109 protein-coding genes, 1 tRNA gene and 2 pseudogenes (1 of these 112 running past the window's edge) are annotated in these 115343 nt (G+C 37.2%); 60 read left to right on the top strand and 52 right to left on the bottom strand.

Annotated elements, in window-relative coordinates:
- The 4 genes from C8P65_RS06310 to C8P65_RS06295 form a co-directional block, all read left to right on the top strand.
- Positions 1–743: the 3' portion of a 3'-5' exonuclease gene (locus C8P65_RS06310; protein WP_009388957.1), read on the top strand. It extends 34 nt beyond the left edge of the window; only the last 743 of its 777 coding nucleotides appear in the window; its start codon lies beyond the left edge, outside the window; its stop codon occupies positions 741–743.
- 24 nt (positions 744–767) lie between these two features.
- Positions 768–2969 (top strand): RelA/SpoT family protein, encoded by a 2202-nt coding sequence (locus C8P65_RS06305; protein ID WP_107782076.1) that lies wholly within the window; start codon positions 768–770, stop codon positions 2967–2969.
- A 2-nt stretch (positions 2970–2971) separates the two neighbouring features.
- The gene (locus C8P65_RS06300; protein WP_107782075.1) at positions 2972–3517 is read left to right on the top strand and encodes an RNA methyltransferase; all 546 of its coding nucleotides are present in this window, start codon (positions 2972–2974) and stop codon (positions 3515–3517) included.
- A 148-nt stretch (positions 3518–3665) separates the two neighbouring features.
- Positions 3666–3738 (top strand) — tRNA-Gly (locus tag C8P65_RS06295).
- 65 nt (positions 3739–3803) lie between these two features.
- On the opposite strand, the gene C8P65_RS06290 is transcribed toward C8P65_RS06295, so the two are convergent.
- The 13 genes from C8P65_RS06290 to alaS form a co-directional block, all read right to left on the bottom strand.
- On the bottom strand, positions 3804–4850 hold the full coding sequence (locus C8P65_RS06290; RefSeq protein WP_107782074.1) for a heparan-alpha-glucosaminide N-acetyltransferase domain-containing protein: 1047 nt from the start codon (positions 4848–4850) through the stop codon (positions 3804–3806).
- A gap of 6 nt (positions 4851–4856) precedes the next feature.
- Positions 4857–6473, bottom strand: coding sequence for a mechanosensitive ion channel family protein (locus C8P65_RS06285; RefSeq protein ID WP_245887352.1), 1617 nt, complete (start codon positions 6471–6473; stop codon positions 4857–4859).
- Positions 6474–6751: 278 nt separating this feature from the next.
- Positions 6752–8845 (bottom strand): carboxy terminal-processing peptidase, encoded by a 2094-nt coding sequence (locus tag C8P65_RS06280; RefSeq protein ID WP_107782073.1) that lies wholly within the window; start codon positions 8843–8845, stop codon positions 6752–6754.
- Between the two features lie 57 nt (positions 8846–8902).
- Positions 8903–9853 carry a hydrogen peroxide-inducible genes activator gene (locus C8P65_RS06275; RefSeq protein WP_009388964.1) on the bottom strand — a complete coding sequence of 317 codons (951 nt, stop codon included), beginning with the start codon at positions 9851–9853 and terminating at the stop codon, positions 8903–8905.
- Between the two features lie 9 nt (positions 9854–9862).
- Complete coding sequence (locus C8P65_RS06270) at positions 9863–10777, bottom strand: LLM class oxidoreductase (protein ID WP_009388965.1); 915 nt, start codon at positions 10775–10777, stop codon at positions 9863–9865.
- 74 nt (positions 10778–10851) lie between these two features.
- Positions 10852–11070, bottom strand: coding sequence for a hypothetical protein (locus C8P65_RS06265; RefSeq protein WP_009388966.1), 219 nt, complete (start codon positions 11068–11070; stop codon positions 10852–10854).
- 33 nt (positions 11071–11103) lie between these two features.
- Complete coding sequence (locus tag C8P65_RS06260) at positions 11104–12420, bottom strand: MFS transporter (protein ID WP_107782072.1); 1317 nt, start codon at positions 12418–12420, stop codon at positions 11104–11106.
- A gap of 3 nt (positions 12421–12423) precedes the next feature.
- The gene (locus C8P65_RS06255; protein WP_107782071.1) at positions 12424–13356 is read right to left on the bottom strand and encodes a DUF368 domain-containing protein; all 933 of its coding nucleotides are present in this window, start codon (positions 13354–13356) and stop codon (positions 12424–12426) included.
- A 168-nt stretch (positions 13357–13524) separates the two neighbouring features.
- Positions 13525–16452, bottom strand: coding sequence for a M16 family metallopeptidase (locus C8P65_RS06250; RefSeq protein WP_107782070.1), 2928 nt, complete (start codon positions 16450–16452; stop codon positions 13525–13527).
- A gap of 77 nt (positions 16453–16529) precedes the next feature.
- The gene (locus C8P65_RS06245; protein WP_107782069.1) at positions 16530–16865 is read right to left on the bottom strand and encodes a 2Fe-2S iron-sulfur cluster-binding family protein; all 336 of its coding nucleotides are present in this window, start codon (positions 16863–16865) and stop codon (positions 16530–16532) included.
- Positions 16865–17965 (bottom strand): sugar-binding protein, encoded by a 1101-nt coding sequence (locus C8P65_RS06240; RefSeq protein ID WP_107782068.1) that lies wholly within the window; start codon positions 17963–17965, stop codon positions 16865–16867. The genes C8P65_RS06245 and C8P65_RS06240 overlap by 1 nt, the downstream gene beginning before the upstream one ends.
- Before the next feature lie 40 nt (positions 17966–18005).
- Positions 18006–19067 (bottom strand): NAD(P)/FAD-dependent oxidoreductase, encoded by a 1062-nt coding sequence (locus C8P65_RS06235; protein WP_107782067.1) that lies wholly within the window; start codon positions 19065–19067, stop codon positions 18006–18008.
- A gap of 77 nt (positions 19068–19144) precedes the next feature.
- Complete coding sequence (gene alaS / locus C8P65_RS06230; protein ID WP_107782066.1) at positions 19145–21781, bottom strand: alanine--tRNA ligase; 2637 nt, start codon at positions 21779–21781, stop codon at positions 19145–19147.
- Between the two features lie 260 nt (positions 21782–22041).
- Here alaS and C8P65_RS06225 point away from each other — a divergent pair, with 260 nt between their 5' ends.
- Together C8P65_RS06225 and C8P65_RS06220 are read left to right on the top strand one after the other, a co-directional pair.
- Positions 22042–23400 (top strand): ankyrin repeat domain-containing protein, encoded by a 1359-nt coding sequence (locus tag C8P65_RS06225; RefSeq protein ID WP_107782065.1) that lies wholly within the window; start codon positions 22042–22044, stop codon positions 23398–23400.
- An 8-nt stretch (positions 23401–23408) separates the two neighbouring features.
- Positions 23409–23897 carry a DUF2271 domain-containing protein gene (locus C8P65_RS06220; protein ID WP_107782064.1) on the top strand — a complete coding sequence of 163 codons (489 nt, stop codon included), beginning with the start codon at positions 23409–23411 and terminating at the stop codon, positions 23895–23897.
- On the opposite strand, the gene C8P65_RS06215 is transcribed toward C8P65_RS06220, so the two are convergent.
- The 4 genes and pseudogenes from C8P65_RS06215 to C8P65_RS06200 form a co-directional block, all read right to left on the bottom strand.
- Positions 23894–25315, bottom strand: a complete 1422-nt coding sequence (locus C8P65_RS06215) for a CCA tRNA nucleotidyltransferase (RefSeq protein WP_107782063.1) — start codon at positions 25313–25315, stop codon at positions 23894–23896. The genes C8P65_RS06220 and C8P65_RS06215 overlap by 4 nt on opposite strands.
- Complete coding sequence (gene kdsA, locus C8P65_RS06210; RefSeq protein ID WP_107782062.1) at positions 25315–26106, bottom strand: 3-deoxy-8-phosphooctulonate synthase; 792 nt, start codon at positions 26104–26106, stop codon at positions 25315–25317. The genes C8P65_RS06215 and kdsA overlap by 1 nt, the downstream gene beginning before the upstream one ends.
- Positions 26107–26220: 114 nt before the next feature.
- A pseudogene (locus C8P65_RS06205) lies at positions 26221–26799 on the bottom strand (MarC family protein); the annotation flags it as partial.
- A 43-nt stretch (positions 26800–26842) separates the two neighbouring features.
- Positions 26843–29515, bottom strand: a complete 2673-nt coding sequence (locus tag C8P65_RS06200) for a cytochrome c biogenesis protein (protein WP_107782118.1) — start codon at positions 29513–29515, stop codon at positions 26843–26845.
- 195 nt (positions 29516–29710) lie between these two features.
- On the opposite strand from C8P65_RS06200, the gene C8P65_RS06195 reads away from it, so the two are divergent.
- Positions 29711–30007, top strand: coding sequence for a thioredoxin family protein (locus C8P65_RS06195; protein WP_009388993.1), 297 nt, complete (start codon positions 29711–29713; stop codon positions 30005–30007).
- A gap of 4 nt (positions 30008–30011) precedes the next feature.
- Here C8P65_RS06195 and C8P65_RS06190 read toward each other — a convergent pair whose 3' ends face one another.
- From C8P65_RS06190 to ubiE, 4 genes are read right to left on the bottom strand one after another with little or no spacing between them, the layout of a single operon-like run.
- A complete protein-coding gene (locus C8P65_RS06190) occupies positions 30012–31061 on the bottom strand; it encodes a DUF3810 domain-containing protein (protein WP_107782060.1) in 1050 nt (349 codons plus the stop codon).
- A 15-nt stretch (positions 31062–31076) separates the two neighbouring features.
- Positions 31077–31685 carry a DUF2911 domain-containing protein gene (locus tag C8P65_RS06185; protein WP_211305889.1) on the bottom strand — a complete coding sequence of 203 codons (609 nt, stop codon included), beginning with the start codon at positions 31683–31685 and terminating at the stop codon, positions 31077–31079.
- Position 31686: 1 nt separating this feature from the next.
- Positions 31687–32409, bottom strand: coding sequence for a type IX secretion/gliding motility protein PorT/SprT (gene porT / locus C8P65_RS06180; protein ID WP_107782059.1), 723 nt, complete (start codon positions 32407–32409; stop codon positions 31687–31689).
- A 14-nt stretch (positions 32410–32423) separates the two neighbouring features.
- Entirely contained in the window at positions 32424–33158 is a 735-nt protein-coding gene (ubiE, locus tag C8P65_RS06175) for a bifunctional demethylmenaquinone methyltransferase/2-methoxy-6-polyprenyl-1,4-benzoquinol methylase UbiE (protein WP_107782058.1), read from the bottom strand.
- Positions 33159–33529: 371 nt separating this feature from the next.
- Between ubiE and C8P65_RS12355 the strand changes: the two genes are divergently transcribed.
- The 35 genes and pseudogenes from C8P65_RS12355 (at position 33530) to C8P65_RS06000 (ending at position 74415) form a co-directional block, all read left to right on the top strand.
- Positions 33530–34066, top strand: a complete 537-nt coding sequence (locus C8P65_RS12355) for an RteC domain-containing protein (protein WP_107782057.1) — start codon at positions 33530–33532, stop codon at positions 34064–34066.
- On the top strand, positions 34026–34355 hold the full coding sequence (locus tag C8P65_RS12350; protein ID WP_107782056.1) for an RteC domain-containing protein: 330 nt from the start codon (positions 34026–34028) through the stop codon (positions 34353–34355). Before C8P65_RS12355 ends, C8P65_RS12350 begins: the two co-directional genes overlap by 41 nt.
- Positions 34356–34679: 324 nt before the next feature.
- Positions 34680–35090, top strand: coding sequence for a helix-turn-helix domain-containing protein (locus C8P65_RS06160; protein ID WP_107782055.1), 411 nt, complete (start codon positions 34680–34682; stop codon positions 35088–35090).
- Entirely contained in the window at positions 35062–37140 is a 2079-nt protein-coding gene (locus C8P65_RS06155) for a bifunctional DNA primase/helicase (RefSeq protein WP_107782054.1), read from the top strand. Before C8P65_RS06160 ends, C8P65_RS06155 begins: the two co-directional genes overlap by 29 nt.
- Positions 37141–37209: 69 nt before the next feature.
- Complete coding sequence (locus C8P65_RS06150; RefSeq protein WP_009389008.1) at positions 37210–37551, top strand: helix-turn-helix domain-containing protein; 342 nt, start codon at positions 37210–37212, stop codon at positions 37549–37551.
- Between the two features lie 53 nt (positions 37552–37604).
- Positions 37605–39137 carry a DUF3945 domain-containing protein gene (locus tag C8P65_RS06145; RefSeq protein ID WP_107782053.1) on the top strand — a complete coding sequence of 511 codons (1533 nt, stop codon included), beginning with the start codon at positions 37605–37607 and terminating at the stop codon, positions 39135–39137.
- Between the two features lie 32 nt (positions 39138–39169).
- A pseudogene (locus C8P65_RS06140) lies at positions 39170–41287 on the top strand (type IA DNA topoisomerase).
- 175 nt (positions 41288–41462) lie between these two features.
- A complete protein-coding gene (locus C8P65_RS06135; RefSeq protein ID WP_107782116.1) occupies positions 41463–42326 on the top strand; it encodes a type IV toxin-antitoxin system AbiEi family antitoxin domain-containing protein in 864 nt (287 codons plus the stop codon).
- Positions 42327–42366: 40 nt separating this feature from the next.
- A complete protein-coding gene (locus C8P65_RS06130; protein WP_107782052.1) occupies positions 42367–42840 on the top strand; it encodes a DUF1896 family protein in 474 nt (157 codons plus the stop codon).
- Entirely contained in the window at positions 42827–48343 is a 5517-nt protein-coding gene (locus C8P65_RS06125; protein ID WP_107782051.1) for a helicase-related protein, read from the top strand. Before C8P65_RS06130 ends, C8P65_RS06125 begins: the two co-directional genes overlap by 14 nt.
- Before the next feature lie 240 nt (positions 48344–48583).
- Complete coding sequence (locus tag C8P65_RS06120) at positions 48584–49651, top strand: PKD domain-containing protein (protein ID WP_107782050.1); 1068 nt, start codon at positions 48584–48586, stop codon at positions 49649–49651.
- Between the two features lie 25 nt (positions 49652–49676).
- Positions 49677–52154 carry an AAA family ATPase gene (locus C8P65_RS06115; protein ID WP_107782049.1) on the top strand — a complete coding sequence of 826 codons (2478 nt, stop codon included), beginning with the start codon at positions 49677–49679 and terminating at the stop codon, positions 52152–52154.
- Positions 52155–52159: 5 nt separating this feature from the next.
- Entirely contained in the window at positions 52160–52798 is a 639-nt protein-coding gene (locus tag C8P65_RS06110; protein ID WP_107782048.1) for a C40 family peptidase, read from the top strand.
- A 61-nt stretch (positions 52799–52859) separates the two neighbouring features.
- Complete coding sequence (locus C8P65_RS06105; protein ID WP_107782047.1) at positions 52860–53798, top strand: type VI secretion system baseplate subunit TssG; 939 nt, start codon at positions 52860–52862, stop codon at positions 53796–53798.
- Positions 53795–54763 (top strand): TssN family type VI secretion system protein, encoded by a 969-nt coding sequence (locus C8P65_RS06100; RefSeq protein WP_107782046.1) that lies wholly within the window; start codon positions 53795–53797, stop codon positions 54761–54763. The genes C8P65_RS06105 and C8P65_RS06100 overlap by 4 nt, the downstream gene beginning before the upstream one ends.
- 43 nt (positions 54764–54806) lie before the next feature.
- On the top strand, positions 54807–55958 hold the full coding sequence (locus C8P65_RS06095; RefSeq protein ID WP_107782045.1) for a hypothetical protein: 1152 nt from the start codon (positions 54807–54809) through the stop codon (positions 55956–55958).
- Between the two features lie 36 nt (positions 55959–55994).
- Complete coding sequence (gene tssO / locus C8P65_RS06090) at positions 55995–56513, top strand: type VI secretion system TssO (RefSeq protein WP_107782044.1); 519 nt, start codon at positions 55995–55997, stop codon at positions 56511–56513.
- 30 nt (positions 56514–56543) lie between these two features.
- A complete protein-coding gene (locus C8P65_RS06085; RefSeq protein ID WP_107782043.1) occupies positions 56544–57101 on the top strand; it encodes a hypothetical protein in 558 nt (185 codons plus the stop codon).
- A gap of 33 nt (positions 57102–57134) precedes the next feature.
- Positions 57135–57833, top strand: a complete 699-nt coding sequence (locus tag C8P65_RS06080; protein ID WP_107782042.1) for a hypothetical protein — start codon at positions 57135–57137, stop codon at positions 57831–57833.
- A 55-nt stretch (positions 57834–57888) separates the two neighbouring features.
- Positions 57889–58317, top strand: a complete 429-nt coding sequence (locus C8P65_RS06075; RefSeq protein ID WP_107782041.1) for a GPW/gp25 family protein — start codon at positions 57889–57891, stop codon at positions 58315–58317.
- A gap of 37 nt (positions 58318–58354) precedes the next feature.
- Positions 58355–60196 (top strand): type VI secretion system baseplate subunit TssF, encoded by a 1842-nt coding sequence (locus tag C8P65_RS06070; protein WP_107782040.1) that lies wholly within the window; start codon positions 58355–58357, stop codon positions 60194–60196.
- A 276-nt stretch (positions 60197–60472) separates the two neighbouring features.
- Entirely contained in the window at positions 60473–60913 is a 441-nt protein-coding gene (locus tag C8P65_RS06065; RefSeq protein WP_009389042.1) for a hypothetical protein, read from the top strand.
- A 28-nt stretch (positions 60914–60941) separates the two neighbouring features.
- On the top strand, positions 60942–62321 hold the full coding sequence (locus C8P65_RS06060; protein ID WP_107782039.1) for a DUF5458 family protein: 1380 nt from the start codon (positions 60942–60944) through the stop codon (positions 62319–62321).
- 146 nt (positions 62322–62467) lie between these two features.
- Entirely contained in the window at positions 62468–62854 is a 387-nt protein-coding gene (tssD, locus tag C8P65_RS06055; protein WP_009389044.1) for a type VI secretion system tube protein TssD, read from the top strand.
- A gap of 47 nt (positions 62855–62901) precedes the next feature.
- On the top strand, positions 62902–63288 hold the full coding sequence (gene tssD / locus C8P65_RS06050) for a type VI secretion system tube protein TssD (RefSeq protein ID WP_009389045.1): 387 nt from the start codon (positions 62902–62904) through the stop codon (positions 63286–63288).
- A 97-nt stretch (positions 63289–63385) separates the two neighbouring features.
- Entirely contained in the window at positions 63386–63781 is a 396-nt protein-coding gene (gene tssD / locus C8P65_RS06045) for a type VI secretion system tube protein TssD (protein WP_107782038.1), read from the top strand.
- 83 nt (positions 63782–63864) lie between these two features.
- Entirely contained in the window at positions 63865–65784 is a 1920-nt protein-coding gene (locus tag C8P65_RS06040) for a type VI secretion system Vgr family protein (RefSeq protein WP_107782037.1), read from the top strand.
- 11 nt (positions 65785–65795) lie between these two features.
- The gene (locus tag C8P65_RS06035) at positions 65796–66254 is read left to right on the top strand and encodes a hypothetical protein (RefSeq protein ID WP_107782036.1); all 459 of its coding nucleotides are present in this window, start codon (positions 65796–65798) and stop codon (positions 66252–66254) included.
- A 3-nt stretch (positions 66255–66257) separates the two neighbouring features.
- On the top strand, positions 66258–67712 hold the full coding sequence (locus tag C8P65_RS06030) for a hypothetical protein (protein ID WP_107782035.1): 1455 nt from the start codon (positions 66258–66260) through the stop codon (positions 67710–67712).
- 2 nt (positions 67713–67714) lie between these two features.
- Entirely contained in the window at positions 67715–68506 is a 792-nt protein-coding gene (locus C8P65_RS06025; RefSeq protein WP_107782034.1) for a hypothetical protein, read from the top strand.
- 175 nt (positions 68507–68681) lie between these two features.
- Positions 68682–69494 carry a hypothetical protein gene (locus C8P65_RS06020; RefSeq protein WP_146162921.1) on the top strand — a complete coding sequence of 271 codons (813 nt, stop codon included), beginning with the start codon at positions 68682–68684 and terminating at the stop codon, positions 69492–69494.
- Between the two features lie 5 nt (positions 69495–69499).
- Complete coding sequence (locus tag C8P65_RS06015) at positions 69500–70312, top strand: DUF4280 domain-containing protein (protein ID WP_107782032.1); 813 nt, start codon at positions 69500–69502, stop codon at positions 70310–70312.
- Between the two features lie 9 nt (positions 70313–70321).
- Positions 70322–72991 carry a hypothetical protein gene (locus tag C8P65_RS06010; protein ID WP_107782031.1) on the top strand — a complete coding sequence of 890 codons (2670 nt, stop codon included), beginning with the start codon at positions 70322–70324 and terminating at the stop codon, positions 72989–72991.
- A gap of 1 nt (position 72992) precedes the next feature.
- Positions 72993–73646: an SH3 domain-containing protein gene (locus C8P65_RS06005; RefSeq protein ID WP_170069083.1), complete on the top strand. Its 654-nt coding sequence runs from the start codon at positions 72993–72995 to the stop codon at positions 73644–73646.
- Between the two features lie 40 nt (positions 73647–73686).
- On the top strand, positions 73687–74415 hold the full coding sequence (locus tag C8P65_RS06000; RefSeq protein ID WP_245887346.1) for a hypothetical protein: 729 nt from the start codon (positions 73687–73689) through the stop codon (positions 74413–74415).
- Positions 74416–74472: 57 nt separating this feature from the next.
- Here C8P65_RS06000 and mobC read toward each other — a convergent pair whose 3' ends face one another.
- The 3 genes from mobC to mobA all read right to left on the bottom strand — a co-directional run bounded on the left by mobC (position 74473) and on the right by mobA (position 78344).
- Entirely contained in the window at positions 74473–76491 is a 2019-nt protein-coding gene (mobC, locus tag C8P65_RS05995) for a conjugal transfer protein MobC (RefSeq protein ID WP_107782028.1), read from the bottom strand.
- Positions 76492–76556: 65 nt separating this feature from the next.
- Positions 76557–77894, bottom strand: coding sequence for a conjugal transfer protein MobB (mobB, locus tag C8P65_RS05990; protein WP_107782027.1), 1338 nt, complete (start codon positions 77892–77894; stop codon positions 76557–76559).
- Between the two features lie 24 nt (positions 77895–77918).
- Positions 77919–78344: a conjugal transfer protein MobA gene (gene mobA, locus C8P65_RS05985; RefSeq protein WP_107782026.1), complete on the bottom strand. Its 426-nt coding sequence runs from the start codon at positions 78342–78344 to the stop codon at positions 77919–77921.
- Between the two features lie 569 nt (positions 78345–78913).
- Between mobA and C8P65_RS05980 the strand changes: the two genes are divergently transcribed.
- From C8P65_RS05980 to C8P65_RS05970, 3 genes are read left to right on the top strand one after another with little or no spacing between them, the layout of a single operon-like run.
- Positions 78914–79672 carry a ParA family protein gene (locus tag C8P65_RS05980; protein ID WP_107782025.1) on the top strand — a complete coding sequence of 253 codons (759 nt, stop codon included), beginning with the start codon at positions 78914–78916 and terminating at the stop codon, positions 79670–79672.
- Positions 79673–79683: 11 nt separating this feature from the next.
- Positions 79684–80067: a DUF3408 domain-containing protein gene (locus C8P65_RS05975; protein ID WP_107782024.1), complete on the top strand. Its 384-nt coding sequence runs from the start codon at positions 79684–79686 to the stop codon at positions 80065–80067.
- Between the two features lie 2 nt (positions 80068–80069).
- Positions 80070–80621: a hypothetical protein gene (locus tag C8P65_RS05970; RefSeq protein WP_107782023.1), complete on the top strand. Its 552-nt coding sequence runs from the start codon at positions 80070–80072 to the stop codon at positions 80619–80621.
- Between the two features lie 187 nt (positions 80622–80808).
- On the opposite strand, the gene C8P65_RS05965 is transcribed toward C8P65_RS05970, so the two are convergent.
- The 3 genes from C8P65_RS05965 to C8P65_RS05955 form a co-directional block, all read right to left on the bottom strand.
- Positions 80809–81504 (bottom strand): hypothetical protein, encoded by a 696-nt coding sequence (locus C8P65_RS05965; RefSeq protein ID WP_107782022.1) that lies wholly within the window; start codon positions 81502–81504, stop codon positions 80809–80811.
- Between the two features lie 98 nt (positions 81505–81602).
- Complete coding sequence (locus tag C8P65_RS05960) at positions 81603–82058, bottom strand: type II toxin-antitoxin system antitoxin SocA domain-containing protein (RefSeq protein ID WP_107782021.1); 456 nt, start codon at positions 82056–82058, stop codon at positions 81603–81605.
- A gap of 1 nt (position 82059) precedes the next feature.
- Complete coding sequence (locus C8P65_RS05955; protein WP_107782020.1) at positions 82060–83010, bottom strand: hypothetical protein; 951 nt, start codon at positions 83008–83010, stop codon at positions 82060–82062.
- A gap of 81 nt (positions 83011–83091) precedes the next feature.
- On the opposite strand from C8P65_RS05955, the gene C8P65_RS05950 reads away from it, so the two are divergent.
- The 15 genes from C8P65_RS05950 (at position 83092) to C8P65_RS05880 (ending at position 95444) form a co-directional block, all read left to right on the top strand.
- Positions 83092–83394: a DUF4134 domain-containing protein gene (locus tag C8P65_RS05950; protein ID WP_107782019.1), complete on the top strand. Its 303-nt coding sequence runs from the start codon at positions 83092–83094 to the stop codon at positions 83392–83394.
- Positions 83395–83398: 4 nt separating this feature from the next.
- Entirely contained in the window at positions 83399–83749 is a 351-nt protein-coding gene (locus C8P65_RS05945; protein WP_009389079.1) for a DUF4133 domain-containing protein, read from the top strand.
- Positions 83739–86228: a TraG family conjugative transposon ATPase gene (locus tag C8P65_RS05940; protein ID WP_009389081.1), complete on the top strand. Its 2490-nt coding sequence runs from the start codon at positions 83739–83741 to the stop codon at positions 86226–86228. The genes C8P65_RS05945 and C8P65_RS05940 overlap by 11 nt, the downstream gene beginning before the upstream one ends.
- A gap of 40 nt (positions 86229–86268) precedes the next feature.
- A complete protein-coding gene (locus C8P65_RS05935; protein WP_009389083.1) occupies positions 86269–86898 on the top strand; it encodes a DUF4141 domain-containing protein in 630 nt (209 codons plus the stop codon).
- A gap of 11 nt (positions 86899–86909) precedes the next feature.
- Entirely contained in the window at positions 86910–87896 is a 987-nt protein-coding gene (gene traJ / locus C8P65_RS05930; RefSeq protein ID WP_009389084.1) for a conjugative transposon protein TraJ, read from the top strand.
- A gap of 28 nt (positions 87897–87924) precedes the next feature.
- Positions 87925–88548, top strand: a complete 624-nt coding sequence (gene traK, locus C8P65_RS05925; protein WP_107782018.1) for a conjugative transposon protein TraK — start codon at positions 87925–87927, stop codon at positions 88546–88548.
- Positions 88545–88850 (top strand): hypothetical protein, encoded by a 306-nt coding sequence (locus tag C8P65_RS05920; RefSeq protein ID WP_107782017.1) that lies wholly within the window; start codon positions 88545–88547, stop codon positions 88848–88850. The genes traK and C8P65_RS05920 overlap by 4 nt, the downstream gene beginning before the upstream one ends.
- Entirely contained in the window at positions 88813–90219 is a 1407-nt protein-coding gene (gene traM / locus C8P65_RS05915; protein ID WP_107782016.1) for a conjugative transposon protein TraM, read from the top strand. The genes C8P65_RS05920 and traM overlap by 38 nt, the downstream gene beginning before the upstream one ends.
- A 101-nt stretch (positions 90220–90320) precedes the next feature.
- On the top strand, positions 90321–91232 hold the full coding sequence (gene traN / locus C8P65_RS05910) for a conjugative transposon protein TraN (RefSeq protein WP_106098286.1): 912 nt from the start codon (positions 90321–90323) through the stop codon (positions 91230–91232).
- A gap of 5 nt (positions 91233–91237) precedes the next feature.
- The gene (locus tag C8P65_RS05905; RefSeq protein ID WP_245887344.1) at positions 91238–91807 is read left to right on the top strand and encodes a conjugal transfer protein TraO; all 570 of its coding nucleotides are present in this window, start codon (positions 91238–91240) and stop codon (positions 91805–91807) included.
- 19 nt (positions 91808–91826) lie between these two features.
- Positions 91827–92258: a TraQ conjugal transfer family protein gene (locus C8P65_RS05900; protein ID WP_107782014.1), complete on the top strand. Its 432-nt coding sequence runs from the start codon at positions 91827–91829 to the stop codon at positions 92256–92258.
- Between the two features lie 96 nt (positions 92259–92354).
- Positions 92355–94493, top strand: a complete 2139-nt coding sequence (locus C8P65_RS05895) for a PHP domain-containing protein (RefSeq protein ID WP_107782013.1) — start codon at positions 92355–92357, stop codon at positions 94491–94493.
- A 2-nt stretch (positions 94494–94495) separates the two neighbouring features.
- Positions 94496–94795, top strand: coding sequence for a hypothetical protein (locus C8P65_RS05890; RefSeq protein WP_107782012.1), 300 nt, complete (start codon positions 94496–94498; stop codon positions 94793–94795).
- 86 nt (positions 94796–94881) lie between these two features.
- Positions 94882–95166 (top strand): helix-turn-helix domain-containing protein, encoded by a 285-nt coding sequence (locus tag C8P65_RS05885; RefSeq protein ID WP_016419923.1) that lies wholly within the window; start codon positions 94882–94884, stop codon positions 95164–95166.
- The gene (locus tag C8P65_RS05880; protein WP_009750747.1) at positions 95163–95444 is read left to right on the top strand and encodes a helix-turn-helix domain-containing protein; all 282 of its coding nucleotides are present in this window, start codon (positions 95163–95165) and stop codon (positions 95442–95444) included. Before C8P65_RS05885 ends, C8P65_RS05880 begins: the two co-directional genes overlap by 4 nt.
- 204 nt (positions 95445–95648) lie before the next feature.
- Here C8P65_RS05880 and C8P65_RS05875 read toward each other — a convergent pair whose 3' ends face one another.
- The 25 genes from C8P65_RS05875 to C8P65_RS05755 all read right to left on the bottom strand — a co-directional run bounded on the left by C8P65_RS05875 (position 95649) and on the right by C8P65_RS05755 (position 115179).
- Positions 95649–96503, bottom strand: coding sequence for a PRTRC system ThiF family protein (locus C8P65_RS05875; RefSeq protein ID WP_107782011.1), 855 nt, complete (start codon positions 96501–96503; stop codon positions 95649–95651).
- A 2-nt stretch (positions 96504–96505) separates the two neighbouring features.
- Positions 96506–97228 carry a PRTRC system protein B gene (locus tag C8P65_RS05870; RefSeq protein WP_107782010.1) on the bottom strand — a complete coding sequence of 241 codons (723 nt, stop codon included), beginning with the start codon at positions 97226–97228 and terminating at the stop codon, positions 96506–96508.
- 1 nt (position 97229) lies between these two features.
- Positions 97230–98393 (bottom strand): hypothetical protein, encoded by a 1164-nt coding sequence (locus tag C8P65_RS05865; protein WP_107782009.1) that lies wholly within the window; start codon positions 98391–98393, stop codon positions 97230–97232.
- 100 nt (positions 98394–98493) lie between these two features.
- Positions 98494–98712: a PRTRC system protein C gene (locus C8P65_RS05860; RefSeq protein WP_009744763.1), complete on the bottom strand. Its 219-nt coding sequence runs from the start codon at positions 98710–98712 to the stop codon at positions 98494–98496.
- Between the two features lie 27 nt (positions 98713–98739).
- The gene (locus tag C8P65_RS05855; protein ID WP_002672163.1) at positions 98740–99237 is read right to left on the bottom strand and encodes a PRTRC system protein E; all 498 of its coding nucleotides are present in this window, start codon (positions 99235–99237) and stop codon (positions 98740–98742) included.
- A 49-nt stretch (positions 99238–99286) separates the two neighbouring features.
- Complete coding sequence (locus tag C8P65_RS05850) at positions 99287–99502, bottom strand: hypothetical protein (protein ID WP_107782008.1); 216 nt, start codon at positions 99500–99502, stop codon at positions 99287–99289.
- Positions 99503–99521: 19 nt separating this feature from the next.
- Positions 99522–99755, bottom strand: coding sequence for a hypothetical protein (locus tag C8P65_RS05845; protein ID WP_107782007.1), 234 nt, complete (start codon positions 99753–99755; stop codon positions 99522–99524).
- Between the two features lie 6 nt (positions 99756–99761).
- Positions 99762–99968 carry a hypothetical protein gene (locus C8P65_RS05840; RefSeq protein ID WP_107782006.1) on the bottom strand — a complete coding sequence of 69 codons (207 nt, stop codon included), beginning with the start codon at positions 99966–99968 and terminating at the stop codon, positions 99762–99764.
- Positions 99965–100411 carry a hypothetical protein gene (locus C8P65_RS05835; protein ID WP_107782005.1) on the bottom strand — a complete coding sequence of 149 codons (447 nt, stop codon included), beginning with the start codon at positions 100409–100411 and terminating at the stop codon, positions 99965–99967. Before C8P65_RS05835 ends, C8P65_RS05840 begins: the two co-directional genes overlap by 4 nt.
- Positions 100412–100440: 29 nt before the next feature.
- Positions 100441–100875, bottom strand: coding sequence for a single-stranded DNA-binding protein (locus tag C8P65_RS05830; protein WP_107782004.1), 435 nt, complete (start codon positions 100873–100875; stop codon positions 100441–100443).
- Positions 100876–100900: 25 nt separating this feature from the next.
- Positions 100901–101236, bottom strand: a complete 336-nt coding sequence (locus C8P65_RS05825) for a molybdenum ABC transporter ATP-binding protein (RefSeq protein ID WP_107782003.1) — start codon at positions 101234–101236, stop codon at positions 100901–100903.
- A 589-nt stretch (positions 101237–101825) separates the two neighbouring features.
- Positions 101826–103061 (bottom strand): site-specific integrase, encoded by a 1236-nt coding sequence (locus tag C8P65_RS05815; RefSeq protein WP_107782001.1) that lies wholly within the window; start codon positions 103059–103061, stop codon positions 101826–101828.
- A gap of 312 nt (positions 103062–103373) precedes the next feature.
- On the bottom strand, positions 103374–104282 hold the full coding sequence (locus C8P65_RS05810; protein ID WP_107782000.1) for a helix-turn-helix transcriptional regulator: 909 nt from the start codon (positions 104280–104282) through the stop codon (positions 103374–103376).
- Positions 104283–104293: 11 nt separating this feature from the next.
- Complete coding sequence (locus C8P65_RS05805; RefSeq protein ID WP_107781999.1) at positions 104294–104584, bottom strand: cyclic-phosphate processing receiver domain-containing protein; 291 nt, start codon at positions 104582–104584, stop codon at positions 104294–104296.
- 122 nt (positions 104585–104706) lie between these two features.
- Positions 104707–105213 carry a hypothetical protein gene (locus C8P65_RS12245; protein ID WP_245887343.1) on the bottom strand — a complete coding sequence of 169 codons (507 nt, stop codon included), beginning with the start codon at positions 105211–105213 and terminating at the stop codon, positions 104707–104709.
- A gap of 94 nt (positions 105214–105307) precedes the next feature.
- Positions 105308–105730 carry a PD-(D/E)XK nuclease family protein gene (locus C8P65_RS12240; protein WP_245887341.1) on the bottom strand — a complete coding sequence of 141 codons (423 nt, stop codon included), beginning with the start codon at positions 105728–105730 and terminating at the stop codon, positions 105308–105310.
- Between the two features lie 78 nt (positions 105731–105808).
- Positions 105809–106621, bottom strand: a complete 813-nt coding sequence (locus C8P65_RS05795) for a metallophosphoesterase (protein ID WP_107781998.1) — start codon at positions 106619–106621, stop codon at positions 105809–105811.
- 54 nt (positions 106622–106675) lie between these two features.
- Entirely contained in the window at positions 106676–107044 is a 369-nt protein-coding gene (locus C8P65_RS05790) for a hypothetical protein (RefSeq protein WP_107781997.1), read from the bottom strand.
- Between the two features lie 134 nt (positions 107045–107178).
- Positions 107179–108030, bottom strand: coding sequence for a hypothetical protein (locus C8P65_RS05785; protein WP_107781996.1), 852 nt, complete (start codon positions 108028–108030; stop codon positions 107179–107181).
- Positions 108027–109304: a hypothetical protein gene (locus C8P65_RS05780; protein ID WP_107781995.1), complete on the bottom strand. Its 1278-nt coding sequence runs from the start codon at positions 109302–109304 to the stop codon at positions 108027–108029. The genes C8P65_RS05785 and C8P65_RS05780 overlap by 4 nt, the downstream gene beginning before the upstream one ends.
- A 142-nt stretch (positions 109305–109446) precedes the next feature.
- On the bottom strand, positions 109447–110505 hold the full coding sequence (locus C8P65_RS05775; protein WP_107781994.1) for a uracil-DNA glycosylase family protein: 1059 nt from the start codon (positions 110503–110505) through the stop codon (positions 109447–109449).
- Between the two features lie 59 nt (positions 110506–110564).
- Complete coding sequence (locus C8P65_RS05770) at positions 110565–111953, bottom strand: hypothetical protein (RefSeq protein ID WP_107781993.1); 1389 nt, start codon at positions 111951–111953, stop codon at positions 110565–110567.
- A gap of 11 nt (positions 111954–111964) precedes the next feature.
- Positions 111965–113179, bottom strand: coding sequence for a hypothetical protein (locus tag C8P65_RS05765; protein WP_107781992.1), 1215 nt, complete (start codon positions 113177–113179; stop codon positions 111965–111967).
- A 149-nt stretch (positions 113180–113328) separates the two neighbouring features.
- A complete protein-coding gene (locus C8P65_RS05760; RefSeq protein ID WP_107781991.1) occupies positions 113329–114147 on the bottom strand; it encodes a 5'-nucleotidase, lipoprotein e(P4) family in 819 nt (272 codons plus the stop codon).
- A gap of 90 nt (positions 114148–114237) precedes the next feature.
- Positions 114238–115179 carry a 2-hydroxyacid dehydrogenase gene (locus tag C8P65_RS05755; protein ID WP_107781990.1) on the bottom strand — a complete coding sequence of 314 codons (942 nt, stop codon included), beginning with the start codon at positions 115177–115179 and terminating at the stop codon, positions 114238–114240.
- Positions 115180–115343: the final 164 nt, after the last annotated feature.

Below are 115343 nucleotides of genomic sequence, written 5' to 3'. Positions count from 1 at the left end.
TCGATCTGGAAACAACAGGCATTGACATTACTAAAGACCGTATTGTAGAAATTTCGATATTGAAAGTATATCCTAATGGTAATAAAGAAAGCAAAACCTGGTTGGTAAATCCTACGATTCCTATTCCTGCAATGGCTTCGGCAGTACACGGCATCACTGATGAGAAAGTAGCTAATGAGCCTACTTTTAAAGAATTGGCTAAGCAAATACACAATATGATAAAGGATTCAGACTTAGCAGGTTATAATTCAGACCGGTTTGATATTCCGTTATTGGCAGAAGAGATGCTACGTGCAGGAGTAGATTTTGACCTTGGCAATCGTGTGACGGTAGATATACAAACGATATTTCACAAAATGGAACAGCGCACCTTATCAGCAGCTTATAAATTTTATTGTGGCAAAGACCTACTTGAGGCACATACTGCAGCTGCTGATACTAATGCTACCTATGAAATACTGAAAGCTCAGCTTGATAAGTATGACAACTTAGAGAATAACATCAAAAAGCTAAGCGAGTTTACCTACCGAAAACAAATAGCTGATTTTGCTGGATTTATAGGCTATAACAGCGAAGGAGAGGAAATATTTACTTTTGGAAAACACAAAGGTAGCAAAGTGGAGGATATTTTTGTGAATGAACCAGGGTATTTTGGTTGGCTATTGAACGCTGATTTTCCTTTATATACCAAAAAAGTACTGACGGCTATCAAGTTGCGCAAACTATCCTCTACCATAAAATAGAAGACATCATAAACCCCAAATACAATGGAAACAACAGCTAATTACACCGAAGAAGAGAGTAAGGCAATAGCTCGCGAGTACAAAGAGCTTTTGCGCATCAGCTACCAAACCCTAACTGATGAAGATAAAAAAGTCATTCGTTTAGCTTTTGATACCGCTGTAAATGCTCATAAGAACCAACGCCGCAAGAGTGGAGAGCCTTATATATTTCACCCTATAGCCGTAGCTAAAATAGTGGCGCAGCGCATAGGATTAGACGCTGTGTCTATAGCAGCGGCTTTACTACACGATGTGGTAGAAGATACCGAATATACCAATGAGGATATAGAGCAACTTTTTGGTAAAACTATAGCCCATATAGTGGCAGGGCTTACCAAAATATCGCATTTGAGTAGGGAGAACGATATTTCATTACAAGCAGAAAATTTCAGGAAGTTACTGCTTACGATGAACGATGATGTGCGCGTGATACTCATCAAAATAGCTGATAGACTGCACAATATGCAGACTATGGACTCAATGGCTGAGTATAAGCAGACAAAGATAGCTTCAGAAACACTCTATATCTATGCCCCTATAGCTCACCGTATAGGGCTCTACAACATCAAAACAGAGTTAGAAGATCTTGCCTTAAAATATACAGACCCTGAACGCTATTTTATGATTCTCGGTAAGATGGAAGAATCAAAAGAGGAGCAACAGTCGTATATTGATGCTTTTACTAAAATAGTAGAGACCTCTCTTAATGAGCAGAAAATAGATTACTACATAAAAGGACGACCTAAATCGATTTATTCTATCAATAGGAAAATGGAGTCGCAAGGGGTAACCTTTGAGGAGGTATATGATAAATTTGCTATTCGCATTATCTACAAAAGCGAACCTTCAGAAGAGAAATTCCTTGCTTGGAAAATATATTCTATCGTAACAGACCACTTTCGCCCCAATCCAACTCGTTTGCGAGATTGGATATCTTCCCCTAAATCAACAGGTTATGAGGCGCTTCATATTACTGTAATGGGACCTAAGGGAAAATGGGTAGAGGTGCAGATACGCAGTGAACGAATGCATGAAATAGCTGAAAAAGGCTATGCGGCGCACTTCAAATACAAACACGGCGACCAAAAAGAGGAAGGGATAGAGGTATGGCTTAACCGTTTGCAAGAGGTATTTGAAAACAGTGAAGCCAATGCGGTAGATTTTGTAGAAGATTTTAAACTTAACCTTTATTCTAAAGAAATATTTGTTTTTACCCCCAATGGCGAGATAAAATCGTTACCTAAAGGAGCAACTCCTATAGATTTTGCTTTCTCAATTCACACAGGGGTAGGACTTAAAACACGTGGAGCTAAGGTAAATAATAAATTAGTACCTTTAAACCAAGTGCTAAAAAGCGGTGATACGGTAGAAATTATCACAGCAGAAAACGCTAAACCTACTAAAAACTGGTTGAACTATGCTACTACTTCGAAGGCGCGGAGCAAGATAAAAAATGCATTAAAGGAAGAGACAAAAACAGTAGCAGCAGAAGGGAAAGAAATACTCTTGCGCAAACTTAAGCAGCTGAAGATTAATCTTACAGAAGAAGTGATGAACGATATGGTTAATTACTTCAAAACTAAGACTAGTTTGGATATATACTATCAGGCAGGTACAGGAGAGATTACAAACCAGATGCTTAAGGATTTTGCTTCGCATCGTACCTCATTCTTCGGTTTGTTTAAGAGTAAAGTAGTAAAGAAGGCAGTAGAAGAACCTACTTATACAGAAGGAGTACATTATGATAGTATTGTATTTGGTAAAGAAGAAGAATCATTAGACTATACTTTCTCAAAATGTTGTAACCCAATACCTGGTGACCCTATATTTGGCTTTGTAACTATTAATGAAGGGGTAAAAGTGCATAAGAAAACGTGCCCCAATGCTATATCAATGCAATCGAATTATGCTTATAGGGTTATCCCAGCTAAATGGGTAAAATCAGATGAACGAGACTTTAAAGTGAGCTTGCGAATTAGTGGTATAGACCGTGATGGGCTTATTAGTGATATTTCAAAAGTAATATTAGATAGCAAATTTGTAAAACTTACCAATATAAACATAGATACAGAAGGGAATGTATTTAATGGCAAGGTATCAATATCGATAAATAATAATGCCACTCTTAAGAAACTAATGTTAGATATAAAAAATGTGAAAGGGGTAGATAAAGTGACCCGATTATAGATATGCGAAAATTAGCAAATAGTGAACTTCATCGTTTGGATATAGAGCAGTTTAAAAAGGCTGAGAAAACCCCTTTGATAGTAATATTAGATAATGTAAGGAGCCTTAATAATGTAGGGTCGGTATTTCGCACTTGCGACGCTTTTTTAGTAGAGAAGATATACCTATGTGGTATTACAGCTACCCCTCCTAATAAAGAGATACATAAGACAGCTTTAGGAGCTACAGATAGCGTGGCTTGGGAGTACGCTGAAGATACACTACAGGTAGTTGAGAGATTGAAAGCAGAAGATGTGTGTGTGATAAGTATAGAGCAAGCTGAAAAGGCTGTAATGCTTAATGATTTTCAACCTAAAGCACATACGCAATATGCTGTTATTTTTGGTAATGAAGTGAAAGGAGTAGCGCAAGAGGTGGTAAGCCTTAGCGATGAAGTGATAGAGATACCACAATATGGTACAAAACATTCTTTAAATGTTTCAGTAAGTGCAGGAATAGTAATTTGGGAAATGACAAAGTTACTTAAAGATTTAGCTAACAATAAATAGAATTTAAAAATAATTGATTATCAGTTGCTTTTGTGTTAAATTGATATTAGTTAGTAAAAAAATAGGTGATAAATTTGGAAGTTATGAAAAAATAGCTGTATATTTGCACCGCTGAAAAGGAATAATCTTATTGTCATCTATATTTATTGCGGGAGTAGCTCAGTTGGTAGAGCGTCAGCCTTCCAAGCTGAATGTCGCGAGTTCGAACCTCGTCTCCCGCTCAAAAATAAAGCCTGCTAAGTAATTAGTAGGCTTTATTTTTTATTCTTCTTCAATAGAATTGGCTTTATTTATCTTTCATAAAATACTTTTCTTTTGCGTATTTATATATTTTGTGGTAATAGTATGAAGCAGTAGTAATACTTATTACAAAGAGAATAGCTCCTATTATAGCTTCAGTAGGGTTGAGGCTCTTATGGAAGTAATAATCTAAGCTGAGTCTTGGAATAAAATGGTATAGAGCTATACTATGAATGATATAAATAGAAAGCGTATTTTGCCCTATGCGCTGAAGGAACTGAGCTGTGAGTACATTACGTAGAATAACAAAAACAGCAAATGTCCAGAGAGTGTCGCCCATACGTAGAAAGAGGAAACCATTGCGTGCTAGATTCTCAAAATGCTGCCAGCCAGTAACTGAATAAAGAAAATGAAAGGTATGATATTGAAAATGGAAGATTGCCCCAAAAACAATAAGTAAGCTTATAAATATGGGGTATAGATGTTTGGTATTGCGGTAATAATAAAATAAAGCCCCCATAAAACCTCCTAAAGTTACAAAGCCTAACCATGGAAATATAGTAAAGAAAGTACCGTATTTAGGTGTGAAATAGTTGGCTACAATCTGAGGAAGCCAAGAATACTCATATTTGTTATAGGTTTCATTGAAAGTAAATAAAATAAGAGTAGTAGTAATAAGCATTATAGGTAGCAGATGTCTGACGTGTTTTCGCGCTAACAGATAGATACCAACCATAATAATGAGCGCTAGCCCAATACAATGCAGTATATCTACAAAGTAAATGTCTTTGCGCAATAAACAAGCTACTCCTATAAGCATTAGTCCTCGTTTAGCTCCTTTTTTTACACGAGGGTTTTTTAGTCCTACACCACTGCGCTCGCCTTCTCGTATAAGTAGGTAGGTGAAGATAAAGCCTGATATAGTGAGAAAAACAGGAGCTGTGATACCTGTAAAATAATGCCAAGTATGGAAGTAAATATTCGATTCATCCCAATAAGGTTCACCTAAAAGAGCTGTAATAAAATGCCCTTGCAGCATCATACAGATAGCATATGCTCTTATTACATCAATAAAAATTAATCGCTGTTTCATTCTATTCTATCTTTTATTCTCTTTGCTATTTGCTTTTTCTTCTTTTTTAAATTCTCGAATATCAATATACTGAGTAGAAAATATCTCTATATTTGCTTGTTTGAAAGTATTTTGAATGTTTTTTACTAAATCAGATTTGATGAAATACATATTCTCTGGGATAAAAGTGTAAGCGTTAAGTTCGTAAGAAGCATTAAGTTCATCAAGTGATAACTGAAATACGTATGGATGAGGGGTAGGAGAGATACCATTAGTTATCAGAGCTGACTCAATGAGTAGTTCTTCTACTAGATTATCAGGATAATCATAGCGCACTTTTACTCTAACATTTAAAGCTAAACCACATTGTTTGCCTATAGAAGAAAAGTTCATAGTAGCCCCACTAAGTATAGCCGAATTAGGTATGGTTACATCTTCATTATTGATAGTCTTAAGGCGTGTTACTAAAGCGTTTTTTTCGATTACTACTCCTATAATCTCTCCTGATTTTATCCAATCACCTACCTGAAAAGGACGCATATAGCTAATGACAACACCTGCTATGGCATTAGAAATAGAAGAGGAAGAACCTAATGAAATAAGCACCCCAAAGAATACTGATATTCCTTTAAAAGCATCGCTGTCAGAGCCTGGTAAGTGAGGAAATATAATTACTAAAGCTAAAACCCATAACATTATGCGTATAAGACTATAAGTGGTACGAGCCCATTCGGGGTGAAAGCCTTTTATTTTTAGGATACCACGCTCAATTTCTAAGGCAAAAAAACGAAGCCCTTTGAGTAAATAACGGGTGATAATAATGATAATTATAATATTGAATAAGTGCGGCAAATAATTGATAATAGCTACACCTATATCTCTTATAGGCTCACTAATCCACTTGATAATAATTTTTGATAAATATTGGGTAGAAGGGAAAATGTCAAAAATCAGACGTATAATAGTGATGAATAAAAAAAGCAAAATAACCACTCGCAGTACAGCAAGGAGCTTGAGTAGTGCCTTTACCATCTTTCTTTTCTTAATAAGCTCGTAATTATTGATACGGATACCTGTTAAGAAGCGGTGTTCGGAGTTGATAGCTACTTTTCTTAAGAACTCAAATAATCGGTTGATACCCCATACTAATACAAAAGCAATGAGGAGTACAAGCAATAATTCTCCTAAACGAATCATTACACTTTTGAGGCTGTTTTGCTCTTTATATTTTACAATAGTACTTTTAATTGCATTAGCATATCGTGAAGCTAAATCTTCTTGAGTAGTATTCTCCCACATAGCATCTATCATTGTAATGCCAGCAATACTATTTTTCTTATACATTATATTTAAGTACTCTCCTAAAGGCTTCAATTGAATTGAGTCAGGGGTGAAAAAAGGATCGTCATACAAGGTTTGTATTTTATCTTCTATATATTTCACTCGCGTATCAATATCATAAGGGCTGTATGAAGTATATAGATAAAATAATGTATCTTTCTGAAAAACAATAGGCTTTCCTCGTATCTTCTCGCGTAGGCTTTCTATTTCTTGCTTCTTTTCGATAGTAGCCAAAGAATCAGATGTATTTGTAGGGGTAGGTAATTGGGTAGTAGTATGCACCAACTCCTTAATTTCATTCATTAAGATGGCTATCTTTATAGAATCTTTTAATCGAATAAGTTTAATAGCTTCTAATTCTCGCTTTATATCCTGTTGAGAGAGGCTGTCACTTTGAGCAAATAGAGAACTTAAACAGCAAAATATAGATAATATGAAGAGTATTCTTTTCAAGTGAAAAATCAATAATTATAAAGATTGATGTGGCAAAGATACAACTTTTTTAGCACATACCAAAAGAAAAAACTTTGCTAAAGATATTTTTTCCTTAGCAAAGTTTTTCTCTTTCTGATTTATACTGACTATTTGTTTAAGTCTTCAAGTACTTTCACAGCTTCGTCTATATAAACGTCTTTTTGTAAGTTTTCATGCCAACGATCGCGGCGTAGTTTAAGGTCTTCATTACCTTTCACTTTAGCTTCATCAGAGGCTGTAGAAGCAAACTTAAGCTCTGATTTATAATCAGCTATGGCTTTAAACTTCTTAGCTTGCTCTTCATTCTTGTCTATCAAACTTTTATAAGCTTCATAGTTGAGAGGGAATATATTATCTTTTTGCTGTTGCTTAATCCATTGGGCATTTTCATCAATCAATTTTAAATATTGATTTTCACTAATACGTTTCTGACTATTAGCAATTGCCTTGTCAAAATTAGCATTGTTACTCCAAGGAGTATATTTAGCAGGCTCAATCTTATCCCAAGACATAGCGTTAGGCATATCTCGCTCGCCTATATCTATATATTTGTATTTGTCAGGTACTACAATATCGCTTTCTACTCCTTTTAGCTGTGTAGACCCTCCGTTGATACGGTAAAACTTCTGAATAGTTATTTTGAGGGCACCAAGGTCGCCGTAGTCATTTTGGCGTAAGAATCCGTTTAGATCTACGAAACTTTGTACAGTACCTTTACCAAAAGTTTGCTTACCTCCTATAATAATAGCGCGTTTGTAGTCTTGCATAGCAGCCGCTAATATCTCTGAAGCTGAGGCAGATAGCTCATTAGTAAGGATGACAAGAGAGCCATCCCACTGAGTCTTAGGATCGTTGTCTGAAAGGACATCTCTGCTACCTCTTGACGATTTTACTTGTACGATAGGCCCTTTTGGAATGAAAAATCCTCCTATATCTACAACTGTTTTTAGTGAGCCCCCTCCGTTACTTCTAAGGTCGACGATAAGCCCATCAATGTTTTCTTTCTTTAATTTTTCAATCTCGAGGGCTACATCGGTAGCAGCATTGCGCTGGTTAGTATCTTCAAAGTTAATGTAAAATTTAGGTAGGTAGATAAGCCCGTAACGTTTTCCGTTAGAGAGTATTACTGCCGATTTAGCATAAGTTTCTTCAATTTCTACCACATCTCTGATGATAGGTACTACTTCTATAGTACCGTCTACACGTTTAACAGTTAGGCGTACTTCAGTGCCTTTAGGACCTTTTATGAGTTTTACAGCGTCATCTAAGCGCATACCTACTACATCTACAGGTTCTTGAGTCCCTTGTCCTACTTTTAGTATCATATCGCCTACTTCTAAAAGTTTTCCTTTCCATACAGGGCCACCTAAAATTACGTCAGTGATGCTGATACCATCCGTCTTCTTTTGTAATTGAGCTCCTATTCCTTCAAATTTACCCGACATATCTCGGTCAAATCCTTCTTTTACATCAGGAGCCATATAGTTAGAGTGAGGGTCAAAAGTTTCAGTGATAGCGTTTACAAAAAGACTAAACCATTCTTCGCGTGTTAGCTCGTTATAGATACCAAACATATCCGAAAGAGTTTTTTGTGTAGCTTCTACTGATTCTTTTTTGAGGACATCATCTCCTTTAGATTGATATTTAGCGTCTTTTTCCTTTTTAGAAGCCTCTTCTTTTTGTTTGGTTAAGTAAGTAGAAAGAGTTGAAAAAATGATAATTTGCTTCCAACGCTGCTGTAGTTCAGCTTTATTTTTCACAAAAGGCAAATGCTCATAATCTGTATTGATTTTATCATTTGAGTTAAAGTCGATAGGCTTTGCAAAGATAGTTTTATTTATCTCTTCAGCTTCTTTCATACGCTGTTTGAGTCGCTCGTATGATAAGTTGAAAAAACTAATATCACCCTTTTTAAGATTATCATCTAAAAGAGTTTCATATTTTTTGAATTCATTGATATCTGACTGCAAAAAATAGCGCTTTTGTCCGTCTAAACTTTTTATATAGCTCTCAAATACTTTCTTAGAGAAAGCATCATCCATATCTACAGGACTAAAATGCGCATTAATCATTACGTGCTCTACTATTTCAAGCAGTACTCTATCTTTATCCTTGTCAGGATTATCGAACTTCTTGCTTGTGAAACTACAAGAAGCAAATGAAATAAATAGTAAAAATAAGGCTACTGATATATTTTTCATTATAATACTTATTTTAAAAACAATAATTAAATTTTTCTTTTTGATTTCTCTATACTATCAAATCTTGTGCCTTTCTCGCGTAGGACTGATAATTTTTACATTTTGGAAAGCAATAGCTCCTCTGATAACTCCTGAAATAGTACTATGCAATGATTTGATTATTTGCATTTTAAGTTCATTTTTATGATATACCAAACTTATCTCTCTCGCAGGATAAGGTTCTTCAAAATAATGAATACATTCTTTTTCTTTTTCTTTGAGTTCTAACGAATGCAGATAGGGGAGTAGTGTCATACCTAAACCTTCGTTGGCTAAGCGTACTAACGTCTCAAAACTACCACTTTTTAGCTGAAAATGTTTTCGCGATTCAATCACATCTTGGTTACAGATGTTTAGCACACTATCTTTGAAGCAATGCCCGTCTTCTAACATTAAAATATCATTGACATCTAAATCGCCAGTATAGATGGTTTTAGAGTTTTGGAGCCTGTGATTTACAGGTATATAAGCTACAAAAGGCTCGTAGTACAGCGGGCGCTCTATGATAGAAGGATTGGCTAAAGGAGTAGCGAGTATGCCCGCATCATAAGTGCCATCGCCTATTTTCTTCAAGATATTTTCAGTAGTTTGTTCTTCAATTTTTAAACATACCTTAGGATATTTATTTATAAAGTTGTTTAAAAACATTGGTAATAGGGTAGGCGATACAGTAGGAATTATCCCTACTCTAAACTCGCCCCCAATATATCCTTTCTGCTGAGCAACAATATCATTCATTCGTTCAGACTCGTTTACTATTGTCTGCGCCTGCTTAATGATTTGCTCTCCTATTTCTGTTATCTGTAGTGGTTTTTTGCTTCTGTCAAAAATGGTGACCCCCAATTCTTCTTCCAACTTCTGTATTTGCATACTTAAGGTTGGTTGTGTTACATAACTGTTTTCGGCAGCAGTAGTAAAGTTCTTGTATTTGGCAACTGCCAAAACATATTGAAATTGAGTAATGGTCATAATAAGCTGTTATTTAAGTTGTGGCAAAATGTCTTTTCCTATCTCTTCGAGTACTTCTCCTGCTGGGCGTGAACAATACTTGAACACTAGCATAGTGTGGTTCACCCCTATTTTTTCGAGTTCTTGGAACATATCTATTAGGTAAGTACGCCCTAAGCGGAAGCCTAAATCTATCTTTTGGGGTTCGAAATTAGGATCTTCCATTAGATCTATATACACAGGCTGTATATAAGGTTTTTTAGGTTGTCCTTCTTTTTGTAGCGCCTCTTCCCAATCTTGTACTATTTTTTTTGTGAAAGCGAAGTCGCGAGGATAGTAAATCCATCCGTCAGAGTTTTTGGCAATCCAATCGAGGTTTACCCCTCCAACGTGCCCTGTAACATACATTGGTATATTTTTGTGTACGGGCTTAGGTACTACATCGCCTACATTAGCCATTAGGGTACCGTAATCGTTGTTATAAGTAGGAAAATCTTTGCTCCACAACTCTCTAAGCATACGCATATGTTCTGATACACGAGCACTTCTTAACTCAAAAGGTTTGTTGAATGCAGGGTATTCTACTGGACGGTCTCCAGAGGCTACCCCCATCACAAAACGGTTAGGGAAAAGTACATCGAGGCTTGCAGAGGCTTTAGCTACGTGCAAAGGGTGGCGCAGTGGCAAAATAACACTTGCAATACCAAACTTGATGCTTTTGGTGAGCGATGCTATATGCGATAAGTATATCCAAGGGTCAAATATTTGCCCTACTTCTTTAAAATCTGGATTGTTTAGCGGAATATCGCGCACCCATACCGTATCAAAACCTAAGGCTTCTGCACGCTGTATGAGCTGTGTTTGATTTTCCATTTTAGGAATAGCTCCTTCATATGATTCTATAGGGAGCAATATGCCAACCGACAGTTTATTAGGATCTATCATAATAGTTGTTATTTTTAAGAGGCAAAGATACAAAAAATAATGGGTATAACAATGCTATACCCCTATTAATTTTTTTATAAATCAAAAACAGAAGTTCTTTTAGTGTATAATAAGTCTTTGATTTTCAGCAAAGAAGCTAATAATAAATAAACACCAAACCACGCCCCCAATGTAGCAAAAGTGCCGTAGATAAAGGCTATTCGTACATCTTTTGCCCGCATCCCTAATTTCTCTGCTAACCGAGAGGATACGGCAAATCCGTATTTCTCAAGAAAAAACCTGAATTTTAACATTTCAATATCAAATTATATATTTTTTCCTCTGATTTATTTTTTACTTTTTACTTTGAAGAGGAGAAGCATTCCTAATGCAAAGAAAATAACTAACGAAATAGTGGCGTTTCGCATATTATTCGTCAGTTGGTCTATAATACCATAGATACCCATTCCGATTACGATGCCTAATTTTTCGGTTACATCATAGAAGCTGAAAAAAGAGGTAGTGTCTTTAGTATCTGGTAGATAAGCTGAATAAGTAGAGCGCGAAAGACTCTGTATGCCGCCCATTACCATCCCTACTAAGGTAGCTAAGGCGTAAAACTGTACGGGTTTAAACACAAAGTATGACAATAGGCAAATGCTTACCCAAATAGCATTTAGCCCAATCAGTACTCTAATGTTGCCAAATTTTTGTACAGCTATCACTGTTAAACGCGCCCCTATGATAGCTACTAATTGAATGATAAGCACACTGACTATCAGCCCTATAGTACTCTCATTTCTACTACCCCATTGTATTTCTTGCTCTCCGAAATAGGTAGCAATAAGCATTACGGTTTGTACCCCCATACTGTATACGAAAAAAGCAATAAGATACCATTTTAGCGAAGGGGTCGCCTTTAGGCTTTGCCATACTTTTCGGAGTTCTTTAAAACCGTTGAAAAAGATATTTTTTGTCAGCTTTCCTCTGCCACTATGATAGTTAGGTAGGTATCTGAAAGGAATGCTACTGAACCCTATCCACCAAATTCCTACAGTGATAAATGAAATGCGCATAGTGGTTAGTGCAGTAGTAGTATCAGTGTTTTCAAAGCCTATCCATTCGGGTTTCATTACCATTATAAGGTTCAAAATCAGTAGTAATACGCTGCCAGCATAGCCTAAACTATAACCTTTGGCACTGACCGCATCATACTGCTCTGGTAGGGCAATATCAGGCAAATAAGAGTTGTAGAACACGATACTTCCCCAGAAACCTACTACTCCGCAAAAGTAGCAAATCAGCCCAAAGTAGATATGCTCTAACGAAAACCAATAGAGCCCGATACACGAAATTGCCCCTAAGTAGCAAAAAAAGCGCATAAAACTCTTTTTATTGCCCAAAAAATCGGCTATACCACTCAGAATAGGGGAGAGGAGTACTACTAATAAAAAGGCTAAAGCGGTAACAAAAGCAATTACAGAAGTGCTTTTGAATAAGATACCAAAAAGCGAAATATGGGTTAGTTGCGCCGTTTTAAACAATAACCCGTAAAAAATAGGGAATATAGTTGAAACAATGGTTAGTGAATACACTGAGTTTGCCCAGTCGTAAAACGCCCACGCATTCAGTAGTTTCTTGTTTCCTCTTTCTAATGACGACATTTATTAGTGTTTTATACGGTTTGCCCATTTTTCGATTCCGTAGATAACGAGGAATCCTGCTATAGCCAAACCTATAGAAGTTAATATTTGAGGGTTAGTATTGGTTATCTCTTCGAATTGACAAGGACTTATGCTTTTTTCCCATATTACACTGCCGTTACTAGGGTCTACTCTTAGGGTTTGTTTCCAAGGCCATACTTTGTTTAGCGACCCTATGATAAAGCCTGTAAGCCCTGCAAAAGTGAGGTTTCTGTAGGTGGCAAAAAGCCATTTGAGGGCTCTAGAAAAAGTTAGAATACCGGTGATAGCCCCTAAAGCAAAGGTAAAAATCACTTTTAGTTTCCAACTGCTTAAAGCGTCTAATATAGTATGATAGGCGCCTAAAAGTACTAATATAAAAGCTCCGGAAATGCCGGGGAGTATCATCGCGCAGATAGCGATAGCCCCACACAAAAACAAAAATAGCAAACTCTGGTCGCTGCTGCTTACTAAAGGAGGAATAACAGTGATGATATAGGCTGCCACCCCTGAAAGGAGCATCGTTAGTATAGCAGCCAGATTCCAGCGCTTTATTTCTTTAACTAAGAAGAATACACTAGCAATCATCAGTCCGAAGAAAAATGCCCATACCATTATGGGGTACTGCTCTAACAGCCATTTGATGAGCTTAGCTAACGATAAGATACTGATACCTATCCCCAATAATAAGGATACGAAAAAGTTGCCATTGATATGTCGCCAGAAAGCTACTATACCTTCGCTAAATAGCATTTTAAAGGCTTTTAAATTGATACGACTGATAGAGTCTACTAACTCTTCATAGATGCCCGATATAAAGGCGATAGTACCCCCTGATACCCCTGGCACTACATCTGCTGCCCCCATAGCTATTCCTTTCAGGCTGATAATTGTATAATCTAAAAAAGATTTTTTCATTACAATTTATATTTAACTATCGATTATTATTGATAATTGATAAAAACCGCCGCAAAGATAGTAAAAAAATACTAATTACCAACTATATTATCAATGGTATTAAAACTAAGAGAGGTCGCCTCAGAACAATCTGAGGCGACCTCTCTTTAAGTGTTATTTGCTTATGATTTAGTATCCAAATAGCTCTTTTAAGCTAAGTTTTTTGAAGTCACCAATTTTCTTAAGCTCATCTTCAGAAAGTTTCTTTTCTGAAGCTAATATTACATACGTATATGGTTTATTTGATAGATATTTATCGTGGAAAGCCTTTATGTCTTTCATTGTGATATTATCTATATTTTGGTATATCTGTTTGCGTATGTCGTCTTTTAAGCCCATACGTTGGTCGTGTAAATAGTAATAGATGATACCATCTTGTGTGATACGCTCTGTTTCTATTTCTTGCTTGATTTGCTGTTTAGCTAATTCTAAGTTCGCAGGTAACTCAGGCATAGTGTTGAGCAGTTCATTCATAGCTTCAACGGCTTCTTTAAACTTGTCGGCTTGAGAACCTACATAAGCAAGTGTATAGTACTTATCAGTTTTCTTACTAGGAGTTGCGTAATAGCCATAAGTGCTGTAAGCTAAGGCTTTACTTTCGCGTATAGTTTGGAATACTAAAGAGCCCATTCCGCCCCCAAAATAGTTATTAAAGGCTTTAATAACAGTGCTTTCAGCAGGGTTATAAGGAACGGTATTGCGAATCCAACGGGTTTCAGCTTGTACCATTTCATAATCAGCAAAGAATACTTGATTCTTAGTTTGCTCTACTTGTTTAAACTCTTTTTTAGGAGCTACTTGAGCAAACTTAGCAGGCACCTTATGTAGTGGTTTTAGCTTAGCAGTAAGCTGATTTAGACTTAAAGGACCATAATAGATAACAGTTTGCTCTACATTGTTTAGCTTTTTAAGTTTCTCAACCAACTCTTTTCCTGTAATAGCTTCGATTTCGGCATCAGAAAAAGTGTAGTTATAAGGGTTTTTAGCTCCGTACAAAGCATAGTTTGTTAAGGCTTGCATAATAGCCCCTCTGTTGGCTTTAGAGTCTATACGTGTTTTAGCTACACGTGTTTTTAACGCTTTCAACGCTTCTTCATCTACTTTTATATTAGCGATAAAGTCTTCGTAAAGTTTTACTGCAGCCTCGAAGTTCTCTTGAAGTCCTTCGATATTGACAGTAGTATACTCTCCACTGGCTGAGATATTAAAACTAGAGGCTATCTTGTATAACTCTTTGCTGAGTTGCTCTGCTGACATTTTATCAGTACCTAAGAATTGACTATAATTAGAAGCTATGGCTAATTTCAAATCGTTTAGGGTACCTATTTTATAACGGAAACTTAAGCGGTATAGCTCATTGTCTTTGTTTTGTACGTATAGTACTTCTGCTTTGCCTAATTTACCTTTTTGTAGGTCTTTGCTGTAGTCTAAGAATACAGGTTTTACTGGGGTACTTGGCATTTCGTTCACCATTTTCACAAAAGCAGATTGTTTGTCAGCATTGGTTTCAACAGGTGTAATAGCAGGTTTTTCTATCTTCTCTACATTGGTGCGTTGCCCTTTTTCTTTATAGACAGCTACATAGTTATTGCCTAAGTATTTGTTAGCAAAAGCTACGATGTCGGCCTTAGTTATCTTAGAAAGGTCGTTTACATAAGCTACACGGTCTTTCCAATCGAGATTGTCGGTGAAAGCATCCATTAGCATATTAGCACGGCTAGCATAAGATTCGGTACTTTGTATAACGTACTTTTTCATATTGTTGATGATAGAAGGGATAAGGTCATCATCAAAGTTTCCTTTCTTAAGGTCTTCTATCTGTCCGAGCATTAGGTCTTTCACTTGTTCTAATGACTGACCTTGTAAAGGGCGTCCTGATAGGTATAGTACGCCATAGTCTATAAGAGTATAAGCAAAAGCGCTTGCCCCAAGTAGTTTCTGTTTCTTTACAAGATTTAAGTCTATAAGACCCGCTTTGCCATTGGTAAGGATTTCACCCACTAAATCAGCTAATAGCGCTTCTTTATCTTGATTGCCTGGTAAGCGGAAAGCTATAGAAACGCTTTCAGCATCTGGGCCTACTACTTTTTTGATAATAGGAGCAGTGATAGGCTCTTCTTTCTCGAAAGTGTACTGAGGTACAGCTTTTGGTGTCATATAACTGAAAGCCTTATCAATTTCAGCAATTGCTTCGTCTGGATTAAAATCTCCTGAAAGTACTACTGCCATATTGTTAGGCACGTAATAGGTGTGGAAGTATTTGCGAATTTCCTTAAGCGAAGGGTTTTTGAGGTGTTCTACTGTACCAATAGTAGTTTGTAAACCATAGTTGTGCTTTTTAAACAATGAAGCAAAAAGAGTTTCGAATACCTCGCTGTTATCGCTGTCTAATGAACGGTTTTTCTCTTCGTACACGGCTTCGAGCTCGGTGTGGAAAATACGCAATACAGGATTGCGGAAACGCTCTGCTTGCACGGTGATGTATTTGTTTAAGGCATTGGCAGGCACATCGTCAGTATACACTGTTTTTTCAAACGAGGTAAAAGCATTAGTACCCTGTGCGCCCATAGCAGTCATCATCTTGTCGTACTCATTAGCGATAGCGTATTTGCTAGCTACCCCTGATACAGAGTCGATTTTTTTGTAGATAGCTTTGCGCTTTTCAGCATCTTTGGTGTGATTGTACTCTTCGTACAACGCATCAATTTTATCTAACTGTACTTTCTCTTTTTCCCAGTCTAATGAACCATACTTGTCAGTACCCTTAAAGAGCAAGTGCTCTAAGTAGTGCGCTAACCCTGTATTAGTAGAAGGGTCGGTTTTGCTACCTGCTTTTACAGCTACGTAGCACTGTATGCGCGGTTCTTTATTCGTAGGACTGAGAATGACGGTCAGTCCGTTTTTCAAGGTGTAGAACCTTGAATTAGTAGGGTCGTGGGTTACATATTTGTATTTGTAACCACCACTTTGTGCTTCTTTCCACTCATAATTTTGAGCCTGAGCACCGAACGATACGGCTAATGCGAATAGCCATAAGAATAGATTTCTTTTTAACATCATTTGGTGAATTAACATTAAACAGACGCAAAAGTATAGAATTAAAATGTGAAATGCAAATGAAATCCTATATTTTTTTAACTGAAAGGTGCTAATATCACTTCGAGCCCATCGAGTTCTGGAGTTATAGGTATTTGACAACCCAATCGGCTGTTGGGTTTTACGTGGAAAGCTTCAGAAAGCATAGCTTGTTCTTCTTCCCCCATTTCGGGCAGCGTTACCGCCTCTTCATTCTGCACATAGCACTGACAAGAGGCACACATAGCCATACCCCCACATACGCCTATCTCGCCGTCTTGGGCAATCTCGTAGGCGCGCATTACCTCCATTAAGGTCATATTCATATCAGTAGGGGCTTCTATTTCATATAGAAGCCCCTCTCTGTCGGTTATTTTTAGATGTATATCACTCATTATTTGAAATATTCTATTTTGCGGATACGTGCACAGATAGGTTTGCCGTTTTCGTACATTAGCACTTGCGTCCAATTACCCATATTGTCGAATGAATAACGGTATTTATAATCGAATTCGGGAGTAGTATAGGTTGTTAGTAGGTTGTGCTCGTCGAATACTTTGGTTGAGGCGACAGAGGTACGAGTCTTTACTACTTGCGTTTCGCCCGACTTGTTAAACATATAATTTGTTTCTACATAGAAGTTAGGGTCGTCATTAGCCGTGCAAATGCTCTGTATAAGTTGCCCCGCTTTGTTGTATTTATAGGTACAAACGGTTTCTTGTTTAGCTTCGTTTAAGAAAGTAGCTTTAGAAAGTCGTCCCTCTTTATCGTATTCGTTTTGTGTTTTTAAGAATACGTTTTTCTCTAATACTTTATCTTCAGTAGCAGCTACTTTGTTTATATTATTATAGGTATACGATTTTTCGCGGGTGTATTCGGGGCGTATTTTCTTCTCTAAAATGAGGTTTTTCTCTTCGTAGCGCTGAATGTCTTTTTCTAAAGCAGATACACTCGCCACTTTGTTTTTCTCTATACAGTTGCCCCAATCGTCATACTTATAGGTGATAGTAATGAGCCAAGTATCGCCGTCATACTCGTCTATTTTTACCAACTGATTTTTCTCATTGTAAAAATATTTGCGGTCTACCGTAAACTCGCCATCACCAGTTGTAAATACTGATTGACTTCTGTTAATACGTCCGTTTTTGTCATAGAAAAAGCGCATTCCACCAAAAGGCTGGTCTTCAGCATTGTAAGTTATTATCTCTAAATTCTTGCCCGAATTATCGAAGATATAGGCTATATTAGTTTTAGAAGATTTTGTTGCGTCTTTTTCAAGCCCCCACTCTTCGGCATAGGGAAAAACATTGTAGTTCTTACCATCGAATTTCTTTTCGCCTTTAGGGTCGGGTTCTAATAAAAAAGAGAAGTCTTCTACTTTTTTTATTTTCCCTTTCATTAGCAGTGTTTTGCTGCTAAGGGTGTCTATTTGTGCTTGTAGCGAAGCAGAAAATGCTAAAAAGATACTTGCTAATAGTACATTTATACTCTTCATTTTTATTTTTATTTTTAGTAGTCTCTTTGAATTTAGAAAATTAATCAATTGATTTTATTACCGCTTTTTCAGCCTCTTTGCGAGTGCCGTCGAAGCCATCAATACCCACTACTGTAGTGTATTTGAGTACATACTTTTTGTTGGGATAGATGCGGTTATAGACACTTTGACACATTAGAGTAGCTTCGTGAAAGCCACAAAGTATGAGTTTTAGCTTGCCAGGGTAGGTATTTACGTCGCCTATAGCATATACCCCCTCTATGCAAGTTTGATAATCTAAGGCATTATTCACTTTTACTGCATTCTTTTCTATCTCAACCCCCCAAGTAGCTATAGGGCCTAATTTAGGGGTAAGCCCGAAAAGAGGAATAAAAGCATCGGCAATAAGTTCCTCTTTATTGCCCCCCTCTTGCTCTAATACTACCTTTTCTAATTGGTTTTCTCCTACGAGCCCTACCACTTCGTAAGGCGTTTTGAGATTGATTTTGCCTGCAGCTTTTAGCGCTTTTACCTTTTCTACCGAATCTAAAGCCCCTCTAAACTCATTGCGCCTATGCACTAAGGTAACTGAGGCGGTATTTACTTTTTCGGCTAAATAGATACTCCAATCGAGAGCTGAGTCGCCACCCCCTGCTATTACTACGTGTTTGCCTGCATAACTTTCGGGATTCTTTACAAAATAAGCAACCCCTTTGCCCTCGTATTGCGCTATATTTTCAAGCTCAGGCTTGCGAGGCTCGAAAGTACCTAATCCGCCAGCAATAGCTACAGCCTTGCCTTTGACTTGCGTACCAGCATCGGTGGTAACAATGAAAGTGCCATCATCATTCTTAGTGAGGGTCATAGCAGTTTCGCCTAAGGTAAATTCGGGCTGATACTGCTTAATTTGCTCCATTAGGTTGTCTACCAACTCAAGAGCCCCTACGCTGGGGTAACCAGGAATGTCGAAAATAGGCTTTTTAGGGTACAGCTCTGTCAGCTGTCCGCCTACTTGGGGTAGGGTGTCAATAAGGTGACACTTCAAGCGCAGCAATCCTGCCTCGAAAACTGCAAAAAGTCCTGTGGGGCCTGCCCCTATGATGATGATGTCTGTCTCTTTCATTATTAAATGATTTTGTGCAAAGGTACAAAATAATTATTAATTAGCAAATTTACCCATTAGCGAATTTGTTCTAACAACTACCCCCTAACGAGCGTCTGTGCTTTTTCGAGGGCTTCGGCTATGCCTTCGGGGTTTTTACCGCCCGCTGTAGCAAAGAAAGGCTGTCCGCCGCCGCCGCCGTGTATGTATTTGCCTAACTCTCTTACTATTTTGCCGGCATCTAACCCTTTGGCTTGGGCAAGCTCTTTGCCGATATAGCACAATAATAAGGCTTTGCCTTCGTATGCTGAACCGAATAAGATAAACGGATTTTCTACCTCATTGCCTAACTGAAAAGCAAGGTCTTTGAGGGTAGCTGTATCTAAATCGAGTTGTTTGATAAGGCATTGCACCCCATTGATAGGAGCAAATTCGTTTTTCAGAGATACTTTTAGGTTCTTAGCTTGCTCTTTCTTCAGTAACTCTAACTCTTTTTGCAGTTGGACATTCTCTTCTTGTAGGTGTACGATGGCTTTGATAGGGTCTTGTGCGTTTTTGAGGGTAGATTTGATGTTATCAACTAACTTTTCTTGCTCTGCAAAGTACTTCATAGCCCCTCCAGAAGTGATGGCTTCTATCCTACGAATACCAGCTGCAACGGCTCCTTCTGAAAGGATTTTGAAGAACCATATATCACCAGTATTTTTTACGTGAGTCCCTCCACAAAGCTCTCTACTGTCGCCGAATTGTATCATTCGCACGTGGTCGCCATATTTTTCGCCAAATAGCGCCATAGCCCCCGCTTCTATCGCTTGTTGTATAGGTATATTGCGGTGCTCTTGTAATGGTATCTTTTCCCAAATACGTCTGTTTACTATGCGTTCTACTTCGCTTAATTCTTCATCAGTCATTTTAGCAAAGTGAGAGAAGTCGAAACGAAGGGTTTCTGGCGATACGCGAGACCCTTTCTGCTCTACGTGCGTACCCAATACCTCGCGCAAGGCTTGGTGCAATAGGTGGGTAGCACTGTGGTTAGCCTCTGCCATTTGGCGAGCTATAGAGTGAACTTCAGCCTTAAATGGGTCGGTTAGGTTTTCGGGCAAGTGCTCTGCTATGTGTATGATAAGGTTGTTCTCCTTTTTAGTGTCTAATATGTACACCAACTCGCCATTAGCCGACTGTAGCGTACCTTTGTCGCCTACTTGTCCGCCTCCTTCAGCATAGAAAGGAGTGGTATTGAACACCAATTGGTAGTGAGTGCCGTCTTTTTGGCTCTCCACTTTGCGGTATTTCACAAGGCGTACCACAGCCTCTAAGGTATCGTAGCCGATAAATTCTTCTTCTTCGTCATCGCGAAGGACAACCCAGTCGCCTGCTTTTACTTGGGCAGCTGCACGTGAACGCTCTTTTTGCTTTTGTAGGTTCTCTTCAAAGCCTGCCTCGTCTAAAGTCAATCCTTTTTCAGAAAGTATAAGAGCAGTTAAATCTTTAGGGAAACCGTAAGTGTCGTATAACTCAAAAGCTTTGCTACCTGACAATTGCTTATTGGTAGTGTTTTGTATCATCACATCGAGCATTAGCAATCCTTGTTCGAGTGTGCGCAAGAAAGAGTTTTCCTCTTCTTTTATCACATTCATAATGATAAATGCCTGTTTTTCTAATTCGGGGAAAGTGCTGCCCATTTGTTTGGTGAGCGTTTCTACCAGCTTATAGATAAAAGGTTCTTTTTGGTTTAAGAAAGTGAAACCATAGCGGATAGCACGACGCAAAATACGGCGTATTACATAACCAGCTCCGTTATTAGAAGGCAACTGCCCGTCGGCTATGGCAAAAGCCACCGCCCTGATATGGTCTGAAATTACGCGAATGGCAATATTTATCTGCTCTTGTTCGGCACTTACATTGCTGCCGCTATAGTATTTGCTTTTGGTTATCTCTTCTACTTTTTGAATTAGCGGAGTAAAAACATCGGTGTCGTAGTTAGATTGCTTTTTCTGCAATACCATACAGAGGCGCTCGAAGCCCATACCTGTATCGACGTTTTTAGAAGGGAGTTTCTCGAGGCTGCCATCGGCTTTGCGGTTGAACTCCATAAATACGTTGTTCCAAATCTCAATCACTTGAGGGTGGTCATTATTGACCAAGTTGCGCCCTGCTATTTTGACTTTTTCTTCATCAGAACGAATATCTACGTGTATTTCGGTACAAGGGCCACAAGGACCTTGATCGCCCATTTCCCAGAAGTTATCTTTCTTATTTCCGAGTAAAATATGGTCTTCAGCGATACGTTCTTTCCATATATCGTAGGCTTCTTGGTCGAAAGGCACGCCCTCTTCCTCGCTACCTTCAAATACCGTTACGTATAGGTGTTCTTTTGGTATTTTATATACTTCAGTCAGCAGTTCCCACGCCCAGCTAATGGCTTCTTTTTTGAAGTAGTCGCCAAAAGACCAGTTGCCGAGCATCTCGAACATCGTATGGTGATAGGTATCGCGCCCTACCTCTTCGAGGTCGTTGTGCTTGCCCGATACGCGCAAACATTTTTGAGTATCTACCACACGTGTTTGTTTAGGTTTAGCATTGCCGAGGAAAAACTCTTTAAACTGGTTCATACCCGCGTTAGTGAACATCAGGGTAGGGTCGTTTTTAATAACCATAGGAGCAGAAGGTACGATAGTATGCCCTTTGCTCTCAAAGAATTTTAGGAATTGCTGTCTTATTTCTTGTGAAGTCATATATTTTCAATTAACAATAAAATAATATTGAGGCTGCAAAAGTAGTAATTTTATACGTAACAAGCAAAAAGTTATAGTTTTTTATTAAATGGTTGAGTTCAGTTTTTCTTCGTTTATCCTTCGCTTATCCTTCGCTCATTGTTCGCTCATCGTTCGGTGTAGGTATATCTGAAGTAAAGGGAAAATAAATTGTCGATGGATATTTATTATTTGTTATTAATTTGTATCTTTGCCGCGATTAATTCTAAATAACGGTTTTTATGAGAAAACTTTTTATAGGATGCCTTGTGTTTATGGGGCTTACTATGAGGGCACAGACGAATGTCTTGCTGACCGAAGCGTATTGGAAGCAAAAGCCTTCGGTAGCACAAGTGCAACAAGCGATAGCTGAGGGTAATAGTCCGACAGCTTTTAACGCTCGTGCTTTTGATGCTACTTCTATGGCAATACTTAATGCTGCTCCTTATGAAACTATTACTTATCTTATTGATTTAGAGGGGAATGGTGTAAATAAAATCACTCACGATAAGCGTACTTATCTGCATTGGGCTGCTTTTCAGAATAATCAGCCTGTGATGAAATACCTTATCAGTAAAGGGGCTGATGTAAACCGTCGCGACTCTCGTCAGTTTACTCCTATACTTTTTGCTGCCGTAGGGGGACAGGCAGATAAGGAGCTTTATGAATTACAGCTGAAAAGTGGAGCGAACCTAAAAGAAACCAATTCTGATGGTGCAAATTTGTTGTTGATGCTCATTCCTCACCTAAAAGACCTCAAACAAGCTGATTATTTCATTAAAAAAGGGCTGAAACTCACTTCTACAGACACAAATGGGAATAATGCTATCTATTATGCTGCTACAATGGGCAATAAAAGTATAATAGAAGCTCTGATAAAGAAGAAAATAAACCCTAAAAATGTAAATAAGAAGGGTGAGAATGCGTTTTTTGCAGCTGCCAGAGGTTTTAGACGTACTGCTAATAAACGTGATTTCTTTGAATATTTAGAACAATTGGGGGTAAAACCTAATCAGGTGAATAGTGATGGTATAACACCACTTTATATAGTGGCAGGTAAAAATCGCGATACAGAGGTACTCTCTTATCTTTTGGAAAAAGGTAATGACCCTGCTCAAGCTAATAATGAAGGTAGAACGCCTCTTATGAATGCAGCTGCCCTCAATACCTCTGAAATAGCAGCGCTCTTGCTTGATGCTGCGAATAATATTAACGTTCGAAGCAAAGAAGGGTATACGGCTCTGCAATTGGCTTTTGAAAATAATAGTTTGCCTATGGTAGACCTACTGATAAGCAAAGGGGCTGATATACAGATGGTTGATAACGAGGGTAATACGCTTTATCACACAGCTGTAAAAAGAGGTAAATTAGAATTTTTAGAAAAATTGAGTGCTTATCCACTCGATATAAATAAGAAGAATAATGAGGGGCTTTCTCCGTTGCAAAAAGCTGTTATGATAGCTAAGAATGTGGAAGTGATAAACTTTTTACTTAGCAAAGGGGCAGACAAAAACGTTCTTACTGATTTAGGTGAGACACTATATGAATTAGCCAAAGAAAACGAAGCCCTTAAAGGAATAAATGTTGAATTTTTAAAATAGTAATTTAGATGAAAAAGAAATACTTAATAACTGCTTTAGTAGCTGTAGTGGCTTTGTTCACAGCCTCATTTGTACAACAGACAACGTCTAAAAAATACAAATGCTTAATACAACTTACTAATTATAAAGGAGATGGAGCTTATATTGTAGCTTCGCTGATAAATCCTCAAGGGAAATACGAACAGACCTTACAGGTGCTTGGTGATGACCCTGAGTGGTATAGTGAACTAACTGAATGGTGGAAGTTTTATGGCAAGCGGCAAACTATTGATGGTATCACAGGAGCTACGATTAGTGGGGGAGAGCGCGCTGTAAGAGTGATTACTATAGAAGATAGTAAGCTGAATAAAGGTTATAAAATACGCTTTGAAACAGCAGTAGAAGATAATAAATATTACACTCAGGATGCTGAAGTAGAGCTTAAAACAGAAAATCTTAACACGAAGATAAATGGTAAAGGCTACATACGATATGTAAGAATAATGGCGAATGATTAATCATTCGCCATTATTAATTTCATATTTTTAGCTTTTTCCATCATAAATGCCTTAGCAGCTTGGTATTCATTAGGTATTTTGCCTTCTAATATGGCTTCTTTGATAGCTTCTTTTAGAACGCCTACTGGTTGTGAAGGGGGTAATCCGAAAGTTTGCATTATTTCTTCTCCAGAAATAGGAGGTTGGAAGTTGCGAATGTGGTCTTTTTCTTCTACTTCTACTACTTTTTGACGCACTATTTGGAAATTATCGTGATATTTTTTAAACTTTTTAGAGTTTTTAGTAGTGATGTCGGCTTCGCAGAGTGTCATTAAGTCTTCAAATTCTTCTCCTGCATCAAAAACTAAACGCCTTACAGCTGAATCTGTAACGATGTCTTCAGCTATAACGATAGGGCGCGAACTCATCTTTACTATTTTCTGTACATACTTCATTTTGTCATTTAGTGGCATACGTAGCTTTTTGAAAAGGTGGTATACCATCTTACTGCCTATAAATTCGTGTCCGTGAAATGTCCAGCCTATTTTCTTGTCAAAGCGTTTGGTAGGAGCTTTGCCTATGTCGTGTAGTAGTGCAGCCCAACGCAACCATAAGTTATCGGTATGCTCTGCTATATTATCTACCACTTCCAAAGTATGCCAAAAATTATCCTTATGCTTTTGTCCGTCTTGCTCTTGTACTCCTTGTAGAGCGATAAGCTCAGGCAGTATATAGTGCAATAATCCGGTTTCGTATAAGAGTTTTAGTCCGATAGAGGGTTTAGCAGCTAATAATATCTTATGTAGTTCATCTACTATGCGCTCGTTAGAGATGATTTGTAGTCGCTCTTTGTTTTTGCTAATAGCATTAAGTGAAGTATCTTCTATCTGAAAGTTTAGTTGTGTAGCAAATCTGATAGCACGCATCATACGAAGAGGGTCGTCTGAGTAGGTGATATCTGGGTCTAAAGGAGTACGAATGAGCCTTCTTTCTAAGTCGCCTAACCCGTCAAACGGATCTATCAACTCGCCGAAAGTATCTTTATTGAGCGAAAAAGCCATAGCGTTAATGGTAAAGTCACGCCTATTTTGGTCATCTTGTAGTGTCCCACTCTCTACATAAGGTTTGCGCGAATTAGACTCATAGCTTTCACGTCTTGCCCCTACAAACTCAATATCTAAACCATCTGCTTTTATCATAGCGGTACCAAAGTTCTTAAACACCGATACTTTGGGGCTATTAGGCAATTGCTCAGCTACTTTTTCAGCTAATGAAATACCACTGCCGATAGAGACGATGTCAATGTCTTTAGGCAATTTCTTTTGCAGTAAGAAATCTCGGACAAAGCCACCAATTACATAGCTTTCCAATGCCATTTGGCTGGAAATAGTACTTATTAGAGAGAAAATAGGGTTAGAGAGCGCGTTAGAATAATTCATTAGAATTCGTTGATAGTTTTGCGAATGGCAACCAATCGCGTTAAAAGTCCTTCAAGTAGGTCGAGGTGTAGCATATTAGCCCCATCGCTTAGAGCATTAGCAGGGTCGAAATGGGTTTCTATAAATAGTCCATCAGCATTGTTTACGATAGCAGCTCGAGCTATAGTTTCAATCATATCAGGTCTGCCTCCTGTTACTCCTGTCTGTTGGTTAGGCTGTTGTAAAGAGTGAGTTACATCCATTATTACAGGGGCGAACTGCCGCATCGTAGGGATACCCCTAAAATCAACAATTAGGTCTTGGTAACCAAACATTGTTCCTCTATCGGTGATGAGGGCTTTTTTGTTGCCACTATCGAAAACCTTTTGTACCGCAAACTGCATACTTTCAGGACTCATAAACTGTCCTTTTTTTAGGTTTACTACCTTGCCTGTTTCGGCGGCCGCTACTACTAAGTCAGTTTGGCGTACTAAGAAAGCCGGTATCTGTAGTACATCTACATATTCGGCAGCAAGGGTAGCATCACTTACTTGGTGAATGTCGGTAACAGTAGGCACACCAAAAGTTTGTCCTACCTTTTGCAATATTTTTAGTGCTTTCTCATCACCTATGCCTGTAAATGAATCAATCCTACTTCTGTTAGCTTTTTTAAAACTTCCTTTGAAAGTATAAGGAATATTCAGTTTATGAGTGATAGTAACAATGCGTTCGGCTATTTTCATAGCCATTTCCTCTCCTTCTATAGCGCAAGGACCTGCTAAGAGGAAAAAATTATCTTCTTTGTTTAGCATTTTGTTTTAGATATTAGGGTTATAAAAGTACTCGTTATGAGTTTGTTTGTTGTCATTAGGGTCAGTGTTGGGTGTTGTTGTTTTTTGCTCGTTATGTACGGGTGTTTCGGTAGTAAATAACATTGTTTTGATATTGGTAGTAAATAGATTGACAGCTATGGCTAATAGTATCACTCCAAAGAAGTTGTGAACAACAGTAGTACCCTGTTTGCCCAAAGATTTCTCTATTCGTTCTGATGATTTCAGTACCACATATACGATTATAATATTGATAATAATAGCCATAATAATATTTTCAACTTCATATTTAGCTCTGAGTGACAATACTGTAGTAAGAGAGCCAGCCCCCGCTACTATAGGGAAAGCAAGAGGAATAATAGAGGCAGATTCAGGGGTAGTACCTTTGTATAAGGTGATACCCAAAATCATTTCTAAGGCTAAGAAAAACAAGATGAAAGATCCTGCAACAGCAAAGGCTTCAACCGTTACACCGAATAGATTTAGCAATTGCTTGCCTATAAATAAGAAAAGTACTAATAAGACGCCTGCCACAATAGCGGTTTTTTCGGATTGTATGCGTCCTGCTTTCTTACGTAGATTGATGATAATAGGTACACTCCCGATAATATCAATTACCGCAAATAGTACCATAGTAGCAGAGACTATCTCCACGATGTCAAAATGTAGATTCATAAAAAATTAAAATTTGCCGCAAAGGTAAAAAACAATTGGCAATTTAGCAAATTAGCTTTGCTCTCCAAGCCGAAATACCTCCTAATAGACATACCCCTCCTACAGCATAATATACAAAGTCAGGGGTAATGATTTGTTCGCCCGAAGCATAACTATGCATGCCGCTGAGGTAAAAATTCACTCCAAAATAGGTCATCAGTATACTGAAGTAAGCTATTACACTGGCAAAGTTAAATACCCAACGGTGTTGCATTTTCGGTATTAGCCGTAGGTGAATCACTAAGCCATATATCATTATGCTGATAAGTGCCCATGTTTCTTTAGGATCCCACCCCCAGTAGCGTCCCCAGCTCTCATTTGCCCACATTGCACCTAAAAAATTGCCAATGGTTAGCATTACCAATCCTACGGTTAGTGATAGTTCATTTACTATGGTTAGCTCTTCTTGTATAGCATTGAGTTTGGCGGTATTCTTTCGAGTAGTTATTATCATCAGACTTAAATTGATGATACCCAATATTATACCCAGTGTGAAAGGACCATAGCTACCCACTATTATTGCTACGTGTAACATCAGCCAATAACTATTTAGTACAGGCTGTAGAGTGCCGATGGCAGGATCCATCCAATTCCAATGGGCAATCATCAGAATCATAGCTGTTACGAAAGCAGTAGCGGCTACCGTTAGGGGTGACCGTCTTGTGAATACTAAACCAGCCCCCATAGCCGACCACCCTACATATATCATACTCTCATAAGCATCGCTGAAAGGGGCGTGCCCCGATATGTACCAGCGGGCTATCAGTCCCAGTGTGTGTGCGATGAAGAAAATCCACAAGATGAAAATACCTATTTTAGTAAATAGATTGAAAATGCGATGCTGAATGAAAATCTGTAGTAATAACACTATAAAGAGCAGTGTACCTACATATAAATATCCTTGAAAAAGCTGCTCAAAGATGTTTATCTTATTATACCATAGTTCTACCGCCACTTTTGTAGGCGAAGGCAATACCTTTGCTGAATAAAACTTTTGCTGCAAACGTATGTTGTCTAATACTTTTTCAGCACGACTGTAGTCCCCAGTGTTTATACCTTCGCGTACTAAGATAAGATAAGCAGGCAGTGCATTTTTGACAAATTGTTTATACTGTGTGTCACTTATCAAAAGAGTGTCGCGTACATAGTCTAAGTGCGAAATCCAACGGTGGTTATCAGAGAGGGGTAGGGGGAATATTTTAAAAATATCACCATATAATGCTCTGTTTAGTAAGCTAATACGTTGGTCTACTTCTTTAAAATCTTTCTGAAATTGGTTAGGGTTATTGGTGTTATATATGTCGTTTAGTAAGGGGGCGAGTTTATATTGCCCTTTAGCGTCAAATAGGTTATTTGGTTGAATCCATTTGCGCCCTTCTGCTACATTCAGAAAGCGATGCAGACTATCATTGGCTTTTTTTACATATATAATCTCTTCTTGCATCCACGCTTGCGGGCTTAACAACATAGAAAGCAGTGCTTGGTCGGCATTCATCCCTTTGTAAGTATCGTGTTTGCTCAATTTTCTGAGCAGTTCAGACGAAAAAGTGTTGATAGGCTTAAACCTACCATCATCTTGAATAAGCAAAGCCCCAAATTTGGCTGCGTGTGCCTTGTCGGGTACCGGTAACTCATTTTGTGCAGAGGCTACTGCACTATATAATAATAGCAGCAATACTGCGAGACTACGTTTTTGCTGAAGAGTGCGCAACTGTTGATTGAGTCTTTTAAACCTTGATTTTCCTACCCACATAAAAGCTAATAGTCCTCCAAAAAGTAGTATATAGCCTGTATAAGTAACAAGTGTACCCCAGAAATCGTGATTTACTGATAAGATAGTGCCTTTTTCATCTGGGTGAAATGACGATTGAAATAGGCGATAACCCTTGTAGTTGAGTATGTGGTTCATATAAATATCTTCGTCAAAGGTCTCATCTTTGCTGCTTATAGTCACTTTGCTTTTGAAAGACGAATAACTATTTTCAGTACCTGGGTATTTCTCGGCTATAAAGTCATCTAGTTTGATACTGAAAGGCATTGCCACATAGATACTCCCATAGCTTAGATGAAAGTCCAATTGGTTGAGTTTTACCGTTATGGGTGGATGTACCATCCCTTTGCGCCCCATAATAGTTACTTGTTGCCGCTCACCTCCTGATGATATTTCCAATGTTAGGGCATTCATTCCTTGGGTTGGTGCTGAAAAACTAATGTATTTTATCTCAAAAGGTTTCCCTTTGAAATCAGAAGTCCAGTGGTAATGATTTTGCGTGTGTACTGAGAAGAGCACTTCCTTTTGTTGCTTTTTTCGCAGCGGTTGTCCTTCAAATATACCATCTACCATTGCTGTGATATAAGTGCGGTCTGACAGATAAGAGTCAGTAGTTTCGCTTTCGCGTAATGATAGAGTACCTTCATCGCTAATATAACGAGTAATTCCAGCTCCTATGATGATAAAAATCCACGCTAAATGGAGCACAAGCACTGCCCAATTTTGTTTTTTTAACAACTGAAAACGCTTGATATTTCCTATAAAATTGATGACAAAAAGCAGCGTAATAGTTTCAAACCACCAAGTGTTGTACACCCAAATACGTGCTGCTTCCATATCGTAGCTATTTTCTATGAAAGTGCCTGCAGCCATAGCGATAGCATAACCTATGAAAAGCACTGCCATCAACTTAGTAGAATAAATAAAAGAAAATATTTTTCGTATCATAGCAAGGGCAAAGGTACAAAACTATTAATAATTAGCAATTAAAAAATAACTAATAAATAGCTAAATAATCGGCAAAATACTAATTTTCAGCAAAAAAGTTTGTATTTCAAAAAATAGTTGTACATTTGTGCGATTATTATTACTAAAAAGAAAATGGAAAAATTTGGAGATATCATCAATGTGAATACCCCTGTACTTATTTGTTTTTACTCTGAAGGGATAGAAAACTCATTGCGTATGGACAGCGAATTGCGCGAAGTATCAGCTGCACTCAAAGACCGCGTAAAGGTAGTAAAAGTAGAGATAAATAGGAATAAGGAACTTAGTAAAGCATTAAAAATAAGCACTTTGCCTACAGTTATTATCTTCAATAACTTTAGCCTTATTTGGCGTGGAGAGGGCTTCAGAGATAGTAAAGAACTACTAATGGAGCTTAACAAATTCTTGTAGTTTGTTATTTATCATTAATGATAAGCCCCACTACTAAATCATAGCTATCAATGCCAGCACTTTGTTTGTTGGCTTTCAGAAAAACATCATAGCTGGACTTGAATACAGGTTCAGCTTTATTTTTATATTGTTGCCAGAAAAGGCGTACTTCTTTGTAATTTTCCAAAATGCCTTTGCGTACTTGCACGTAATAATTGTCGTATTTTTCAGGAGAAACTTTTGCAACTTCTGATAGTAGATAACGCAAAGCAAAAAGAGCAGCACTATATCTGAAATAAGGATTTTCTATCTTCTTAGCTGCCAAATATCCTAAATAATTAGCTTCTTCTTCAGCAGCATAACCCATTTGGTGGGCTACCTCGTGGCAAGCTGTCACAGGGATAGCATAACCTACCATTTTACGGTTTACTTGTGCCTCGTTAGTAAAAGGATTTAGGTAGCCACTATAGCCCATATAAGTAAGTAACTTGCTGTATAATGATGATTTCACACTCTTGATAGCGTGAAAATCGGTGATACCATTTTTTTCTAGAGGATAGGCTTCGTGAGCGATACGGTAAATTTCATCGTGGGTGAAAGGTAAGGTTACCTTAGTACTATCATTGAGGGCTAATTGTTGGTGCAATCCATTGGCACGAACTATAGCTTCCTCTGTAGCCTTATACAGCTGAGCTTCAGTGTAAGTAGTACTGATACCAAGCCGCTCCGATAAGGGCATTCTAAAGTAGTTGAAACCCCATAAGATAAAGAAAGCCAATGCAATACGAATGATTTTGCTAACTACTTTATCAAGAGTCCAAAGCGGTTTTTTCCATAGTTTGCTAAAATGCTTCATACTACCAATAATGATACTCACAAAGAAAAGTGTATAGAGCACATCACCCATAGAAAAGGGCACCCATCCAAAGGCTAAATGTAGTAGTTTAGCGATAAAAGGATAGATACCTTCACTATAAAACCACTCAGTAAAGGTAGGAAAGTATCTAAAAATGAACCAAAATGCTATAAGAATAGCAAAAATACTGTATTTGCGAACTATTTTCTTTCTTTCCATAACCTAAAAACCTTATTATTTAGCGTCTTTACCCTCTAAATCACGCTCGTATTGCTTTACTTCTTTCAGTTGTTCTACTATTTTTTCAATAATTTCTTTCTTGTCTATCTCAATAGGTATCTCTACTTTGGTGTATTCCCAGCGGATAACCAAGTTGAGCTTCTCATTAGAGAGGGTCTCAAACGAAAATTCAAGTGATTCTTGCAAATCTTTAGTTTGTGTAACCGGAACAGTAAATTCTATAGCATTTTCATTAGGGTCATAGCTGTAAGCGCCCCACGCATTAGCATCGTAGTTAAGCATAATTGTCCATTGGTGGGCTTCAGGTATTGCAAAGATAGCATAATCACCTTTTTTTACAGGCTTTCCTCCAAATTTTACTGGCTGTAAGAAAGAAATACTAGTAGCCTGATTAGCACCCAATCGCCATACTTTGCCAAAGGGTACTAACTCCCCAAATATTTTACGTCCTCGCACACTTGGGCGACCATAATCTACAGTAATCTGGCTTACCGAAAACTGTTGTGTAATCACTTGGCGCGGACTCGCCATAGGGTAACTAAAATTTTGTCCGTATGAGGCTAAGCTTAAGCAAAAACCTACTGCTATAAGTATCTTTATCATATTATTCAAAGTTAAGACAGAATAAGAATCCTCTCGTTTTTAAGCCATTGAGATTGCCTGTCCAACGGCTGTTAGGGTCGTAGTCAGGTACTAACTCATTATTGATAGAAAACAAAGCTCTTACCGAAGGTGATACCCTAAAATAATGAGTATAGAAATCGAACCCAAAGCCGAATTCATAGAAAAATACGTTTTTAGTAGAGCGGAAAGTTCTATCGCTGTTGTCTATCGTTAGATTAGCATTACTGCTGAGGTTGAAAACCATAGAGGCTCCTGCAGTTACATAGGGTTTCACATTATACCAACGATCGGCACTAAACTTCAGTAACAAAGGTATGTAGATATAAGTAGAAGGCACTTCTCGTACGGCATCTCTACTCTCAGTAAAGTTGGGGAAAGTAAGCACGCGCTTGTTGTATACCAACCCCGGTTCAATACGTAGGTCAATATACTTGATAAGTCTCGCCTGTCCTGTAAGCCCCACATTAAAACCTATTTTTCGTTCGTTTTGTATCTCTTGTAGCTGTGGGTTGTTATAATTTAGCTCTTTGTAATCGATTTTAAAATCAAAAGTATTAGCACCAAAATAATAACCCCACTGAAAGCGTTTTTCATCAAAATGCTCTAAGTTTATCATAGGTTGTTTAAACTGAGCATAGAGGTGAAATCCACCCATACAAACAAGCAATAGCAAGAGAGTTTTTTTCAGACTTTTATTATTCATTATTATTTTATTTTCTATTTATTTGCAATATAAATGGTAGCAACCCCACCCAAAGTTTTAGGGTAATACTTAGTTTGCTGATAGCCTACCTTGTTTAATATCTCTTGAAATTTCTTTCCGTAAGGGAAGTGTATTGCCGAATTAGATAAGTATCGGTATGCCGATCGGTCTTTAGAAAACAACTTGCCTACCAAAGGCATCACATAGTTAGTATACAGATGATATCCCTGTCTAAAAGGGAACTTCTCAGGCACTGAGGTTTCTAAGACTACTAACCGACCATTAGGTTTTAACACACGTCTAATTTCAGAAAGTCCTTTTTCTAAATCTTCAAAGTTACGCACCCCAAATCCTACTGTTACAGCATCAAATGTCTCATCAGCAAAGGGCAGTTGCTCACTATCGCCTTGTACTAAGGTAATGCGGTCAGCAAGATTGCGCTTTGCTACCTTTTCGCGCCCTACCGACAGCATCCCCTCTGAGATGTCTAACCCAGTGATTTTTACCCCTTTTATTTCAGTGAGGGCAATGGCCAAATCACCTGTACCCGTAGCGACATCTAATACAGCTGTAGGGTGTATTTCAGCTACTTTCTGTACCACAAACTTACGCCATTTTATATCCGAACCCCAAGAAATAACACGGTTTAGTCCGTCATACGTACCCGATATGGTGTTAAACATTTGAGTAACTTGTTGTTTTTTGCCTTGTGCCGAATTTTCATAAGGAGTAACTGTGTTTGCTGACATACGATGCGTAATTTTTTGCAAAAATTGAAACTAAATTTATAATCTCTTCAAGATAAAGAAAATACAGGAATTACAATAAGAGTAGGTAACGATTTAGTAATGGTTCTTATTTCATTTGATTATACCTATTTTCTCAGTAACTTCTGGGTGCAAAGATACAACATCTTGACAAAATAACCAAAAAAAATTACCTTTGCACACGCAAACGTGCGCTGCTGCACGGGCTTCCATAGAAGCCCGTGCAGCAGCGCACGTTTGCGTGGAGCTAATTGTAAATCTTTTATTTAGCTATTTAAAAAAATGAAAAAAAAATAAAGTTTGCGTATGTCATTGTTTTTTCGTAATATAGCACAAATTTAAATACATTTATCATGTTTAACGTGTTTTTACACCAATTGGCTGTAAGAGAACGCCAAATCACGCTGGATGGATCCGCCGTGGTTAAAGAATCTTTAGAAATGGTACAATTCCTAAAAGACCTCTTAAAGAAGGTCAAGGAAGAGGTACTGCAACGAGGTTTTGCTGACCAAGCAGAAGAGATATACTTCTTCCGCGAGGTACAACCTCAAATGGTTAGCAGACTCATTTTCTACAATGAGGTTTACCAGATAGAAAGTAAAGCAACTTTACTCTCTACTGAGGCAGCTAAAAAGTTTCTAAAAAACAAAGAAGCCCAATGGTTTAAAGAGTCAGAGACTTTAGAAGCAACCGATTTCTTTAGTTACATTGCTTTAGGAAGAACTAATCGCGATGTAGAGTATTTTACTCGCAATTATGATTACCTTCCTCAAAGCAATGAGGGGTATTTGTTTTCTTTTGATGGAGCCTTTTCTACCTGTCGTAGCTTTGAAGTTGCTAAGATAGGGGCTGTCAAGGAACTCTCCGATTATCTTTTTTTTTCGTACTGAAGTTAAAGAAGAAAAACTACTTTTAGAAGCACTAAATCTTCAGTGGACAGGCAAAAAAAGCCAACTAGTAGAACTCATCTATGGATTACATTCTGTTGGATGTATCTCTTATGGAAAACTCCCTATTAGTCAGATTACCAAAGTCTTCGAGAAGCTCTTTAAGGTAGAATTAGCAGAGCAGTACCATGTTTTCCATCGTATGAAAGGACGTTCAAAAAGTCTCACCCCTTTCCTTGATGAAGTAAAAGCCTCTTTACTAGTTTATATAAACAACTCCAATCAAAAGTAGTTTTGCTAACTTCAAATAAAAACGTTTAAACATTTTTTAATCAGTTTTTTAGGGAAATAGACAGTTTCCCTTTTTTAGGGAGAAGGATTTATTCAAAATATTATATTCATTATTTTCAATTTAACTCTTCTATAGAAACTCCCAACACACACTTTTACCTCCATTTCTGAAAAAAAGCCCATTATAGCCCATTGGCATTTTTTAGACATTTCTTCCTATAAAAGTAGTTTATACTCCAAAAATACGTTACAATTATTTTGTAATACACTCATAACTAATAAAATAAATAAAAATCACTTCAACTGCCTTAAAAAGCACATTTCAATGGGTAGTACTTGGCAGTTTATGTTTGGTATTTGTCAGAACTTTGCCGCCGAGAATTTAACCCTATACGCAATGAATTTAATCACCATTGAAGAATCCGCTTGGAAAGCTCTTATGGAGCAACTCCAATGCATTGAAAACCGACTCAAACAAGAGCCTATTGAGTGGGATAGTTTGTGGCTCAACCAAAAAGAAATCTGTCAATATCTCCACCTAAGTGAGAAAACCCTATGGCGAATGCGCAAACGCAATGAAATCACCTACTCCAAAATCTATGGACAATATTTCTATACCTTGGGAAGCATTCGCAAACTCCTTATCAGTCAATCGGTAGAAAACACTGAAAGCTACCTGCAATCCCTCACTCAAAAAGCCAAAGGTTATGTTGAAAAAGCAAGATATTTTAAGTAAAACCGAAGGAGGGCTACAAGTCTTCCAGCACTATCTACAAGGCAACTGGCGGGTAGGTAAAAACTTTAAAAACCCTTTCTATGACGATAAAAATGCTTCCTGCAATATCTATAAGGACAGACAGGGGATTTATAAGATGAAAGATTTTGGCAACGATATTTTCAGGGGTGACTGTTTTTTCTTAGTAGGTTACCTCTATCAATTGGACTGCCGAAATGCCTCTGACTTTATCGAAATCCTAAAAATTATCAATCAAGATTTACATCTGGGTTTAGAGGAATCCACCTCTATAATTACACAAAAACCTCAAATACCTCCCACTATCACCATAGAAAGTACTACCCCAGAAACTAAAAAATTTATCTCTTACCAATTCACCCAAAAAACCTTTACCCAAGAAGAGTTAGCCTATTGGCAAAAGTATGGCATCACTCAAGAAATCCTAAACAAGTACAACGTGATCTCTTTGCAAAGCTATTCAAGTACCAACAAAGACGGCAAACCTTACACTATTACCTCCACCTATAACGAGTGGATGTTCGGCTACCTTTTTAAAAAACACTTAAAGGTCTATCGTCCCTTTTCTAAATTGCGTTTTCTCTACGGAGGAAGCCCTCAAGATTACTGCTTTGGTGAGTCACAGCTACCACTACAAGGCGACATTCTTTTTATCACCGCAGGTGAAAAAGATGTAATGAGCTTAGCCAGTAGAGGCTTTTCGGCTATCTGTTTTAATAGTGAAACAGCTCACATTCCTTCACAAAAACTCCAAAAGCTAAAAATGCGATTCCGACATTTAGTCCTTTTGTTCGACAGCGACGAAACAGGTAAAAGAGCCTCCTTAGAGCAACAAGCCCTATTAGCACCTTTAGAAGTATTTCGTTTAGTTTTACCTCTTTCAGGTACTAAAAAGGATAAAGATATATCCGATTATTTTGCACAAGGTAAAATGGGTAGAGACCTATTGCAACTCTTTTATCAGACCCTTAGCAAACACTATGAAGAAAGCCTATCACTGCTTAAAAACTGCGAAATCCAATGGGATAAACCTCCCCAAAAGCAAGAAACAATCATCTCTATTGGCAAAACACCCGTAGGAGTACAGAGTAGTTTATTGGGTATTACAGGAGGCGAAGGTACAGGCAAAAGTCATTATGTAAGTGCCCTCATTGCAGGTTGTCTTAACAGTAAGAACCTTCCTATTGACACATTGGGCACAACGCTACTGCCTTGCCCCAAAGATAAAGTGGTGCTATTTTTCGATACAGAACAGTCTCAAGACCAACTCTATCAAAATATTAGCAAACTGCTTAAAAGAGCTAAACTAACCTCTCTTCCTGATTTGCTACACGCCTTTTGCCTCACCCAACTCCCTCGCAGAGAGCGATTAAAGGTCATTCGTGAAGGCTTGGAGAGTTTTTACTACCAATGTGCAGGAGTGCATTTGGTGGTTATAGATGGTATAGCCGACCTTATTGGCGCTGTGAATAACGAGCAAGAAAGCGTGGAACTCATAGAAGAGCTTTACCTTTTGGCAGGTAATTACAAAACCTGTATCGTATGTGTGTTACACCTCACCCCCAGCGGACTTAAACTCCGTGGTCATTTAGGCTCTGAACTACAACGCAAAGCAACAGCAGTGCTTTCTATCGAAAGGGAGAAGAACAGTCCTATCTCAGCGGTCAAACCGATGAAAATCCGCAATGGTAGCCTTAGCGATACCCCACAAATACTTTTTAGATGGAACAATGAACTGGGAATGCATAGTTATGTAGGCAATCAGAAAAACGAAGACCAAAAACCCAATAAAGCCAGTACCTTAGCCTCGTTAGTTTCTCCTCTTTTTAAAGAGCGAACTTTGTGGACAGTTCAAGAGCTGAACATAGAAATTCAAAAACGAACTGATGTAAAGGAACGCACCGCAAAAGGTTATATCCGCACCTTAAAGGAAATGGGCATTTTAGTCCCTCAAGAGGGAAATGACCAACTCTTAGGAATGGGCAGTGTGCTAAAAGAACTTTTGGAGGATAACAAGAACTCACAAGGATAAGAAGAACTTTTAGGTGTTCTAAGATTAAGACCTAACAATCGAAGTATTAAACAAATATAAATATAAAAAATGGAAATCGACAGAATAGAATTTATAGCGTGGATGGAACGTATTATGGATCGTTTTGATTTGCTTAAAGAGCAAATAGACAAAGCTGAAAAACGCAAAAACAGCTTGGATGGTGAGGAACTCTTGGACAATCAAGACTTGATGCTCACCTTTAAAATCTCTGCACGTTCCCTGCAAAGGTATCGCTCCAATGGCAAACTGCCTTATTATACCATATCAGGCAAAATATACTACAAGCTTTCGGATGTACATCAATTTATCCGAGAACATTTCAGTGTGCCAGTAACAGCCTTAAAAGCCAAAAACGGAAATACTATGCCTAAAAAGGACAGCCTCTCTTAGACGTCTTACAAAGGGAGTAATTTTACCCCCAAATTAAAAAAGATGTTTAAATAATGGCAGAAAATCAACACGCCGATACGGCAAATTACGACAATCAAATCCCAGTGGATGAACAACTATCTGATATCCTACTAGTATTTGACAAAGAAGAAAAACAGCTTAAGGCTGTAAAAGGAATTGATGAGAAAGGAGAGTTAAAAATGGCTCCTGCTGACAGCAAATCCTTGGATGACTTTATGAAAGTAGACAAGCAAGGTAATATGCTGTCTAATTTCTTTAGCAACTTTATGCGCCAAGCTCAGAACCCTTCTCGTTTTTCTTTCTTTAAAATACCGATAGAAAAATCGGTAAATACGATAGAAAAACTTCAAAACCATCTGGCAAAGCTCACTGAAAAGGGTAAGGAATACCTCAAGAAGTACGAAGTATCTCCTGAGCAGTATATCAAACAAGAGCAAAAAGCAGCTACTCTAAAACAAGAAGGAGAGACTGCCGTTGCTCAGACCCCTCCTGAAGCTCCTGCTCAAGCACAAGTACAAGAAGCTCCTGCTCAAGCGCAAGCACAAGAAGCTCCTGCTCAGGCACAAGCACAAGAAGCTCCTGCTCAGGCACAATCTCAAAATACTCCTGCCCAAGAGGAACTCAAGTACAACCCTGATGCTATTGATTGGGAAACGCTACAAAACTTAGGGGTGAGTCGAGAGTCTTTAGAGAAGAGGAACCTATTAGAGCCCCTCTTAAAAGGTTATAAAACCAATGAACTGGTACCTATTAGTTTCAATTTAGGCTCTACAGTAACCCGCTTTGATGCTCGTCTGTCCCTAAGAGAAGTTGATGGAAAAGTAGCAGTAGCCATTCACGGGATGCGCAAGGAACCACAATTGGATTATCCTTTCTTTGGTCACGAGTTTTCAGAAGAGGATAAAAAGAACCTGCTTACCACAGGAAATATGGGACGTACAGTTGAGCTTACCAATAGTAAAACTCAAGAGAAAATCCCTTCTATTATCAGTATTGATAGGCTCACCAATGAAATCATTGCCTTGCGCAGTGAACATATCAAAGTCCCCGATGAAATCAAAGGAGTCAAACTCTCTGAGGAGCAAAAACAAACGCTCAAAGAAGGCAAGCCTCTGTTTGTCGAGGGAATGACCTCTAAAAAAGGAGAGCCTTTTAACGCAACTGTGCAGTTCAATGCCGACAAGCGTTATGTGGAATTTCTTTTTGAAGACAAAGCTCCTAAACTTGCTAATCAAGAGAAACTCACTGAGGCTCCTACAGTCATACGAGGGGTAACTCTTACCGAAGAACAACACAAGGAACTGAGCAAGGGTAATCCTATTTATTTAGAAGGTTTACAGAGCAAAGCCGGTAAAACTTATAGCGGTTATTTTACTTTTGACAAGGACAAAGGCAAGGTAGAGATGAGCTTTAACAATCCTCAAAAGGACATTACTGATAAAGTTTCTTCTACCAAGCAAAAAGCTGAAACTTCTAAAGCCAAAGAAGAAAAACGCCCTCAAAAGCAATCAGAAAAAACAGCTCAAAAAGAAACTGCTAAGAAGTCGAAGGGACGCAAAGTATAACTCTAATTTTTAACCTCAATACACGTAGAAAAATGAAAGTTATATTAGCAGAAAAGCCCAGTGTGGCAAGAGAGATTGCCGCTATAGTGGGGGCAAGTGAAAAACAAGATGGATATTTGTTAGGTAATGATTATGCTGTTACTTGGGCATTGGGACATTTAGTGCAATTAGCCCTTCCAGAGGCTTATGGTTGTGTAGGATTCCACAGAGAACACCTACCTATTCTACCTCGCCCCTTTATCTTGGTACCCAAACAAATTCCTGAGGATAAGAAAGGTTACAGGTCAGACCCTATGGCTTTAAAACAGCTTAAAATCATTGATAGCCTTTTTAAGAAGTGTAGTTCCATTATTGTAGCCACCGATGCAGGTCGTGAAGGAGAACTGATCTTCCGCTATATCTATGAATATTTGCACTGTCAAAAACCTTTTTAAAGGCTTTGGATTAGCTCCTTAACCGAAAAAGGTATCAAAACAGGACTTGCCAATCTGCAAGAAGGAAGTGCTTTTGATTTGCTGTATGCCTCTGCTCAAAAGCGTAGTGAGGCTGATTGGCTGGTGGGTATCAATGCTACCCAAGCCCTGAGTATAGCGGTAGGTGAAGGGATTTATTCCTTAGGTAGGGTGCAAACACCTACCTTAGCAATGGTTTGTAAAAGATTTTTAGATCACACACATTTTCAAAAGAAGCCTTTTTATCAATTACGACTCAAGCACCAAAAAAGCTATACTGATTTTTTCAGTATCTCAGCTAAAATTGAGGATAAAAAAGAAGCTGAAGCCTTACAAAAACAATTAGAAAAGTCTCCTATGGCCGAGGTGATTTCCACTGAAAAAGAAGTGGTAAAAGAACAACCTCCTTTGCTCTATGATCTAACAGGTCTTCAGAAAGAAGCTAATAAAAAATGGAACTTTTCAGCCGATGAGACCCTGCAAATCGCTCAAAGTCTCTACGAGCAAAAATACATTACTTACCCACGTACTGGTAGTAAGTACATCTCAGAGGATGTATGGGAAGAAATCCCACAGCTGATACGTTTGTTACAAGAATGTGAGGCATACACCAACGAAGCTAAACTTGTGAAAATTGGGGCGCTGAATAAGAAGATGGTTAATGATTTGAAAGTAACAGACCATCACGGACTTCTTATTACAGAGCGCTTTCCTACCAACCTTACGGCAAAAGAAAATACTATTTACAAGATGATTGCCACCCGACTTTTGGAAGCGGTATCTGAACCCTGTGTAAAAGAAGTGCAAAAGACTCTACTGGAGGCTCTGCACACTGACTTCTTGGTAAAAGGTGTTCAAGTGTTACAAGCGGGTTGGCGCGCTATCGGTGGTTTTTACTCTGATGAAACTGCCAAAGATAGTGAAAAAGACAATGAAGGTGATAGCAATCAAGTGCTGCCTGAACTTGTACAAGGAGAAAGTATAAAGATTAAAGCCGTTGAAATCCTTTCTAAGACCACCCAACCTCCTGCTTTATATACCGAATCAGGACTGTTGGGGGCTATGGAAACAGCTGGAAAGACCTTAGAAGATAAAGCGCAACGTGAGTTATTACAAGGAGCAGGTATAGGTACTCCAGCCACACGTGCCGCTATTATAGAGACGCTTTTAAAGCGTAATTATATTGAACGCAAACAAAAGTCTCTTATTCCTACCGATAAAGGAATGCAGGTATATGAGTGGGTAAAATCACTTACAATAGCCGACGTTGCCCTTACAGGCGAATGGGAAAGTCAATTGCAAAAGATAGAACAAGGAGAGCTCTCTCCCGATAGTTTTTCTTCGGATATGGAAGCCTATACCCATAGTCTTACTGATACGTTTTTGGCTATGGATATACCCCAAAAAGAAAAACTCAAAATCACCTGTCCTAAATGCAGAAATGCTTCCTTATTACTGTTTGAAAAGGTAGCCAAATGCCCTGATGAGGACTGTGGTTATGTGCTTTTTAGGAATGTATGTGGCAAATCTCTTACTGATGAGTTGCTCAAAACGCTCTTTGAAAAAGGAAAAACACCTCTGATAAAAGGAATGAAAAGCAAATCAGGCAGCACTTTCGATGCCTATATATGTCTGAAAGAAAATGGTGAAACTGCCTTTGAGTTTCCTGAGAAAACTTTCAAAAAACGAAAATACTAACAAAGGTTAGGTAAACTTTCAGTAAAGAAAGTCTGTGAGCTAACACAACTGATTATGTACCATATCCTAAGTGAAGTTTAGTCCTCCTGTTGATAACTTTTTGTTCCAATATATTTGCTCTTTAGAAATAATATAGTACTTTTGCAAATGTTTTGCAATGATATATATTTTCAATATGAAGGGACTAACCATACGAAAGTGGATACAATCATTGGAGGAAAAGGGTATTTACAGCTTTTCTATGCAGGAGCTAAAAGAGGTATTTGCTCACCTTAAAGAAAAAACTATTCTCAACACTTTAGGGAGACTTAAAAAACAAGGAAAGCTCCTGCCTCTTTGGAATGGCATCTATAGCATCGTCCGTTTTGTGGACATTGGTAATGCTACTGATAACAAAGCTATCAGAGAAGAGGGAAAACCCTATTTCTACATTGAAACACTGATGCAACACCTAAAAAGGGAATACTATGTAGCCCTGCTCAGTGCAGTAGAAGTACATCTATCTCCCAAAGAGGCTTTACAGGCAAATGAAATTACAGTGATAACCTCCTTACCTCCGCTGAGAGATTCCTTTAGGGGACAAAGTAAGATTCGTTATCTTGTCAAAAATGATATCAAAAACTTAAGAGAAATAGGAGTAAAAAGAAAAACCTTACCTTTTTCTATAGAGGAAAGAACTTTACGGGTAGCCTCTTTGGAGCTCACTGCGGTTGATTTGCTCCTCTATGAAAAAGAGATAGGAGGCATTCAAAAAGCAGTAGAGGTAATTCAAAGGATTAAAAACCACCTGAGTTGGCAAGAGCTTCCTACAGAGGTAATCTTCTCTACACCTGTCTCTATTTTCCAGCGCTTGGGTTATGTTCTTTCTTTTATCAAGGAGGAAGAACTGGCCGAGAGGCTCAAAGAGAGAGTTCTTAGCACTGGGAAAAAATTTAGAAGAACCCTTTTAAAAACAGATGTCCCAGAAAAGGGAAGAGAACCTTTTTGCCCTATTTGGAAAATCGTGGTAAATATATCTTTGCAGAACGACACTTTGTAAAAATTAAAATTTGTTGAACCCATTAAAAGTAATTTTAACAATGAAAGAAACACAAACCAAACCCCAGAACACTGACAACACCTTAGGGTCATTGTCTTATTACGAGTTAAGACTCAAAGAGCTGTTACAAACGAGTTTTCCTAATCTTTTAGCAAATACAGCCTTTATCAAGGACAGAAGTGAGTATGCTGCGCAGGCTTACCAAGAGGCTTTTGAGGCGGGTATCAGTATTCCTGAATGTGATAAAATAGCCTCAGGAGTACTCTTCGATGGGCTCTTCTTCTCTCCCTTTGATATGATTTTTGAGGTCGTTTCTCAGGAGTTCGACACTCAATTAGCTGATGAGGATTTGCGCCCCTTTGCTCTAAAAATCTTCCCAGAACTGGTTCCTTACTTTAAAAAGTACGAGAATGAAATCGATGAGGATTTTCAGCACTCTGCTGCCTATCAATCCCTCTACACAGAACTTACGGGTGCCATCGAACTATGGATAGAAGAAAATGGCATATCTTAAACGACTGAGCTTTAATCGCAATGCTCGTGCACTGGCATTGGCTTTCGATTTAGAGAAGCAAAAGCGCACGCTTCTAAGCCAAGAAGAGCGAGAACTCTTGCAACACTATTCAGGCTTCGGGGGATTGAAGTTTATCCTCAATCCCCACCAGTCTGAAGCTGATTTAAAGTACTGGTCAAAAGCTGACCAAGTCTTTTGGCAAGATGTAAGGAGTCTGTATGCCCTTATTAGAGAACATTCCACTGATGAAAGGCAATGCCAAAACTATGTACAAAGCCTTAGAAATTCTGTGCTAACGGCTTTTTATACCCCAATGCGTCTTACTTCGGCTATCGCTTCAGCAATAAAAGAAACAGGCGTACCTCTGCAAACAATGTTAGAACCCTCGGCAGGAGGAGGCAATTTTATCCGTGCTTTTAAAGAAGAGCACCCTTCTCTTGCGGTTACTGCTTTTGAAAAGGACTTACTCACAGGCAAGGTGCTCTCTCATCTTTACCCCGAGGAGCAAGTACATATCGATGGCTTCGAACAAATCAGCCCACTGAAAAGGAACCAATTTGATTTGGTAACCAGCAACATCCCTTTTTCCGATACTGCTGTCTTTGATTTGAGTTACTCTCGTAGTAGCGATCCTGCTAAGGTACAAGCCTCCCGTAGGGTGCATAACTACTTTTTCTTAAAGGGCTTGGATATGGTAAAGGAAGGAGGACTCCTAGCCTATATCACCTCCCAAGGGGTAGCTGATAGCCCTCAAAATGAGATTATCCGCCAAGCGATGCTCTCCAATGCGCGCCTTGTCTCTGCCGTACGCCTGCCTAACAACCTCTTTACCGATTATGCAGGTACCGAAGCAGGAAGCGATCTTATCATCTTTCAAAAAGACAGTCAAAGAGGCGCTTTAAACTCTATAGAAGAGCAGTTTTGCAATACAGCAAGGCTACCACAAGGGATGCTACAAAACGAGTATCTTTCACAAAGAGAAAACGTTATTTGTACGGATGCTCTTGCAGGCACCAACTTATACGGACAGCCTGCAATGGTCTATACCCATAGTGAAGGAGTAGAAGGTATTGCCAAGGAGGTAAAAGAAAGAATCCTAAGCGATTTTAAAGCACATTATCTATCGCCTGAAACAGCACAACAAAGCCAAACAACACAAATTAGGCTACAAGAGGTTAATTCACAAAAAATTGAGGTAAAGGAAATTGAGGTAAAAAAGGTTGAACGGCAAGAATTTATTGAAATTGAAAGCAAAATCAACGAGCCTTCCTTTACTATTTCCAATGCTAATCTCACCTCTAAAGAGTCAAAAGAACTTAAGAATCAAAAAGTTGAACCCAAAGTCGTTCAGCTAAGTCTCTTTGATTTCCTATCAGAGCAGGAAGCTACCGCTACTTTAGCAAGTCCTCCCAACATTTCAGCAAAAACAGTCCCTACTATACCCACAGGAGCTAAAAAGAAAACAAAGAAGAAAACAACTACCTCTCAATTAGGGAATGCTCAAAAGTTGGACTTGTTTTCTTTTACTTATCCTGTCAATCAAGGGAATGAAATAGAGGTGCTTTCAAAAGCTTCTCCTGCTTTGTATTACACGCCTCCTGCGGTATCATTACTAAAAGAACCTGTACCTTTTGAGGGAGAATATTTACCTCATTTCAGAGAAGATACTTTGGTAGTACAAGCCGATACGGTGGGCTTTTTGCAAGATCTCAATAAGAACAAAACAGCTGCTACCTTTGTGCCTCTTGCGCTTTCTTCTTTGGAAAGACAAAAAGCCATTGCCTATATCGCTCTGCGTGATGCTTATTCTGACTTGTACCATAAAGAGGCTACCACCTATACCCCTTATCCTACGGAAAGAGAAAATCTTAATGCCCTTTACGATACTTTTGTCAAGAACTATGGTCGGCTAAATAGTGCTGATAATATCAAGCTAATAAAAACCGATGCCTCAGGCGCTGAAATCCCTTACTTAGAGCGTATCAAAAACGGTGTTTATCAAAAGGCAGATATCTTTCACAAGCCTGTGGTATTCTCTCTGAGGAAGAATGAAAACATTTCTACTGAAGAGGCGCTACTCACTTCCCTAAGTGAATTAGGCAGGGTGGATATTCCCTACATAGCTGAGCTTTCTAACACCAATGACGAAGAAGTCAAAGCACAGTTACAGGGCAAACTCTTTTACAATCCTATAGAAGACGAATACCAAATTGCCCAAAAGTGGCAAGCGGGGGATGTCTTTACTAAAATCAAAGCCGTAGAAGCATATCAAAATACTCACCCTGAACATCCTAAGCAATCAGAAATTGAGCACGCTTTAGAGGGACTCAGGCAGGTAATTCCTACCCCTATTCCTTTTGAAGAGTTGGATTTTAACTTGGGAGAGCGTTGGATCTCCCCACAAATCTATAGTGATTTTGTCTCTTCGCTTTTCGATACCAAGGTAGGTGTGCAATACAGTGCTCAAACCGATGAGTTTTCAGTGGAATGTCGACAAAAGAACTTACATATCTGGGAGAAATATGCTGTAAAAAGTGAGAGCAGAACCTACGATGGTATTGCCCTCTTCAAAAACGCCTTGGTAAATACCACCCCTGATATTACCAAGAAAATAAAGATAGACGACAAGGAAGTCAAGGTGCGCGATATGGAGGCAATTCAACTGGCAAACAGCAAGATTGATGAAATACGCAATGCTTTCCCTCTGTGGCTTTTAGAGCAGAGTCAGGAGTTTAAAGACCGCTTAGCTGAGCAGTACAATCAGTCTTTTAACTGTTTTGTACGTCCGCAGTACGATGGTTCTTTTCAGTCCTTCCCTGGACTTGATAGAGAAAGTTTAGGCATAGAGGATTTGTATGATAGTCAGAAAGATGCTATTTGGATGATAAAGCTCAACAATGGGGCGATTTGCGACCACGAGGTAGGTGCTGGTAAAACCCTTATTATGTGCTGTGCCGCTCAAGAGATGAAACGCTTAGGATTATCGCACAAACCGATGATTATAGGGCTTAAAGCCAATGTACACGAAATAGCCGAGACCTATCGCCGTGCCTATCCTTTTGCTAAAATCCTTTACCCTGGCAAGGAGGATTTTACCCCTCAAAAGCGTTTGCGTATCTTTGGAGACATCAAAAACAATGATTGGGATTGCGTGATTCTCACCCACGACCAGTTTAAGATGATACCACAATCCCCCGAGGTGCAACAGAGCATTTTGCAAGAAGAACTCCAAGATGTTGAAGAGAGTCTTTGGCAGTTGGAAAAACAAGGCAGTGAAGTCTCTCGCGCGATGATTAAAGGAATGTACAAGCGTAAAGAAAACCTAGAAGTAAAGCTCAAAACCTTAGAACACGACATCAATGAGCGCACCGATGATACAGTAGATTTTAAGATGATGGGCATTGATCACCTCTTGGTAGATGAAAGCCATAAGTTCAAGAACTTAATGTTCAATACAAGGCACGATAGAGTGGCGGGATTGGGCAATTCCCAAGGCAGTCAAAAAGCACTGAATCTGCTTTTTGCCTTGCGAACTATTCAAGAGCGTACAGGCAAGGATATGGGGGCTACTTTTCTATCGGGCACAACTATTTCCAATTCACTTACTGAGCTTTATTTGCTCTTTAAGTACCTGCGTCCTCAAGCCTTAGAAAAGCAACAAATTCACTGTTTCGATGCGTGGGCAGCGATCTATGCCCGTAAGACCACCGATTACGAATTTTCAGTTGCTAATAACATTGTACAGAAAGAACGCTTTCGCTACTTTATCAAAGTACCCGAATTAGCACAGTTTTACGCCGAAATAACCGATTATAAAACCGCAAAGGATGTTGGGATAGACAGACCCGAAAAGAACGAAATTTTACACAATATACCTCCTACACCCGAGCAAGAGGTATTCATTCAAAAACTAATGGAGTTTGCCAAAACGGGTAATGCAACCCTCCTGGGGCGTGCGCCACTATCCGAGTCCGAGGAAAAAGCCAAAATGCTTATCGCAACTGATTATGCCCGTAAAATGTCCTTAGATATGCGAATGATCTCCGATAAGTACGAAGACCATCCTGATAACAAAGCCTCTCATTGTGCGATGAAAATCAATGAATATTATCAAAAATACAAAGCACAGAAAGGGACTCAGTTTGTCTTTTCTGATTTGGGCACTTACAAGCCCAACGAGTGGAATCCTTACACTGAAATCAAACGCAAATTAGTAGAAGACTATGGCATTCCTGCCCACGAAATCCGTTTTATCCAAGAGGCTAAAAACGATAAAATGCGCAAACAACTCATCAGCGACACCAACGAGGGCAAAATACGGGTACTCTTTGGATCTACTGATATGCTTGGTACAGGGGTCAATGCACAGAAAAAAGCCGTTGCTGTACATCACTTGGATACCCCTTGGCGACCCAGTGACCTACAACAAAGGGACGGACGTGCCATTCGTAAAGGCAATGAAGTGGCTAAATACTTTGCCGATAACAAGGTGGATGTAATTATCTATGCCGTTGAAAAATCTTTGGACTCATATAAGTTTAATCTACTGTTTAACAAACAGCTGTTTATCGACCAGCTTAAAAACAACAAGTTGGGCAAACGAACCATTGATGAGGGAGCTATGGACGAAAAGTCGGGAATGAACTATTCTGAATACGTGGCTATTCTCTCAGGAAACACTGATTTGCTCGAAAAAGCGAAGTTGGAAAAGAAGATTGGGGCTTTAGAGAGTGAAAAACAAACGTTCTTACGCTCTAAATATACCTCTAAAAACCGTTTAGATAATCTCTGTAGCGATTTGAAAGCCCTACAAGATCGCTTGTATCGTTTTCAGACGGATTGGCAAAACTTTTCAGATAAAGCGGTGCGCCGAGAAGATGGCTCGGTAGTCAATGCTTTGCGTTTGGAAGGCTTAGACGAAAAGAGCAGTGTAAAGCAGTTAGCGCAGAAGTTACAAGATTATGCCCAAAACACCCGTACCAAAGGCGAATATCAAGAAATAGGAAGTATCTATGGTTTTCAGATATTAATAAAGACTGAAGTCTCCAAAAAAGACGAACTTGACCTAAAAGAAAACCGCTTTTTTGTACAAGGAGAAGGTGGTATCAAATACACCTACAACAACGGACGATTGGCAAGCGACCCTAACCTTACTGTGATGAATTTTGTCAATGCCATTGAGAAAATCCCAGCAATGATGGAAAAGGAAGAAAAAGAGATTGCCCTTATCCAAAAGGACATTCCTCTTCTAAAGGAAATCATCGAGAAAGTATGGGGTAAAGAAACACAGCTCTCCGAACTTAAAACTGAGCTCTCAGCCCTCGATAGGAAAATACAACTTTCACTCTCCTCCGATACTCCACAAGAGGTACAAGAGGCAGAAGAACTCAATAAAGAACTATCGCAAGAGAGTCAAAAAAGCGAAACTCAAGAAGTTTCAACTCCCACGGAAGAGTTTGTAAGAGAGACTCTTAACAGAAATTCACGAGGCTTTAAAATGTAACGTTCATTCCTTTAATACCTGTATATCTCCATTTTGAAAACCAGCAAAACATCAGTTCTGCTGGTTTTCTTTTTTCTTTTACTCTTACTTGATAAATAAGGGATTGCAAATAATTTTGCAAAGATCTTGTGAAAATAGTTTTATTTTTTGTTTGGCTGTTTCACAAAAAAATACTAATTTGCACCGCAAAGAGAAATTTTAGCCAAAAATAGGCTGACATAATAAAAAAAACAATATTATATGAATCATAAATCTACTGGTTTCCTCCCTAAATTTGACCCTAAAATCTATTGGAGTTTTGGAATTCTCCTTTGTCTTGGTATTTTCTTATTCATTTTTCAATGCTCTCGTCACATAGACTGTCAGGAGGCTAACTTCTATGTCTTTGCTGATAACTATGCGGTGAAGGAAGTAATTGAGTTTGGTGATAAAACCAAAAATGCCAAATTGTGGAAATGGGATTTTGGCGATGGATCTCCTGCAGATTTTAGGCAACGCACTTTCCATACCTATGAAAAGACAGGTGAATATATCGTTACTCTTACCATCAATGGCTCTTGTACGTCTCAAAAAGTGCTTACTATAACCTCTTTGAACCAACAAATAGGTTATTTGCCTATTATCAAAGCCCCTGATGTTGTCTTCTTAGGAGAGACTATTAATTTTATAGGGCAAAAACAAGGAGGTATTTCTTTTGAGTGGAGTTTTGGAGAGACTTCAGCCACCGATGCCATTGGAGATTCAGTAACTTATAAGTTTAAACGTGTGGGACAAAAAAAAGTAACTCTCATTGTTAATGGTGATTTAGACCATATTGCTACCAAAACCATTTATGTAGCTCCCAAACACGTAGTAGCTAAAGATCCTATTGATATGGAAAGCTATGAATACGAACAGCCCCATAGTGATTTTTCACTGCCTATGGGCAAAGCACAGAAAGACCCTTTGGTAGATATGCTCACCAATATTCCCGTTGCTCCTAAAGACCCTAAGCAAGAGGAAACACCTTCTCCTGCCAATAAAGTACCTGATATTTCTAATGAGCAATTTATCTTACTTCTTAACGGGGTCGCTTCACAAGCTAAGACAAAAGATGATTTTAAAGAATATCTTTGCGAGAATTACCAAGTGCCTGTAGTTATCAATGACGATAAAATTGTACCCTTTGTACAGTTTTGTAAAGAGATTTCTGGAAAGAAAATAAAAATAGAAACATTACGTCTGCAAAAAGACGTTAATAATACTTGTATCCAAAATATCCACATTTACTACAGAGTAAAAGGAAAGATATTCTGGAAAAAGGGATAATAACAATCATAAAAAATACAAAACAATGGAAGAAAAGAAATTGAGCTATGCCCCAGAGGTTACTAAAGCATTGGAAATAGCACAGAAAATAGCTCGTGAAAATATGAACGCTCGTTACTCTGGCGGACACTTATTGAAAGCCGTTCTCAACAGAGATTTACCACTTTTAAAGCTCTTGGAATCTAAAGGTGTTGATGTGTTCTATTTAGAAGAATGGGCTGAAGTGCGCATTGAGGAAGCTCTAAAAGCCACCAACACTTATTCCTGCGACCCCGATGAAGTGATAGACACTATCTTCACTGAAGCAGAAGCTATTCGGGAAATTTTAGATGAGGAGGAAATCTCCTTATGGGATGTATTTGTAGCATTGAGTACTCAGGGAGTAGCTTTTAATTTCGACCAAATGAAAACTTATCCTGTAACACGTGCTGAACTTTTGGAAACGATTCCTCTTTCTGCTACCTCTACCGAAAAACCTTTCTCTTCTGCTCCTCTTTCTTCCGCAGCTAAAGGTTTTCTGCAAAAATACTGTGTCAATAAAAAAGATATCCTCAAGGCTAAAGCCTCAAAAGAAATACCTGTTGGCAGAGTTGCCGAAACTCAAAAAATTACCGAAATACTGTGCAGATTTAGCAAACAAAATGTGTTTATCATAGGCGATTCAGGTATAGGAAAAACTACTCTTATCAATAGTTTTGTACAGAAGGTTATAGCGAGTCAAGTCCCCGATGTGTTGTCTAACTTAGCTGTATTTGAATTGGATATGGGAGCACTCATTGCGGGTGCTTCCTACAAAGGTGAAATAGAAGACCGCATCAAGAACATAGCCCAAGAACTCAAGCAATATCCTAAATCAGTACTTATCATCGAGGAATTACACGCACTTTTAGGTAACTCTTTTGATTCCTCTATGGCAAATCTACTTAAAAGTGAACTTACCAAAGGACTCACTGTCATAGGCACTTCTACTATCGATGAATTTACCAAGAAAATAGAAAAATCAGGTTTAGAACCTTTGTTTGAAAAGATAGAATTGCAAGAAAGTGATGATGAAACCCATTTTAGAATGTTACGTCAAACCCTTTCAGCTTATGAAAACCACCATCACATAGCCATAACCGATGAGGCAATTTGGGAAGCCATACGCCTTTCTAAAAGGTATTTAAAAGAGAAAAGTCTGCCTGCCTCAGCCATAGACCTCATAGATCATACAATGTCAGTTGTGAAAACAGCAGGAGCATCTTTCTTAAAAGAAAAAAATGCCTTGCTTACACAAATAATTCACTTGGAGGACAATACACAAGTTTTTACAGAAGAGCAACGCAAAAAGAATGCAGCTTGGTTATTGAACGATATCAAACAGCGTATTCCCTTTTTGTTAGATGCCTCTACTCTTTTAGAAGAAGAACAAACTGCTACTTTTGAAACTGCTGATAACCTATTGAGCTATGGACGCAAACTCATTACCGAAGCTGAAAAAGTAGCTCAAGAAAAACGTTCTCACATCACCGAATGGGATTTAGCCGTACTCATCTCTCAAAAAACGAATATTCCTATAGGCAAACTTAAAGAAGAAGAAAAGCAGCGTTTGAGTGATATGGATGCTATTCTTTCCGAGCGGGTAGTAGGGCAAGACCACGCTATTGCTATTATCAGTGAGGCTGTACTCGAAAATCGCTCCGGATTGAGCAAAGCAGGACAACCGATAGGTTCTTTCTTCTTTTTAGGACCTACAGGAACAGGGAAAACAGAATTAGCTAAATCTTTAGCAGAATTCCTTTTCCAAGATGAAAACGCCATTATCCGTTTTGATATGTCTGAGTTCAAAGAAGAACACTCAGCAGCCTTACTCTATGGGGCACCTCCAGGGTATGTAGGCTATGAGGAAGGTGGTTTATTAGTGAATAAAATCCGACAAAAGCCCTACTCTATCGTACTTTTTGATGAGATAGAAAAAGCCCACGCCTCCGTATTTGATGTATTTCTACAAATAATGGACGAAGGGAAGTTGCACGATCGTTTGGGTAAAGAAGGTGATTTCTCTAATGCCATTATCCTCTTTACCTCCAATATAGGCTCTGACTTTATTGTCAAATCCTTTACTGAGGGAAATATTCCTTCCTCATCTACTCTTTTAGAGATAATGAGTCGTTATTTCCGACCTGAGTTTTTGGGACGTCTTACCGAGATAGTACCTTTTGCACCTATTAGCAAAGAAAATGCTCTAAAAATCTTTGAAATACATTTAAAAAAAGAGCTTTTAAACCTAACAGAGGGTATAAACATCTCACTCAATATTACTCAAGAAGTAAAAGAGCATTTAGCAGAACAAGGCTATGATGCCACCTATGGAGCTCGTCCTTTAAAAGGTATCATTCGCGCCAAATTACGTCGTCCTTTGGCTAAGAAACTTGTAGCAGGTGAATTTAAAGAAGGAGATACTATAGAGGTACTCTGGGAAAATAATGAAGTCGCTTGGAAAAAATCGAACATAGCCGAATAAATAGAATGAAACTCATAAAAATACTTTTAGTTACTTTTAATACAATTGCATTGTTATCCTGCTCGGCAAGCCGTTATCTTGCTGAACTTCCTTATCATTACCCTACCGATGCTTTCTACAAAGCAGTATTAGCCCAAAAGAAACAAATCAATGAGCAATATACCTTGGTAGATGATAAGGGAGAAAACCTATCTGATAAGGAATTAGCCTTAAGAGAGAAATACTCCATTATTTTGGCTGTACCACCTAAAAAAATTACTAATTATAAGCTCTATGCTTTTATAGATGAATGGATAGGAACGCCCTATAAGGAAAAGACCTTAGAAAAACAAGAGGGGGCAGATGCTTCTTACTTTATACAAGCCTTGTTCAGTGAAGTGTATGAAACTACTTTTCCCAAGACTCCCGATGGCATCTTCCGCTCTAAGGATTTACAGCTTTTCACAGGGCGTACTTACTTAAAAGAAGGTGATATTTTGTTTTTTAGGTATGATAAGTTTAAACCTATTTCCGATGTAGGATTGTATTTAGGAAATGGCAGGATATTAGCTTGTACCACACAAGGGCTAAACATCTATGATTTCAATGATGAGTACTTCCAAAAACGCTATACAAGTGCTGGAAGGCTCAAAGAGAAAAAATAAAGACAAAAATTTGCGCTTTTATAATTTATTTGTATATTTGCCACATTGAAGAACTATCAAAATGGAACACCTAACAGGAGTTATAAATGAGATAAATCGGTTACCTTATGATATAAGAGCAGAAGTGTTACTAAATCACTTGTTAGAAAAGGGGATTGTCTCTGATAACGAGTATATCGTAAAGCACCAAGGACAGTTTGTGCGTGGTTATCGCACTGATGTGCTAAGCGCAAGAATTACGGATTACAATTACGATGCTACTCAATTGATAGAGGTAAATCTCTCTCGCGATAGCTTGTACGATATGCTCCCCGAGGGCGTTGCCCACCATACTAAAAATGAAACTCAAGGCAAAGGGGTAGAGACAATGCTCAAAGAGTACAAAGAGAGAAAACGGCAGGAAAAAGCTGCTCGTACCTTTTTTAGCCCTTTTGAGAATGAAATCTTTAAGTTAGGAGTAGAGATCGAAGCCTTTGAACAAACCAACTTTAAAGAACTCAATGCTAATGAGATTTCTTCACTGTTCTACGAACTTTGGGATGTATCAAAAGATTTTCCAACATTCTTAGTCTCTAAGTTCATTAGGTTATTGCCTTATAGCTATAAGATAGTAGGCAATATACCACTTACCGTACATATCCTCTCAGAGCTTTTAGAAGAGAAAGTACGTATCAAAGAAAGAGAATTTGCTACCTATACCGATGAAACGCAAGGATTTTGTTTAGGAGAGGATATTTACTTAGGGATTGATATGATTACGGGCACTGACTATGAGGACTATACCAAACACCTAACCCTTGAGATAGGACCTTTAAAACATTCAGTTTTTACGAATTATATACAGGGGGGCAACAAAGAAAAGTTTGTAACTATGTTTTGTGAGCACTTCTTCCCATTAGAGGTAGAAATACAGTTGAGTGTATTGCTTTCAGAAGAGGAAAGTCAATTTGAATTAAAAGAAAATAATGATCCTATTTTAGGCTATAATACTTGGATATGAAAGAGCTAAAAAATTATTTCATCAACTTGTTTGACCCGCGATTGTTGATAATATTATTGTTTATAGTGGCATTGTGTATAGCTGTCACTATGATTTTCTCAAAGAAGACACCTGAATTCAAAAAGTACAAAACCAATGTGTATATCTATCTGTTTTTAACGGTTTTAGTGTATTCAGTTATAGCTTTTTTGGGGTATAATAGGCTTTTTGTAGGAAAGACTTTGAATGAGTTTATTTTCTATCAAATATGTACCTTAGTACTTGGTACTTTTCACTGTTATTTTTATCGTGCTTTCTTTAATAAGTTCAAACTCGAAGATGATATCACCAAAGAGATATTCTTTGCTCTACTCACATCAATATATGGTTCGGTACCATTTCTATTGATTTATACTTTCTTAAACGGAATGTATTACACCCCTTTAATGATGGGCAATTTCATAGTATTTTTTATTCCTACTTTGGTCAATATCACCTTTAATTACTCTCAGAAGATACCACCTAAAATCTATACAACTTGGCAGTTTCCAGAGAACTATAAAGAATTGGCTGGAGTAAGTGATGAAGAAATGCGCGATTTGGTAGTCTTTACCCTAATGATAAAGAAAGAAGAGAATGATAAAGACTACACTTTGTACCGAGCTAAAGGACCTACCCGAATAGATTTCGGGCGACTGTTCTACAACTTTGTAGAAGACTATAACGAACGTTTTGTAGAAGCCCCTATTGAGATACAGAATGAAGAAGGCTTTTACAATTGGGTGTTTTTCAAACAAGCCCAATGGTACGAATCCGCAAAATATATAGACCCTAAATTCACACTGTATATGAATGGAATAGAAGAAAACAGTGTAATTGTCTGTATGCGAACCCTTGTTTCTAATCAAAAAGAAAATAGTGAAGACCAAGAAGCGGATTTTGAATACAATAAAGAAAAAGACAACGAACGAGTGCAAGCATACTAATTTGCCTATTATCAAAATTAATAACAAAAACTAAAGAATAACAATGATAGAAAAACTTACCCACCTCCCAGTAAACTTTATTGATGGAATGAAAATCAATAAGAGATATTTTATTGATATTCAGAATTTTGTTATCGATTCGGTACGTGATGCTATTGGAGTACATACCTCAATGCTCACTTATGGACTCTTACCTACTAATGACCCTGTGAGAATAAACCTGTCAGTAGATGCTCATAAATACTTAAGGGTTCGCATAGAAGAATGCCACGCTATAACCCCTAATGGCTCTCGGATAGAAATTAGCTCTAACACCGAACAGCACTCACTATCTCTTTCTTATCCCGAAATCGTAAAGGAAATAAAAGATGAAGAGGTAGCTCTACTTGCTTGTATTTCAGTAAATCCATTCAAACGCATTCCTTGTGGAGAACCCGACCCAGAGGAAAATCCACCACGAGATCCTTATACAGAGCCTGAATATTACCTATCTTTGGTAAAAGAAGAAGAGCTTAGAAAAGAAATGGGTGTAGGTGGGCACTACCTTATTGTGGGAAAAATATGGGTAAGTGGTACAAGTTCTCACCTTGATGAGTCGTATATACCCCCTTGCGTTTTGGTAGCTTCTTATCAAAGGCTACAAGAATTGTATAGCGAGATAGATCGCTTCTATGGACAAATGGAAATTTATGCCGTACAGATAGCTCAAAAGATACATACCAAAAACCAAACAAATCCTTTGGCAACCATCATAGAACAGATGACCGATAGGATGCTCTATTACTTAGCTACAGAAATCAATCATTTTCGCTGGCTCACCCTTTACAGCACTCCATCAGAAATGTTAGTCTCTGTAGTAGGTTTTGCAAGAGTACTCAAGAACTTTATTGATGCTCGTTCGGGGATTGGTAAGGAAGAGTTGCTCAATTACTTCTCTGATTGGTGTAATGTGAGCCAAGGAGAATTTGAAATGGTGTTCTCAGAAGTAATCAATGCAGAATACAATCACAATCAAATAGAGGTCTCTGTAGTAAGGGTAGAACGCTTTATGAAAACCTTGGAAGATTTATTCGCTATTTTGAACCGCTTAGACTACATAGGTAAAAAACGTGATGGCAGTATCTTTGTCTCTGAGATTACTAATGAGAAAAGTTCTTTGCAACCTCAAAGAAGCAAAACATTCTTAGCCGATTAATGAATTTGATTTAAAAATAACAAAAACATAACTCTTATGGAAGTATTAAATCATAAAGAACGTAGAAAAGCTTTAATATACTTTATACTATTTTTTGCCCTTTCTGTATCTATTTTGATGCTTGCTATGTTGTTCAATACCTATTTTCCCTTTAGAGAAAATGAACTATTAAAAAGGGAAAATGCACGAATACAACAAGAGATGAAATTTCAGGACAAATTCTCTTTTCAACTTGAAAAAGTAAAAGTAGCTGTCGATTCCATTGGAATACAAGGTGGCTATAAAAATGACTTTTTCAATGAGAAATTAGCCCTTTCTATTCTTGCTGATATGTATAAGCAAATTCCTAAAGACTCTCTTAGGAATAAAAATATGTACAACAACACTATCCTTGTATACAAGGAACTTATTGATGCTAAAAAGCAGATAAAGCAACTTACCATCAATCAGAAAACCTTGGACAGCCTTAGTACTATCAACCAAACCCTAAAAGAGGAATATGACAAGATGAAAGTAGATTTGGAAGTTTGTAAGCAACTATACCAACAACAATAAAAACACAATGGCACAATAGACAGGTTGAATATGTTTTTAAAAAAATATTTACTTATATGTTTGTTATCTTTTTCTGCTACTGTTCTTGCACAGGAAGAGAAAAAACAAGATAGCTTGCAAATCATCTCAAAAAATCCCAAAGAGACTATTACTACTAATTGTAAAATAGTACAAGGGCATAAAAAACTCAAAGGGAGGCGTTTTGCAAGTGCTCAACCTTTGTATTTACGAACTAATAAGGACACACTTTCTTATGGAGTATTCCAATTTGGGCGTAGAGGAGAGCGACTATTCTTATATGTCAAGTTGTTAGAAGAGTCTGTTTGCTTAAAGAAAGAAAAGAACTTTGATATTTTTTTCTCTACTGGTGAGCACATTACACTGAAAAACCAATTCCCTATCAACTGTGAAGGGAACTTTGCTCATAAAATGAGCAGTAAAGAGATAGATGAGATAGTTTTTAAAGAAATAACGAAAATCACTATTTATACTTATCATAAGAACTATGAGTTTCTGGTAAGTCCTAAACAAGACAATGAAATTACTAACTTGATACAATGCCTAAGAGGGTATAAACAGCTGAACTGACAGGAATAAACACAAAAAAACAATAACAACACTATGCCACTGCCTGAAGTAAAACTAACACTGCGATATGAAGACCGCTACCTATCAGAGAAATGGAATGATAGAGAAGCCGATAAGGTAGTGGTTCGCACCGATACTCACTTTCAAAAACATACCATTAGTATTCTCATCTCAGAGGAACAAATAGGAAGCGTACAATTAAAAATAGACGATCACTTAGTAGAACTCCCGACCTACAAACTTACCTTTACTGATGATAAAACAGAAGAAATAAAAACGTTTCAGGTAACTCGTGATTTTCTTATCTTCAAAAGAGAAACTACCAAGAAAAGTATTTTCTCTTTTTTAGGTATCAAACGCTTTGACAAAACTACTTTTTTGTATGAGAACATAGCTTTTGAGCCTGAAAAGGACAGTATAGAAAGTTTTGAGCTCTCTCGCTACCGCAAATTGTCTGAAGATTCTTTGTCCTATCAGTTTCAAAGTGAGGACAAGAAACTCCTTATCTATGCAGGAAGTATAGAACACTTTGTAAAACCTGCGGATATAGATAACTACTTTATCATTGTAGATAAGAACGAAGGACAAAGTTTTATAGGGGATATTTCCTATAGAGAAAAAATGCTAAAGCTCACTCCTAAAGTAGCTTTACAAGTTGTAAGACGTACCAAAATAGCAAAAGAATTTTCTTTTGATAGTAAGGGGAAAGTACAGAAACTTATATATCTGTGATTTTGCCAAATTGCACATAGACCTTTAAGAACACTATAAAGCATAATATTACACTATGAAAGGAATATATTACAAACTCCCTATTGATTTTGAAGGCTTGATAAAAAAACAAGATCTTGCAAAAATAGCATTAGAAGACTCTATCTCCCAATCTATTTTCACCCTGATGACTACCAGCTATGGCGAATGCAAATTTGACGAAACGTATGGCTGTGAACTATGGGACTCTGATTTTGACCTTTTAAAGAGTGATAATGAACTAAAAGTATTTGTTGCACAAAGCCTAAAAAATAGCATTTCACAACACGAAAAACGCATTGCGGTACAAGATATAGAAGTGACTATCACTGAGCAAGATTTAGGAAATGTAGGAAAGAGGCGCATAAAGAAAAAAGTTCTAGTCTCAGTAAAAGCAATTGTTTTAGAGACGAATCGTCCTTATACTTTCAAAAACTCTTTTTTTGTAAGTCCTTTGTCTTATTGATTTTTTCAATCCTGTGAGAAATATAAATTACTAAACAATGAAACAAGATCAGATAAAAAATAGAATGCTCAAGAGAGCCTCACGTATGTGGGGATACAGTGAGTTGGAATCAGAGAATGCTTTTGATCCTATCTTAGAACTTCTTCTTTCGACTTGTGCCTCGGAACTCGAAAAACTACATTTTGAACAAGAAAATTCCCGTACAAGGATTACTGAGCGCATACTTGAAGTTATTTTCCCTGATGAAGTTACGGGGATTACTCCGTCTCAAACGCTTCTACAACTTACTCCAGTAGAAAACAATATACAAATATCACGATACAATCATTTTAAGGCTGTTAAACGAATCCAGAATTTATACAACCCTACTGAGGTAAAAATAATAAACATTTTCTTTAGCCCTACTTTAGAAATGAAACTTACTTCTGCTCAAGTGAAATACTTAGCGTATGGAAATAAAATATTACAGCAAGAGAGTTTCTTCTATCAAGAAGAGGTAGCTCATTCTGATAGAAATATCCCCTCAGGAGAGTTTTGGGTGGGACTCTACGCATCAGAGGTAGAAAAGTTAGAGGATTTGTGCTTTTATATAGACCTAAGTAACAAAGAACAAAAGGAATTCTTTACCTATTACCTGCATCAAGTAAAAGTATTTTGTGGAGATAAAGAATATGAATTGATAGAAGGATATAATACACCTACAAACGATGTAGAATATGAAGAAGTAATCTCTAAGAATTACGCAGGGATAGATGCTATTTACAATGAGGTGAATCAATTTTATCAAGGGAATTTCTTCACTTTAAAAGGAAACATATATCCTAAAAAGAAAGACAACGAAGTTGAGGATATTAGCACAGCTTCTTTTATAGAAAATTACTTTTCTAATCATCGTATTGCTACAGAAAAGGACATTGTTTGGTTATGCTTTAAATTCTATGAGGTTATTACTCCAAAGGTATTGGAAAATATACGTATTGCTCTAAACTGCATCCCCGTTGTCAATATGTACAACACTAAAAAGACCAAACGCATTAAGGGGCAGCTGACTATTTACCCTATTATAGGTGATAACACCTTTTTAGATATAGACTACATTTCTGATGATGATGGGAAGAGATACGAGGTAAAGGATTACCAAAAAGGTACAGACGATAATGTCTCTTTTGTTTTAAGACGTGGAGGGGTAGCTCGTTTTGATGAGCAAAATGCTTTAGACCAGTTACAGCATACATTAAGACTAATAAGAGACGAAACTGCCTCCTTCTCAGCAATAGGGAATGATTTTGCTATTGATGCAGAGTTAAGGCAAATAGGACAAAATTTAGCTTCCATCCACCAAAATATAAGCAAACGAAGTCTTTCATTGAATACAAATCCTTTTCTAATCATTTCCTCTATGAATAAAGAATTGGATATGAGTTTTACTTTTTCTTACTGGCATACAGCAGGAGAAGACGGTAACGATATTAAAACAGGTATTTCATTAGAGTGTGATAAAGCTAACAAGACAGCTATTAAGAGTGCAGTTACCATAAGACCTTCTTTGGGAGGCAGACGAGGGCTTACTACAGCCGATAAGATTTTAGAATATCGCAGTGCCTTACTCTCACGAGGCAGAATTGTTACCATTGCCGATGTAAAAGCCTTTGCAAAGAGCCATTTTAAACACACTATCAAAGGATTAGAAGTACAGAAAGGAACTAAAAAAGAAGTTTCTCTCAAAGGAGGATTTAAAAGGACTATTGATATTTTCCTCATTAAAAACAAAGAGGTAGAAGTAAATGAAACAGAATGGGAATACCTAAAAGATAGCTTTTTGATCAAGTTAGAAAAAGCCTCAGCAAATATCTACCCTTATCGAATTTTTGAGAGGTAACTAACAGAAAGACAGTGACTTTTGACAAAGTAGAAATAGAAAACTCAAGGGATAAAATCAACTTTTAGGAGATAAAGCAAAAAACATTTCAAAAAAAAATATTTATTTTATTCGCTTGATTATCAGTCTAATAAAATTTTAAATGAAAATAATTTGAAAATTTCTTTGAAAAAAGTTTGGTGGTCTCATTTAAAAGTTTTATATTTGTGCAGAAAAGTTACAAAATGTTGCTTTTCAACGTACTTAATAAGTTTAACATCCTAATACAAAAGCACTATGCTAACAAATAAAGGAATAGGAGGCAATGAAGTGCCTATAGACGCAAGTGAAGCTATCTTAGAGATAGCTCCCAATCGTACCTTGGTAGCTCAAAAACTCAGTGCAGAAGATCCTGTGAAACCTGAGTTGGTTGAGGGGCTCAATACTATAGATAAAGTATTTGAGCATTTCAAACCTACTTTGAAAGTAAATTTTGAAGATGGTGAAGGAGCTACTAAAGTGGAAGAATTAGCCTTTAAAGGATTAGGCGATTTCGGTACAAAAGGAATTACAGCACAGAGTGCTTTCCTTACTGGTTTGGCAACAGAAAAAGATCAATACCAAAAGATCATCAAACAGCTAAAGACGAACAAACTTCTTAAAGCTGCCTTAGAAGACCCAGACGCTAAAAAAGCATTGCAAGATACCTTGGAAGCTCTTATTGCTGAGCTGAATTAATTATTTCTAACAAAAAAGTATTTGAACAATGGCAAATGAAATAAAACCAGCAAATGTTAGCTCACAAGAGCAAGACAACTCAGTACAGTCTATTAAGAAGTCTCCAGTTTCTCTGGAGAAATCATTGGACAAATTGGTACGCTATGGAGGTTTTGACTTATTAGAAGCATCCATAGAGAACGTACAAAACGTTAATCCTGAAAGAAAAGCACGCCGAAAAATATTTCTTACTGAAAGCAATAAGCAAAAAGAAAGAGATACTTTAAAGAAGACTTTAGAGCTTTGGGCTAATGTATTAAAACAAAGTGATTCGTTAGTGGAAATGGTCTCTCATTGTGAAGACCAACAAAAATCTGCTGAAGAGCTTCTTTCTAAGAACTTGTACAATGCTGTAGAAGCTACTCGTGAATTGGAAGCCAACTATCGCACTATTGCTTTGTTCTACAAGAATACAGAAGAAGATAAGATTAAGAATGTTACAATTATCAATGCCTCTTTAGAACAACTTAAAGACCTTGATAATACACGCTTTATTGATACTATACACGCGGAACTTTCAGATAACTACGACCGCTTAGACCTTAAAAACAACTATGGATTGTTAGTAATTCCTGGTTACTTAGGTTCTAACAAAGTAGTTGAAAAATGGGCTAAAATCGCACACGAAAACAAAGTGATGCTCGTTACAGACTTTGAGCACTTAGATGAGCCAGATGATGTAATGGAGATGTTCGATGAAGCGCACCTTACGGGTGGTGATGTATATCGTGCTAACGTACTGATGACCTGCAACTGGTTAGTAGGTAGAGGTCGCTTTAATGAAATAGGAGAGCACGAAGATCTTTTTATTCCTCCTTCTGCTGCATTAGCTGGAAAAATCTACAAGACTTTGATGTCTCAGGTGACTGCTGGTAAGAAATTTGGAGGTATCAATGAAGTAGATGGGGTTCGTTTCGACTTAAAGAAAAGCGAAATCGCTAACTTGGAAAACTTAGGGCTTATTCCTATGGTCAATGAGTACGGAAAAGTAATGGCTTTCTCAGGAAAGACCTTGTTCAACGGAGATAACTTGGGATTGCAAACCTATTCAGTAGTACGTGTGTTTGACTATGTAACTAAAGTGCTAATGGATTTCCTTAACCGTAGAGCTTTTGAGAATTTCACAGCGGTAACCCGTAAGGACATTATGAACCAAATCGTGCAATTCTTGGATAGCATCACAGGACCTAAAAACCTTATTGAAAATTTTGAGATAAGAAGGTTTGAGCAAGACCCTAAACAAAAAGATAGAATCTATTTAGACATTCATATGAAGCCTTATTTCCCAGCTAAAAACTTCCTTATTAAAATGGATGGTCATAAGGGAACTGATGCTAATGAGTGGGATACTGAATATGAACAAAAGTAAAGTACCTCTCTTATGAGGAATTTCTAACCTTAAAAAGCGTATAATATAAGAAGGTTCAGAATTTCAACATAAGGTTTTGGAGACATTTTATATATATTTCCATAATTGGTATTATTGAGTTATTAAATTTTTAAATTATTTTAAACATGTCTTTTAAATCTAAATTAAACGTTGCGGGAAAAGAGCGCAACATCATTTCGGTTGATTTCGGAATGTTACAGGAGACTGATGCTACAGGTAGACCATCATCGGTTACCAGAGGTGGCAAAATTACGATCACTGTGGAAAGCACAGGTGATACCGACCTTTTTGAGTGGATGACCAACTCTTTCGAACGCAAGGACGGAAGCATCATCTTCCTCAAAAGAGACAGTGAGGCTACTTTAAAAGAGCTTAAATTTAAAGAAGCTTACATTGTAAAGTACAAAGAAGATTTCGATGCAGCAGGAGACAATCCTCTGACAGAAACCTTTACGCTCTCTGCAAAAGAGATAGAAATGGGTACAGCCAAACATGTTAATGAATGGGTGTAATCTCCTTTGGTTTTTAAATGTTTTTCTAATTTTTAAAATTTAAGTGTATGTCATTTAAGGCAAAACTAAAAGTAGCAGGCAAAGAATACAATATTCTTAGCGTAAGTTATGCACTGTTTCAAGAAACAGATGCGACAGGTCGTCCTTCTACCGTTACACGTGGTGGAAAAATTGATGTAGTAGTGGAAAGCACAGGAGAAGCTGACTTCTTCGAGTGGATGACCAATTCTTTTGAACGTAAAGATGGTAGTATTACATTCTTAAAAAGAGATAGTGAAGCTACCCTAAAAGAATTGAAATTCACTGAGGCTTACCTCGTAAAACATCGAGAGCATTTTGATGCCTCAGGAGAGAAACCCCTGACGGAATCCTTTACTATTTCTGCGAGGAAGTTAGAAATGGGTACAGGAGCCTACGAAAATGAGTGGGTGTAAAAATTAAGAAAAAGGGTAGCTCTTTTGGGAGTTGCCCTTTTTTGCTTAAAACAGACAAGAATAAAAACAAAAGTATAATTCCTAAAAAAATATAGATATGTCTTTCAAAGTTAGATTAGAATTAGACGGAAAAACTTACAATGTGTTAGCCTGCAAATATGAACTTTCTCAAAGTAGAGATAGAACGGGCTTACCTGAAGGAATGCCTACAGGAGGTGAAATACATCTCCGCTTAGAAAGTACAGGAGAACCAGACTTCTTTAAGTGGATGAGAGATAATAATGAGACCAAAGATGGTAAGATTATCTACTATCGCCGTGATGCTATGAGTAAGCTGCAAGAACTTGTCTTCAAGAAGGCATTTTGTGTGAACTTTATAGAAGACTTTAACGCAAATAGTACTGAACCCTTGCAAATAGAGCTTATTATATCTGCACAACAACTTATCATTGGCGGAGTTACTTTTGAAAAGCAATGGAAAATGAATCTATAAAAAATGTTTTTTTATTGCAGAATTAAATAGCAATGTATTTAAACTAAACTATTCCCAAAAATTACCCTTTAAAAGAGAATCTTATGAGTACAAATGATGAACAATTCACAGAATATCGCACCAATCACCCTGATGATCTTGCCCACTTTGCTTCAGTGAAAAATTTTCAAGACTTTTTAGTGGACAAAGCTAATCCTGTAGTGATGGTTACCCTTACCATTGATGGTAAAGGGTTCTTGGATAATGCCACTTTTGAAACACATCTCACCCAACATACCAATGCCCACGATGAGTTTACTATTATCGTTAATGACACTGCTATTGACGACTTCAAAGGGCAAGTAATGAAAAACTCGCAAGAGCTCTTAGGACAAAATATTACTATTCATTTTCATCAATTTGGAAGTGTTATCTATACTTTTAGAGGAATAATTGCCAATATCTGCAATAAGAAAAATCAAGGAGGAGGGTATGGTAAGTTGCACATTTCAGGATATGCTCCAAGTATCGTATTAGACGGAGGAAAAACTTGCCAGTCATACGAGAATAAAACGCTCCCTGAAATCATCAAAGAAGCTACAGAGGAATACCCTCAAGAATCACAAATCCATATAGAAGGGCTTATTAATAACGAAGAGAAAATCCCTTATACTGTACAATATAACGAATCCGACTATCAATTTATCCAACGCCTTGCCAAACGTTATGGTGAGTTTTTCTACTATAATGGCACTCAATTTATTTTTGGTAGTCGTGCACAGAAAACTGTAACCCTTTATGAAGGAGGTGACCTTAGGGAAGTTGAATTTGAGCTAATGCTCAAACCTCAAAAGTTTAACTACCTCTCTTATAACTCGCAAATGACCCGAACAGAGGTCAAAAGTAGTAGCGAGACAGAACCTCAGTACAAAGAAAATCCATTCCAATTTACCGCTATCAAAGCCTCAGAGAAAGTATTTGCTAAGACTACCGATCAGACTTATGGTGCTCTACCCGATGAGTTTAGAGGAGATTACCTCAGAGATGCTGTACAAAGAGAAAAAGAAAGCAGAGAACAACTAATGCAAGTCAGAGGTAAGAGCAGAAATCCTCATGTGTGCATTGGAGGTTTTGTCAAGCTAAAGGACATCAATGACTTACCAATGGAGACTTATCGCGTAATTGATGTAACTCATTATCAGGGAGAAGGCATCTATTACAATGAGTTTGTAGCCATCCCCGATGTATTTGTAGCCTATTATTACGATGAACAAGCCCTCCCACGAGCCGAACAACAACCAGCCCGAGTGATTGACAACAACGACCCTGAAGGTTGGGGACGCGTGCGTGTACAGTTTATCTGGCAAGAAAAATACCAAGCCCAAACCCCTTGGATACGCGTGGTTCAACCTCATGCAGGAGGTGGCAAAGGCTTTTACTTCATCCCTGAAATAGGCGAAGAAGTATGGGTAGACTTTGAAGACCAAAATGCCGAGCGTCCGTTTGTAGTAGGTTCTAATTACAACGGAAAGGAGTTTAGCAAATACCACACAGCAGGAAATGATAAGAAAGTGATACATACTCGTTCAGGTACTAAAATTATCTTTGACGATGCTGAAGGTAGTGTATTTATAGAAGACCCCAGTGGTAATACCTATTTAATGGACGGACAAGGAAATATCAATGTAAGTGCTCCAAAAGATATTACTTTCAAAGCGGGCGGAGATATTAATTTAAATGCAAATAAAAATATATTTTCAACAGCTTCTTTAAACATTGTTAGCAATGCAGGGGTGAATATGGTAGATATAGCAGGTAAAGATATTTCTCAATCTGCTTCTGGTGATATACGAGAAGACTCTAATGTAAGAGGTGAAATCTCTAAAAACGAAAGAAGCATACAAGCTAAGAAGAGCGACTCTCATTCTGATAAAATAACCGTAGTGAGCACCAAGCAAAATATGATTTTACAAAGTGAAAAATCTGTAAAATCTAATAGTGGCGAGCAAGGTAGTTCACATTAAAAAGTAAAGCTATGGGAATTTTTAAGAAAGCTAATAACATATACATCACAGTCCGTGACACTTATACTATAAGCAGTGGTACTTCTTATGAAGAAGCTGAAGAAATAACAATCAGAGCTACTGATGAAATAAACTTGATAAGTGCCCAAAAAGTAATAATGCAAGGTTTAAATGGAGGTGTACAATATAGCACAGTTGATAAAGAAGAACCTAAAATTATTATGAGTTATTTTACTGACCTCAATGATAAAATTTTGGGAAATAGAGGAGAGATAGGACAAGAAGTCTATTTAGTAATAGAAGGTGTAAATCTCGCAGGAAAAGAAGCTGATTTAGACCTAACTGATAATGAAATAGATTTTGAATATAATGGAGAACATTTAAAGAATGATATTCTCAAAGGATACGTTTTTCAAAACAATGAAATAGAGCACATCAAACTAAAAATAATAGAACAAAGAAACAACTAAACTATGGCAGGTATAAGAATAACACTAAAAGAAACAGGACAACAATCCATAGCCAGACTATGGGTTCATACCCCTCCTGAATCAAAGAAAAAGGAAGAGCCTGATTACCTTATCCATTTCAGAAGACCAGAAGACTATTATGGAGAATTTGGTTTTGATTGGATGCGTGATGACTATAGTACAATTTGTAATAATTATGAGGAGTTAAAAAAAGAATATTATGATTGTGAGAAAAATGAAAAAGTAGAATTATTAAAGGATAAAGAATATTTTGTTCCTTGGTTTAGTATGTTACCTAAACAAAAAGATGTAAAACTGGCACTGAAGTTAGAAAATATAAAAAGAAAACTGAGTAGGAAGGATATTATTAAAATTCCTACTACTGAAAGTATTAGTTTTGAACCTAATGAAATAAAATTAAAGAATATTCAAAAAAAGGAAAAGGAAGGAAAAGAATTTTTAGTAACAGTTACTTGTTCAAAATCTTTAACTAAAGATATATGTATTCCCGTTCTTAATAAAGACAATAAGGAAGTAGGAAAACTTAATGTGGCTAAAAATGATGTTGAATATCATCTACCAGTTACAATTATTAATATAGAGGGTAATGGTATAGAGAGCAGACCTATTTCTGCTTCTGAAATGGAAAAGATTTTTAATGAAAAATCTTTCCAACAAGCATTTATAAAAACAAGTGTAAAAACGGACACTTTAAATAAAAGTATAGAAGAATTACTTTCGATAGGAGCTATAAGCTTCCTTGATGAAAGTGATAATGAGGATTTTAAAAAGGCTTATAATCGTACAGAGAGAATTGTAGCTAATGAGAATACCTTAGAAATTTTAGAAAAAATATACGCAAAACCAAATAAAGGAGTTAATCTTTTTATTCTCAATGTAGAAAGAATTCAATTTATAAAATACATACCTAATAAACCTAAAACTTATGGAGGGTATGATATCTATGAAGAATTAGAAGTTAATAAAAATGGAAATAAGACCAAAGTGTATAAATATATTTGTAAATATAAAACTGAATTAGATAGTAATTATAAGGGTAAATATTTTATGTTAGAAGGAGGAAGAGGAGGACAGTCAAATGTCATTCCCACTAAAAAGAATTGCTGTATCCTTTACCAAGGTTATGATAAAAGAATGACCACAGTACACGAAATAGGGCATTTGCTAGGGCTATCAGAAATCTATAAACTTTTGATAAATGAAGAAATTTATAATTCTAATAAACAAAAAACAGATCCAACGGAAGAAGAAAAAGACTACATAAAAGATTATGAAGTAATGAAGAAATACAAATATTTTACTTTCAAACATGGATCTACTGATAATTTTATGGATGACTATATACGTTATAACCAAGTAGAAATTCCTAAAAAATCATTTTATCGTTGGCAATGGGGCGTTATGCAATATGAAATTAATAATTATATAGAAAAATAAAAATGAAAAAAAGACTGCTTCTTTATATTTTTTTTAATATCTTTTGTTTTGTATCAGCACAAGAGTATTTCCCTAAGCACTTCGGTTATGAACTTACAATACTTCCTTCAGAAGAAAAAGAAGTTAAGTTAGAAAACGTCTCATTTGTTGCTATAAATGAAAGGTTTACACTTTTTGATTTCTATAAAAACAAAGTAGATTCTATACCTATGTCTTTTGAGGCAAAAATAATGCCTATAATTGAAAAAAACAATTTATTAAGAGTGGATAGATATGCTTATAGAAAAAGTAAAAAAGGAAATCCTTTATATGAAGCTGAAAGTCGCATTTGGGTGGGTTATAATAATGATTATTTAAAAAAACACAAAAGAGAAATACCTTACTGGTTATCAGTACGTAGATATGGATTTGCAAATGCTTTTATAGCAATGGGTATTGTAGAGCAGCACAAAAACAAGTTTAAACTATGGGATAAAAAAGCAGCTGTAAAGGGATTAACTCCTATTGAAACAAAGGAAGAGGCTTTGTATTTTTTGTATTTAATGGAATATGTAGTCCCTGATGATAATTTTAATGAATTATGTAAAAAAAAAGGAATTTATAAAATATATACAGATACAATGACACCTACTATTATAAAAGAAGAGAAAGATTATTTTGTAACCAACCTTTTCTATTATGATGTAATTGACGGATCACTTTTTGAGATTGTATATCAGCTTTATAAAAACGGAAAATACAACATACTTAGTAAAAAACGTATTTATATAATTTTAAAAGAAGAATGGGAATGAGATATCTTATGGCATATGCATTTTACTTTTCATCTTGTATATTCACAAAAAGATACGATTATTATAAATCAAATTGCACATTATTTTAGCAGAACAGTTACTTAACAGGTAATTTGGGATTATTTGACAAATGACAATATAATGGAAAAAGATAATAATGTTCCTAAAATTTATTATGACAAATAACTACATCAATACACCTAATTTATTCCCAACTGCTACTTATGCCGTTGAAGATATACTTACATTAAAAATAGGAGAACAGGAATATAACACTACTCTTACCTATAATATCTTTGTAAAGACAGAGAAAAAGCCTACTTATGATGTGGTGATTGAGAGAAATCAGTTTTTAGTAAATGGGGAGGAAATAGATACTAAATTCTTATCTATATCACATAAGTATATGGAAGCTATTTTTCCTCTGAAATGCAAGGTCAAGGACTATGTGCTTTTTGTAGCTAACATCTCTGAAATACAACAACGTATAAAACAAGTAGATAATGAACTCTTAACAACGTATGAGGGAGAAGGATTAGAACATATCCGCTCACATTTTTTTAAAGCAACAGATACTCCAGAAAAACTAAGGGAGTTCATAAAGCAGTTGCATATTGTAAAAGCATTGAGTTTTAGCATACGAAAGTTTGTTTCTGATACTGGTTATCCTTTGTTATGGAATATCCTCCCCATAGGATTGTCTTTTTGGAAAGGAGACATAGAAAAAAGAACAGAAAGCAACCAAATATATTATGAACCCAAAATAGCAAATGCACAAGAGATGATGGATAAAGTAATCACATATATCCATAACCAAGAATACTATGTAGAAATTGAACAGGAAAATGTACAGATGTATACTAACTTTGTGCATCAAACAGATTATACAGGCAAAACAGGAAGAGTAAAGTATTCAGAGACCAATGTAACTATTGAAGTTGAAAATATTTTTCTATACGACCAAAAATTAACGCTAACAAAAAAATAAAGATTATGCAAGAGTCATCAGAATATACAGTAAAGCGTAAAGATACTTATGTTTCTATAGCTAAACAAATAGGCTTGAAAGACCCAATGAAGCTTAAAGAGTATCATAATGAGCGTGCCGACTTCAATAGTCAGGTAGGTAATGAGTTGCACTCTAACATAACCTTATTAATTCCTTCATCTGAGGAGGTAAGAGAACTTAATGGAGAAATTCCTTTTAAAGATGGAATAAAACAAGAACAACGAGAGGAAGAGCAAAAACAACAAGAAGAAAAAGAGAAAGAAGCTGCTGCTGAACAACAAAAGCAAGAAGGGAATAGTGAACATGATGATAAATATTATGTGGTAAATGGAGCTAAGTGTATTTGTGATAAAGCAGAAACTCCACAACAGGCTACACTTCGGGTAACCTCTCATAAGATGATTACATTTAATGAACAATCTGATAAATATGTAGCGACTGAAGATGATAAAACTTTTATTCCAGCAGCGATGACTTTTGGAAAATGTACTTTGAAACCTTCTTCTTCAGGGAATTTACCTTGCTCACCACAGTTTGCCCCTAAGTGGAGTAAAACTTATGAAGGTACAAAAGTATTAGGCAAAAATACGCTTACAGAAATTTCAGAATTACAATGTATGATAGGAGGTAAGATAACTATTGCCAAACACGGACAAACAGATAGTGTACTATTACAACATTCCGAAAACACTACCCCGTTAGAAGTAAATGCTGTAAATCCTGCTATAGAAATGCCTAAGAAAGAACTAGCTTTTCCAGTAGTTAAAAATGTTACTATCAAACAAATAGAAGATTAAATCACAATTATGGACAACAAACAATACATACGAGAAGGACAAAAAGTAACGTTTTCTGCCCAATTAGAAAAAGGGGACAGAAGACTTACTTCGTGGATTGTCTATGAGGGTAACCAATGTGATGACAATCATATCGTTAAGGAGGAAAAACAGATAGGAACAGAGTTCTCACATATTTTTGAGAAAGCTGGAGAATATACTATTGTGAGCTATGGAAAACGAGATGAGATCAATAAAAGTACTGCTACTCAAGTTCAAGTAGGAAAACCTGTTTTAGAAGGAATTGAATGTGTTGAAAGGGCTAATACCTATTTTAAAAACAACGTTTATATAGTAAAAAAAGGAACAAAAGTTACCTTCAGACTAAAGTTTAAAGATGATGTTCTTCCTACTTCAGATAAATTGTTGCATCTTGTGAAAGTGACACCTATAGGGGGAACTTCAAGTGGAAAAATCATAAGAGAAGGAAAGGAGAATGAATATTCATATAATGCCACAAATAGGTCATCCTATACTGTTATTGTAAAATTTGGAAATAGAACATTCGAATTTTCAATGAGAGTGGTTGAAAATTTTGAGGAAGAAGTAAAAAAGTTTAAAGAATCTATTAGCAAAAATTCTTCTGCCGAAATCACAATCATTCCTGAAAAAGTAAAATTTGTTCGCCCTAATAAATCTCTAAAATTAAAGTTTAACAAGAAAAACTCTGTATTAGCAGAAGATACTGCAATAGATACTTCTACCCTTATTTGGAAACTCAATGGAAAAGTCTTAAATGCAAAAGGAGCTCAAATTGAGATACCTCGAGAGATAATTGCCAATTGTAAAAAAGATAATAATAAGGTTGAAGTTTTCAAAAATAGTACAGATAAAAAAGCTGTTGCTTTTTGTGAGTTTTCAGTGGCTAAAAATAAGGTTAATAAATTTGATGTTTCTAAGAGACCCGTATTAGCCGGAAAAAAAGTTACATTTGAGGTAAAAGACACTAAAAAGGAAGATGACTATATGATTTTCAAAGATTTAGATGATTTTGAAAATATTCATTGGGAAGTTATCAAAGATGAAAAAACAATAGGAAGAGGCACAGGATTTAAGTTTGATTACACTTTCAAAGAAGGAGGAAAGTTTCAAGTAAAATGTTATATCTTTGATGAAAAGGGCGAAGTAAAAGAAGATGTTAATGTTATTCAACCTAAGATATTTCCCGAAACTGCTCAATGGATAGACAAGGATGGTGCTACTGGAAATATTTTAGAAAAGGCAGGCTATTATCAAAAAATATATGCTTTTGTAAAGCATCAAGATCTACTAGGAGAGAAAGTTATAGTAGATGTATATGATGATGATAAGGCTTCAGCTGATGATTGGATTACTTCAAATTATCAACTTGTTGAAAATAAAGAAAATATATACATTCCTTTTGTATTAACTAGAGACCACAAAGAGAAGATTAAGGATTCTTTAAGCGAAGAAGGTAAACTATTTTTCAAAGTAAAATCTGTTGATTCCCAATTTCATATAGGAAATTCAGAAGCTGAATTGGCCAAACATCTAACTATTGTTCCTGACTCAGAAATAGTAGACACCTATTTTTGTGATGAAGGAGATACCGTAAAATATGATATACAGGAATTAAGTACTTCTATTTTCCTTAAAATATATGCCATAAATATGGTAAGTCGGAAAATTAGGGTTTGTGTTTTGGAAAATGTTAGTGACACCACAAGACAGTGTATGAATTGGGATTCATACTATAGAAAATCTCTTTGCCAAAAAGAAGTAGCTATAAATGATAAAGGAGAAGCTATCCTCCCTATTGACTTAACAAAATTTACCCAATATAATAATGGAACTATCATTCTTTCCGCTGTGATGATACGTTCTGAATACAAACTAGACGGCAAGGATTATACTGATTATTACAGAATTAACGCAAAAATAGTACTTATTAAAGAACCTTCTCTACCTCATATGGAAGAAAATTTTTCTCCTGTAAAAGTAAGAAGAATTGCTATTGAGAAAATTAAGGTACAAGAGAAAAAAGAAGATGATGCTGTTGTTGTTTTAACTGGAGAAACAACTTCTTTAGGTGAAATAAGTAGAGGACGAGGAGAATATTATATGTATAAAGTTAACATTTATAATGGAATAAGTTATGAAACTTATATAAAAAACAAAGATGTGTTAGAGCCCACTGATACATTTGAATTAGCAAGAGATGCGTGGAAGATAGAAGATAAAAAACCAAGAAGTGATAAAAGGTATGGTTCCAGAAATGAAACACCTCCTGGCACATATTGGTTGTCGTATAAACCCGAAGGATATGGGAAAAAAAAGCATAGGTTAAAAGTATCCGATAATCCTAAACTAGATGAGATTAGAGGAGTAGACGGTGTAAGGCAAGCTATCAGAATACATAGTTTTAGCCCACACGATGCTGAAGGATGTCTAACTACTGGTGGTAAAAAAAGACCTGAAGATGGTTCAAAAAGTTTAGAAGACCAATTTATAGATAAAATACCAGCTTTAAAAAAGAAATCTATTCGCTTTATTATAGAGCCAAGGGAAGCCATAGAAGGAATGAAAACAGAAAAAGTAATATCTAAAGAGAATCCTGAAATAAGAGTATATGTTACAAATAAAGTATTCAAAGGAGTTGAAAATAAGAAAAATAAATAAAATGAAAAAAATACTATTAATACTATTGATAGGCTGTACGCTCCAATGCATAGCACAGTATAAGGAGCTTTCCATAAGTGAAAATGAAAAAGAATTGTTAGAATTTTTATATAAAAATTCTAATAAAGCTAAGGTGAACATCGATAATTATTTTGATGAATTGTCAGAATGGGATTTGAGTAATGTTACTTTAAAACAAAAAATGAAGATTCTATTCAAAAACGACAAAAACCTCAATCAAAAATTAAAAGAATTAGAGGAAGCTCGCATTTTGCTATACAAATCTAATTTGCTACTGATTAAAGATCGATATCAAGAATATCATTATGTAGATGGTCCTCTTCTTGAATATTTTGTACTTAGAGGGGATTTAGAAGTAAAAGAAATCTTATTAAAAATTCTCAAAGACCCTAAAATATCAAAATCTGACAAGAAAGATATTGAAGTATACTTAAAATATTATAAATACTATATCTCTGACCCAGATGGTTATACCAATGTAAGAGAAGGTAAGAGTACTTCTTCTAAAATTATAGCTACAGTAGATTCAGGACTACCCATAAGAGTACTGGATACCACAGGAAATTGGTGGCAAGTAATGACAAAAGACAATGAAATAGGCTATATCCACAAAAGTAGGATAAAAAAGAGGTAAAACCTCCTATGAGAAATACAAAAAAGTTATCGTATAAAATATGAAGAAATTACTGTTTCCCGCACTAAACAGATGGTTTTGTTATACATTAGTGCTGTTATGTAGCACAATGTATGCACAACCTTGTACTTTTAAGGATGTTGTAAAGGAAACAACACATAATGTACCTTATGAAAAATACAACATTCATCTTGATATGTTACAAGTTTTAAGCGGTAAAAAAGATAATTTTTTAGGATTCATAGGGGTAAATCGCAAACGCTTGCGCATCACTTTCACCTCTATAAAAAAGAGTGAAGAAAACAAAGATGTCTATGAAGTAGAGGGTTTTAGCACTGTGATGAACAAAAACAAGCGGACTTTCAAAGGAACGTTCACTTTGCAGTCTCATTACAGACTTACAGCACCCGCTTTTGATGGGGATGGGCCTCTAAAAAAGGGAGAAGCAGAAGGTTTTTCTACTTTTTCATATACGCTAAAAGAAGACGAGAATCTTACAGCTACAGGTGTTTTTAAGGGGGAAATGCTTGTTCTTTGGTATAAGGGAATAAATAAAAAACCTGTATATACTGAACTATTTATTCAGAGCGATGGAAGTAGGAATTACCAATTTTTTGGCACTTGGACGAGTTATAAAACTAAAAAAACTTCGGTAGCCTCTTGGGGAGAAGATCGCATACCCTGCTCTGGAGATTTTGATTTAGGAGATGGAGATTTTGGTCCTAATCCCAAATATTGGCAATATGGTTGGGAGGAGTTTAGGTATTAAAATCTATTTTTAAAAAGGATAGATGAAAGCTTTTATCCTTTCATCTATCCTTTTGTCTTATTCCCCTTCCTCTTCTTTCCTTATCAAATGTGCTAATTCAGGGTCATTTTCAATGCGAAAGAGCTCGTCAGTGATGAGCTGAATGATGTCTGTTTTTACCTGCTTATAGTTGGCTTGGATTTGTTGTTGCATTTGGTCTTCTCTGTTTTCGTCTTCAAAGGAGAGGATTTGAGGTATTTTCTGGTAGGTTTTAGTCTCAGCAGCTACTTTCTCGTTATCTACTATAATCTGAGCGTGGAATATCTTCTGTTCGATACGCTCATCAAAATTATCAGAAACAGCTCCTACAAACATCCCTTGGGTAAGATTGGATATTTTGCTGGCAGGAATCAAACTATCCAATTGTGTAGATATGGAGGTAGAAGTGTCATTGCGATTGATCGTGGTAGATTGCCTTTTCTGCAATACCTTTCCAAAACGTTCAGAAAGGGTTTTAGCTGTTTCCCCTACTACTTGTCCGCTAAAGATATTCCCCACTGTATTTTGTATTACCTTGCTTTCCTTATCGCCATAATCACGAGTGAGCTGTGAATAATCTTGGAAGCCTAAACAAACGGCTACTTTATTACTTCGAGCTGTGGCAATTAGGTTGTCTAACCCCCTAAAATAAATCGTTGGCAGCTCATCAATAATCACTGAGGATTTGAGCTGCCCTTTTTTGTTGATGAGCTTTACAATACGAGAGTTGTAGAGTCCCAGAGCTGCCGAGTAAATGTTCTGCCTATCGGGGTTATTGCCCACACAAAGTATTTTAGGTTCATTAGGGTTATTGATATCCAACGAAAAATCATCACCTGTCATTACCCAATAGAGCTGTGGAGAAATCATTCGGGAAAGCGGTATTTTAGCTGAGGCTATTTGTCCCTGTAATTGGTCTTGTGCCCCTCCCTGCCAAGCATCCATAAAAGGCGACAGGTAATTCTCAAGTTCGGGGTACGAGGTGAGAATAGTAAAAACATCAGCATAAGGCTTGTTTAATAGCTCGATGGCGTGTGGAAAAGTACAGTACTTACCACCTTTGTAAATCTTCAAAAACCAAATAATAGCAGCCAAGAGAATGATAGGCGACTCTACAAAGAAATCACCTTGCTTTTGGATCCACGAGCGGTTGAGATTGAGCATAATCGTATAAGCAGACTCGTAGGCATCGGAAATATCACTCATAAAGTTAGGGTTGATAGGGTTGCAACGATGACTACGGCGAGGATCATCAAAGTTTATCACATAGAACTTGGGCTTTACCTTGTACTTGTCTAAATTTTTTAGTAGGTGATTATAGGCAATGGTAGAGAGGTCGTCAAACTTAAAGTCGTAGATGTACATTGCAAAACCTTTCTCAATCTGCTGTTTGATATAGTTGTTCACAATAGCATAAGACTTACCAGAACCAGGAGTCCCCAGCACTATGGTCGCCCGAAAGGGATTTACCACATTGATCCAGCCTTTGTTCCACTTCTTGCGGTAGTAGAACAAAGTAGGTAGATTCACAGAATACTCGTTTGTCATCAGGCGTGTTTCCTGCATAAACGACTCGTTTTCATTGTTGAAAACATCGTCTAAAAGGTTGTCTTTTAACAAGCGACTCATCCACGAACCTGCCATAAGGAGCGCTATGTAGCCCAAAGATAGGGTAAGGATATAGAAAAAGGCAACCACTGAAGCAGGAAGGCGCAAGTACAAAATCCAAAAGTTACCAAAGTAGAGGGCTACTCCTACCCCCAGAGCGATGTAAATCTTTCGCCAAGTAATTTTGTCGTTTTTTACGCCTGTTGTTCCCAAACAGCTTAGGGCTAAGAGCAGGAGGGCAAAGCATTTGGTGTATAGCGGGTGAGAGAACAGTCCTGCGGTTCGTTGGAAGTTGGTCAGGATTCTATCTACTACGGCTAATATCCATTTTTCGCCTTGGAAAAAGCCATAACAATACCAATAGAGGTGCATCAGTACTATGAGAATACTTACTGCACGCATAAAAGCCATAATCTTGGCTAATGCTCTTAAATCATCATCGTTTTGCATATTTATTTCTGTTTTTAGTGTTTGTCAATATTTTATAATTAGCTGAGCCAATGAGCTGGCTACACTTAAGATTTGTTTTTCATTTTTCGCCGTTTGGCAGTAGCACGTTTCATTCTTCTGGTAAAATCCTCTTCTTCGTAATCTACCCCTTGATCATCCAAAGAGAAAAGAGTAAAGAAAGCATTTAATGCTGAGTCCTTGCCAAAATCCTCTTGGTAATGTGTCCAAGAAGTGTCAATAAAAGTATCCTCTTCAACAGTGCTAGTATTGTTGTTATTTTTACTTGCATAAGGAGGTACAGACGGCATATTTACCTGAGAGGTTAAAGCCGTAGGAGGCTCTTCTAACGATTTTAGCCACTGATGAAAAACATTGGCAGAAAACTCCTTCCCCAGCTGAGATCCATTATACACACATCGACTGTTGTGGTCGATAAAGGTTACCCCGTAGGTTCTCCCTTCTTTGTTTTCACGAAAGACAACCTCTATCCCTTTTGCTTTTAGTTCCTGAACAAATTCACTTTTGCTATGAGCTGTTTCTTTGGCAAAGGTGATATGTGCCTTTAAGGAAGTGGTGTCTTGTCCTTTTAGGTATTCGTGTCCCTTTTGCAAGTGTTTTTCGATATAAGGTGAGCTCAGTGTTTTGCCAAGCTTGGAGGCTTTAAAAGGATGGCTTGCCTTATTACCATTCTCATCCAATACCACATATACCAAGCCCTTTTTAGGAATACCTTGCAGTTCGCCTTCTACCTTTTCTACCGCTATGTTAAACTGATTGAGCAAGGCGTTGAACGTTCCTAACGAAGCAAAATGATAGTGTTTTAGCAATTTTTTTACAGTATGTATCAACTCCTTTTTAAGGTCGTTTTGTCGGTAATCTAAGGGTATTAATTTAGACAAAGGCAAGAGCTCATCATCTGTTAGCTGTGAATCATTGGTGATAGCAGGGATAAGTTGGTATTTCGTTTCCAACTCTCGGCATACTTTCATTGAGCGTATTTTTTCAAAAGTATCAGGGATTTTCTTGCCTTCTTCGTCTATCCCCAGCGATACAATGTGAATGTGTTTGCGCTCAATATCCGAATGTTTGTAAACCACAAAAGGTTGGTCGCCAAAGCCCATCTGTTCCATATAGTCAGTAGCCAACTTTACAAAGGTCTCATCACTCACCTTATCGTTAGGATCGGGATTAAGGGAGATGTGTAGGATAGGTTTTTCTGTCCTTATGTTGGCATAGAGATAAGGTGCAAAGGAGCGAGACACTTCTGAAATGCCCACATTTCCTTGCAGAGGTTGTATCACTTTTTGAGCATATAACACCTCACCTTGTCCTTTATCCACCTTGTTGTGATTGTACAAAAGTACTCCTAACAGCTGCCCTCCTCGATGTATTTTTGCTATCATAAACTGCTGTTTTCGTCTTAAAAGCTACCTTAGTTTTTGCTCCATTTGCTGAGAAAGCTCTAATATTTGTTTGCAGATAGCAATCAATTGGGTAGTTTCTTTCTCTAATTTATAGAGGTAAGCAGCTGCTTTCTTCTCCGAAAAATTACGGTAGAGTATCTTTACAATCTGATTGTAATTCACCCCTACCGAACGAAATTGTGCATAGAGTTCAGTGAGTTTGGTGTAATAATCTAAAGCAGATTTATCAATTTTCACCACTTTTATCTCTCGGTTAAAAAGCAAAGAGGTGATAAAATGCGCTTTGACTTTCATTCCTGATTGCTCGAAAAGCGAGAGAAACTGATTGTTTTCTTCTTCATTTAATCTAAAGACATATCTAAAAGAAGCAGGATTTATCTTTTTGTTTCTACCTGTGGAGTGTTTGTGAGTTGTTTTCTGTAAGGTCATATAAATTCAGTGTTAGTAAAAAACCACGACTTTGGAGTGCGTTTTAAGCTCCCTACAAGGGCAAGTGGTTTTGAGGTGCCTATACGGCTACTGCGTGCCTCAAAACACAACTTGCTCTGTTCGGGTGAACAGAAAATTCTCCCTAACGGTCGAATTTTAATTAGCCATAAAAAGAGAAATTAACACTACAAGCGGGTAAAGTGATTTCAGGGTGCAAAACAAGTGATTTCTTAGCAAAGGATTTGTATGTAACACAAAGCCAATCACTTCCTTACAAAGCCATTTACAACCCTACATAAGGCTATATGTATATTTGTATGTTCCTTTGTACCCGCATACCAAAGCAAGTATGTACGAAAGTAAAAATGTAATTAGGTAGCTATGTAGCTACAAAGCTATAAAGCTACAGAAGTATGTACATACGCAAGTAATTAGTCAATTAGATAATTAGCTAATTACTTATATAACGGCATAGTTACAGAGATAATTACTTAAATACAGATAGTTGTATTTGAATAGCTATGCACTTATATACTTACTGAATTACAAACATATTTAAACACATATATATGACATCAACGACAAAATTCATTAGCTTTTCTACCCAGAAAGGAGGGGTAGGGAAAAGTACCTTTACCACCTTAGTAGCCAGCTTGCTACATTACCGAATGGGCTACAATGTAGCAGTGATGGATTGTGATTATCCACAATACAGCCTACACCGAATGCGAGAACAAGACCTCAAAACAGTGATGAACAATGAGCATTTTAAGAAAGCTGCTCATAGACAGTTTAGTGAGCTAAACAAAAAGGCATATCCCATAATACAATGTAAGCCTAATGAAGCCCTTGAAAAGGCACAACAGCTCATTGCAGAGACACCTTTTCCTATAGAGGTTATCCTTTTTGATATGCCAGGGACAGTAAACACCGCAGGAATATTGACCCTGCTAGCACAAATGCATCACATTTTCTCTCCTATCACTGCCGATAGAGTGGTGATTGAAAGTACTTTGAGTTTTACTGAGGTACTTTCCAATATCATCGCTAAGAATACTGAAAGTACTATTAAAAGCGTACATTTGTTTTGGAATCAGGTAGATGGAAGAGAGAAGTCACCTTTGTATAAGATTTATGAGCAAGTGATCGCTGATTTAGGTTTGAACCTGATGCAAGCCTACATATCTGATAGCAAGCGTTTCAGAAAAGACGGCACAGAAAACCAGCGATTGGTATTCCGTTCTACCTTAATGCCTGCTGATGAGAAGTTGATGAGCGGTTGTCATTTGGACGACTTTATCGATGAGTTGGTACAGATTATTCAATAAACCCTAAAGATATGAAGACAGTAAAACCTATAGACGAAAACGAACTAATGGAGCTAATGGCAGGCAAGCAATCCACGCCTGCCCCTGCCATTGCTACAGCTCCGATAGAGACAGAGAAAGCACCCCAGAAACCAGCTCCTACCAAGAAGAAAAAGGCAGAACTCTATGAGTATGAAAGTTATTTTTTTGAGCAGGGAGAGACTTCAGCAAGGGAAGGAAAATCGGTGTATATACGCCCTGAGTTTCACCAGCGAATAGCCCGTATTGTACAGGTGATAGGAGAAGACAAGATCAGTCTGTACAACTATTTGGACAATGTACTTAAAGCGCATTTCGAGCAGTACCAAGAGGAAATTACACAGAGTTTTGAACAGAAATACAAACCTATATTTTAACAATGGAAAAGATTATCATTTTACTGCTTATCGTGGTCATTTTGTTGTTGCTATCGGACAAAATGCCTATAACACATTCTAAAAAGAGAGCTCCCAAACCTAAGGCTACTCCTATACCCAAAACAGCTCCTTCAACTTCGGTAATGGGGGAAAGTAGGTTTGTGCCTCCTGCAAAGGTAGTCACTACAGCTATCCCCTTAACAGAAAAAGAGCAACAGGATATTCTGACAGAATGGGAAGAGGAACCTACCATAGACCTTGAAGATGAAGAAGAGGATTTGCGCAGTTATCGCACAGAGGCAGAGGATAATGATTTTGCCACAGGGCTTTCATTTGAGGACTTGGAAAAGGTAGCTACTTTCCTCTCTGAGGATAAAGAAGGAGTTACCACCGAGAACATAGAGCTACTGCAAAAAGTAGTGGGTACCAGCCTATTAGAAGCCATAGAAAAAGCCTTACCCCAAGCTACTCTTAAAGTGAGTGCGCTCTTGGAGAAGGCGTTGCCTAAAACCGTGGAAAGTAAAACGGAGTTTGATATTAGGGAGTTTGTGTGAGGAGGAGTACCTAATAAAATATACTATTTTTATATGTCCTATCCTGCCTCCTGCATATCAAATTCTACTATCTTTTTATAATATGAATCAAGGGTTGAAAAATAATTATCTCTGATTTACAACATTATAGTCACTTTTGTCTTGCATCTTTCCCGTTTAAAGAAGGTTGAAGGGATATTAAAGCAATTCACTCCTTGGTTGGTTTATTAATTTCATATTCCTCTAACAAATCTATAAGTCCATTGATAGACAGATAATTTGTAAACAGATTGAAATAAATTTCTCTAATGCTACAAATAAGATCTGTGACTATATAACATATAAACGGGATGAATAGTATTGTATATGTTATTATGTCTAAAGGATTGTTTCCTACAAGCTCATAAAATCTATTACATGCAGATGAAAATATAACTAGTGCTATAGCTGAAAATATAGAAGAGCTTATAATAAAAGGAGCTTTTTCTTTTTCCGATTTCTTGTTTAAGATAACAATTATATCCTTTATCTTGCTTAATGGAATTTTTTTATCGCTAAAATATTTTTCTAACTCAGAAAAGAAATACTTCTTTATCTCTTGACGATTTAATGAGCAGCATTTTTTCTCTACAACAAACTTTTCATCCATTTTTTTCATTGTGTTAAAAATTAGTTTTCTAGTAAAAAAAATGAAAAATAATACGTCAAAAAGAATTATTATTGCAAAAATAATATAACTATAAAAATTATCTAATCCAAACATATATTTGACACCTATAGGGATTATAGCAATCAAAAGATATATAATAGGTATAACATAATAATGTACCTTATATTTCTTTTTCATAAGACCTCTTGTTGTAAGGTTTTCTTTGTAAAAAGTGATAAAATCAGATATATTCATTATTGTAAGATTTTAAGAGTTAAGTTTGTTTTTTCAATAAGACAAAATTAATTTTCTTTTTAGAGTTTTTGATATTAGGGAATTTGTGTGAGGATTTTTTAGTCTCTCCCTTTATACAGTTTAGCTAATTTTACAAAATTTATAATTTGGTTTTCCTTTGTATTTATAATTGCATAGGTAGAACTTACTATGTTATTTAAATCATAAAATTCTAAATCCTTACAATGTTCTATCACAAAATCAATAGTCTCTTTAGTTTTTTCCTTTTCAAAGTTAATTATTTTTTCACTGTTCAGGAAATAAATTATATTTTGATAATCCTCTGTTATCCTAATAGTAAAATTAGAGGAGGCATCAAAAATATTGTACAAATTTTTGCATATAGGTTTATTACCTTTTATAATCCATTCCAAATCTGTTAACTTTTCAAAATATTTAATAGAGTACTTCCATTCTATTAAATATAACAACAAGATTACTCTTGAATAAGATAATTCATTACTTTTAGGATAGTTTCTATATAAATAAATCAAGATGTTAATTACTCGTTCCATACTAAAAATCTAGTTTCTTTGCATTAGACAATTTTGGAAGTTTCCAATTCATTTTTTCAATAAATGCTATTAATCTCTTTTCTTCTTCTTCTATGATAGTATTTAGTTTATCTTTTTCAAATGCTCTTTCATTAATACTTTCTATTACAATAATAGAACTCCTATGTATACCATTAATATTATTAAATGCTCTCATATAAAAACTTCTACTTTTCATTGTTATTTGTTTGAGAGTTTTATCACTTATTGTACAGATTGTTTTGATATACTCGAAATATTTTTTTTTCTCTTTTGGTTTCATTGTTTCTTTATAATCAGGGATACCATCTATTATAAAAACCTCACCATTATCCCAAGCTTTAGCAATTAATCCCTCTTTAGTATATAAATTTCTATTCCTTTTATTGTAACTTGGATTTGAAGCATACCTCCCTATTATAAGAAAACTTTCGTCCTCTTCCTCATATTTATACAAACTTATTCTATCATTGTCATTTAGTTTTAATTTAAAAAAGAGGCTTGAAAGGTAAATATCAAATATTTCGTAATAAGAATTATGAATTTCTTGTGTTTTATTCTCTAATAATTGTATTTTTTCAGATAAAAGTGCGTTTTCTTCATCCTTTTCTTTAATTTTTTCTTCTAATTCTATATTTTTTTTATTCCTTTTTCCCTTAATAACAATAGACCATATTATTAATCCTAATAATAACAGCGAAATTATTATATTTTTCTGTATTGATATCTTTCCAAAGTATATGGGTGAGTCTATGGTCAATAAATATCCCCACCATCCAATTCCTAATGCTATTAACGAGTCTAATATATGTACCCAATTGTTATGTATAAATTTTACTATAAAGTATATATTCGTTTTTTCAAAACTCATAAAGTCTCTAATTATCAAAATTCCACCCCGCAAAATTACAAAAACTTTTCCATATACAGCCATATGAAGCCAAAAACTTCCACCCTTTTCCTCCTTACCTCTTTCTCCCCCTACCTTTGCCCCAAATTAAAAAAAACACATTTTATGAAATCACTCAGCAAAAGCCTGCTTTCAGCAGCATTTTTATGTATTAGCAGCCTTGCCTTAGCGCAGGGCAATGGTGTAGGAGGTATCAACGAAGCTACCCGTATGGTTACCTCGTATTTTGACCCTGCTACCAAGCTCATCTATGCCATAGGGGCTGTGGTGGGACTCATCGGTGGGGTGAAGGTATATAACAAGTTTAGTAGCGGCGACCCCGATACCAGCAAAACGGCTGCCAGTTGGTTTGGGGCTTGTATTTTCCTAATTGTAGCGGCTACGATCTTACGTTCGTTCTTCTTATAAACTTATGGAGACAAAAAACAGCTATTCTATCAACAAAGGCATCGGCAGAAGTGTAGAGTTCAAAGGACTCAAAGCGCAGTACCTCTTCATCTTTGCAGGGGGACTGCTCTCGGTGCTCATCTTGGTGATGATCCTCTACACGGTAGGAATCAATTCTTTTGTATGCTTGGGGGTAGGCGTTAGTATGGTCAGCCTTGTGGTTTGGCAGACTTTTTCACTAAACCAAAAATACGGTGAACACGGCCTGATGAAACAAGCAGCTCGCAAACGCCACCCCAAATACCTACGTCACCAAAGATCGCCACGCCAATTTATTCGTTACCCTAAACCTAAAACAACCCTCAATGAGAAATAGTTCTAAAATCAACACCTTAGAGAGTAAGTTTCCTATTCTTGCCATAGAACAAGACTGCTTGCTCACCAAAGAAGCCGACATCAGCGTCGGCTTTGAGGTACAGCTTCCAGAGCTCTTTACCATTTCGGGTGAGGACTATGAGATACTCCACTCACTTTGGCATAAGGCTATCAAAGTATTGCCACAGTATACTGTTATCCACAAACAGGACTGGTTTATCAAGGAACAATACGAGCCTGAACTGCAAGGAGAGAATCTGAGTTTTCTCTCTCATTCGTACGAAAAGCATTTTAACGAACGTCCGTTCTTAAATCACAGATGCTACCTGTTCATCACCCAAACCACCAAAAACCGAATGAGAGCCCAAAGCAACTTTTCCTCCCTTTGCAAAGGAAACTTTTTGCCTAAGGAGCTCACTAACCGAGAACACGCCACTCAATTTTTGGAAGCGGTAGCGCAGTTAGAGCGTATTTTAAACGACTCTAACCTGATAAAGCTCCGTCAGCTCAAAACAGAGGACTATATAGGCACTCCACACAAAAAGGGACTCTTTGAGCAATATCTCAGTCTTTCCACTGATGAGAAAGAGAGCCTGCAAGATATATGCCTCTCTGCCGAGCAAATGCGCATTGGCAACCAAAGACTCTGTGTGCATACCTTATCAGATACAGAAGATTTGCCTTCTAAGGTACAAGCCGATAGCCGTTACGAGCGACTCTCTACCGATAAGAGCGATTGCCGTTTGTCCTTTGCAGCTCCTGTGGGCTTGCTACTGAGTTGTAACCATATTTACAACCAATATCTGTTCTTGGACAATTCCGATGAAAATCTCAGACAGTTTGAGAAATCAGCACGCAATATGCACTCGCTTTCAAGATACAGCCGTAGCAATCAAATCAACAAAGAATGGATAGAGCAATACCTCAATGAGGCACACTCTTATGGACTTTCCTCTATCAGAGCACACTTTAATGTGATGGCGTGGTCGGACAACCCACAAGAGCTTAGGAGCATTAAAAACGATGTGGGTAGCGCTTTGGCTTCAATGGAGTGCAAGCCTCGCCATAACACCATTGATACGGCAACTCTCTATTGGGCAGGTATAGCTGGCAATGCAGCCGACTTCCCCAGTGAAGAGACTTTCTATACTTTTATAGAGCCCGCTTTGTGCTTTTTCACTCAGGAGACCAACTATCAAAGTTCTTCCAGTCCTTTCGGCATTAAGATGGCCGATAGGCTCACAGGCAAGCCTATCCATTTGGATATCTCCGATGAGCCTATGAAAAAAGGGATTATCACCAACCGTAATAAGTTCGTCTTAGGACCTTCGGGGAGTGGCAAATCCTTCTTCACGAACCACTTAGTGAGGCAGTATTACGAACAAGGTACACATATCGTTTTAGTAGATACAGGGAACTCCTACCAAGGGGTCTGTGAGCTTATTCACCACAAGACCAAAGGCAAGGATGGGATTTACTTTACTTATACCGAAGACAATCCCATTGCTTTTAACCCTTTCTACACTGATGATGGAGTGTTTGACATTGAAAAGCGAGAGAGTATCAAAACACTGATACTCACCCTTTGGAAGCGAGACAATGAACCTCCTACACGTGCGGAAGAGGTAGCCCTTTCCAATGCAGTGAACCTTTACCTGCAATTGGTAAAAGACAATCCCTCGCACACACCCTCTTTCAATGGCTTTTATGAGTATATCAAGAATGACTACCGAGCCATACTACAAGAGAAGCAGGTAAGAGAAAAGGACTTTGACTTGGCTAACTTCCTCAATGTGTTAGAGCCTTATTACAAAGGAGGGGAATACGACTATCTGCTCAATTCCGATAAGGAATTAGACCTGCTTTCCAAACGCTTTATTGTCTTTGAAATTGATGCGATTAAAGACCACCCGATACTCTTTCCTGTGGTTACTATCATCATTATGGAGGTGTTTATCAACAAGATGAGACGCCTGAAGGGTATTCGCAAGATGATTCTCATCGAAGAAGCGTGGAAAGCGATTGCCAAAGAAGGAATGGCGGAGTACATCAAGTACCTATTCAAAACTGTGCGTAAGTTCTTTGGTGAGGCAGTGATTGTAACCCAAGAGGTAGATGATATTATCCATTCACCTATCGTGAAGGAATCTATCATCAATAACTCCGATTGCAAGATATTGCTCGACCAGCGTAAGTATATGAACAAGTTCGATGCTATCCAAGCGATGTTAGGACTTACCGAGAAAGAGAAGTCGCAAATCCTATCTATCAATCTCTCCAACGACTCTCGTCGCAAATACAAAGAAGTGTGGATAGGCTTAGGAGGCACACACTCTGCGGTATATGCCACAGAGGTAAGCCGAGAAGAATACTTTGCCTACACCACCGAAGAGAGCGAAAAACACCAAGTGATGGAACTCTCCGAGAAGTTAGACGGCAATTTAGAAAAAGCCATCGTACAAATGGCTAATGGACTGTAATAAACTAATAATCATACGTAAATCATAATAATTAAAGTCAATGAAGAAAATGTTATTAACGGGGCTTTTTGCTATAGCTATGCTGGCAAGCCCAAAACTAAGTGCACAATGGGTAGTAACTGACCCGACTAATTTTGCTCAGAGCATTATCAACACTACCCAGCAGATAGTGCAAACCTCCTCAACAGCTAAGAATATGCTCAACAATTTCCGAGAGGTAGAAAAGCTCTACAACCAAGGCAAGGAGTATTACGATGCTCTGAAAAAGGTAAATAACTTGGTAAAAGATGCCCGCAAAGTACAAGAAACGGTGCTACTGGTGGGCGACATCTCCAAGATGTATGTGACCAACTTCAAGAAGATGAGTCAAGACCCTAACTTCTCCTCTCAAGAGTTGTCTGCTATTGCCAATGGCTACTCCAAGCTCTTGGGTGAAAGTTCTAAACTGCTCAAAGACCTGCAACAAATCGTCAATAGTTCTTCGCTATCGATGAACGACAAAGAGCGTATGGACATTATCGACAAGGTGCACAAGGAAGTGAAAGAGTACTATAACTTAGTACGCTACTACACCCAGAAAAACATCTCGGTAAGCTACCTACGTGCTAAGAAGCAAAACGATGCGCAAAAGGTACTCTCACTCTATGGAACAGAACTCAAATACTGGTAAAAAACTGATAAATGGAAAATCTACACCAAATACTTCGTACTTTATACGATGAGATGATGCCCCTAACAGCTCAGATGTCTGCCATAGCCAAAGGCTTGGCAGGCTTAGGGGCACTGTTCTATGTGGCAATGCGTATATGGCAAGCCTTAGCTCGTGCCGAACCTGTGGATGTGTATCCCTTGCTCCGTCCCTTTGCCATAGGGCTGTGTGTGATATTTTTCCCTACTCTGGTGTTAGGAACAATGAATACAGTGTTAAGCCCTGTGGTAACAGGTACCCATAGCATCTTAGAAGGACAAACGCTCGATTTGCACAAACTACAAGAGCAAAAAGACCGATTAGAGCGAGAAGCACAATTGCGCAACCCCGAAACTGCCTATCTCGTCTCAGATGAAGAGTTTGACAAAAAGATTGATGAATTAGGTTGGATGCCCGAAGATATGGCTGTAATGGCAGGAATGTATATTGAAAGAGGGATGTATGACCTCAAGCAAAGCATCCGATCGTGGTTTCGTGAACTACTCGAAATGCTCTTTCAAGCAGCCGCTTTAGTGATTGACACTATACGCACTTTCTTTCTTGTGGTGATGTCTATCTTAGGACCTATAGCCTTTGCTATTTCGGTATGGGATGGATTTCAATCTACCTTACTACAATGGGTTACCCGCTATGTAAGTGTCTATCTATGGCTTCCTGTATCCGATTTGTTCAGTGCTATTTTAGCACGTATCCAATCCCTTATATTACAAAGAGATATTGAGCAACTCTCTGACCCAAGTTTCATTCCTGATACTACCAACACAGCCTACATTATCTTTATGGTCATTGGTATCATAGGCTATTTTACCATTCCTACTGTGGCAGGTTGGATCATACAAGCAGGAGGTATGGGTAATTATGGTAGAAATGTAAACCAAGCTACCTCCAATGCAGGTAATATAGCAGGTGCAGGAGCTGGCTCTCTTTCAGGTAATATTACAGGTAGGTTAATGAAGTAAAAACAAGTCTAATTGAATACTAAAATTAATGGAATTTAAAATCTTTAGAAACATCGAAAACGGATTCAAGCAAATCCGTATGTATGCCATAGCCTTTGCTGTGCTCTGCTCAGGCGTGAGTATCTTCGCTGTAGGCTATGCCTATTACTTTGCCGAGAAACAGCGCGAGAAAATCTATGTGTTAGACAATGGTAAATCACTAATGCTGGCACTCTCTCAAGATGAAAAAATCAATCGCCCTGTCGAGGCTAAAGAACACGTGCGCAGGTTTCACGAACTCTTCTTCAACTTAGCCCCCGATAAAAAAGCAATTGAAGACAATACTAAACGTGCCTTCTTTATGGCTGATAAATCTGCCTTTAACTACTATAAAGATTTGGCTGAAAAAGGCTATTACAACCGCATCATCTCTGGTAATATCCTCCAACGGGTAGTCATTGATAGCGTGCACTGTAACTTTAATAGCTATCCTTATCAGGTAGAAACCTTTGCCAAGCAGTTCATCACCCGCGCCAGCAACATCACCGAAAGGAGTCTTATTACCTCCTGCAGGTTGATTAACTCCGTGCGTTCTGATAACAACCCTCAAGGGTTTATCATCGAACAGTTCAATGTAATAGAAAACAAAGACCTTAGAACCGTAGAGAGATGATAGGCAAAATCCAAAGAGAGATACATTCTCTAAAAAAGCAAACCCAAAGCTATTGTCAGGGACTTTCACCCTCACAAAGAAAACGCTTGGTACTCTTAGCCTTTGCAGTCTACTCGCTACTTACTCTTTTTATACTATGGCACGCTTACCAAGAGTACCACCAAGGCGAAGCCCCTGCCATACAGCATATTGACAACAAGGCTATTGTACCTACAGAGGGAAATACCCCAAAAAAGGATTCGTTAATTTTTAAACAACTTAATAATGGAAAAGAACACACCCCTTCCAGAGCAAAACGGTAATATCCCTGCCTCAGATAAGGCTAACGCTCCTTCTTCTACACCGAGTTTCTTGGTCAGTGAAGAAGAGGAAAAAGCCCTCCAAGAGCGCAATGAGGAAAAAGCCCTTGCTAAAAAACAACAACTCAAGAAAATTGTCATCTATGCCCTAATGGGGATAATCTTCCTCGCTTGTATGTATCTGCTTTTTGGTGGCGGAAGTGAGCAAGAGCAAACACAAGTAGGTATCAATGAGGCAATACCACAAGCTACCGAAACCCTCTTGCCTTCTGATAAGGAAAAAGCCTATGAAGAAGCCCTCTTAGAAGAAAAAGAAGCTGATAAAAAAGCCTCTCTCAATGCGCTGTCAGACTATTGGCAAGAAGACGAAGGCGAGGAATATCCCGAAGCTATCGAGGAGGAAGAAGAACCTACTCCGCGTTATCGCAAGGCTACCCCTAATGCCTTTGAGCGTTCCGCTCAGTCTTATCGCGATATTCACCAGACTTTAGGCAGTTTCTACCAAGACAATAGTGCTTACGAGGAGCAACAAAGACTCAAAGAAGAGATAGCCTCGCTCAAGTCTCAACTCTCCAATAAGCAAGACCCTACCTCTGTAGATGCCCAAATGGCATTGATGGAAAAGTCTTATGAAATGGCTTCAAGATATTTGCCTAAAGGACAACAAAACCCTTCAATGATGGGGGGCGCAGGCTCGCAAGAGGGCGAGGGAAACAATAGTAGCGAAGCTGACAATGCAGAACAGAGTAAAAACATTGCTCCTGTTTATACCCCAGAGGAAAAGGTCGTCAGTCGTTTGCCCCGCAAGCAGTCCGAGAAGGAGGCACTGCAAGAATGGGTAAAGGAGCAACAGACCGCTTTTTTCAATGGCGAGAGTTTTAAGCCACAAGGTAGTATTCTAAAGAATAGCATTCGCGCTTGTACACATATCGAACAGCTATTAGGAGAAAACTCAAGGGTGCAGCTAAGACTTTTAGAGCCTATACGAGTAGCAGGCATACTCATTCCCAAAGGAGAACTGCTTACAGCCTCTGCTAAAGTGAGTGGAGATAGATTGTTACTCACCGTAAAATCCTTAGAATACAAGGGCAAAGTAATTCCTGTCTCTATAGCTGCCTACGACATCGATGGGCAACAAGGGTTATACCTGCCCGCTTCTTCCGATGCCAATGCCTTTAGAGAGATAGCAGCAGGAATGAGCAAAAGCTCAGGGAGTAGCTTTACCTTTAGCTCTTCCGCCAAAGACCAAATTGTCTCTGAGCTGAGCAAGGGGGTCGTGCAAGGAGGTACGTCCTATCTTTCTAAAAAGATTGCACAGCCTTCCATAAGGGTTAAAGCAGGTTATCAGCTCCTACTCATCTCTAAGAAATAGCCTTTCAGACAAACCCATAAACACACAACAAAGCACAAAGCACAAAACAACACAATTATTTATTTTTCAACCTATTAAACACACTTAATATCATTTTATTTATGCGTAAATTACACTTATTATTATCGGTAACAATGCTTACTGTTACCGTGCAAGCCCAGAATGAGGCAAAGGAAAACACAGCTCTCAGTACTGAGAAAAAGGAACTTTTAGCACAATCAGGAAAGGTAGTGCCTTATCCTTTGCAGGTGGCTTATGATCAAACAACCCATCTTATCTTTCCTGCTTCTATCCGCTATGTGGATTTAGGCAGTGAAAACTTAGTAGCCGACAAGGTGAAAGATGCCGAGAATGTACTAAGGGTAAAGGCAGCTAAAACAGACTTTACCGATAGCACCAACCTATCGGTTATCACTCAAGACGGAGGCTTTTATAGCTTTGAGGTGAGTTATCACACCACACCACAACCTCTTACCATTGATTTTGGTAGAGGAATGCCCCAAGGCAACAATGTGAAATCGGATATTCTCTTTTCTGACACAGGCTGGGAATCACCTGCGGTAGCACAGATTATTATGTCGTCTATCTACCATCAGAAGAAGAATTACATCAAGCATATAGGTTCGGAGAATGCAGGTATACAATGGCTACTAAAAGGTATCTATGTACACAATAGCAAACTCTATGTAGACGTACAATTGTCCAATCGTTCTAACCTGCCTTTTGAAGTAGATTTTATCACTTTTAAAATCATTGATAAGAAGACCACCAAAAAGAGCATTGTACAAGAAGTGCCTGTTGAGCCCTTGCGTGTATACCAACCTATATCGCTACTAAAGGCTCATAAAGAAGCCCGCTCGGTGTATATGTTAGACCAACTCACCCTCTCTGATGACAAGGTTTTGCGGGTAGAAATCTTTGAAAAAAACGGCTCTCGCTACCAATCGTTCCTCATCACCAACGAGGAGATTATAGCCGCTCGCCCTATTGAACAGTTTAACCTTAAATTCTAATGCCAATGCTAAGAATTATCACTTGTATTTGTCTGTGCTTTTTAGGAGGCTCCATTGCCCAAGCACAGCGATTGTTACCCAAGCAAAAAGGTATCTCGCTCTCTTGGGTCGCACCCGCAGAGGCTTTTACCTCCTCCTTTTCTGATGATTTTGGGGTGCAGTTGGGCTATAGTATCAATGCTAAAAGGGGTAACTACAAGCATTTTGCTCTTGAATATCAAAGGCGATTATACCCTTACAAGAGTCTGAATATACCCGTTGAGAGGTATATAGGTGCAGGAGGTTATAGCTTTGCCTTAGTCAGTGACAGCAGTAAAACGGTAGCTTTGAACTTAGGAGCAGAAGCTCTTTTGGGCTATGAGGTAGTCAATCACAGCAAAAGCCTCCTTCCTGATGGGGCTTTGCTAAAGAATGAAAATAATTTTCTCTATGGTGCACAAGTAGGTTTGCAGGTAGAGACTTACCTAAGTGATCATTTTTTAGTGCTTTGCTCTGGCAAGGTAGCAGCTCTATGGGGAAGTTCCTTTGAGCTACTGCGCCCCTGTGCTACTGTAGGACTGCGTTATATGTTTTAACCTTTAAAAAGACAATACGATGAAGAAAATAAATCAGAAAATTGTAATAGGACTCATCGCAATGCTATGTGTGAGCCTATTCACCTCTTGTAAAAAAGAGTTGGACGTACAACAAAATTTTCCTTTTGAGGTAAAGGTATTGCCTGTGCCTAAAAACATAGGTAAAACCGATACCGTAGAAATACGTTGTGAGTTGCGCTCTCCTTACCAGTACGATGAGAACCGCTATTTTATTCGTTACTTTCAGTATGAGGGAAAAGGTAGTTTGCGTACCTCTCCACAAGGAGAAGCTCTGTTTGCCAATGATGTTTATCCACTTGCCTCCAAAGGAGCGTTTAGGCTTTACTACACTTCTGCTTCAGAAGCTAACCAGTCTTTCTCCATTTGGATAAGCGACTCCTTCGGCAATGAACAAAAACTGGATTTTGAGTTTAATGTGAAAAAAGAGTAAAAAGAAAAATCCCGTTAATTCGGGATTTTTTTCTTGCAAATATTTGTACACAATAATTTTTTTTGTATTTTTGCCTAAATTTATACTAGTTGAAAAATGAAGATAGATATACATACTCATACAAAAAAAATAAAACAAGGAGACGCTGAGACAAGAAATATACAAACAGAAAAGTTTATTGAAATTATAAAAAGTACCGAAGTAAAAATTTTAGCTATAACAAATCATAACCATTTTGACAAGCAGCAGTTCTTAAGTTTTTCAGAGGGAGTTAAAGAGCATTGTCAAATATGGCCAGGAATAGAGCTTGATGTATTTGAAAATAATAAAAGAGCTCATTTAATAGTCATTTGCAATCCTAATAACTATGAAAAATTTGATCATATTCTATCTAATATTTTGAAAGGACAAAACCCTGATACATTTGCTATATCCATTCAAGATGTTGTTGATAATTTTGACTCATTGGATTGTATATATATAGCCCATTATTTTGCTAAAAAACCTAATTTAGGAGATGAAGAGATTAACAAATTACAGGAATTAATTTCTAATAAGAAACGTGTTTTGAAAGAAGCTACAAATTCTATTTCAGCAGGGATATACATAAGTCATGGACACAATTCCATTTATGGTTCTGATGTTCAGAATTGGGATAATTATATCAAAGACTCTGTCAACCTTCCTGATTTAAGGTTACCCGTTGAATCTTTTGAACAATTTTGTTTACTTCTTGAAAAAGATGAATCTACAATTAATACAATTTTAAATAAGAAAATAAAGGAAAATATACAAATTAATCCTTTTAATGTTGCAGAATTAATCTCTTTAGATATATATAATGATATAAATATCATTTTCGGTTCAAAAGGAACTGGAAAAACAGAGATATTAGACGCCTTATCAAAGTATTTTAATGAAAAAGGTCATAAAACATCTGTTTATAAATCTAACAACAATCATTTAGATGATGTATTTGATATTAAAGGCAATAAGATTTCTTGTAAAGTAGAAGAATTTGGGATAGAAGATTGTGAGAATGAAATTAAATTCTTAAAAGAAGTGTCTGAGAAAGAAGTAACAAGTTTAGCAAAATATATGCAGCATTATTCTTTTCAAGAAACTAATAGAATATCACAGAATTTAAAAATAAGAAATATTGAAATACAAGACACGAAGGAAGCAGAAGGGAGCATAGAAGAAATTTTTGGTTTTTTGGACTATTTCAAAAATATTAAGAAATATGCTATAGAGAATTTTTCCTTAGAAAAATATATTGACAGAAATTTGTTAGATGCTTTTGTTCAAAATATAGAAAGTATAATACTTCAGTTAAGAAATAATATGGAAAGTCAATATTTTAAATACAAAAATATTACTCTCCTGAATCAAATAATTACAGTGTTTTTAACAGAAATTTCTAAAAAGACAGGTATTCCTCAAAAACCAACTTCTACAGGATTTCTTGAATATGCAAGAAATAGGATAAAAATAGAGTATTCCACAAATATCATAATTAGAAATATTTCTATTCAGATAAAACCAAAAATAGAATATATTGGTAGTTTAGGAGAAAAAGGAGACTTATATTGCCAAACAAACTTAAAAATTCAAAATGGCACTATAAATGATAGTAGTTACACACCTATACAAGATATAAAAAAAAATCCCCAAAAAGATTTTGCAAAGAATATTTATAATATCCAAAGAAACATTTATACAAATGATTTGTTTTCTAAAATAAGTTCACTTAATGAAATAGAAGGTATTGAGAATATAAGAAGTTTGAATGATTTACTTTTAAAGAATAGACATTTTATATTAAAAGGTGAAAATTACACTCCTTCAACAGGAGAATCGTCAATGATTCTTCTTCATAAAGAACTTTCAGAAGAAAAAGATATATATTTAATAGATGAACCAGAAAAGAGTTTAGGGAATGATTATATCAATGATGTTATAGTTCCTCTAATACAAGAAAAAGCCTTACTGGGAAAAAAAGTAATTATAGCTACTCATGATGCAAATATAGCTGTAAGAACTCTTCCTTATAATTCTATTTATAGACTACATGAAGGAGGACAGTATTTTACTATGGTAGGTAATCCTTTTACAAATAAATTAAAATGTATATATGGTTCAAGAGAAGAAATGGACTGGAAAGAGATTAGCATGAAAACACTAGAAGGAGGCAGAAATGCTTTCGGAGAAAGAGGAAAAATTTACGGAAATTAGATATGGAAATTAAACAAGCAACAATTAAAAGAGAAGAGAAACGAACTATCTTAGTGTTAGACATAAATGGCAATCCACAGCATATAGTTTTAACAGAAGATAATCCTAATAACATTAAATCTGCTTTTAATGTTTTGTTAAAAGAATTAAAGAATGGAGAATTTAATTTTACTCTTGATGATGATAAAGAAGACTTATATCACCATATTTCTGTGGAATACATAACACAGCTTAATAGAGAATTATCTATTATCTACAAAGATCTTTCAAATTATGATTTGTTAGTAAAAAGTGAAGATTAAAAGCCAAAATCCTCCTTTCTCTTCCAAAACAAGCCTACTTCTAAAAGTGGGCTTGTTTTGTTTTACCTTTGCGCAAAATAATGCAAATGGAAGTAGTAGTTATAGAAAAATCTGTTTTTGAACAGATACAAAAAGATGTACAGCAACTCAACAATTCTCTGCAAGTGGTAATGGATACTTATAAAGGGATTTGGCAAAAAGAAAAGTGGTTGGACTCTCAGGAGGTTTGTCTGCTTTTGGGCATTAGTAAGCGTGCCTTGCAGTATTACAAAGACCAAAAACTCTTGCCTTTCTCGTGCATCCACCGCAAGAACTATTTTAAGCGTAGTGATGTAGAACAGCTTTTAACCTCTAACCTTCAAACCCGATGAACTTACTCACAGAGACACACCAGGAACTAAGCTCTTACCTAAGTCAGCTTGAAAACCTTAAACAGCAAATGGACTTTATCCTTAAAAACTTCCGTCCAGTATTTGACGGCGAGGTATTTCTATCAGGGAAGGAGGTCTGTGAGCTGCTACATATCACCAAAAGAACCCTACAGCAATACCGTGATGATGGGCTATTTCCTTATATCCAAATTGGTGGTAAAATTCTCTTTAAACAAAGTGATATTCTAAAGATTTTGGAGGCTAACTATAAGAAATAGCTCCTCTTTTTATCTTTAATAGCTATCTTATAAGATTTCTCTTTATCCTAAACTAACAAAAAATCTATCTGTAAGGTCTTTCTTTTGCTTCTTTTCTTTCTCAAAGAAAAGAAGGTCGTGAGCCACGACAGGCAATTAATAGCACTGACAAGCAGTTATAAAAACACCTCTTAGAAATACTCTAAGAGGTGTTTTTATTAAGAATTAAACCAATAAGGGTTGTGTACGAAAATCTTTGAGGTTGAGGAAAAAGCCTCTGTAAGGAGTGAGTCCTTCTCTGAACAAGTTCCAAAGTAGGGTGCTTCCCATTTGTGAGAGAGTGGCGTTAATGAACAAATCTTGCTTGGTTAAGGCTTCGGCAAGGGAGCAACTTGGGGTATTGTCATTATGCTCGGATTGCGTTAATAGTTCTCCAAAGGCTTGGGTAATAGTAGGCAGGGTGTCTATAGGGATAAAGGTATCACTATGAGGTTGCTCAATGGCTTGTAAAGTACCTAAAATCACTTGCCCTGAATGGGTGCTGTTGCCAAAATCTAACCAATACTTAGGGTTGTTGTGGTAGTGGTGAGCTCGTTCTAAATAAGTGAGTACTTCCCCAATGTCAAAGCGTGCCTTTGCACTATCTACACACGAAAGGTAAATGCTTCCTCTCATTGTTTCTTCTTCAGAGGGAAAGGTCTCAGTGCTGAATAGCTGTGTTTGCGCTCTCCAATCTGTACCAAAAAAGCGATTGATACGGCTTATTAGAGCAGTGGATTTGTACATTCCTAACTCACAAGCTGAAAAGAGTTGTCTGCCGAGATTGGCAGGGCTTACAAAGTCATTGTCCCAAAGGGTTACCGATAACCCTGCGTGTCCTAAAGCAACCAAAGCGTGGTTAATACGTGCTAAAGCAGTGGCTACTTGCGAGCCTGTGCCTCCTGCTCCTATTAGATGTACTTTAATAGGATTGGTAGCGTTGAGCAAAGCTGTATCAGTAAAATGTACCCGCTCTTTGTGTGTTTGGACAGAGGTATTGAAAGGGTTGAGGGTGTTTGAGGTGTTTAGGGGCTGTTTCATTGTTATAGGATTTGTTGTAAGGTGAGATGATTGGGATTGAGCAGTTCGCAAGGAAAAGGCTTATTACTTTGAGTGAATTCCTGCCAAAGGGTTATTAAGGGTATTTTGGTTATAGGATATGAGCCTAATTGATGAGAAAAATAGCTATTGAAAAAATAATCTTCCCATTGGGTGATAAAGTCTTCTAAGCAAGAGGCTTTACGCTCATTTACCTGCACTGACCCCATACACACATTGCCATTTTCATAGACGTTGAAAAAAGGCGCATAGCACAGAGGTGTATTAAGGTGTGGCTTTTGGTTTTTGACTAAGGCATATATCCAAAGGCTCTTGGGGGTAGCTTTCCACAACAGAGGAGGTAGATTTACTTCTTTGCTTTCTATAGCGAGGGAGGAGGCAAAAAACAACTGCTTTTTTTGTGCTTTAGAGTACCAAACAGCCTGCCCCTCACCTTTATGGGATAGATGGAGCACCCTGCGAGGAATAATACCTTTGGGGACTAAAAAGACTTGTGCTTGCTCTTTTTGGCAGGTGAGCGTTTTGGCAAGTGCTTGCGCTTGGTCGAGGGTAAGCGGTTGTGCGCTTGTAGGGTTACCATTGCTATCAAGGTGTAAGTACTCTACATAACTCTGTGGGTTGTAGCGGTTACTGTCTTCGTAAAAAACAAGTGCCGATGTAGGGCGATATACTTCCCCTACTTCTGGGGTGAGGTCTGTGTATTTCATTTTAAATGCGGTTTAAAAGGGTTATAAGTTTGGTTAAGAGAGGAAAGAAACGCTGTTCAAAATCAAAGTTAGCAGGGGGTGTTGTGCTGTTGAAATGTTTGTAAATGGTAGGGAGTTCTATCTCACTGCATTGGGAGTATTCTCCATTGAGCCAATCTAAAAGATAGGTATGGAATAGGTCACTTTGGTCTTCATAGACAAAAGATAGGTATTTCTCTACTTCAAAAAGTTCCTCTTCACCTTGCTCATAGCCCTCTGCTCTGTGCAAATGGGTATAGATAGAGTGGTTAGGAAAATCCTGCCACAAGGTATAAAAGGCTTGTGAGAGGGCAAGGCATTCGGCTTCTAAATCATTCTTAGGAATAAAGCGGTTTATACGCCTTTGAAAAAAGTCTAAATGGCAAGGGTTACGTATCTTTTTGGAAAGAATAGCACCTATTTGTTGTGCCTGTTTTAAAAGGTGCAGGAGGTGGTCTCTTTCTGCTATTTCTTCATAGTCTTGGCTAATACAATCCTGCAACATTTCATAGGCATAAGCCACAAAACAATCTTCTTGTACATAGTTTGCTATAAAAGCACGTTGGTTTAGGTAGGCATATACCGATAAAAATAGTTCATAAAGTGGTTTGTTTTTATGTACTTTCAGAAGTCTATAAAGCGGTTGCAGAGGGACAAAAAACACTTCGTTAGGCAAATAAAAACGTTCTTCGCAAGAGAAAAAAGCATCGCTATTGGGGGCTTTCAATACTTTTAGTTCACAGAAAGTACCTTTGGTATCTCTCTTTTTGATTTGCTCTTGGCTGTAAGAAAGGGCTAAGGCAATCCCGCAAGAAAGGTCGTACTGCTCTATGGGAAAGGGAGTAAAGCCGTAATGGTCTGCCATTTGAGCAAGGGAACACTTGAGAGTGGTTTTTAGTTGTGCTTGCTCCTCTCCACTAAAAATAATGTGCTTGCTTGAATGATACACTTTAGGAGGGAAGGTCGTTTTTAGAAAACCATTGGCAAAAGAGTTTTCGGGGCTACTTGTTGCTGTTCTTGACGTATCTGTGAGCGGTCTTTGGAGCGTTGGACTGCTTTGGAAAACTCTCTTAATTTGTGGTAGAGTTCTCTCTGTGCTTCGCTTTGTATGGGTGCGAGGTTTTGTTGGGATTGCTGTTGCATACATTTTTAGGTTGTTTTTAGTTTTTGATAATGTTTGTAATTTTAGCTATAAGCCTTGTTTTAAGCTGTTTTACAAGGCTCATAGCTTTAGAATTAGTAGAGATTTAGCCTTTTGTACCCATTGTGATTTGTAGGGGATAGACAACGCTGTCTCCCTCTACATAAGGTGTGCCTGCTTTGGCATTGGTGAGCAGGGGGTAATGGGTGCTGTAAAAATTCTTGACTTGCTCTACTGACCACGATGGATTAGGGTCGGCAAGGTGGATAGTTTGTCGGTTTTCTTCAAAGACAAACATTCTTTTCAGTTGGGTAGCTATGAGCATAACAATACTTTTTTTAGGGGTTAATACTTATTCTTCAAACAAGGTAGGGGCAAAGTGTGTGGATAGTTCTGACCTTTTTTTGCGGATTTTATCGGCATAGTTAGGGAACTCATCGGGAGGAGGTAGTTTTGACCACGCTTCTCGGTACTTGCCCTGCGCTTCTAAATCAGCTACTTTTTTCATAGCCTCATCGTATTTCTTTTGTTGTTTCTCGGCTTTTTCTTTCTCCATAGCTGATTGCCTTTGGGCTTGCTTTTGTGCCTCGATGTACTGCTCCATATTCACAAACAGAGAGGAGGTTTCTTCTAAAGGTTGGGTGATGCTTTGAAAAAAGCCTGCATCTAATTCTTCGGCAGTGCCTCTAAGTACTAAGGGAGGCAAAAGGTGCTTGGCAGGGTCTGAACATTGTTCATTCTCAAGCAATACCGATACAACAAGCTGGCTATTTGCTTCTTGGGTTATGACTAAGTGCAGTTTGCCTTGTATGGCTAACTGAGCAATTTGATTGAAAAAATGGGTTTCCATTGGATACTTCGTTTTTAAATTGATACTTCTGTTTTTATATCCTTATCTTTTAAGGGACTTTTTTAATAGTGTTTTCAGTGCGATAACTCACTGTGTAGCCGTTTGCCTTTACGATAGCTTCTAAGGTTTGTCGGGCTTTGAGGGTTGCCTCTCGGTCTTGGTCACTAAGGTTCATAAAGTGCAGTGGCTCAAAAGTTCGGATGATTATCCCTATATAGGACAGGGCTTGGGTGTCGGTTGCTAAGGGCTGTTTGAGTGTTTTCATTGAGATACTCTTTTTTAGGTTAAACTACTTCTTGGGGTTCTATCTCAAACTCAATGCTTCTTTTGCTACATTGGGTTTGGTCGTACCATTGCAAGTTGGTTAGGTCGTCTTGGGTAAAGGCTAGCTTGTACCGCTTGCAATAGGCTTTTATCATTTCGATTGCTTTGTTCTTGCTTATGCATACTTGCATAAGGACACGGCTACTCATATAGTGCCAGCTATCGGTTTTATAGACTAAGTAAACGCTTTCCATAGGCTGTTAGGTTTTATTAAGGGTTGAGTTTTGGGCTTCTTTGAGTTGCTTTAGTTTAATATATAAGTCCTGCCAATAGGCTTTTAGCCTCTTGTCTAACGCCTTGTGGGTATTGTCAGTATGCTTATACCTTCTAAAGCTATCGGCTTGCGCTAAGGCTTTATCAAGGTCGGTTACCTCTATAGGTGCGCCATTGAGGTCTGTTATTATCATTTTTCAAAGGTTTTAAAAAGTTCTTCAAAACGGATGTCGTCCGTCCAATACTCATCGGAGGAGTATTTTCCATAGGCTTTTATATAGAAATCATCGTATCGAGTAAATACGCTTCGGTAAATATCCAAACGGCTTTCAGGCGTATTGAAAGAGGCTAATTCCTCCTCAGTGAGTTCCACAAAAGCCCAAGTGCGTTCTTCCAAGAGGGACAAGTCGGGTTGTTCCTCATCGCTGAGGGTATAAAAGTCGGTTCTTGCCTCATAGAAACTAAGGTTTACAAAATTGGGGTCGCTCTTTAGGGTAGATACTTGTTGGGCTATTTTTTTCACTTTCTCAAGCCATTGCTCGGTAAGGGTGATAAGGGCAAAGTCGCAACTATCCCATTCGCTATTGGTATAGGCACGCACCAATAGGTGTGTTGTAGGTGTTTTGCTGATATTCATTTTCTGTTCAATTTTAAAGGGTTATACATTTAGAAAGGCAAATCGTCCTCGTCTTCCTCTACGACTTGCCCTGTTGTGACTTGGGGCTTTGGCAAAGGTGTTATAGCATTTACGTTATTTGTCTCACTTGCAGAGATATTAGGTGTTACTTCTGCTTTCTTGCTAAAGTGGAATTTAATTTTGGAGGTGTGAAAGTTCAAGCCTGCTTGAGGTTCTCCCTCACGATTGAGCCACGCTCGTGCCGATACTCGTCCTTCCAATTCAACCAATGTGCCTTTGGTAAGGTATGGAGCAACCCCCGTACTGAGCCAATAAGCACAGTCAAAAAAGGAGGTTTGCTGTACGTTTTCACCTGCTTTGTTTCGGTAGTTGTCGTTCACTGCTACAGAGAAATTAACGACTTGTTTGCCATTTGATAGGGTTTGCACTTGTGCATTTTCGGTAAGTCTTCCTACGATATTCATAAGCGTTCTATTTGTTATTAGGTTACTAAATTTCTACTATTTGGTCTATGTGCCCATAAAGATAGGCACGGAGGCTGGTGCGGTCGATAGCATAGTATTCATACCAAGTATTATACTGCTTTACAATGAACTTTCTCAGTATATCGGAAAAGTCAAATCGGTAGCCCAATAAGGGGATAGCATTTCTGAAAAAGCAGTTACTATTGACCGCTTGGGTAATCCAATTTTTTTCTATTCGGGTGAGTTTCTCACCGCTATTGAGCTTTACACGGAGCTGATAGACTTGGCAGTCTTTCAGATGTTCTAAGGGGCTTATTTCGTGAGACACGAATTTAGTTGCGATACAGGGTTCTTTTTTCATCTTGTTGCATTTTAGGAGTTTTATACGGCTTTACGGCTTGTTTAGACACGATACGCACGATTTTCGGCTTTTAGGTTGTCTTTTTGAAATTTTTTATTCGACAATGGGAGGAAAAGCGGTATTCGTTTCAAAAAACAATCTGTAAGAAGCGGCATTTTTCTCATATTTGACATTTTTTTTATTCGCTTAAAGGTCGGAATGAGCTGGTTTCGTTTCGAGTGCCATAAAAGGTCTGTGTTTAGCTTCTGCAAGGTTTTTAAAAAAAATACTACCCGCAGGACAACGGACAAGGGCTGGAGATTTTTTTGAAAACCCATCGGGCTTGACCTTGCAAGAAGCGTTAATAACACAGAAATACCTTTGCACTCGAACAACGAACCGCCATTACGTGCCTTAAGTGTTTAAAACAGGGAAAATAGGTAAGTCTTAATGACGTATTTCTATTTGTGGCAAACGAATACCCTTTTCCTTATTTGTTGAAGTCTTTTTCTCTTCTAATAGCTTTCTGTAAGGCAACAAAAAAATCCATCGACACATCTCTTTTTGAAATGTTATCAATGGATTTTAATTCTAAGAAGGAATTTGTTAGTTATCCTATTTTTAAGTTTTTTAATCGTTCGGCAGCAATTTCCATATCCTTGCTGATTTTCTCATTGGTGATTTTAGCATAAATCTGGGTGGTTTTGATATTCTTATGTCCCATCATCTTGCTAACACTTTCCAAGGGGACTCCTTCTGTTAAGAACAAAGTACCAAAGGTATGGCGTGCCCAGTGAAAGGAGATAGGTTTTTCACGAATGATATTACAATCTTTCATCATCTTTTTGATTAGAAGGTTGCAATTAGCATTGGAGGGTGTAGGAAACAATGCCTCAGTACGAGTTGTACCCTCATATTTTTCAATAATTTTCTCGGCTATATCCAATAGACGTACATTACAGGGTACATCGGATTTCTGACGACGTTTGATAAGCCATTTGTTGCCGTCAAAGAACGATTGTAAATGACTTTTCTTGAGTTGTTTGATGTCAATATACGAAAAACCTGTAAAGCAACTAAAAACAAATAGGTCTCGTACTAATTCAACAGAAGCACTCTTAGGGTGATATTGCAGAAGGGCTTCTACTTCCTCTCTAAGTAAATAACCTCTGTCTTTCTCTTCCATAGAGTTAGTGTAGTTCTTAAATGGATTGCGATGGATGATGCCTTTGTCTATGGCTATTTCTACCATTTTGCAAAGGGGCATCATGTATACCCAAATGGTGTTCTGCGCAAGAGCTTTATTGACTCTAAGATAGAAGTCGAACTCATTGATAAAGTCTTCTGTTAATTCTTTGAAAGAGATATCGCTTTTGCGATATTTATATTGGATAAACTCACTCAAATGAGTGTATGCATTTTTGTATTTATTGAGTGTTCTCCAACTTCTAACACCTTTTTCTACCATCAAGGCAAAATCTTCTTTGAACTTCTCATAGACTTTTAGTAAGGAATCTTCTACTACTCCTATACCCAAAAAAGTAGTTTTTAGTTTTTGTGCAGTAACCACCCCCTCGTACTTCATCAGCTCTTCGTAATGAGTAATGATACGTGAGCGAATTTCTTCTAACTTGTGGTTGAGTTGGGTAGCTTCTTCTGTTTTACCTATTACCCTTCCGTACTTCAAATCCCATTTCTGTGGAAGGATTTCAAGTTTGGTACTGAACTGAGCTACCTGATTGTCAATGGTAATACGCCCCATAATAGCAACCTTACCGTTCTTCTTTGGGGCGTTCTTTTTAAGGTAGAACAATACCTTAAAAGTTGAGCGTTTTACTTTTTCCATACTCTAATTTTTTAATTTGCGAAAGTACTTCTTATTAAGTTACTATACAAGATGAAAAAAGGTGTAAAACACTGAAATATAACCTGTTAATAAAAAATATTTTTCAAGATATTAGGTAATGATTTAGAAACCTAATTTTGGAAAAACCTGTCCAAATCATCTAAGTCTCTGTCTTCTCTTATCTTCCTATCAAAAAAAGTAATCCCCTTTGTTTGAGTTAATTATATTATTTTTTGTAGTTTTACTTTTTAAAATAGCTTTTTTGCAAAGATACAAAATAATTACAAATGACAAATTACAAATGACTAAATTTTACAAATACTGTTCATATGCTTTTTTTAGATGTTCTCTTACCTCTTCAGCCAATGTAGCAGGAGCAAGCACTTTCACATACTGACTGCGGGCGCATATCTCCATCACAAAATTGTAAGTAGGGACGAGCAGCAAGCTGATACGCACCTCATCCTCATTGTCCTCTAATAGCTTTTGCGAGGGGTGCAATGGTAGTGTTTTGATGTATTGCCCCTGCTCGTAGTCAAACGATAAAATGATCTCTTGCGGAGGTGTTCCCATATCAATCATTACCCCATAAGTATTTTTAAAGAGAGCTTCTATATTCACCTTTTTGCGTTGTACTTTAGTAATTGTAACCTCCAATTGAGAAATACGGTCTAAGCCAAAAGCCTTAAACTGCAAAGGCTCTTTGTGCTCAGCGGCAATGAGATACCAACGCCTGTTGTGTTCCTTTAAGGCATAAGGCACCATCTCACGCAGGCGAGCTACCCCTTCCCAAAATTTGGTGTAGAAAAACCGCACAGTACGATGTTTTTCTATAGCCTCAATAATGTCTTCAATATGGTTTAAGCCCAGCGTTTTCTCTTGTCGTTCAAATAGTAGCACCTCTTGCATCTCTTTAGTGCGACGGTAAGCATCTACCAATAAGATATTGTCAAAAATAGCATACCGATTCGTCAGTTCGCTTTCTTCAATCACCCATCGCCCCTTACCATTAGGCGCAATATAAATCATAAAAATATCTTCTAACAGATGCCTATCCCGCTGAAAAGTTTTCTCTGAGAAGCTAAACTTCTCGCAATCTTTATCCTCGTGCTTTTGTTTTAGGTAGTCGTATAGTTCCTGATAGCTAAGTCCTTCTTCAGGAGCCTTTTCAAGAGCTTTTACGATATGCACTAATCGCAATAATTGTTCTTTTTTAGCCATAGTTTTATTTATTAAAATTCTATATTCTTTTTAAAATTTGCTAATAGTTGTTCTATATTTGCCTTACCTACAGGGTTTTGACTGTGCACTACAAACTCGGGCAAAGGCAACTGACGGTCTAAACAATAATCCACCAAATATTTGGCACAATCATAGCCCGAAAACTCCTCGCCCAAATCGTGGTCAAACGAGATAAAATCAGGCAACCCATAATGCTGAAGATAAGCTACAAATTCCTCGTAACTATACACCCGCTCAAACCCCTCAGGAGTAGTACGGAGGTCGTCTAAGTAAAGATTCATTGTATTACTTTAAAAATTACACTGCAAAGATATAAAATAAAATGGACAAAATATGACCGACTATATTTTTTTCTACAAAAAAACTCCCCACTTTTTTAGGAGTGGGGAGGGGTTGATAGATATTATTTTAGAATTTCTTCTCGTAAGAAATTTAGATATTTAGTTAGATTTTCAACTACTTTTTGAGCATTTACAAACCCTTTTTCATTAGCCAACCAGTTCTCTTTATCAACAATAGCAACTGTCATATACTTACCATTACCAAATCTATCAGGTTTTCTAATTTCGTCTAATCCTAAAGCGTTTGCTTTCTCAATAATTAAATTGTAAAGCTCATTACGAGTGTTTGCTCTGTCAAAATTATCAGGCAAATCAATATCGTCAGGGTCTGTAGATAATTTAAAGCACAATTTCCCTTCTTCAAGTTGTATGTATACGGGATAGTCTCCCCAATACTCCCAATTAAGAATGGCATTCCAAAAACCTCCATTTGGATTGTTTACATAATGCCATTTTTGTATATAGATTTTAGTTTCGATAAGCTTGAAAAAGCCTTGCCAATCATTGCCATTCCATTCGTCTAAAGGCTTATGTTCAAAGTCAGTACTTAACTTTTCTAAGTTAGTCATACGTTCGTAAAAATCAATAAAAATATTGTTTTTAATATCTTTATGACTATTAAGTAAAGTTATGAAGTCAGTCCTGTCAAAGATAGCGTATCCTTTATCTTTTATCTTTTATTGCATTAAAAATACTCAAACTTTCATTTCCTGTTTTAAGGTAAATACAAATAGGTGTTTCATATTTGTTTTCTGAACACCATTTTTCTGCTATTTCCTTATAACGTTCTAATTGATTAGAATGTTCTGAACTAATGGTTTTATCCTCTATTATGATAAGATATTTACCATTTACTTTTGCTCGTATATCAATGTTTTTCCATTGACGCTCCGCTTCAACTGTAAGTATCGGGTCATTAAAATTTGGAATTTGTTTTTTTATGAGCATAGAAACAAATTCTTTTGCACATAGGTTTAATTCCTTATCGTATTGCTGATTATCATTATCAGCAAAAGCCAATAGCCAAGTGATAAAAGCATCCTGACTAAGTTCTTTAGTGGCGATGTCAAAAATATTTGGTTTCATAAAAATACTTTATATGATTATATTAGCGCTGCAAATATATAACTTTTTTTAATACAATATTAACTTTTTTTCATTTTTTCACACCTCCACCCATCGTTCCCAGTCAAACCCTTCGTGTTCATCTCGCATTACGTAGCCTAATTGGTTGGTGAGTAGATGGGTGCTACCTACCTTAAAGTCGGGTTGGTTAAAATGGTGATGCCCGTAAATCCAATAATCTATAGGGTTTGAGACGATAAAATCGGTCAGGTCTTGCGCAAAGGCTTCATTTAGAGGACTGTCGGCGTATATTTCGGGGTAATGCTCTTTGGTGGGTACGTAATGGGTGGCGACCAATATACGCTCTATCTCGCCAGCTTGCTTGGCTTTAGCCGCTTTTTTTACTTCTTTCTTCAAGAAACGCACCGCTTCTTTGTTAAAATAGTTAAAATCAGCTATTTCCAAAGAATCTATCTCACCTCCTTTAGCAGGGTTTAGCACAGTAATATAGCGGAAATCATTCATTCCGTACTTTATAGCTTTTTCGTTCTTTTTGCTGATATGGCTCCACATCGTGCTAAGTATCAGCTGAGTGTTGCCTATACGCTCGCTATAGTTATCTACCAAGTAGAGGTTAGGCACTTCTTTCAAGGGCTGCTCACAGCGACTGCTCTCATAGTGGTGCGTATAGAGGTAATACTCGTGGTTGCCAGGCAACCAAAATACCTTTTCAAAACCCTTGCAGAGGTCAGCTATTTCACTTTTATAGAGTGCTTTAGAGAGATTTGCAAAAGGCACAAGGTCGCCAGCGATAATAAGAATATCACCCACCCGCTTTATAGGGCAGTTGCTTAAGAAGTTTAAATTATCTTCAAATTCGAGGTGTAAGTCTGAACAGTATTGTATTTTCATTTTTTTAGTTAAATAAAGGACAAAGTTAAGAAATAAAAATTATTTAAACGGTGTTTAAACAATTTCTTTTACAGTAACTTTTAAATGCTCTTCGTATTCATCATCTTTAACGTAAAAATGGTGAGTAGTAAGAAGTTCAACATCGGTTTCAATCCCCTCATCAGCACGCCATTTTTTGAGTTCCTCACGAGTGAGGTTCCCCTCAGAGTCGTAGTAGTAAAGAGTGCGTTCTAAGAATATTTTGTCTTTTTTTTCAAATTTGAGATTAGGGCGTTCGCCTATAACCTCGAAACTATTTTTATATTCTCGTTTTTCATTGCGCTCTACTTTTTGCCCTTGTTCATTGTAGAGAATGATTTCTGTACTATAATAGCCATCAGACCAGGGAAATTTTTCATTATCTTTATCAACATACCGACTCACTTCTTTTACAAGTACTCCTGCTTCATTATAAGTGTATTCTTCTGTCCATTCACATTGTTCCTCTTTTTTGAGGGCATACTTTCCTTTTCTGATTTTCTCCCAATTTTCATAATAGGTACGTTTTACTTTTTTTACTAATCTTTTTTATGGTCGAAAGTAGAGATCGTCTCTTCGACCCTACGTCCATCTGGGTAATGCTCAATTGTTTCTGTATAATTATCCTTTCTTATAGTACGAATATAGCCTTTTGGAATAAAAGTTCGAGGGCCTGGGAATGTTAATAAAGTAACATTCTCTCGGTTGTATTGATAGTGTACTCCGTTTTTCTCCAATAGTTTATTCTTATCATCATAAATAGAAATTTCTTCTATAGTTAGCAACCTATCAGTAACCCAAGACTCTCTTTTCATAATTGTATTGCCATTGTAGTCGAAAGTATAGCGTCTAAATCTTTTTTCGCCCCAAGCATAATCGTACTCTTCTATGAAAAGTTTTTTCCCCTTTTCGTCATAAGTAAAGCATTCTAAACAAGTTCTATCTCCTTTAGTAAAGAATCCTTCACAACCTGTCCAAACTTCTTGTGAAGTAAGGCTCTTTTTGTCATCACATTTTTGGTGGAATACAATTTTCTCAATTTGCTCAGGGGGAAAGCCTAATTGCAATACCCTTTCTTTAATGGGGGTGAATATAGTACGCTTTTCTTCATCGGTGTAGAAGGGAAGAATAAAATTGAGAATTTCTTCGCTAAGTTCATAGAAAGAACAGTTTATATACGAGTGTTCGTAGTCGTATACTTCACGCAATTTTATATATTTGTTGTTAGGATATACAAAGCGGCGTTCACTAAGGCGACCCTCACTATCGAAATATTTTTCTTCTTCAGTAGTATATTGACGGTCACGAGTGAGGTTGCCACAAGTCATTGTCTCAAAAGCATCAGCAAAGATAAGTTTTTGGGTATCGGTAAAGTTGTCTAAGGTTATCATTTTTTTACAGTAACTTTTAAATGTTCTTTGTATTCATCATTTTCAACGTAAAAATGGTGAGTAGTAAAGTGTTCAACATTGGTTTCAATACCCTCATCAGCACACCATTTTTTCAGTTCCTCACGAGTGAGGTTCCCCTCAGAGTCGTAGTAGTAAAGGGTTTGCTCTAAAAATATTTTGTATTTAGGTTCAAAACCATTTTTATACTTAGTTTTTTTATTGTGTTCTACTTTTTGTCCTTGCTCATTATAGTTAAAAGTTTCAACACTATAACTATCTATTTGAGGTATATCATCGTCAAAAGAAATATATTCTCGTTTTACTAATAAGCCTGCAACGTTATAGGTGTTCTGTTCTATAGTTTCTCTGATAATATCTTTCTTGCGAGGTCTGTATCTCTTTTTGTTTTTTCCGTAATTGCAATAGGTAGTTTCCACTTTTCTAACCAACTGATGATTTTGGTTAAGAGTAGAGACTATTTTTTCAGTTTTCCCAAATTCAGTAATACATTTGGTGGTTTCAGTAAAAGTGTCTTTCTTTTGAGTATGTAAGTAACCTATTTCGCTGTATTTTCTCGGTTTCTCAGGATACATTCTGATACAATTAGCTTTGTTCTTGTGGTAGTATTCGTAGTACAAATTTCCTTCTTGTACCAACCTATCTTCTGCATCATAACTAAAAAACTTTACTGAAGGATCACATATATCATAAAATATTTTTTCCATTATTTTTTTTCCAGTATATTCAAATACATAACGCCCTTTGCTTTTTTCAGGGTAATAAGAATTGTATTTCTCTCGCCAAATAGCCCATCCTTCCTTGTTATAAGTAGTGTTTTCAATATCAAAAGATTCTCCATAAATTGAAGATTTATCTATCAAAACTTTTTGTTCGGTTAGGTTTTTAGGGTCGTTACACTGTTGAGAAAGTGACAGTCTTTCAATATTCTCTAATGAAAAACCTAATTGCTGTACCCTTTCTTTGAGAGGGGTAAACATAGTGCGCTGCTCATCATCGGTATAGAGAGGCACCGTAAGGCGAAGGAGTTCTTCATTATTTTCAAAGAAAAACTTGGTAACGCGTGATCGCTTGTAGTCGTAAGCTTCGCGTACTTTCAGTTTGCCATCAGGATATACAAAACGCCGTTCGCTGAGGCGACTTTCACTATCAAAGTCTTTTTCTTCTTGATAGTAATTATCACAAATGATTGCCATAAAAGCATCAGCAAAGATAAGTTTTTGGATAGGAGTAAAGTTATCTAATGTCATATTCATATTCTTTGGGTTTATTTTTATTTTTTGGCAAAGGTATTATGAATAGTGGACAAACTACGTCCTGCAAAATAAAAAATATCAATTTAAATAAAAAAAGGCACGATTTTTAGAATCGCGCCTTGTAAAGTTGGTAAGTGATAGGTTATTGCTGTGCTTTAATAGCATTAAGAAGAGAGAGGAGGTCATCAGCAATTTCTTGCTCAATAGCTTGGTCTTGTGGGTAGTTGTTTAAGAATTTTTCTACAAACCAAGCGTTTACTTCAATGCTAAATGGTTCTTTAAAGGTATTTTTGTACACCTCTGTGTTTTCTAACTTTTTAGGGTGTTCTAAAGAACGGAAAGAAAGATATTTTTCATTCTGATTTAGGTCGATTCTGAAGTCTAAAACATCATTGCCAACTCCCTTACATTGAGCTGCATAAATGTTTTCCTTATTTTTCCATAGAGTAAACTCTAATTTTCCAGCCAAAATTTTGTTTATCTTTTCAATATTAACATCAGAAGCTTTTACATTAGGTTTGAAAGTAAAAGGTTTGAGGGGCTTACCTTCATAAAACTCTTTTATGTTTGTGTCAATAGCTTCGTATTCTGCTGCTGACACGGCATAAGAGGGGTGAGAAATGGCAAGTACTTGTTTCCCAAACAAATCTCCTCCTTGCACAAGCAGTCGTTTAGTTTTACCTTTTAGTAGTGTTTTTTCAATTTTAGAAATACTTTCCATACCTTCTAAGCCCAAAACAATAATATGTTTAGGATTGATAATCTCAATAAACTTCTTAGTAAGTTCTTTACATATTTGTATTGCTTCAGGATGTTTCTTGATTTTTTCAAAAACAGAAGTGCCAAAGTACACATAATTCATAAAACAGTAGTTATTACTATCTACTGCTTGCTTGATAAACGGAATTCTGTTTAAACCTCTAAAGATTTTCCATTCTTCTTTTTCCTCAATAAAAGGATTCCCCTTTAATAAGCGTTCAATCGTGATTTTACCATCTTTGAATTCCCATTTATCATTTCTCCTTTGCTCTTCATACTTTCCTTCTGATCCTGGGTTTAACCCAATAATCAAGAGTTCGGGGTTCATTTTAGCTTCTGTTTGTAGAGGGTAGTAAGCTAAATCAATTTGTTCGGCAATAGGGGTGATTTTCTCTATCACTTCAGCTGCCCATTGTTCTAATTCGGGTACGAATTTACTCATATTGGTTTGTTTTTGTTTTGCACTGCAAATATAATAATTAATTTTGATTTAAACGGTGTTTAAATATTTTCTTTTACAATAATTTTTAAATGTTCTTCACATTCATCTTCTTTAAAGTAAAAATGATGTGTAGTAAGAAGTTCAACATCGGTTTCAATACCCTCATCACCACGCCATTTTTTCAGTTCCTCACGAGTGAGGTTACCTTCAGAGTCATAGTAGTAAAGAGTGCGTTCTAAGAATATTTTGTCTTTTGTTTCAAATTTGAGATTAGGGCGTTTGCCTATAATCTCCCAACTATTTTTATATTCTCGTTTTTCATTGCGCTCTACTTTTTGCCCTTGCTCATTGTAGAGAATGATTTCTGTACTATAATAGCCATCAGACCAAGAAACATCTTCATTATCTTTATCAACATACCGACTCACTTCTTTTACAAGTACTCCTGCTTCGTTATAAGTGTATTCTTGAACTGTTTTATTTGTTATTTCATCACTTCGTACTTTTTTCTCTCCTATCCAATTTTTGTATTTTACTAAATAATTAGTCTCTGTTTTTTTTATGATTTTACCAGTAAGGTCAAAGGTAGTAATTTCTTCTTTACCTCTATGGTCATCTTCAGTACAAATAGTTTCGTGAGTTTTGTCCCCTTTTTTTTCTATGAGTTTGCGACTCTCTTCGGCAATCTCTTTAGGATTATTGAGATATATTTTTGTGCGAATCACTTCATCCCCCTTATAAGTGTAATGTTTTATACCTCTAAACCCTCCATAGCGATTGGTATCTATACGTTGTATCACTCGGTTTTGTTTATCATATAATGATACTTCTATAGAGCTTAAAGTATCTTCTTCCCAAGAATGTCCTTGAAAAATTTGGTTATTTTGAGCGTCAAAAGTACGATACTCTATGCGTTGTTCTCCCCAAGAAGATACATATTCTTCTATAGCACATATATTATCTCTCTCATCACAAGTAATATTATCTATACTTGTTCTGTGAGCTTTTTCAAAGTACCCTTCACAACTATGCCAAGTTTTCTGTTGCATACCTCCAATTTTGTCAGTACTTTTTATCTTAAGGCTAATTTCTGTTACCTGCTCAGGCGCAAATCCTAAGTTTTGTACTCGTTCTTTAATAGGGATATGTTTAGCTCTCAATTCGTGCTCACGGTATAAAGGCAAACTAAATTCCAGAATCTCACGACCAAATTCATAGAATGACTTATGTACTATCCCTTTGTTGTAGTCATAGCGTTCTACTAATCTGGGTCTCCCATAGTGTACAAAGCGTCTTTCTAATAGGCGTCCGTTTTCGTCAAAATCTTTTTCTTCCAAAGCAGGCTCTTTGTAGTCAGTTTTTGCACTGCTAGGGACATTGCAGGTCATCGCCTCAAAAGCATCGGCAAAAGCTATTTTGTGCTTTTCTGAAAAATAAGCTAAGGTCATAACTAAGTATTTTATAAGTTTGTTTTTACTGTAATTTCCAAATGTTCATCATAATCATCTGTTAAGGTGTAAAAATGATGAGTAAGGTGTGTAGGAGTGCTTTCTAATAAAAGTTTTCCCTCCGTATCGTAAGTATAAATAGTCTTTTTTGAAGTATAAACTTCTCTGTTTGAGTTTTTACGCCTATAGATACGCTCTGTTTTTTGCCCTTGTGTGTTGTAAAGTAGAATTTCAAGTTCAGTAAAACTATCGGTGCTGAGGTGTATTTCCTTTGTAAGTACACCTTGCTCGTTGTAAATATACCTACTGATTTTCTCACTACTTTTTTTGTGTCTATCGGTGTAAGTAGTATTTATTCTATGTACTACTTTATCATACTCGTTAAAAGTAGTAAGTTGTTTAACAGTTTCAAAGTTATCATTATAATGTTCAGCTATTTGGGTGAGAGTACCTTTTTTAAGAGTATGTGTATACCCTTCTTTTTTACTTTTAGTAGGATCTTTGGGGTCTATTTTTATTACCTTTGTTTTGTTTTTTCGCGGGTTAGGAGTATAATTCAGAATATTGCAAACACCCTCTCGGTTAGTGATAATTTTCTGCCTAAGTTTCTTGTTATCATCGTAATGATATACCTCCACTGTACTAAAAGTGTTCTCATCCCAAGAGCTTAATTCAATAAGGGTCTGACCATTCAAATCAACTGTGCGCAGTATGTTTCGTTTTTCATTCCAATAAGCATTAAAACCCTCACTAGAATAGAGATTATTTCTTTCATCATAGCGGATATTATCTATTCCCATACTGCCTTTTTGGGCAAAAAATCCCTTACACCAATTGTAAGTTTCTTGTAGTTTTTGTCCTTTTTCGTTGTAGTTTTTTAGTCGTACAGTTATTTTACTGATTTCTTCAGGCTGAAACCCTAAATTCAGTATACGTTCTTTGATAGGCAGATAAAGGGTTCTTTGCCTTTCTTCTGTATAAATAGGATAGATAAGGTGTACTATCTCCTCGCTATAAGGATATAGTTTTTTATGCACATAATTGCGTTGATAATCATATATTTCTCTAAAGAGGAGTTTCTTTTCATCGTTGTACAAACGGCGTTCGGTAAGACGATTTTGTTCATCGAAGTCTTTTTCTTCACGAGTATCTTGGCAGAGCATAGCTTCTAGTATATCAGCATAAGCTATTTTTAGCTTGTCACTAAAGTTGTCTAAAATCATCATAAAAGGTGTTTTTTATTATTTCTGCGGCAAAAATACAGCAGATACCAGACAAACCACGACCACCAAATAATAATTTGCAAAAAAAAATGACAAACCTCACTCTCGCAAGATTTGCCATTTACTAATTTGCTAATTTCCAAATTTGCTAATTACTTAAACGCTTTCGTCTTATTCTTAATAATCAATTCTTTTTGTTCAGCAGGGATAGAGTATTTATTGCCATAGGCAGCCCCTTCCCAATCGCCGTAAGAGTAGTTAGGTAGGATAATAAAGCGTTTACCAAACTCGTTGCGGTTGTTATGTACGGCCTCTGAGCGCCCTTCAGGAGTACGACTGTCGAAGTCTTTAGCAAAGTCAGAAAGGTTATCCCCCATTAGCAGCACGATGTCGTAATCCTTAGCTATCTGTAGGCGACGGTTCTCTTTGCTTTTCTCAGCAGTGCGGAGTATCAGTCTACTATCAGAAGGGAAAGGGAAGTTATACTTGCGTAAGTTCTTAGCAGTGCCTTCGCGCTCTTTCTCTAAACGATTGGTTACGTAGAAGATAGCCACCCCTTTGCTGTCAGCGTATTTAAAGAAATCCAACGCCCCTACCAGCGGTTTGGCATCGCCTAATACCGTCCATTCTTCCCACGCCTCTTGCGAGTAGCTAATACCCTTTTTAGCACAGTAAGCTTCAAAAGGCGAGTTGTCTAAGAAAGTCTCGTCAATATCAGTAACGACAGCCAGTGGTTTATCGCCTTTTTTAGCAAGAGCTTTGTCTAAACGCAGCTGAGCTACATTAAAGGCTTGCAAACAAAGAGCTTCGTATTCAGCAGCATTTTGCTGAAAGTAAGAAGACCATAGCTTACCGTTAGCGATGAGCGTGCTTTCGCCTTTGGGGGCTTGTGCTGCGGTAGAGGTTTTGGTAGCACAACAGCCTCCTAATAACAGAGCCGCTACCCCAATCAATAAATAATTCTTTTTCATACAATCTATTATATTAGTCGTTAGTCACACAATTATAATTCACTAATTTTCTAATTTTCTAATTCCCAAATTTTCTAATTCCCAAATTTGCTAATTTTCAAATTTGCTAATTATCTTATCCACAATCGTCTGAGCCAGTTTTTCCTTGCTTTCAAGTGTCCAACCAGCTATATGGGGGGTTAGTATTACATTGTCAGCCTCCAAAAGGTATTTAAACGCTTCGGGCATCTGCTTATCGCTAAAAAAATCTTCAAACGAGGCTTTTTCATATTCAAGCACATCTAATCCAGCCCCTAATACTTTGCCGCTTTGTAAGGCGCGCACCAAATCATCAGTAACGACACTCTTGCCGCGTGCTGTGTTCAAAAACCAAAAGCTTTTGGCAAAACTGTTTATGAACGCTTCGTTAATCATTCCTGCTGTTTGCGGTGTTTGTGGGGTGTGCAGACTTACCACATCTGCCTGACGGAAAAAATCTACTAAAGTTACTTGGCGAGCGTTTTCATCGCCTTTGTTGGGCAGTATATCATAGCAGATTACTTGGCAGTCAAAGCCTCGTAGCTTTTTAGCAAAGCTCTTACCCATATTTCCGTAGCCTATAATACCTACCGTTTTGCCGTCTAACTCCCAACCGCGATTTTCCTCGCGCAACCATTTGCCGTTCTTGATTTCGTTATTCGCTTTTTTCAGCTTGTTTAGTAGTGATAACAGCATTCCTAAAGCGTGCTCACCTACGGCATTGCGGTTGCCTTCAGGGGCAGCTATGAGGCTGATACCCTTGCTTTCAGCATAAGCTACGTCTATATTCTCAAGACCGGCACCCACTCTGCCTATAAATTTTAAGCGAGTAGCCTTGTCTAAAAATGTCTTGTCAATAGGAAATCTACTGCGGATAATAATCCCATCATAATCAGCTATTTTAGCCTCTATTTCAGCCTTAGTACTGGTGTAGTCTTCGTGGTTTTCAAACCCTTGTGCGCTGAGTTGAGCGAGCATCAAAGGGTGATTTTTGTCCATGTGAAGTATTTTCATTTCTCTCTTGTTTTTCACTGCAAAGGTACAAAACAATTAGCAATTAGCAATTAATAATTGATAAAATTACACGGCGTTCGCATTTAAAAATAACTTAGTATCTTTGCTGTCAAAAAGATATTATGGATAGTTGTTTTACAGAATCATTTAAAGATTTAGAAGAT

The organism is Capnocytophaga leadbetteri (assembly GCF_003054025.1).
GTDB classification, from domain to species: Bacteria; Bacteroidota; Bacteroidia; order Flavobacteriales; family Flavobacteriaceae; genus Capnocytophaga; species Capnocytophaga leadbetteri.
The sequence above is the reverse complement of the archived record's forward strand: the minus strand, read 5'-3'. Positions and strand labels throughout refer to the sequence as shown.

Coding starts and splice junctions, on each gene's coding strand:
- C8P65_RS06305 (WP_107782076.1), top strand. CDS start 768: ATGGAAACAACAGCTAATTACACCGAAGAAGAGAGTAAGGCAATAGCT.
- C8P65_RS06300 (WP_107782075.1), top strand. CDS start 2,972: ATGCGAAAATTAGCAAATAGTGAACTTCATCGTTTGGATATAGAGCAG.
- C8P65_RS06290 (WP_107782074.1), bottom strand. CDS start 4,850: ATGAAACAGCGATTAATTTTTATTGATGTAATAAGAGCATATGCTATC.
- C8P65_RS06285 (WP_245887352.1), bottom strand. CDS start 6,473: ATGAATGAAATTAAGGAGTTGGTGCATACTACTACCCAATTACCTACC.
- C8P65_RS06280 (WP_107782073.1), bottom strand. CDS start 8,845: ATGAAAAATATATCAGTAGCCTTATTTTTACTATTTATTTCATTTGCT.
- C8P65_RS06275 (WP_009388964.1), bottom strand. CDS start 9,853: ATGACCATTACTCAATTTCAATATGTTTTGGCAGTTGCCAAATACAAG.
- C8P65_RS06270 (WP_009388965.1), bottom strand. CDS start 10,777: ATGATAGATCCTAATAAACTGTCGGTTGGCATATTGCTCCCTATAGAA.
- C8P65_RS06265 (WP_009388966.1), bottom strand. CDS start 11,070: ATGTTAAAATTCAGGTTTTTTCTTGAGAAATACGGATTTGCCGTATCC.
- C8P65_RS06260 (WP_107782072.1), bottom strand. CDS start 12,420: ATGTCGTCATTAGAAAGAGGAAACAAGAAACTACTGAATGCGTGGGCG.
- C8P65_RS06255 (WP_107782071.1), bottom strand. CDS start 13,356: ATGAAAAAATCTTTTTTAGATTATACAATTATCAGCCTGAAAGGAATA.
- C8P65_RS06250 (WP_107782070.1), bottom strand. CDS start 16,452: ATGTTAAAAAGAAATCTATTCTTATGGCTATTCGCATTAGCCGTATCG.
- C8P65_RS06245 (WP_107782069.1), bottom strand. CDS start 16,865: ATGAGTGATATACATCTAAAAATAACCGACAGAGAGGGGCTTCTATAT.
- C8P65_RS06240 (WP_107782068.1), bottom strand. CDS start 17,965: ATGAAGAGTATAAATGTACTATTAGCAAGTATCTTTTTAGCATTTTCT.
- C8P65_RS06235 (WP_107782067.1), bottom strand. CDS start 19,067: ATGAAAGAGACAGACATCATCATCATAGGGGCAGGCCCCACAGGACTT.
- alaS (WP_107782066.1), bottom strand. CDS start 21,781: ATGACTTCACAAGAAATAAGACAGCAATTCCTAAAATTCTTTGAGAGC.
- C8P65_RS06225 (WP_107782065.1), top strand. CDS start 22,042: ATGAGAAAACTTTTTATAGGATGCCTTGTGTTTATGGGGCTTACTATG.
- C8P65_RS06220 (WP_107782064.1), top strand. CDS start 23,409: ATGAAAAAGAAATACTTAATAACTGCTTTAGTAGCTGTAGTGGCTTTG.
- C8P65_RS06215 (WP_107782063.1), bottom strand. CDS start 25,315: ATGAATTATTCTAACGCGCTCTCTAACCCTATTTTCTCTCTAATAAGT.
- kdsA (WP_107782062.1), bottom strand. CDS start 26,106: ATGCTAAACAAAGAAGATAATTTTTTCCTCTTAGCAGGTCCTTGCGCT.
- C8P65_RS06200 (WP_107782118.1), bottom strand. CDS start 29,515: ATGGCAGTGCTTTTCATAGGTTATGCTATCGCTATGGCTGCAGGCACT.
- C8P65_RS06195 (WP_009388993.1), top strand. CDS start 29,711: ATGGAAAAATTTGGAGATATCATCAATGTGAATACCCCTGTACTTATT.
- C8P65_RS06190 (WP_107782060.1), bottom strand. CDS start 31,061: ATGGAAAGAAAGAAAATAGTTCGCAAATACAGTATTTTTGCTATTCTT.
- C8P65_RS06185 (WP_211305889.1), bottom strand. CDS start 31,685: ATGATAAAGATACTTATAGCAGTAGGTTTTTGCTTAAGCTTAGCCTCA.
- porT (WP_107782059.1), bottom strand. CDS start 32,409: ATGAATAATAAAAGTCTGAAAAAAACTCTCTTGCTATTGCTTGTTTGT.
- ubiE (WP_107782058.1), bottom strand. CDS start 33,158: ATGTCAGCAAACACAGTTACTCCTTATGAAAATTCGGCACAAGGCAAA.
- C8P65_RS12355 (WP_107782057.1), top strand. CDS start 33,530: ATGTTTAACGTGTTTTTACACCAATTGGCTGTAAGAGAACGCCAAATC.
- C8P65_RS06160 (WP_107782055.1), top strand. CDS start 34,680: ATGGGTAGTACTTGGCAGTTTATGTTTGGTATTTGTCAGAACTTTGCC.
- C8P65_RS06155 (WP_107782054.1), top strand. CDS start 35,062: ATGTTGAAAAAGCAAGATATTTTAAGTAAAACCGAAGGAGGGCTACAA.
- C8P65_RS06150 (WP_009389008.1), top strand. CDS start 37,210: ATGGAAATCGACAGAATAGAATTTATAGCGTGGATGGAACGTATTATG.
- C8P65_RS06145 (WP_107782053.1), top strand. CDS start 37,605: ATGGCAGAAAATCAACACGCCGATACGGCAAATTACGACAATCAAATC.
- C8P65_RS06135 (WP_107782116.1), top strand. CDS start 41,463: ATGAAGGGACTAACCATACGAAAGTGGATACAATCATTGGAGGAAAAG.
- C8P65_RS06130 (WP_107782052.1), top strand. CDS start 42,367: ATGAAAGAAACACAAACCAAACCCCAGAACACTGACAACACCTTAGGG.
- C8P65_RS06125 (WP_107782051.1), top strand. CDS start 42,827: ATGGCATATCTTAAACGACTGAGCTTTAATCGCAATGCTCGTGCACTG.
- C8P65_RS06120 (WP_107782050.1), top strand. CDS start 48,584: ATGAATCATAAATCTACTGGTTTCCTCCCTAAATTTGACCCTAAAATC.
- C8P65_RS06115 (WP_107782049.1), top strand. CDS start 49,677: ATGGAAGAAAAGAAATTGAGCTATGCCCCAGAGGTTACTAAAGCATTG.
- C8P65_RS06110 (WP_107782048.1), top strand. CDS start 52,160: ATGAAACTCATAAAAATACTTTTAGTTACTTTTAATACAATTGCATTG.
- C8P65_RS06105 (WP_107782047.1), top strand. CDS start 52,860: ATGGAACACCTAACAGGAGTTATAAATGAGATAAATCGGTTACCTTAT.
- C8P65_RS06100 (WP_107782046.1), top strand. CDS start 53,795: ATGAAAGAGCTAAAAAATTATTTCATCAACTTGTTTGACCCGCGATTG.
- C8P65_RS06095 (WP_107782045.1), top strand. CDS start 54,807: ATGATAGAAAAACTTACCCACCTCCCAGTAAACTTTATTGATGGAATG.
- tssO (WP_107782044.1), top strand. CDS start 55,995: ATGGAAGTATTAAATCATAAAGAACGTAGAAAAGCTTTAATATACTTT.
- C8P65_RS06085 (WP_107782043.1), top strand. CDS start 56,544: ATGTTTTTAAAAAAATATTTACTTATATGTTTGTTATCTTTTTCTGCT.
- C8P65_RS06080 (WP_107782042.1), top strand. CDS start 57,135: ATGCCACTGCCTGAAGTAAAACTAACACTGCGATATGAAGACCGCTAC.
- C8P65_RS06075 (WP_107782041.1), top strand. CDS start 57,889: ATGAAAGGAATATATTACAAACTCCCTATTGATTTTGAAGGCTTGATA.
- C8P65_RS06070 (WP_107782040.1), top strand. CDS start 58,355: ATGAAACAAGATCAGATAAAAAATAGAATGCTCAAGAGAGCCTCACGT.
- C8P65_RS06065 (WP_009389042.1), top strand. CDS start 60,473: ATGCTAACAAATAAAGGAATAGGAGGCAATGAAGTGCCTATAGACGCA.
- C8P65_RS06060 (WP_107782039.1), top strand. CDS start 60,942: ATGGCAAATGAAATAAAACCAGCAAATGTTAGCTCACAAGAGCAAGAC.
- tssD (WP_009389044.1), top strand. CDS start 62,468: ATGTCTTTTAAATCTAAATTAAACGTTGCGGGAAAAGAGCGCAACATC.
- tssD (WP_009389045.1), top strand. CDS start 62,902: ATGTCATTTAAGGCAAAACTAAAAGTAGCAGGCAAAGAATACAATATT.
- tssD (WP_107782038.1), top strand. CDS start 63,386: ATGTCTTTCAAAGTTAGATTAGAATTAGACGGAAAAACTTACAATGTG.
- C8P65_RS06040 (WP_107782037.1), top strand. CDS start 63,865: ATGAGTACAAATGATGAACAATTCACAGAATATCGCACCAATCACCCT.
- C8P65_RS06035 (WP_107782036.1), top strand. CDS start 65,796: ATGGGAATTTTTAAGAAAGCTAATAACATATACATCACAGTCCGTGAC.
- C8P65_RS06030 (WP_107782035.1), top strand. CDS start 66,258: ATGGCAGGTATAAGAATAACACTAAAAGAAACAGGACAACAATCCATA.
- C8P65_RS06025 (WP_107782034.1), top strand. CDS start 67,715: ATGAAAAAAAGACTGCTTCTTTATATTTTTTTTAATATCTTTTGTTTT.
- C8P65_RS06020 (WP_146162921.1), top strand. CDS start 68,682: ATGACAAATAACTACATCAATACACCTAATTTATTCCCAACTGCTACT.
- C8P65_RS06015 (WP_107782032.1), top strand. CDS start 69,500: ATGCAAGAGTCATCAGAATATACAGTAAAGCGTAAAGATACTTATGTT.
- C8P65_RS06010 (WP_107782031.1), top strand. CDS start 70,322: ATGGACAACAAACAATACATACGAGAAGGACAAAAAGTAACGTTTTCT.
- C8P65_RS06005 (WP_170069083.1), top strand. CDS start 72,993: ATGAAAAAAATACTATTAATACTATTGATAGGCTGTACGCTCCAATGC.
- C8P65_RS06000 (WP_245887346.1), top strand. CDS start 73,687: ATGAAGAAATTACTGTTTCCCGCACTAAACAGATGGTTTTGTTATACA.
- mobC (WP_107782028.1), bottom strand. CDS start 76,491: ATGCAAAACGATGATGATTTAAGAGCATTAGCCAAGATTATGGCTTTT.
- mobB (WP_107782027.1), bottom strand. CDS start 77,894: ATGATAGCAAAAATACATCGAGGAGGGCAGCTGTTAGGAGTACTTTTG.
- mobA (WP_107782026.1), bottom strand. CDS start 78,344: ATGACCTTACAGAAAACAACTCACAAACACTCCACAGGTAGAAACAAA.
- C8P65_RS05980 (WP_107782025.1), top strand. CDS start 78,914: ATGACATCAACGACAAAATTCATTAGCTTTTCTACCCAGAAAGGAGGG.
- C8P65_RS05975 (WP_107782024.1), top strand. CDS start 79,684: ATGAAGACAGTAAAACCTATAGACGAAAACGAACTAATGGAGCTAATG.
- C8P65_RS05970 (WP_107782023.1), top strand. CDS start 80,070: ATGGAAAAGATTATCATTTTACTGCTTATCGTGGTCATTTTGTTGTTG.
- C8P65_RS05965 (WP_107782022.1), bottom strand. CDS start 81,504: ATGAATATATCTGATTTTATCACTTTTTACAAAGAAAACCTTACAACA.
- C8P65_RS05960 (WP_107782021.1), bottom strand. CDS start 82,058: ATGGAACGAGTAATTAACATCTTGATTTATTTATATAGAAACTATCCT.
- C8P65_RS05955 (WP_107782020.1), bottom strand. CDS start 83,010: ATGGCTGTATATGGAAAAGTTTTTGTAATTTTGCGGGGTGGAATTTTG.
- C8P65_RS05950 (WP_107782019.1), top strand. CDS start 83,092: ATGAAATCACTCAGCAAAAGCCTGCTTTCAGCAGCATTTTTATGTATT.
- C8P65_RS05945 (WP_009389079.1), top strand. CDS start 83,399: ATGGAGACAAAAAACAGCTATTCTATCAACAAAGGCATCGGCAGAAGT.
- C8P65_RS05940 (WP_009389081.1), top strand. CDS start 83,739: ATGAGAAATAGTTCTAAAATCAACACCTTAGAGAGTAAGTTTCCTATT.
- C8P65_RS05935 (WP_009389083.1), top strand. CDS start 86,269: ATGAAGAAAATGTTATTAACGGGGCTTTTTGCTATAGCTATGCTGGCA.
- traJ (WP_009389084.1), top strand. CDS start 86,910: ATGGAAAATCTACACCAAATACTTCGTACTTTATACGATGAGATGATG.
- traK (WP_107782018.1), top strand. CDS start 87,925: ATGGAATTTAAAATCTTTAGAAACATCGAAAACGGATTCAAGCAAATC.
- C8P65_RS05920 (WP_107782017.1), top strand. CDS start 88,545: ATGATAGGCAAAATCCAAAGAGAGATACATTCTCTAAAAAAGCAAACC.
- traM (WP_107782016.1), top strand. CDS start 88,813: ATGGAAAAGAACACACCCCTTCCAGAGCAAAACGGTAATATCCCTGCC.
- traN (WP_106098286.1), top strand. CDS start 90,321: ATGCGTAAATTACACTTATTATTATCGGTAACAATGCTTACTGTTACC.
- C8P65_RS05905 (WP_245887344.1), top strand. CDS start 91,238: ATGCTAAGAATTATCACTTGTATTTGTCTGTGCTTTTTAGGAGGCTCC.
- C8P65_RS05900 (WP_107782014.1), top strand. CDS start 91,827: ATGAAGAAAATAAATCAGAAAATTGTAATAGGACTCATCGCAATGCTA.
- C8P65_RS05895 (WP_107782013.1), top strand. CDS start 92,355: ATGAAGATAGATATACATACTCATACAAAAAAAATAAAACAAGGAGAC.
- C8P65_RS05890 (WP_107782012.1), top strand. CDS start 94,496: ATGGAAATTAAACAAGCAACAATTAAAAGAGAAGAGAAACGAACTATC.
- C8P65_RS05885 (WP_016419923.1), top strand. CDS start 94,882: ATGGAAGTAGTAGTTATAGAAAAATCTGTTTTTGAACAGATACAAAAA.
- C8P65_RS05880 (WP_009750747.1), top strand. CDS start 95,163: ATGAACTTACTCACAGAGACACACCAGGAACTAAGCTCTTACCTAAGT.
- C8P65_RS05875 (WP_107782011.1), bottom strand. CDS start 96,503: ATGAAACAGCCCCTAAACACCTCAAACACCCTCAACCCTTTCAATACC.
- C8P65_RS05870 (WP_107782010.1), bottom strand. CDS start 97,228: ATGAAATACACAGACCTCACCCCAGAAGTAGGGGAAGTATATCGCCCT.
- C8P65_RS05865 (WP_107782009.1), bottom strand. CDS start 98,393: ATGTATGCAACAGCAATCCCAACAAAACCTCGCACCCATACAAAGCGA.
- C8P65_RS05860 (WP_009744763.1), bottom strand. CDS start 98,712: ATGCTCATAGCTACCCAACTGAAAAGAATGTTTGTCTTTGAAGAAAAC.
- C8P65_RS05855 (WP_002672163.1), bottom strand. CDS start 99,237: ATGGAAACCCATTTTTTCAATCAAATTGCTCAGTTAGCCATACAAGGC.
- C8P65_RS05850 (WP_107782008.1), bottom strand. CDS start 99,502: ATGAAAACACTCAAACAGCCCTTAGCAACCGACACCCAAGCCCTGTCC.
- C8P65_RS05845 (WP_107782007.1), bottom strand. CDS start 99,755: ATGGAAAGCGTTTACTTAGTCTATAAAACCGATAGCTGGCACTATATG.
- C8P65_RS05840 (WP_107782006.1), bottom strand. CDS start 99,968: ATGATAATAACAGACCTCAATGGCGCACCTATAGAGGTAACCGACCTT.
- C8P65_RS05835 (WP_107782005.1), bottom strand. CDS start 100,411: ATGAATATCAGCAAAACACCTACAACACACCTATTGGTGCGTGCCTAT.
- C8P65_RS05830 (WP_107782004.1), bottom strand. CDS start 100,875: ATGAATATCGTAGGAAGACTTACCGAAAATGCACAAGTGCAAACCCTA.
- C8P65_RS05825 (WP_107782003.1), bottom strand. CDS start 101,236: ATGAAAAAAGAACCCTGTATCGCAACTAAATTCGTGTCTCACGAAATA.
- C8P65_RS05815 (WP_107782001.1), bottom strand. CDS start 103,061: ATGGAAAAAGTAAAACGCTCAACTTTTAAGGTATTGTTCTACCTTAAA.
- C8P65_RS05810 (WP_107782000.1), bottom strand. CDS start 104,282: ATGGCTAAAAAAGAACAATTATTGCGATTAGTGCATATCGTAAAAGCT.
- C8P65_RS05805 (WP_107781999.1), bottom strand. CDS start 104,584: ATGAATCTTTACTTAGACGACCTCCGTACTACTCCTGAGGGGTTTGAG.
- C8P65_RS12245 (WP_245887343.1), bottom strand. CDS start 105,213: ATGACTAACTTAGAAAAGTTAAGTACTGACTTTGAACATAAGCCTTTA.
- C8P65_RS12240 (WP_245887341.1), bottom strand. CDS start 105,730: ATGAAACCAAATATTTTTGACATCGCCACTAAAGAACTTAGTCAGGAT.
- C8P65_RS05795 (WP_107781998.1), bottom strand. CDS start 106,621: ATGAAAATACAATACTGTTCAGACTTACACCTCGAATTTGAAGATAAT.
- C8P65_RS05785 (WP_107781996.1), bottom strand. CDS start 108,030: ATGATAACCTTAGACAACTTTACCGATACCCAAAAACTTATCTTTGCT.
- C8P65_RS05780 (WP_107781995.1), bottom strand. CDS start 109,304: ATGAATATGACATTAGATAACTTTACTCCTATCCAAAAACTTATCTTT.
- C8P65_RS05775 (WP_107781994.1), bottom strand. CDS start 110,505: ATGAGTAAATTCGTACCCGAATTAGAACAATGGGCAGCTGAAGTGATA.
- C8P65_RS05770 (WP_107781993.1), bottom strand. CDS start 111,953: ATGACCTTAGCTTATTTTTCAGAAAAGCACAAAATAGCTTTTGCCGAT.
- C8P65_RS05765 (WP_107781992.1), bottom strand. CDS start 113,179: ATGATGATTTTAGACAACTTTAGTGACAAGCTAAAAATAGCTTATGCT.
- C8P65_RS05760 (WP_107781991.1), bottom strand. CDS start 114,147: ATGAAAAAGAATTATTTATTGATTGGGGTAGCGGCTCTGTTATTAGGA.
- C8P65_RS05755 (WP_107781990.1), bottom strand. CDS start 115,179: ATGAAAATACTTCACATGGACAAAAATCACCCTTTGATGCTCGCTCAA.